The organism is Escherichia sp. XD33, from assembly GCF_019375075.1.
GTDB classification, from domain to species: Bacteria; Pseudomonadota; Gammaproteobacteria; order Enterobacterales; family Enterobacteriaceae; genus Enterobacter; species Enterobacter flexneri_A.
Genome location: NZ_JAENDM010000022.1, coordinates 1 through 80781, shown reverse-complemented (window position 1 = coordinate 80781; position 80781 = coordinate 1). Strand labels below are relative to the sequence as shown.

Here is an 80781-nt window from a genome sequence, read left to right as displayed (position 1 = left end):
CTCAGCATTTTATTATGGTGATCCCCTGGGCGAAATGCGCCTGGTAAGCAGAGTTTTTGAAATGTAAGGCCTTTGAATAAGACAAAAGGCTGCCTCATCGCTAACTTTGCAACAGTGCCCTTCTATCTCTTGTGTTAATTCAAAAGGGAAAGCTTTTGACGTAAAACTGGAAGCATATGCTGTAAGTGAAAATGACGGAAAAAATGGGATCCGAGGCACGCTTATCAGCCGAAATGGTAACGCAATTGCAGGAGCTGCATTTGCCGGTGGACTTTCTTCACTTGCCGGTAGCTTAAGCCCCAGTAAGGTATCTTCACTTAACATCGACCCTAATTCACAGGCTCAGTATCAGTCCCCTAATTTTGGTGCACTTGGGGCATTAGCCGGGGCTGGTGCAGCTCAAGGTGGCCTTAATCGACTCGTCGATTACTACACCGCAATTGCAGAACAACAGTGGCCAATCGTAGAAATTAGCCCTGGCCGAGCTATTACATTTGTCGTTCAGACCGGAACTACAATTCCAACGAATCTGACCAGTCGCTGAGGTTTAAATGGATAGTTTAGAAAAAAAAGAATCGACTGAATCAGCTGGACCTGAAATCACTAAAAAAATGGTGCGAGAAAGGACAACAAAAAAAATTACCTTCGAAATTGATATTGAAAAAATATTGAAGTATTTATTTTTCTTCGCCTTTGCCGTTTTGGTCATTATTTATGGTTATAAAGGCTTTATGAATGTTTACGATTACTTCAATAAACAATCACAGCCTTCGTACAAGATTGCAGTGCTTGACATGCCTGAATTACGTAAGGAATTTTTCAAGCATCACGGAGGCCGTACTGCTGACAATGATAGAACTCAATTCGAAGAATATTTCAGAACATTAATGAAGATCTACCGTGACCGTGGCTATTTAATTATTGATGCAACGCTTGCCGTTACTGTACCGGATAGTGTTGAAATCGTCACTTATATGGAACTTGAAGATAGCTCTGAAGCGGTACAATCAAGTTCTTATAATGCAAAGAAGTAGAGGGCACCCAATAGTGAAAAAGTTACTTTTCCCTTTAATGGCGGCTTTCGCCATTATGGCGAATACGGTCACTTATGCTTCAGAGCAGGTCCTAACTAATAGTGATGCTGCTGCGTTAATGGCAAAGGCAAAGGAAGGCGGCGTTTCACCCAGTCAGATCTCGGGTGCGTTATCAAAAATGAAAGGATATAAACCTAAGGATGCCATATACATTCCTTCTGGTGGGCTATACCTCTTTCAGGACGAGCGTTCGCAGCTAATGGCAGTAACGACCGATGGCCGATACTCCCTTACTGGGGGAAGCCTTGTTGATGTAATTAAACGTAAACCTGTTCTGACTGTAGAAGAAATCAGAAATTCCTATTTTATTAGTCTTGATGAGGCCCCCTTCCCTCTGGAAACTGTAGCGTCCATTCATCTGGGAAATTCAAAGCTTAAGAGACAAGCAGCCATTTTCTTAACACTTGATTGTGACGGTTGCATGGAACTTGTTAAGAAATTTTATGCAGATCGGGACAAGTATCGGATAGATATTGTTTTAGTTCCCTCACCCGGTGAGCCAAAAGAAGAGCTTAGAAGGCTCTGGTGTAGTAAAGAAAAAGGAAAAATAAACAACCTCGATATTCTTCGTTGGCTAATGGGAAGCAAATCCGACATTGAAAAAAGATTGCTCTCTCAAAAAGAAGCAGAAGAATGTCCGGCGGAACCTTTGGTAGCGTCATTGATGCTCGCAGGAATTTATAAATTGCAGGGTGTACCTTCAGTTGTCAGACAGGATGGTTTGGCTGGTAATGGCATTCCAAAAGATTTCGACTACTGGTTGAACCAAAGCGTTGAACCTCTCTTAAAAAATCCATTTGAGACAAATTAAGGCTAGTTTATGAACATCAAAAGATTGGTACTCAGTGCTCTGGTTGTAGGTACATCCTCATATCTTACGGGGTGCTCCATCGGGAGTTCCGAATCCGAATGTCCAGGCATTGAAAAGGGCGTTATCTGTAAAGGTCCTCGCGAAGTTATGGAGTTAACTAATAATCGAGATGATCTGTCTGCACTTGCGGGGGAAGAGTCGGAATCGGGAAAGGAGAAATCGGCTGTCAATGACAGCCGTTATCCAACTGAAATTAGCCCTCCAGGGGAAGTCAAATATCCACAGTCTACAACCCTTAAAAATCAGCCTGTGGCTTATTCAAAAACCGAAATTAAGCCAGTTGGTCAGTTACCTGTCATGTACGATAAAACTTTAAAAATGGGTGCCCCTACTTCATCCATTGGACCACGGCCTATTTCTGGTGTACCGGTTAATTCAAACGTAAGGATGACTAGCAGTTATAGCACTGCCTCTTCAGCTGGTAACCCTTTCGTTCATCCGGCTGCGGAAGTCGTTAAACAAACAAGCTATCCGGTTTCTGCTGGAAATGCACCACGCTACGTTGCACCTAATTCTGATATCAGCCCTGGCAAGGATATGTACTCTCTTTACAATGGCCAGCCCGTTAACCCTACTCTCAACACTGGGCAGATCCAGCAATACCGTTCGCAAGGTTATAAACAAGCTGTAGTGGCTCCTGAACCACTTGCTGTTCTGCAACAGGGGAAAGTAATGAGAATTACTTTTGCACCTTATACCGATGATAACGATGCGCTTAATCTTCCCGGCTACGTTTATGTCAACGTAAAACCGCAAACATGGATTGCTGGCAAGAATTCGACCTCAAACCCAGCTCGCATAGTTCCTTTAGAAGTACAGGATGCGGCCCGGGAAAATATGCAGCAGCAACAAAAAGCAACTAAAGCTGTCTCTTCGAACGGCATTGTTAGACAACTGTAAGGTCAAATATGGAAGCTATCAATAATTACAATAGCGGTTTAAATCGCCATCAATTAGGTGGGTTTATCCCTGTTTACGATCAATTAGCAGGGACTCACTATTTTTTGATTGATGGCAACAGATTAGGGTTTATGTTTATCTGTAATCCATCACCTGGAGTTTTTGATAATCAGCAAGATGTTCTTGCTGAAATGTTCAAAATGGATTTTCCTACAGATACTGTCTGTCAAATATCTCTGACTGCATTGCCAGACTTGACTTTACAGCTTAGTGCTTGGTCAGCTGTGCGAGGTGGGCGTATGACTGGGAACGATAAGCTTAAAGCAGATCTGCTTAATGGTTATCAGTTGGACTACTACGACAGAAGTATGCATAAGCCTTTAAAACCTGATCATGATAACCTTATGTTGAGGGATTTTCAGGTATGGATCTCGCTATCGATTCCTTTACAGTCTGCCCTTCCTACCGAGCTGGAACATTCGCGTATCGATTCACTTTACTCTGAACTTGTAAGTAAGTTAATTACGATTGGACTGCATCCGTTTAAGGTCGATGCAGAAAACTGGCTCTATTGTATAGATAAGGTCGTAAACCCCGGAAAGAACTCTCGGTGGGCTGAAGGTTTTATAGACGTTAACACTATGAAAAGGCTTAATGAACAAGTTAACGTTCCCGGCCGTAAGTATACAGTCACAGAAAATCATTTCTCATCAGTCACACAAAGTGACGACGAATCTGAGCATCGTTACTTCAAACAACTTTCCGTTGTAAAGTTTCCTGAATACGTCAATTTCGGTTGTATGTATGAGTTAGTAGTTAACTGGATGCATGGACGTAAGACAATTTTCAGCCCATTTATGATCACTCAGACTGTTCAGTTTGCCGATCCGCTCAAGTTGTCAAAAGAAAACGTCCGCTACAAAGCAATCACTAATAAACAGGCAAGTATACCTTCAGTTGTCACATTCTGCCCTCGCCTGCGGGATATGGATAATGACTACATGGCCGTAACTCGCGAGCTTGAGGATGGCGCAAAGCTTTTAAGAGGGTATCTTACTTTCACTGTTATGGGTAGTAATGCCAATTCTGTGCAGACAGCAGCTAACGATCTCAAATCCTTTTACCTCGAAAGCCGGGTCAAAGTAGCAGATGATTCCTTTATCGTTTTCCCGTCATTTATGTCATGTCTGCCAATGTGCAATGACCCAAAGACAATTTTCGACCTTGACCGATCCGAAGTAGTGAGCAACACCGGAGCGGCTCATATGACGCCGATCTTTGGGCCCTGGAAAGGTAATACAGATAGACCAGTACTGAGTTTAGTTTCTCGTGAAGGTCAACTCATGGGACTTGATATTTTCAAGACTTCTGCAAGCTATAACATGGTTATTGGTGCAACGTCAGGTGCAGGCAAGTCATTCTGGACAGCATATCTAATCAATAACTATCTTGGAGCTGGACCGCGATCTAATAACCTCGTTCATTATCGCTCAACATTTAAGCATTTTTTAGAAAACGAATACCCAGATGATGATCCTGATGGTGCTCAAGTTTTTGTAGTGGACGTGGGGCGTTCTTACCAGGGGATTGCGGAACAATATACAAACAGTCAATTTATTGATTTCGGTAAAACCCCTGACTTCACCCTAAATCCCTTTGCCTTCCTAACTGACATCACTGTTAACGACGATGTATTTAACGAAGCACCTGAATTTACCGGTGAATCAACTTCAAACGATGCAGAAAAAGACAAAGTTGCTCAGACCATAATGGTTCTGAATCAGCTAAAAATTATGGCTTCAGAGAAAGGCCTTATCGATGATTATCAACAATCAGTGATGCTTCAGCTTATTGCAGAAGAGTACCAGGAATCCAGAAAATCAGGTCGGACCGGTTCAATAACCGGCTTTGCTCTGCGTTGCAAGAAGCATGAAGACAAACGTATAAAGGATATTGGGGAGCAACTCGGAGCATGGTGCGAAGGTGGAATTTATGGGCACCGGTTTACCGATACGTTGCCTCCAATCAACTTCGACAGCAGATTTATTGTTTTGGAACTGGAGGAGCTAAAAGGCACCCCCCACCTTCAGACAGTTGTTTTAATGTCTATCATTCAGGCTGCTCAGCATGCAATGTTCATCAAAAAAGATGGGCGTCGTCGCTTGTTCATCCTAGATGAAGCTTGGGAGTACATTCGTCCTGATAATTCATCAGGTGCCGGAAATCAATCAAACCAATTCTTCTCTTCCTTCCTCGAAGCGGCATGGCGTAGGTTCAGGAAAACAAACTGCGCTGGCATCTGTATCACACAGTCGTTTGAAGATTATTTTACTTCTTCTGTTGGCCGGGCCCTGACTGCTAACTCGCCTTGGAAGATAATCATGAAACAAGAAAAAGAAAGCATTGAAGCAATGAAGGCTAATAAATATTTTTCTACTTCAGATGCAGAATATGAACGAATGAAAAATATTCGTACAGTCAAAAAGGTGTTTTCAGAGATGTTAGTCAGGTTCGAAAACTTCCAAGAGATCTGTCGGTTATACGTAGACCGGAAAATGGAGCTTTGTTTTACTACGGATAGTGCTGACAGGAGTAAATTATGGGAAATTCAAAGCCGCGAGAATTGTAGCTATGGCGAGGCAATAGAAATTCTCTATGCTCAAGAAGTAGCAGCGGGTTTGGCCGCGTAGAGTAAATATCTTCAAGCAAAAACAATTAAACCAGATGTCTCATAAGAATCTGGTTTTTTATTGTATGCCTTAAGTAAACAAATGAGGTTATGACTTAATGAGTTCATCACTGTGCTGCAAATTTTGGTTTTATAATTAATATGGCTTAAAAACAGTGACATAATTACAAATCGCATTTAGGTTGTGTACGCATTAAGTAAACAAAATTTATAACATCAATACTGACTTTATAAGATGAAATTCACGTAAATTACATTTTTGTTTACCAAAGGTAATCAAAGGAGCGCGGCATTATTAGTGAAAACAGATCACTGGTGTCATATTGCATACAAAACTTAATATCCTTTAATCATTCTTCTAAAAGTTTAATATTAACGCTTTGGTTTATGAAAATTTATCCAATTTGCTCACCGAAGACTTTTAACTTATTTAACCCCCTTTATCGCCAATCTGTGATTTTCTAATGTTAGCCTACAGTTCTAGGGCCCTTGCTCCCATGATGCGAATCCTTCCACCTAATAAAGATTAACGCCTCATTCCTGTATGCCGGTCTTACGACGCCAGTGCACGGACAATTTTTGGTCATCACAAGGCCAGGCGGGAGATTTAATCAGGGCGTGGTGTTCCTTAGCAGCAGCTGCGGCACTGTAAGCCGAAGGCGGAATTAACTCCTTTATCGCCATCTGGGGACGTCATTAGGGGTACCCCTTTTAACTTGCTCAGGACCATTAAGCTAAAATTCCGGATAGTGATTGACGTAAGATTTAGGCTAAGCAGGTAAAGTGATCCCCGCTCCCGGGGTGACCACTTTATACAAAAGGCCGATCGGAAGATTGTCCTTAGGGAAATATTCCTTTAACACAGCACGGGCACTTACTGCCGCTGCCGGATTTAACCCCCTTAATCGCCAAACTGGGGTACTGTCCTGATGCTGGCCTTCAGTTCTGGGCTGGGTGGCTATCACTTCCTCCCATAATGCGAAATGTAACTGCTGATACAGATTAACGTCATATTCCTGCGTGCCGGTCTGCCAACACCAGTGCACGGGCTTTTTTCGGTCATCACATTACCGGGCAGGAGATTTTATCAGGGCGTGGTGTGACTGAGCAGAAGCTGGGGCACTGTCAGCAGCTTGCAGATTTAACCCCCTTAATCGCCAAACTGGGATTCTGGTCTGATATTGACCTTCCGTGCTGGGCGGGGTTCGGTTTGCTAACACTTACTCCCATGATACGAAATGTGCCTGCTGATACAGATTAAAATCACATTACTGCATACCGGTCTGCCGACACCGGTGCATGGGCGATTTCCGACGATCTCAAGAACATATGGGAGATTATATCAGGGAGAGTAGTATGCCTGAGCAGCATCTGAAGGCACTGTCAGCCGCTGTCAGATTTAACCCCCTTAATCGCCAAACTGGTGTTCTGTCCTCATGCAGGCCTTCAGTTCTGAGCTGGGTTGCTATCACTTGCTCCCATAATGCGAAATGTACCTGCTGATACAAATTAACGTCGTATTCCTGTATGCCGGTCTGCCGACACCAGTGCTCGGGCTATTTTCGGTCCTAACAAGACCTGGCGAGAGATTTAATCAGGGCGTGGTGTGACTGAGCAGCAGCTGGGGCACTGTTATCCGCTTGCAGATTTAACCCCCTTAATCGCCACACTGGGGTTCAGTCCTGATAGTGTCCTTCCGTCCTGGGCTCGGTTGCTAACACTTGCTCCCATTGCGCCTGCTGATACAGATTAAAGTCACATTACTGCATACCGATCTGCCGACTCCGGTGCATGGCTTTTTCCGATAATCACAAGGACGGACGGGTGATTTTATCGTTGCATAGTATGTCTGAGCAGCATCAGAAGGCTCTGTCAGCCACTGGCAGATTTAACCCCCTTAATCTCCAAACTGGGATCAGTCCTGATAGTGTCCTTCCGTCCTGGGCAGGGTTGCTAACACTTGCTCCCATGATACGAAATGCGCCAGCTGATACAGATTAACGTCTCATTACTCCATGCCGGTCTGCCGAAACTGGTGCATAGCTTTTTTCGATATTCGCATGAACAGACGCTTGATTTTTTCAGGTTGTAATATACCTGAGCAGCATCTGAAGGCACTTTCAGTCGCTGTCAGATTTAACCCCCTTAATCGCCAATCTGGGATTTTCTGATGTTAACCTACAGTTCAAGGCCCTTGCTCCCATGATGCGAACCTTGCAACCTGATAAAGATTTAAGCTTCATTCCTGTATGCCGGTCTTACGACTCTAGTGCACGGGGACTATTTTCGGTCATAATAAGACCTGGCGGGAGATTTAATCAGGCGTGGTGTGACTGAGCAGAAGCTGGGGCACTGTCAGCCGCTGGCAGATTAAAACCCTTTATTCGCCATCTCAAGACGTCATTATGGGTAGTCCTTTTAACTTTCTAAGGACCATTAAGCTTAAACTCCGTTTAGAGAATGACGTAAGATTTAGGCTAAGCAGGTTAAGTGATCCCCGCTCCCGGGTTGAACACTTTATTCATCGTACGAGCGAAAGATTGTCCTTCGGGAAATATTTCTTATACACCGCTCGGGCACTTACAGCCACTGGCGGATTTAACCCCCTTAATCGCCAAACTGGGGTACTGTCCTGATGCTGGCCTTCAGTTCTGGGCTGGGTGGCTATCACTTGCTCCCCTAATGCGAAATGTGTCTGTTAATACAGATTAACGTCATTTTCCTGCGTGCCGGTCTGCCGACACCAGTGCACGGCCTTTTTTCGGTCATTACATTACCGGGCAGGAGATTTTATCAGGGCGTGGTGTTACTGAGCAGGAGCTGGGGCACTATCAGCAGCTTGCATATTTAACTCCCTTAATCGCCAAACTGGTGTTCTGTCCTCATGCTGGCCTTCAGTTCTGGGCTGGGTTGCTATCTCTTGCTCCCATAATGCGAAATGTATCTGCTGATACAGATTAACGTCATATTCCTGTATGCCGGTCTGCCGACACCAGTGCTTGGGCTATTTTCGGTCATAACAAGACCTGGCGAGAGATTTACTCAGGGCGTGGTGTGACTGAGCAGCAGCTGGGGCACTGTCATCCGCTTGCAAATTTAACCCCCTTAATCGCCAAACTTGGGTTTTGTCCTGATGCTGGCCTTCCGTTCTGGGCGGGGTTGCTATCACTTGCTCCCATCATGCGAAAAGTGCCTGCTGATACAGATTAACGTCATATTCCTTCATGCCGGTCTGCCAACACAAATGCACGGGCTTTTTTCGGTCCTTACAATACCGGGCAGGAGATTTAATCAGGGCGTGGTGTGACTGAGCAGCAGCTAGGACACTGTCAGCCGCTGGCAGATTTAACCCCCTTAATCGCCACACTGGGGTTGCCTCCTGAAGTTGGGTTTCAGTTCTGGGCTAGGTTGCTAACTCTGCTCCCATAATTCGTAGTGGGCCTACTCAAGAGATTAACACCTCATATCTTTAGACTGGACTGACGACAACGATTCACAGTTAGGAAACGTAAATCAGCACACCGGTGAGATAGATTTTAGGGTCTAAGCAAGAAATAGGGTAGGCGTGAAGATTCATTAATGGAGCTCATAACGTCAAAGCGTAGAGAAGTCGACAAGAATCGTGGTTTAAAAAGAATGAGCATTAGGTATGGACTAGAGAGTCTGAGCTCTCATCTGCAAGTTAAGCTCACAAAAAATCATAAAAAAGTAAACAAACATTAGCTTAGGATTGAAACAAAGGATAGAATTGTACGTATAACAATGAAATGGACGCATTATGCGTAAAGTTTACATATATGCGTAAAAGTCGGTTTTCAGTGCAAAAAGGTCATAACCATGAATTTACTTGAAAAGATCGCCCTCGTTGGTCAGCGCATGAAAAGCGAGCAGATTTCTCTTAAGGAATCTCTGATGGCTTCATCAAGAGTATCTGTTTCTGATGATAGTGTTGATGGTGTTGATAGACTGATCTACAACCACTGTTTAAATAAAAAAAATCTCTCTGATTTTTTTGGGAAGTCACGAGTAACGTTCAATAAAATACTTTCGGACTTAGAAGAAAAAGAAGTTGTTGGTGCACCTATTTATCAAAACAAAAATCATCTTTACACCCGCTGGGATGTTCAAAAAATAATGGATGCCCTGGGTTATCCCAAGTACCGCGATCATTACTTTAGCAGAGCTATTGTTACTCAGAATCATAAAGGCGGTACAGGGAAAAGCACTACATCTGTAGCTTTAGCAGTAGCAGCTGCTTTAGATCTACAACTGAATGCACGTGTATTAATGATCGAATGGGACCCACAAGGTTCGATTGGAAGCAGCATGATTCAAAGTGTCTCAGAAGATGATGTCTTCCTTACAGCAATTGATGCAATCCTTGGAATTTATGAAGAAAATTCTGAGTATAAAAAATATTTAGATTCAGGATTCTCTGAAGAAGAAATCATCACTAATATGCCTTTTTCAACGCATCTGCCAAACTTGGACGTGATAACGGCATTTCCGACAGATGCTCGTTTTAAAGATAAATACTGGCAATGTTCTAGAGAAGAACGAACGTCTTTGTTACTACGTTTCAAGGAAGTTATCTTACCGGTACTGAAGCAGAACTATGATTTGATTATTATAGACACTCCACCTGAAGATTCACCTTTGATCTGGGCTGCTGACGAAGCGGCCGATGGGATTCTTGTCGCAGTGTCACCACGTGAATATGATTACGCCTCTACTACAGACTTCATGCTTACAATAAGTGAAAGGTTTAAACAATCACCAAGTAAGGGCGATAATTTAAAATGGTTCAAAGTTCTTGCTGTCAATGTTGATGACAAAAGTCCATATGAAAGAATAGTTTTGGATAAATTAATCAGAACTGTTCAGGACCTTTTGATGTCCGCTAACATAAAAAATTCTGAAGCATTTAAGGCAGCTGCTTCCAAAGGGCGTACAGTGCTTGATATCAAAAAATCAGAGGAACTTTGTTCCGCAAAGCAACTTGATGTCGCAGAAGAATCTGTATTACAGGTATATCAACAATTTATAAATGAAATAAAAAGTTTTTCAGCTAAGCAAGGAGTTAACGCATGAGCGATGAGCAACATATCGGGAATGATAAATCTCGATATTTAAACGCACCAAAGCGGACAGAAGTCGGTCACCGTTCAGGTCTTGCGGGTTTGAAAACAGCACCTCGCATAAAAAAGTTATTCACTCTTCATAAGGGCCGAAGACTTGAAGCGGAACATGTGATTGTTCCAGCCCAGAGAGTGGAGAAGGAGACCTTAGTCCATCCAGCAAACCCACGAAATCAAGAAGCCCTTACAGATTATTCTGTTAGAGATATTCTTAAGCAGATTGAAGAAAGAGGGGTCGATACCGAAGGGATCGCTGTAAAAAGAGATGGGGTTTATTTATTAATAGAAGGAAGTCGCAGACGTTTCTGCTGTATAAAGGCAGAAAAGGATCTCCCCCTGTGGGTACTACCGGATGAACTAACCGAAGATGATATAAATTCAATTATATCCGCAGCACAAACATCTCGAAAATTTTCATATAGAGAAGTTGGGTTTCAATTTATCAAGAAAATGGAAGAAAAGGGATTTTCTACTAATGAAGAACTCGCAGCATATCTTGGGATTAGTCATGTATCGGTAGCCAAAAGAATCCAGGCGGCACGTATTGACGAAACATTGATCTCTTTATTCCCGGATTATGAAGGAATACCGAACTCCTATTATAGTCGCTTGTCTCGTTTACAGAAATATGTGCAAAAAAATCTATTTCCTTTAGATGAAGTAATAGATAATGTTAAAGAGGAAACAAAAGATTTAGACATTGGAGATCTCCAAGTTGCCCAAAAAGTTGTAATGGAGAAAATCACACAATCTGTGGAAAGTGTTTGTGAAAAATCTTATTCCACAAAATGGGAAACAAGTGATCTTATTACTTTTGATAACAAAGATAAGTATGCAAGAATCAGTAAAAACAATACTGGAAGAAAAATTCGCATTGAATTCAATAGGATAAGTGCGGGTTTTATTAAGGAGCTAGAGGAGTTCATAAAAGAAAAATTAAAAGTATCAGAATAAATATTGAACTGCATCTTTATGATGCAGTTCATATGATTTATATTTTTAATTTCTTGTTATATTAATATGGGGTGTGCGCAGGTTCAGACATATAAGGTCTTAGTTCTATATGAACAGAAGCGCCATTCCCATCATTTACTACGTTTAAAGGTGCTTTGCCCGGCAATGACATAGTTGCAACGTCAGGTCCAGAAACAGCAAAATTATTTTCTGCTGAAGGCATTACTGTAAAAATCTTTATAGCAACATTTTCATGTCTAAATAAAGAAATCCCAAAAGTAGAACCAGCTTCGGTATTGCTCACGTCCACAACCACAGGGGTTTTTCCTAGATATTCATTAGTTAGTATGTTTTTTACTAATGCCCCTTCCGGGACAGTATAGATACGGTATGGATATGCTAAAACTGAGTGACAAAAACATAATAAAATAACAATTAATGTTTTTTTCATAGATTATCCTCATTCAAAAATAAAAGATATAACTCTTGAAAATCGTGGTTATTAATTAGGTCCGCTTTTCCGGGAAAATCGTAACTAACAGAAAATAAAAGAGAAAGAGAATCTTTTCCTTTTGCTTTGGGAGAGATTCTGCTAAAAGCACGGTTAATAAACATAAGTTGATCTTCATTGTTGAAGCAAAGTCCAAGCATTCCAACCGTAGGAACTACGAATGTGCTTACGCTGCCTGGGGGCAAAAGTTGCTTACTACGGGCATTGTAAGCACAACGACTACCACCTAGCGTTAGGCCTGAAAGCTCAATAAAACTTCTGGTTCCATTCTTGGCGACAAGCCAAACATCAGTTCCTGAACTTTCGACACGTAAAGTAACTTTTCCGTCAGTAAAGGCCTCACTTTTATTGTATAGAATAGGGTCAAAACCAACTATCGGGAGTTCTTCGATTTTACTTTCTACTGACTGACAACCAGTCAGTAATGCAAACAATAAAAGTGTGATAACTTTAATCATCCCGCTTCCTTAGATTGTTTTTGGCGCTGGTTATAAAAGATAATGATTCACCGGGGTAGAGAATTGTTTCTTTCGTCCAATAACGATAACCACCGAGGATATCTTTTCTTTTCTCAATATAAACCGGTTCAGAAAATTCTAAATGTTGATATTTCGGAAGAGATAAGATTTTATATTTTACTTGTCCAACTAAGAGGTAATTCTTCTCTTTAGGATTGATGGTTACTGAATTACCAACACTTTGAGGTATGTTAAGTTTTTTTATATTTAGATCAGAATCGTCAGGAACGGACACTTGATCATTAGATGTCTTTCCGGGAAGAGTAAACCCTTTACCCTGATCCGGTCCAAAGATGGCAATTACATCTTTGTTGTTTCTTGTGATCGAAACGATAGCCTGAAGGGGCGTATTAGCAAGGTCATTTATAAACGATATAGTTATACTTGATTTAGGCTCGACCCAAATAATGCTTTTTCCGGATGTGCCTTCGCTTAATGCAATTTTTTCATTTAGTAAGATTTTATTTTTGGCAATGATATTATACTCAAGTTTCGGTATCACCATAAAAAGTGATTCTTTATTTGAAACATTCATGATTTCTAAGAAATTGGTTTTGGTCATGCTGGTCTTTAGAACAGGCCTATATTTACCATTTATAAACCACCTTCCGTTTATAAGCTCCGCTTTAGCAGATATAAGTGAATCACTTTTCTGAGCGGCAGAAGAAAAAGCATCTTTTCTTTGCTCTTTCTCTTGATGTGGTGCAGCTGCTGCGTGAAGATGCAAAAGTAATGTTGAAATTGAGATAATCTTCCATTTTATCTTCATCTTGTTACCTCAATGTTGTTTTCAATCGAATCGAGTTCTAACGGATAGGTTTTAAGTGAATAAAACTTGTTTGTTGTTTGTATTAGCTGATGACACAATAAAACTGGATTGTTCTTCATGATTATTTCTACTAATGTAAGTGCTGGTGAGTCAGTTGGCGGTATACCCGGAGCAACTATTACCTGGTCTTCTAATTTTGACATATAGAGTGATCCAGTATTTATATGTAAACAATTACCGATCAGTACTGGAAGATTGTTTTGAGTACGACCATGGGCTTTTCGAATGCTGTTTACAGGATTCCTACCTAGGACCATAAGGTTGACGTCATTTATCATCATTGGTATTACGGCATGGTCCATACCGAATAGAAACTGGCTCTGAAAAATATTCACATTGGCATAGTTGAATGCTTGAAGCGCATTATAAGTATCAGTGAATGATGTGCGGATAGGGGCGTAATCAGAAGGGCAAACCCCAATTTTTATATCGCCTTTGAGTAAAATCTGCATCATCGTACCAAGCTGGGTATTAAGAAGTTTTTTTACCTCTTCCTCTAAATAGTAACGATTTACAGCTTTATGCCACTTTCCGCCCATTACACACCATCTCTCATTGAGGTATGTGCTGGGGTAAAATGTTCTCCGGTCTTTGTTTAATGGTAACAATTTTTTTAACATTTCTTCTCCGGCTCCGGCAGCTGAGAAATGCCTCACAAAACGTCCATCGAAAAAGCCACTGTTTATCGCCTTCATCAACTCTATGGGTTCCGGCCCATAGTCAAACAAATTTCCAGTAGAGAAAATTACTATCTCTTCTTCTGGCTTTGTAACTGATTGAATCAAGTTGCACAGCGCAGAGTAATGTCCATGAGGATCTGCCAGAAAGAAAATCCTTCCCGAGAAGTTTGTAAGGTCTATAGTTTGGACGTGCTCAGCTGCCATAAATTCCTCTACGTATGTTTACATCGATGATACGGTATTTCGAGCTATGATTTTTTTACATAAAGGCGTCATTTTGGATTCTAAGCCTAAGGACCTTTGTTACTTACTGGTAAAGGCTCCAGTCCTGGCTCTCAAACAGTTCATACTTAGGATGCAAAGTAACTTTCTGATTATAATTGGCTCCTTTATAAACATGTTTACTTCATGAATACAGGATATTTAACGGTAATGTATTTAAAATGGAAGGATGCTGAAATAACATAGAGTTACGTATTTTTTTAATAGTGTTGATGTTGATAATAGGTCACCATTAATGTATAAAGTTAATATCTAATATGGTCCTATTAATAAAAGAGAGTTTTTATGGCTGAACTATTAAAATCTGAAAGTCCTGTTTCACAATCATTGCAGGATATCACTGAAGCTTTAAAAATCGTTGTCGATGATGGAAGTAAAGCTGCAAAACTGGTTTGTCTTAATGAAAGAAACGAATTAGTTCCCTTGCTCACACAAAATAGTTTTGTTCCAGATTTCCGTGTTCGCCATGAGGGTCTCAATCCTTTTAACTATCTTATTGATGGGCTGGAAAGGTTTTCGCATCACAGCGAATCTAGTAACTCACTGGAATCGACTGATGTATCTCACCAATACGATGAAATTAGCCGGTTAAATGTTCACCATGCACTTCATGCTTCTGGTTTAGTTCCTCAGGATGTTCACCTCTTTGTTACTTTACCTCTTAGCCAGTTCTATACTGCTTTAGGGGAAACGAATATTGAAAATATTCAGAGAAAAAAAGATAACCTGATGAAACCAGTTGAGCGTTATCTTGACGGTAAACGCTATTCTTTCAACGTTTTGTCTGTGACTGTTTTCCCTGAATCTTTACCAGCTGTGACCCGGGCAGATGAAATTGAGGATATTGCTTCATTTGAATCAAGTTTGGTAATTGATCTTGGTGGTACTACTCTTGATGTTGCAAGTATTACTGGGCAATTAGAACAGATTTCGAAAGTAAAAGGTTTTGACCGTATTGGTTGTTCTATTGTTTACGATGAGATCAGCAGGTATCTTGAATCTGAGAAACTGAATACGAGTAATGCTTACATTCATCATCTTGTTGATAATCGTCATGATAAATCAGCTTTGAAGGTTGCAGAGGACAAGCGTGACGGTGTTTTTGATGCGGTAAACTCTGCGGTACAGAAGTTGCAAAGTAAAGTAATCAGAGCGGTTACACAAGTCGAAGAGAGGCCTCATAATGTTTTCCTTGTTGGGGGAGGTTCATATCTCATCGAAACAGCTATTCGTAAACATTTTGAAACGGCTAAAGTTATCATGGTAGACAATCCGCAGTTCGCATTATCTTTGGCAATTGCTGATACTATTTATTCAGAATAATGAGCTAGAACATGGCTAAAAACCCTATCTCAAATAAGGCAGATAACGACCGGATTCAGATCCGGTCTTTCTGGATATCCGAAAGAAAAGCACCCTATGTTTATAGTTTCTTGAAAAAAACAGAACTTTCTCATAGGGGTGACCAACTGGATTTAATTAGGTCGGCTATTAGTACCGGGTTGGTATTGAATAATTTATTTCCTGACTTGGCAAATTTTATAAATGGTTTAAACGAAAGATTAACACTTGCAGATCTTAATAGGTTTCTGAATGATGGAAATACTATAGATACTGAACCTAAGCCTCCTATTAATGTATTGCTAGAGAATGTCTTAGATCAAAAGTTTAAGGAGTATTTAACACCTCTACAATTAGATAATTCAAAGCAGGATTCTGTTTCTGTAAAAGAAACCTTCCTTGTACAAAAGGAACATGCCTGCTTTGGTGTGAAGATTGAAAATGAGGGAAGCGATACCTCTATACCATCTGAAAGCCCACTTTCTTCAGATGCATCCAAAATTTCAAAAGAAAAGTCCATTTCCGCTGTGGTGCCAGTGCTAGAAAAAGTATCGGATGAAAATCAAACCGCCTCCATAAGCATAAAATCTAAAGCTAAGGCAAACAAGCGACTGGCAACTTTGGCAAGATAGGTGAGAGACAGTACAATCGACTTCTGAGTTCCAACTTGTCTTACCAGGAAAGCCAGCATACTTGCTGGCCTTTTTTTTGTTATAATAATTTCAGGCTTCACCTGGGTATGTAAAATTACTGTTAATGAAACGGTATTTTAGGTTAATTTGGGTGCTGTTACAGGAAGTGCGGATTTTTCCTAAATTTGTAAAAAACCTAAGAATTATCTTAATAAATCTGGTACTTAATTATTATTTTACTTATAAAGTCTCTGTGCTTTAATGGTTATGTAAGGATTTTTTGATACCCTTATACCCGATGGACCTAAGGTCACTGACAACGATGTTCATGTAGAATCTTCGTTTCTGTAATCCCTTTTGTTCTTGTCCCAAATGTTTGATTATTATAATAAAGGCTGATCGAATGCTATCTCGCAACTCACTAATACATGGTTTACGCCGAGACCAGTTAATCGGAGTTCTGACTATTTCAGAGTTTCCGGTAGTTATGGTAGAAAGCCACTTCATTCAGTCTGAGGTTATGGGAATAAAACCCGTAATTTTTAATATTGATGAGCTTCTTGTTTCTATATCCCCAATTTCCTCTCTTAAGTTCGATTGGGAGTGGGCCCCAGTTGATACAATACTCATTGAAGTTATCATTCCACCTGTAGAGTCAGACCTTGTAAGTGCAGAAAATGACTTCCTCCGTGATTCTGGTATCGGCCATATCCAGTGCGAGCCTGGCGGAGCATCAATACGACGTACAGTTACCTTCGTTGGTGGAATAACCGCTGATAACTTACTGTATCAGTTGAGGCTTATGTGCGTAAGTGCGTTAAAACTTTTAGGAGAGGAACTGGGGGATGAAGTCTAAGATTAGATATGTTTTATCTGGTTTTGTTGTGATATGTGCATTTGCTGGAGTTTATAAAATCCTAAACAATGTTCCGGTTAAACCTGACCTTTTGGACTTCACTGGAAACACATTTAAAAAGACATCACTCTTCCTGCCATGTGATAAAAGCTCGCCTTCTTTAAACATTAAAATTGCTGATAACGAGAAAATCGTGATCAACGGCATCGCTTCAAAAGTAACTTTTGTTGAAAAGGCTGACCCCGTCAAAAGCCCTGGTTTTTGTGATGATCTTGATCTAAACAATTCTCGCCTTGTACATACGGCATCTTACAGCATGGTGATTTCTGAAACCAAAACAGGATATACACTCTCAAATTTCAAGCATCTTGCCGATGATGAATCATTAGGTGGTATGTGGTTTTATCAAAAGTGACTTTTTATATGGCAACTTCAGACTTCTCTCTTAAAAACCATAATGTAAAAGCTTTTGGTCAGGATGCAGCACTTGTCATTGAGATGAACAATGAAGATGTTAGCTCATCAAAACCTTCACCTTTTTCAAATGAGATTGATAATTATTATCTTACATTGCACGTCGCTCCGAGGAACGCCAAAAAAGATTATGACTGGGGCTCAAACCGTTCTGTACTTCTAAAATTGTCGACGAATGAAGTTATGCAGATGGCATCTGTATTTCTTAGAATCATGCATACTTTAAAAATTGATAAGAGGAAAACCTCACATCATGGCCACGTCGTATACAAAAATATAAGCGTTACCCCAAACGAGAGGGGCGGTTTGTTGTTATCAGCAGGGATAGTTCCAGTCGATAAAGACGGCTTAAAACCCTTCATGCACATGGTCCCCGTCTCACAAATGGACTGCGTTAAAATTGGCCTCTACATACTTGGATATCTTGCTCAAAAAACGCCTTGGGTAAGCTCCGAGTCTATAATTACCGCGCTTCGCTTATCTGAAGCCAAGAATTCAAAATAGCGTATTAACATACGGAATACATGGAAAAATACAGGTTTTTTTAAATGTTATACGAACGGATATTTCTGTTTTTCATCGTAAAGTGAGTTTAATTTTGCTCAGAAAAACAGGTATTCGTCATGAGAAAATCAGGTTTAGGTTTAGCCCTGTTGTTTTCTTTAATTGCTCCGATTAAAGCGGTCTACGCCGAAGCGATTATGATTTCAGGAAAGCTACAGGCTGATTTGCCAGCCGTATCCTTTGACCCGGGGCCGGGCGACTTTGTTGCATACGTTAATTCTAACACTATCACTGCCTCAGGTGCAGGCACAGCCTGTAATGTAACGGTTGATGATCGAGCGACTTCCTCTGTTGATAACCTCGTTTGTTTTTTTGAGTGGTTACCCAATACCTTGGGATTTACTTCTAACGGTTTCACTCTTTCAGGCGTTCCCAACACCACCGGTGATTTAAAACTACCTTACAAGATTTCTTACTTCTCTGGTTCTGAACGGAAAAAAGTTGAAATAGTAAAAGGTGAATATTCAATCAAAAGTGTGGCACCGGTAAAACCTACTATCACCGGTCTTAAATCATCCCTGAACGGATTAGTCTATGACGGCTTTTCTTTCAAATCGTATTTAAAGGATGAAGCGATCAAAGATATCGCTGTTTCTGTTGAGCCCCGCAATTATATTCAATACATCTCAATAGGTTCAGGCTCCGCCTGTGAAGTTCCTATTGGCGGAACTTCCTGTACCATTGAAGTTGGAAGCATTAAGGCCAGTGATACAGATGAACTTTTGGGTTCACGTGATATCACAATTACAGCAAACTCTAAGAATAATTATTTCGCACCTCCTGAATCCAAAAAGCTTGTTGTTAACTGGGATTATCGGCCTCCTGTAGTAGACCATACACTTTGGAATTTTACCGATGAGGCTAAAACAATCAAAGTAGGTGGCCAGGACATCTATACCGGAGCCAAAACCGTTGCTGTGGCCGTTAAGGTACCCCAGCAAGAAACAGAAGGTGAATGGTGGCTCCCAACAGCTATGTCGCTCACTATGACTCCGGATGGCGTGTTTAAACCGACGACTAAAGTGACTTTAGATGATGGCACTGAGATTGATTTCAAACAGTCCTGGGCAACCCCTTTACGTAGAACTTTACAGCCGGTAAGTGGACCTCAAAAAGTCGGTGATGAGTACCTCTATATCTTCGACTTAACGGATCTTATAAACGGGTCCTACGCAGCGACTTTTACAGTAGAAAATACGAGCAAAAACTCTTCTACGTACACTGAGCCTGAAAGCAAACTGATGCTGTCTGATAACCCAACGCTTATGGTTCTCAAAGATGGGCAGGTATTAACTAAACGAGCACCCGTATACTTCCTGAACGAGATTATCGTTGCAGCTTTCCAGGGGCAGGCTGGGGTTGCTGACATAAAATCAGTAACAATAGACAACAAAGTAGTTTCGTTAACACCTACAAATTATAGAGGTATTTACTACCTGCCGGTTGGAGACGATTTAGCAGTTAATTCGGATCACGAGATTACTGTGGTGGCTGAAAACCTTTATGGAAAAAACGTTAATTTCAGTACCGTTTTCACTTATCAACCTACTGGATTCACTCTCAAGAATCTGGAAAAAAACGTAACTCTTTACTCGCGTGTACGTCAGTATACGGACCTGCTTAGTCAAACAGCTGGTGATAAATGCACTCTGTTTACCACAGAGGAAAATGCGAATGCTTACCTCGCCTGGTATGGGGAAAAATCAGATGTTACAGCATGCTACCCTCAGTGGAACAATGTCCCTGATGGGTTGGAGTTCTATTTTAAAGGACGTACCCCGGGTCTAACTGGATTCTTTAATAAAACAGGTGAGAATCTGCTCGACTATCAAGTCTATATGATTAACGGGAAGGGCTCTAAAGCGGTATCCGCAAGGAATCGCCGTACTCTGACCACACAATTACCATACAACCCGATCATCTCTTACAAAAAGAATAAAGTCATAGCTGGCATCAATCCGAACACTGCTCTGGCTTATACGACCGGGGGGGAGGCCGCTCGAATATTAGCGAAGGTGGTACCAGCTGACGTTACGATGATCGTCTCTCAAAACGGCTCTGAGGCTGTCAAAACGTCATTTAAAAATCGTTCCTCAAACAACGATGCAACGACCTTTGTACAAAGGGTTAAGGTTGCTGCTGCACCATTGTGGACAAAGAACGTCTTTGACATAGCTGTAGAATACTCAAAGGATCCAGAATTAAGAACTACAGACACACTCAACGTATATACGGTGCCTGATTTCAATATTCGAGCATCGATGGAAGTGGATGACAGAAAAACAGCCACATCTCTTGAAGTGCCCTTAAAGGTAACAGTGGGGCGTTATAACAACTCCACACGTAAAAGTGCATTTGACCGTAAAACAATGGGAGAATGGGACGTCACGATATACTCGCAAAAAAGTGTATACGGCAAAGATCCAGAAACAGGCCGTTATAAAACTACATACGAAAGAACTGCGCTGACTGAAGCATTGCCGGTCAATGATGCGGGCATTGTCGAAACCAAGATTAAAATTGAAAATATGGATCTGGGTAATATGCGTCTGGTTGGTGTGGCTAAGGTCAGATCGCCATTCTCTGATTTTGAAATGAAACGTGAGACCAGTGCTGTAGGCATTCGAATCTATAAAGGTGAGGAACTGGAGGGTAACCTGTCGAAAAGCCTTATTATCGGAAGGATCCCACTTAGTACTCTGGTAAGCTTCAAATCTGCCAGTACTGCTAACTCTGACGCACTTGCCCCCACCGAATGGCAGCAGTCCTCTGATAATGGTCAAACCTGGAATATGCTTTCCGACATGACCGGAAAGAGAAGTGTAAGTATCAAAAAGACAGAAGTAGGAAAGTGGCTTTATAGGGCAAAAATGACCAATAAATTCACATCTAAGGTTTCCTACACAGATGCCTTAACGGTAGTTACCTACAAGCAGCCTAAGCTCAGTATAGATGTGACAGACATTCTTCAGGGCTCAGATGTACCTGTAACCCTGCTTGATAACGATGAGCCTATACCAGCAGGCACCGCTGAGGTTCTCTGGTCAGAGGATAAAGTCAACTGGGTGCAGGGAGATACAACTTACACTGTGGCTTCAGCTGATACCCTACCGTCTACGATTTATGCCCGGATGCGTTACCTTGATTCCGATGAACTGGCAGAGGAGTCTTCATGGAAGGAAACGTCTGCTCGGTTGGCAGCCGCAAAACCCAAGCGCCTTTCTGTCTCGGTAACGGGGGTTTCTAAGGTAGAGGTTGGTCAAAAAGTTACTTTGGAAGGTAAGTTCACGAACCCTAACAGTAAGTACCAGAATGGTAATAACGTAGTTGAAGAATGGAAAACACCGGATGGCCAGACATTTAAAGGCTCTACACTGTCTGTTACCCTTACTGAGCAAATGTTGGATAAACAGGGATATGCTGCTTTTGAATACAGTGCATGGTTAGCGGACAATAAGGTGAATACGGTTTCTACCCGTAGAGTTTCTGTCAAATCGTGGGTTTATAAATTCCCCGAAATGAAAATAAGCTCCAAACTTAAATACGACATGGCACCGACCACCCTACGCGTTGCGTTGAGCGGTATTAAGGATGGAGACTATCCTGGTGTTACTTATTCCCGAGAATGGATTTACGACAAAGAGAATCTGGTAATCACTAAAGATGAAGGTGACACCAAAGAATTTACAATTGAAAATCCTGGCAAATATACATTGATGGTTGTTTTCAAAGATAACCGCAACAATGAACAGCGTATCGAAAATACCTTTGTTGTCGATGAACAAACGCCAATGAACGTTGAGATGACACCCAAGTTCTCTAACAAATATATGAGAGCTCCACTCGATGTAACCTTAAGGTCAAACATCAAGCTATCTCATTCGGCGGACTCGATAGATACGGTCACATACAAGGTGAACGGTGAGGTAATACCCAGCGGCAAAAATTATTGGGCTCAACTGATTTCGGGTTTAAAAGAAAAGAAATACGAGATCACAATTGATGTTGTTAGTAAACTTGGACAGAGAGGTTCAGCATCTGTTGAGTTTGATGTCGTTAAAAACGCAGTGCCTAATTGTACATTGAGCTACACGGAAACCAACCTAAGCTGGAGCTTTACCAATAAATGTGATGATACTGATGGAAAAATGGTTAGATATGAATGGTTCATCAACGGCGAATTAAGGAACGTTTTCGGTAGTACGGCTACACTTTCTAAAAACCTTAACCGTGGTAAGCAGGACATAAAAGTAATTGCTTATGATGATAGTGGAGACTTTGCAACGCAGCACGTGACAGTTTTCGGACCGGCTGAAGAGGCAAGTAAGTCTGAAAACACTGTATCAATACCAAGCAGTGAGTAATAAATTTTTAAATATAAAGCCGGGACATTTTGTCCCGGCTTTTTTATGCCCAACAATTGGACCTTTGAAAAATTAATACCGGAAAGTAACTTTGCTACAAAGGTATCTTTCATGGCCGCTAACAAGGCTGCGTCTACATGCTGAGAAATTAACATCCTTATAGGTTAATATTAGGTTAGTTTGCAGACTTCCGAGCGTTGAAAAACATGGATAATAGTTACTTGGATAGAGGTGTATCTACTTAGTAAAAATATTCTTCAGTGCTAGTGAGAAAAATATGAGCGACTACATACCTAAAAAGAGAGGGCTGCTTATACTGGATTGGTATGTCCCCATTAATATTTTATTGCTGATTCTCGTTATGTGTGTCTTTTTCACCCGTTATACATTTGGATACGGTTTATTGAATGGGTGCCTGCCTGCTGATTTTTATATGATTGATCATTCGGATAAAACTATTAAAACTGGTGAACTCATAGCTTTCAACATGCCGAAATCGGTTCGTTTTATCCCAGAAAATGAACGAGTCATAAAAATTGTTGCCGGTGTGGGCGGTGACAAACTCAAAGTAACAATGGATGGGGTTTATAACGGGGACAAATTTTTTGAAGCTAATGCACGTCGTATTTCAAAGAAATACAGTATTCCGTCCATTTTGATTGAAAAAGAATTGATAATTCCTGAAGGCGAAGTTTTCCTAATTGGGCAAACCGATCACTCATGGGATTCCCGTTTTTGGGGAACAGTAAAGCTGAATTCAGTAATTGGGAAAACATATGCGATCTTTTAATGTAAATAAAAAATATTTACCAATACTTCCTGGACTTGCGTTATGTGCAGTTTTAAGTAATACAAATGCAAGCACTGAGTATCAACATGATGCTGACCTAATCGCTCAGCAAGCAAAAGGGCTTGGCGCTCAGGCTAAAGGTGCACAGCAGCCAGATGGGGCTCTTAGCCTTGATGCTACGCTAAATTCACCAGATGTGCAGAAGTACATTGCGCAATCTGAAGCACTCAAAAAAAACCAGGACCTGAGCAGGCAAACAAACCGTGGTTACGTGCCCGGTATGAATGCGGATAGTGTTCAAGCAGTTATAGACCATACCCAGGCTATAAGGGCCCAAAGTAATAACTCTGATGCTGTCAACGATATAATTAGAAGACGTGATGAAATTCAGGAAAACGCCAGCCTTAATGAAGCGGCTCTGAAAGCTGTGGAAAATAAGCCGGAAGTCATGCGAGGACAATCTAAAAATATCGAAAAATTGTTTGGTTCCTCGGGCATCACAGCTGCTGACTTCGAAAGAAAAATGGATAGCACACGTGAAGAAGCACTATCAACTGAAAATGGTATAACGATCTTTGCTTCATTTAGCTTACCGGATTATGTACTGGAAGACCTTTTACGTACGGCCTCAGAGCATAAAGCTCGTGTAGTTTTCAATGGTCTAAAGAAAGGAACTACTCGGCTACCAGAGACACAGGCAGCAATAAACCAAATGATTGTCAAAGGAAAATTTGAATCTCCTTTGATTACAATTGATCCTGATAGCTTCAGTCAGTATCAAGTAACTCAAGTACCGACAATTATTTCTCGGGAGCAAGCTCGTTTTGCAAAAATGGTAGGGTCCTTCAACGTTGAGTTTTTTCAGCGAGAACTTGCTAAAAAACCCGATCAGGACATTTTTCCTGTTGCTGGTACGATTTATCCCGTTGAAGAAAAGAGCATCATTAAAGAACTGGAAGAACGCGCACAAAAATATGACTGGGAAGGTGCAAAAAAAAGGGCCGTTGCGGACACCTGGAAAAATCAATGGATGGTCGATCTCCCTCCTGCCCAGGAACACAAAGAATTTTTAATTGACCCTACAGTGAGGGTCACTCAGGACGTAAAAGATAAGCAGGGCCGTGTAATAGCTTCCGCCGGGGAGTTGATTAATCCACTTTCGAGATTTCCTCAAAACCTGACGATGATAATTTTCGATCCACTCAATCCGGGCCAGCTGGTATGGGCTGAGCAGCAGTATCGACAACGTCTGGGTAGTGGAAAAGTAATGCCAATGTTTACCCGTATCCAAAAAGATAATGGATGGGATCACCTAAATGATTTACGTGAAAAATTTAACGGTAAGGTGTTTAAAGTAAACGAACAGATTATCTCACGCTTTCAGATTAAAAATACACCTGCGCTTATAACTACTGACCAAGATAAATTCCGGATCACCCTGTTTAGCGAGGCAGAAGTCCGTGGAATCGGAGCCCCAAATCTTTCAGAGGAAAAATAATATGAAACTCGGATTTATTATAGGCGCTCTCTTTGCAACATGGCTGACGCTAAATTATCCGGACCAGATGAGAAGTTATTTTACCAAAGCCGTCGACTATATCGAAAGTGTTGCAACATTTATTACATCCAAGTGAGCATGATGGTGAAAAAATTCAAAAAGTTACTTTTAGAGTTCATTGTAGCAGTTATGCTTTCGCTTTCTATACCTGGTATGGCTATGGCAGCAGATGCTGGAGTCCCTGGGGCTATGTGTCAGTCAGCTGGAGTGTGGCAGGGCTTGATTAAGAATATCTGTTGGAGCTGCATTTTTCCCATGAGGATAATGGGCATAGGGGCTGCTCCAGAAGGCGCTGCACCTTCACGTCCGGGTTGCTACTGCACAGATCAGAACGGCGTACCGGAAATAGGTTGGCAATTGAGCTTCTTTCAGCCGGTGAAGATTGTAGAAGTTGTAAAGAGCCCCTGGTGCAGCCCCTTTCTTGAAGGCACGATGCTTCAAAAATCGCAGTTTGATATTGGTAAAAGCAACACTAATCAGCCAATGACAGCAACTGAAGCCGGATTTTACGATGTTCATCTTTGGGAGTTCCCAATCATGACAATGCTCAAATTACTGATTATTGGCGAGTGCACTGCTGAACCCTATATAGATGCCAGCCTGACCTATATAAGCGAAGTGGACCCTATGTGGGAAAGTGATCTGCTTACACTCGTCCTGAATCCCGAGGCAGTAGTTTTTGCAAACCCAATTGCCTCAATGGTGTGCGCTGCTGACTGTGTAGCAGTAACAGCAGGAAAGGATAATCTCGCTGCATACTTTTGTGCCGGATGCGATGGCAACCTTTACCCATTAACCGGCCACATTTACGCAAATGATGACGCTGTAAGGACGAGTTCACTGATTACCCAGCGTCTTCTGACAAAACTACATCGCCAAGGCATGCTGATGCGAACGATGGGAGCAGACGCAATGTGTGAGAAAACGTGGGAATACTTTACACCACGTTCCCAGTATCGGCTTTCAATGCTTTTCCCTACTCCTGAGGCGAAGGGACCGGATTGCTGTCATCGTCTTGGTGATTCGGTACACGACTGGTCAACCCTTAAAGGTGGGCGCAAAAAAATAGGCAACGATAATTATGTCTATATGTTGTGGCGTTACAATGACTGTTGTGTTCGCTACGTTCCAGGCGTTTGATTTCTAAGGAGAAAATAAGTGAAACTTAGAAAAACAATCACCTCAGCGATTATTGCATCAATGGTTGCCAATACTATGAGTTGGGCTTTTTATGTCACACTCATAAACATGGTAATGACACCACGTGTTTACGCTGCTGACGCTATATTTGACCAGCTCGAAAATAATTTTAACCTTGCAAATCCTAACGCAAATCGCAATGCAACCACCAGTGCTCAGGACATTGTGGAGAAATACAAGAACGCGGATTCAGGCGAGAATGTCAGTGGGAAGATCACCGAGAAATACGTGGGTAAAGCCGAATCCGCTAATCTTAATCTCGGGAAGTATGGGGCAGGGAACTCTAATGAAAGTGTCATGAAAAATGCCGCATCCGATGGAAAGTCTATTGGTAGCGCCGTACAACTGCCGAGTATGTCTGGAGGGACAATCAATTCAAACTACACCAAGGAAGGGGCAAAGCTGCTCTCTCGTGATGCTAATGGCAACATTGGTATAAGCAGTAATCCCAATACTACTCCTGGAACCAAAACAAATACGGGAGAGATTTTCAGCTCAGAGCAAAAGCACAGCGATATAAAGTTCAACGCCGCAGATCGTTATGGGGATGAGGATGGCTTTGTTAACGATATAAAGAATCGGAAAAGCCAGTTATTTGATGCTCAAAGTTATGATGGCGTTGCCTACCGCACCCTCGTAAATGCTAACAAGGACAACCCGGCATCGTCTGTAAAGCCTAACGATCCCATGTTTACTGCGGGGAGAAATGAGATAACCAATGCTGTTGCTGGTACTGGAAACTGGCTTCAGAACTGTAATGTTGAGACCTCCAAAAAAACAGTAACCACACACCATCCTGATTACAAAGAGTTCTACTGTAACTCGCCTAAGCAAGATAACTTCAGCAGCTGCACGATAACTCGTGACTTCTCTGTTCCTGTATACATTTCAGGCGGAAACGGAGACATGTCGATGTGCGGCGATAATTGTGTGCGTATATGGTTTGGTCGCCGTGATGACAACTACTGGAGTGACGGGGTATTTGATAACGAACTGACATTAAAATTCCATCCGGATGCAAAATTGGCCTCAGCAAAGATTGTTAACGCGGAGTGGGATGACCACATGCGGGTAACACTTGATGGCACGCAGATTTTTGCTCACATAGATGGTGCATATCGAGAAAGTGACTATCCGGCTCCAAAGGGATCTTGGGAGTTAAAAAAATCGTGGAAACTCGACAAAGTATACGATGTAACTGAAAAGGTCAGAAAATCAGTTTATGAAGAACCTGATCGTGAAGTGACAATGGCATCCAGAGTCTGGGTTGGTGGGGGAGGTGAAGGGTACTTTGAGGTTGAGCTGACGTTTGAAAATATGAAGCTCGAAGATAAGCACGTCCAGGAACCAGCTGGTTGTTACGATGCTGTACAAACACCAAATACATTCTGCCGTTTCGATCGGTTTAAAGATATGGATGTTGGCACGAAGCGGCTTCCGGAAAGCGTGCTTTCTATGGCAAAGCCGCTGTATGAAGGCGATAAAGGCTTTCTTACCTGGAAGACTAACCTTGAAGGCTATTTTTGTGATCCATTGGCTAAAGACAAGATTTGCTCTTATGACGCCAGTGGGAAAATTATGAAAGACGCTAATGGAAAGGACCTCTGTTACAACTACGAAGAAATTAAGAGTATGCCTGATGCATGTAGTTCTTATAAAAATGATGCAGCATGTGTACTCGATAAACAAACATGTGCAGAGGGTTGGTTCGATGAGGGCACTAACAGCTGCTACATGTATGAACAGAAATACACCTGTGACAGAGGTAAGGATGTAGTTCGTGAGGTTGAATCTTCTACAAATGCCTGTGTTGGCATGATCCCATGTTCTGGAGGAACATGCGAAACTGGGCCAAAGGAAGAGAACAACGATTTTGGAAAAGTTGCGGCTTATTCAAACATGGTTCAGTACATGCAGGGCGAAGCCAAATGCGAAGACCCTAACGATGCCAATTCCTGTTCTGTCTTTGAAGGAAAACCTGAATGGTGTGGTCGTTCAGTAGGCTTTGTAAATGGCCTGGCAAAGACGGACTGCTGCGAAGCACCGCAGGGAACCGCAGGAGCACTTGAAGGTATCATGCTTGCCGGATCTATGATCAGAAACACTAACTGGACCAGAGTTAATGCTCAGCTAATAAAATGGACCGGCGGTGATACAGGTACATGGGCTTCTATGTCCAATGCGGTCGGTGAGTGGACTGCATCAGCTGGTAAAACAGTAGGGCAAATGTGGAACAATGTCACGAGCTCCTTAACGAGCGTATATGAAAACGTCGCTGGTAATCTAAGCAGGGCAGTTGGGTCTTCCGCAACTTCTGGAGGGGCAGGAGGTGCTGGCCAGTTGGCACAGGAAACAATGTCCAGCTTCGGTATAGGTCAGCTTAAGCAGATGGCAATGAAGAAAGCCTACGAATTGCTACCAGATACAGTTCGAGACTTTGTCTTTAAGAACGTTGCTACTACCGGAGGAGAGGTTGTCTTCTCGGCTGCGGTTCAAAACTTTATGCTTGCATTAAACGTGATCGGTTGGATTTATACAGCCTATCAGGTCACTAAAATGCTTTTAGAAATGTTGGTAGCATGCGACCAGAAAGAGATGGAAGCTTCTATTCATAAGAATCAAAAATCCTGTTTTACATTAGATACGGAACGATGCGTCAAATATCTGAATGTTGGTTTCACAAAGAAATGCGTTAAAAAAGCAACAGACATGTGCTGTTATAATTCCATGTTGTCACGCGTTATTATGCAACAAGCTTATCCGCAATTAGGAATAGACCCTGTCGCCTCTAATTGCGTGGGGCTATCAATAAAGCAAATACAGCAACTGGATTTCGATAAAATTGATCTGACGGAGTGGATTAATGATGCAGTTCAGGTAGGAGAAGTTCCTGATCAATATTCAAAATTCTCCGAAGAATCAATTGTGGAAAACTTACCATTCCAGAATGAGAACTATCAACTTCCATCAGAACGTACCAAGGAAGCAATGGGCGGTGAAGAAAATATGATAAAGGCCAGACAAGAAAATGCTCAGGCTATAAAAGAGGAAAATGTAGATTGTAGCTATTTACCTCGACCGGCCATATGTGAGGTAGGTTCAACTACGCTGGATCCGGTTACGGGCAAGCAGTTGCCGAAATATTGAAGAAGGGGCCGTTAGGCCCCTTTTTTAATTACTTGGCTTTCAATGTTTTTTCTGGGAAGCCTTTTTTACCGTATTCACCGGTAAAGAGGTAATAATCTTTTCCGTTGATGGAGGCTGCAACACCCCCTGGAGTTGTTGTATTTGGGCTATCAGAACGGAAAATGATACCCGAAAAATCAGCGCTTGTTTCGTTTCCTTTAAATGGGATGAACACATAACGAATTACAGCGTAATCACCAGCGGGAAGGTTTAGCTGAGGAGTTTCGGTTCCTGTTGCGGGGCGAATCGCCTGAAAGCTGTACATTGAATCTGTAGGGAAAACATCAGCATCAGGCTTAGAGGGCAGATCACAGGTACTCCATTTATTGACGACTGCCATATCAATTTTACATGTGGCCAGAGCTGCTTTCTGTTTTTCAGGGTTGTATCCAAATGAGGCCTGAGTTGCTTTTGTATGCTCAAAAACATACTTAGCTCCTTCACGTACCAAACTTTCATCATTGTAAGGCAATTTTTTTGGATTGGGGACGAACACTAGGTATTGATTGACCTGGATGTATTCGGCGTCAGAAGAACTGTACAAAGAGCCGAGGCTCATGATCCCAAAACCTTTTAGACCGCCTGTTACGTAGCCCATCGAACTATTGATGAGATACTTAGAAAGAAAGTTGTCGGCATCCCCTCCAGGAGTAACCTCTTGCTCCTTAAAATTAACGTCGAAACCAGCAAACGAATAGGCATTCTTGGCGACAGAATCATTTGCTTTAGCATGCCAGTACTGGCCGTGACTGTACGCATTCAGAGCGGTGCCTGGCGTAGTGCCGGTGTCACCGGCACAACCCGATAGGGAAAAACCAATGACGACAGAAGAGACCAGAGATACTAAACGTAAAAGTTTCATTTAAAGCCCTTTTTGTAATGTCTTTTGGAGATGGAACCATTATTCCATAGTCACGCGTTTCACAAACAACCTGATTGCATAAAAAAGGAAAAAAAGTGATTTCCAGTAGAACCAGCAGTACACAAGAAAAGCGCTTTTATAAAAATGTATAATTATTAAAACGAAGTAATGAGGTTGAAATGGGTAAGCCAACAGAAGAGCAAAGACCTGTTATCGAGAATGCTAGCGCAAACAATATGGTGATAGCAGCGCCTGGATCAGGCAAATCATTCACCATGATAGAAGCGGTTATATCGATTCTCAAAAAGTATCCATATGCAAGAATCGGGATGGTGACCTTTACTCGCGCTGCAACAAACGCACTTGCAGCAAAGTTACAAAAGCGATTGAGCAAGAAGGATCTTGACCGGGTGCTGGTGGATACTTTTCACGGACTCGTTAAGAAGCAACTGGACATGATTCGCTGGCCGGGAAAGATGTTGATAGGGCCAGCACAGAGATCTGTCATTCACCGGGCTTTGAAAGAATCCGGTGTAACGATGAAGTTTGCTGAAGCTGAATTCGTTATTGATGCTATCGGCAGAGAAATGGATACGGATGTGATTTCAGTTCGGCATAACAGACAACAGATCCATTTATTTAATACCTATCAGGCGTTATGCCAGAAAGACCATGTGGCGGACCTCAATGCTCTTTCAAAATTTGTTGTCGGTCAAATGCATTCGGGAAAAATGCGCACGTTAGATTTGACACATTTGATAGTAGACGAAGTTCAGGATACTGACTCTATACAATTCTCATGGATAGCATTGCATACAAGAGCTGGAGTCTATACGAGTATAGTTGGAGACGATGATCAGGCCATCTACTCCTTCAGATCCTCAGGAGGAGTCAAAATATTTCAACAGTTTGAAAAACACTTCAGACCTAACATATTTTACTTAAACACATGCTTTAGGTGTGAACCTGAAATTTTAGAGGTGGCCGGAGCACTGATAGGAAAGAATGTTTACCGTTATGCCAAAGAGTTACGCTCGGCAAAAAAGGGAGGAGGAAAGGTCACTTTTCGTTCATATGTAGATATGGAGGAACAGATACAGGGTATTTTAAGCCTTATAAATCAGGATCCACATGGATGGGCAATTCTAAGCCGCAATAATGCTCACTTGGATGAGCTAGAAAGTTTGATCGAACAGCCAGTAATTCGTTACGGAGGTAAATCATTCTGGGATGAAAAAGAAACAAGCGATGTGTTAAGCCTTATGGCCTTTTTCCGACAATCAAATGATCCTCGCTTAATGAAGAGAGTATTGGCATTGTTTGGAGAACAGGAATCAGTTTTGGATGATGTGGCATTGAGTATGAGAGGAAGAAAAGTTACTTTTGGCGACCTTGCCATCCCGGAGGACAGTTCTCTCGAAACAAAAACATTACATTCAAACTTCGTGCGCTTTACCCAGGAAAGTACTGATAAAGTTGAGATAGCAAAACGTTTCGCCAACCTTACGAAATGGATGGAATCGTCGTCAATCAAGATGAGGAGTAATAAAGGTACAGCAACCTTAACAAAAATTGCTTTAGACACTTGTAAACAGTGGGCAGAAAAGACTGGTTGGATGAATATGATCAATCGTGCTGCTGCAATGTCATTAGGCCCTAGGAAGAAGGACGAGGAATACAGCCCAGAGAAAGTAGTCCTATCAACCTTGCATGGTTCAAAGGGTCTTGAGTGGAATAAAGTAATAATAATGAGTTGTAATGCGGATCAGATACCAAGTAAAAGATCAGTTGGGGAGGAGGCAATAGAAGAAGAAAGACGTTTGCTTTATGTTGGATTTACGCGTGCAGAAAAGCAACTTTTTGTAATGTGGTATGGTGACCCTTCTTTCTTTTTAAGAGAATGCAGTGAAGAAAAGATAAAAGAAGCAGCTAATATTCGAATTTCTCCAGTTTATACAGAATAATTCGATATGGGCATTTACTTATGCTTAAAGCTATAGTATAAAAACAATGAGCTTAAATATCAGCTCCCAAATTTGAGTAACTTTGCTTAAAGTTACTTTCGCGTTAAGCGTTGATTTAGCCGTGAAAAGCGGCCAGCTTAAACAAGCTGTAAGACACCACCGGCAAAATGTCACCTTTGTCGCTGGTGCACTTCCCATGCCTGAAAAAGGCAATCTGAATTTACCAAACCGTAACTAATTTAGCTCCTCCTGGAGCTATTTTTGTTGCGTACTTCTAATGCCAGATAGTATAAATCAGGCGGTTCATAGCTTACGGGAGATGAATGACAGGCTTTGCCTTCGTGTTGAAACAAAAAATTGTTTCTTCCTTCTTACTATATATAGGTGACCCCAAATGTCTAAAAATAAAGCTCGCAGTAAAGCCCTTCATCAAACCTTTAGTGAAATTATTCCAGAGATGGATAAGGCGCTAAACAAACAGCTCTTAGAAGTTCTGATGAAATATACAGAACGTGATAATGAACTGATTGTTATTTTGAATGAGGACGGCCCAAATATCATTGAACTTAAGTCTCTTAAGCCTGTGTCTTTGTTGGCCGAAAAGCTTTCTGCTTATTCAAGCTATTATCATGTGGATGTTGTGGAGCTCGTGGTCAAGAAAATTGATTTCGAAGGAGCTTATAAGCTTCTTAAAGCTTCCCCAGATGTACCACTTTTTAAAAGCTTAACTGAACTGGATAAATATCTTGTTGAGGAGTTTGAAAAATACGGATTAAATTCATTTCTTGACGTGGATAATCTGGATTACTCACTTGAAAAAGCCAGTGAACTCAAAAATGAGCAGTTAATAAATTGGGTTTCGGACATCATTTGCAAACGTGAAAAATTAACTTTACGTAAGCGTTTTGATGTCGCAGTAAAGGCCCACTACGAAAATGTAGAAAAAATGTATGATACCATTCGTCCGTTAATGAAAAAACTGGGTTTCCCAGAAGATCTCATGACGCACACCTTTAGTGAGTTAAGCGTTTTTGAAACTAAAGGATGGGACCATGCAATAAAATCGAAAATTGAGACTCTCGCTAAGCGTGAAACTCAATATTTAGATGATGCGGCTAAAGCAGAGAATCGACGTCTTGTAACAGAGAAGTTGGAGAACTCTTTAGCGATTGCACCAACTAAACCAACAAGAAATTGGTTACATATTGCCGGAATTGCCTGTTTGGTAGTCTGCACGTTCATGTATGTAACTAATAAATTTATTTAATCCTGTTAAGGGGGAACCCTAACGGGGCTTCTCTTTGAACAAATCGAGGAGCGGAAAATGTCATATCTTGAATATATCAATGAAGTAAAAGTGTCCGGGATAGTTATCAGTGCTGTGGAGAAAAAAATGACTGACCAGAGTATAGGTTTGTTAATAAAGCTCAAAAATAGGATGAAGACAGAAGTTGATGGTGAAATCACTGAGAGAGAATTTTCAGTTCAAATCAAGGTGTCGCCTGAAATGTATTCAACCTGTTTCACTGGTATAAATCAGGGTGATGAGTTGATGGTCTCCGGTTATATTGTTGTCGATACTATTATGATTGAAGGGAGAGAACATCCTCTTGACTACATGAGAGTGGTAGCAACAAGTAAGTTGGCTCACATACCTAAACCTCTAAAAGGTTTTGGACAAAGTAGCTTTAATCAGATCTGACATTAAACCCACCCTAAAGGGGAGAAATCCCTTCATGGGATTTCTCCTTTTGGAGTCCCCATGAAACAAAAATTTAGGGCTACTGCAATAAGTAGTAATCAACTTAGTTTTTTTTCTATACTCGATATAGATGAAGATGAAATAACGCAAATAGTTGATTCACCCAAAGAGCATTTAAATGATGCTTACACGTCCGGATTAAACTTTAAATCAGAAGAAAGTAACATTTCTGAGATAAATTATGATTCTGAAAGGCGTGAAAATCACCTTTATGAAAAATCCAAATTACTTAAAAATCAGATTTTGCATACAATTAATTTTGCAGCAGAAACAGATTATCTATATACGGTTGAAGAATATAACCCAGATTTGGGTGGTCTGGTAATAGAATGGACCCCTGAGGATGTGTATGTTGTTTTTCTATCCGCTATGGAAGAGTCTTTGGAAATCATTAAAGAACTAGTGTTGAGGAGAAAGTTATTCTTCAAAGATGACAATGGTAATATCACAGTGAATCCACTTTTAGAAGCTGAAACACGGTGGTATATGTCAAAATCATTTGAATACACTTGTTTATGTCATGGACTTGATGCATGTGAATTTAGAGCGGAATTAAAATCATGGCTCTATTATCATTCGCATCGTTCGATTAGTGAAAACACGAAATTAGCTGAATGCAGGAATGATGATGAAATCATTTTGCATGATTGCAATGACGATATGGGCTGGGACATCTTCTTTGATCAGGATTATTTAATGTCAGAAAAAAAACTGGCTGTTAAATGGACTGACAGGGAAATTATGGATGTTTACATAAAAGCTTTTAAATCCACATTAGAGTTGTTTGACGAGCTTGTTTCATGTGATCTGTTAACTAAACGAAACGCTTTTGGCAAGTTAGAAATCAATCCAATATTCGAAAATCATTTTGAATGGATCATGTCTGAAGCTTTTGAAATAGTGGGAAATCATCTTGGTTATAATGTGCCTCAAATCAGGAAACTGATGGCAACTATTTGCCAAATGAATCTCAAATAAAATGCCACTGGCAAACATCTGCCAGAGGGCGGTGTTTGCATTTTACCGGAGTTAAAAATGTCTAATGCCGCTATGAAGTTAAATGAAACATCTTCTGATGCTTATGAAAAATTAGAAGCTCTTCTTTCCCCGGATGTTATAAAGTTAAAACATTATGTGGATAAAGGTGAGTATCTTTTAGTTCTAGCAAAGGACCTTTTTGGTATTCCAGAAATGGATCCAAAGATGGCTGTGCCTGTTTTCAAAACTAAAACCTCGTATCGAGCTCCGCTGAACAAAGACTACATACCAAATCCCCGAATACTTGAACAAGTGGTTAAACTGCTTATCAGTCCGGATATAGATTTAAGTGTGTGTCTTAAAGGTGAGTCCGGTTCTGGCAAGACTGAAATGGTAATGTACATTAGCCACATGATGAATTGGCCGCTGACAATTAAGCAGATCAACAGCAATATTCGAGTTGATGAGCTTGAAGGTGAGCGCAGTCTTAATGGTGGTAATACAGGTTTTGTACACAGCGATTTGGTAACGGGATTTCGTAATGGTCACCTCATTCTTCTGGATGAAGTGGACAAAATCGATCCTGATACGGCAGCAAAACTTCACATGCCCATTGAACGTAAGCCCTGGTCACTCAGTGCTAATGGTGGTGAGGTTATAACTGCTAATGGCTACACGCGATTTATTGGTACTGCAAACACAAACATGAGTGGAGGCGCTCGCCGGTTCGTTTCTTCTCAACGTCAAGATGCAGCTTTTATAAAGCGGTTCTTGATAGTTGAAATGGAGAAGCCCGACAAAGTTGCTTTAACCAATGTGCTTACTAAACGATATAGCTCTTTGCCTTTTCAGGTCATTGAGAAGTTCGTAAGAGTAGCGATTGCAGTAAATGACTCTGGTACAGAAGACAGTGTGATGGATATTCGTCAATTAGTAGCTTGGGTTGGCACGTCGATGACGTTAAAAACCTTTAGTCTTCTTGACACTTTCAAAATAGCTTTTGCTTCTGCTTTACCTTTACATGTGGTCGATCTTGTTCTTCAAGCTATAGATCTTTCTCTTGGCGAAGACAAGGATAAATCGCTGGAGTATTTCACAGCAAAAAAGTCGAGTTAGATGGGATTTGTTATGAAACCTCTGATATTTGTATCTCAGAGTTATCCCATCTTGAATTTAGTGCGTTTTTAAGTACGGATGGTGCTGCTACCATTGCTATAGCAAAAAACGGAACTAATTTTACTGGACTTATGCAACTGAATAACGACTATTCTTTATTGTTTTATCATGATGGTAAAATAAATATGGAAGGTCTGATTAAACAAATGGAATTAAAAGGTTATATGTATCAGGGAGCAATGGGCAATGATGATGTTGTTGCTGAGTTTCCCGGTATTCTTTTAATTTCACCAGAGAAGCTTTAATATCAACCCTATCGGGAAATCTTTCCCGTTGGGGAGGGTTTCCCCTTTTTTTTGGAGAAACCCATGACTTTAAATACTTCAATGCTTAACAAAGTATCTGCAAAACAAATCTCTGAGAATTTTGCAAAATCATATCCAGATTTACTGGAAGGTGCAGTTATAACAAAAATTGAAATAAGTGGCTGTCAAGGATCGCGTCGAACCGATAAAATCGATTTGTCTTATGATGGAGATGATATTACGGATCAAAAAAGCGTATCTAAAAGCGAAGTACGCTGGATTGACATAAAAGCCCTTAGCTTCAAAAGTACGATTACCAGCAGAATATCAACTCTTTGCTCACGCTTGTGCATCCGCTATAGCAATATGTGGATTTTACCAGTATCCAGTATGGAAGAGTTTCTGGAAGGGGCCCAAGAGATTGAACGAGAGTTTCAGGCAGGTATTCAAAACGTTGTAGACAATTATGAGATGCATATTGAGGCTGAAAAAAATAGAAGCCCAAGAATGTCTTCTTTGATTGATCAGTTGAAATTAACTAAAGATGATTTCATAAAATCCTTTAGATTTAATATTGCTCACTTTATTCCTTTTACGCCTATTAGCGTTGAAGGTGATGAAACCCAGGACTACTATCAGGAACAATTGATAACAGATCTGGCAGAAGAAGCAATGAAGGTTTATGAAAAAATTAGCAAAAATAACAATTTGCGCTCAAGTACTATTGACCGACTGAAGCAAATGCAAAATAAGATCATTAGCTTCATGTTTATACATAAAGAGGCGGCAGTACTTGCAGAAGCTATAAAACACATAATGAATAATTTACCTAAAGGTGCCATTTCTGAACCTCGCGACGTTGCGGTGTTACAGCAGTGGTTTTATTTCATGAGTGATGCTTCAATGTTAAAGCGTATTATTTCAGGAGAGCAAAAGGTTACTGACTGGTTGGAATCTATTACCAGATCATTTAATCAAAGCTCACAAACAGAACCGAACGCGCTACAGAACACAGGTATTGAAGCTATTTTAGATTCAACAAATGTGTTCCAGGTTGAACCTGTCGTAGAGAACGATATAAATAACAGCACGTTTTCAAACACTGATCCTGTAGCTGAACCTGAGAAATCAGTTTCGCAACAGGAAGACAATGTTGAAAATGGTTTTGATATCGAGCTCAAAGGCTGGTAACTGTTTGCTTTATTAAAAACCCCAGATGGGTACTTCACCATCTGGGTGAGTACCCCTTTTTTATAAAGAGGTATTCTATGAAATTAGATCTTAAATCATCACCGCGCCATATTAAGCGTTTACAGAATATAGCAAAAGTCATTAGCGGCTTAGGCGATGTAAGAGTTGTAATAGACGACAATACCAAAGGACCGTATTTTGATCCTGTAAATAAAGTTTGTGTTTTACCAAACGGCGATTATAGCGATGATGACTTTGTCAGTCTGATTGAAGGTTTTACCTGTCATGAAGCTGGTCATGGTCGCTATACCGACAGCGAGGTTTACAGTGACGCCTTTAATAGTGTTCTCAAGTCATCTGAAGGGTTTACACGCTTCGATGACGGAATGAATGCAGAGTTTGAGAGCCTCGCTGAGAAACGTAAAGCTTATAGCAGGGCAAAACGTCTTACCGGGCTTATAAATCTGTTCGATGATGTACAGATGGAAGAGAAGGTTGGTAACGATTATCCGGATGCAAAGCGGCGGCTTGCAGCCACTTACGCACTGATGGTTAAAGCCGGAAGGATGACTCCTGATATATCTTCTCGTCCGGAAAATCCTGTCCTATTTATTGAGTGGTATCTGCTTAACTCATTGCGAGTAAAAGTCCTTCAGCAGGCAGGTCACAAAGAAACACTCGATCCGTTTTTTGACTATGCCCAAAAGATACTTTCTCCAGTAATTTCTGATGTTGAGGAAATTTTTCATGATGCTCTTGGTTGTGAAAATACTCAGGGCTGTGAATCCCTTGCTCGTAAGACCCTGGCTCTTTTAGAGAGACTGCGGGATGAGGCAAGGGAACAACAGCAGCAGACAGAGCAGGAGGAGCAGGAGGCATATGATGAATCCGAGACCGATACCGATACCGATACCGAATCAGAAGATAAATCGCTTGAGTCGACTGATAGTCGTGAGGATGATTCTGAGGACGATAGTGAAGGTCAGGCAGATACTTCCGATAACTCTGATCTTGCTCAAGAGGGATGTTCTGAGCCTTCAGAACTTGCTGAAGATAACGAGGGAAATAATGAACCCACCGGTGGCAATCCCACAGGTGATAACATTATTGAAGACGATACTGATGCGATTAACCCTTCCGAGAGTGAATCAGATGAAGCCAGTTCGACTAACGTTGAAGATGAAAGTAACTTTTCATCGGCTCAATGGGAGATACTGGCAGATTTGTTGGATGCCTTTCTTGGCAGTGATGAGGATAGCGAAGATTATCACGATGCTTTGGCTGAAGAGATTGAAGGTATTGCATCAAAAGTATCCGATGACGTGAAAGCCGAATTCGGTGCTTCTGAATGGGATATCCCTGATCTCCTTATCGATTTGAATGTTTACAATGAGGCTTTGTCTCTGAGTCATTCAATCGGTAGCGACTTGTCTGTTTTACAGCAGGTTAAAATGCGTGGCCGAAACAAAACTCATGAGCGTGGAATTACCTTCGATGGAAATCGATTAATTCTGTCACCAATGGGAGTTCGTGATGTCTTCAGAGCTCAAAGCGAATCTAAAAATAGAGGGCATGTTGGCCTCGTATTAGTTCGTGATATTTCAGCGTCAATGGCTAATGATGAAAGATATATTCATGCCATTAAGTCAGATCTTGCTTTATCGATGGCCGCTGAAAGTTTGTCAAAAATGCATGTCTCCAATATAGTCTTTCCCTTCAAGGAAAGTGAATTTGAGATTATCAAAACGTTTGATCAAAGCGTTGAGGAATCTCTATCGAAATTCACTCTTGGATGTAAGGGTTATTATACCCCTACGGGATCGGCTTTAATGGCAGCTGTTGATCTGTTACTTGACAGCCAATTCGATAGGAAAATAATTTTTCTTATAACTGATGGTTATCCGAATAAATCGGAATTTACTATCGGCGAAGTTATGGAAAAGGCTAAATGTAATGGAATAGAAATCGTTGGTGTTGGTATTAAGACTGATGAAATAATTGGTTTTGAAACGGACACTTTCGTAACAGTTGATGATACTTCTTTATTGTCTATTGAAGTCAGTAAGCTAGTTCATCAAATACTTTCTTAATAAACTCTACCCAATCGGGGCAAAAGGCCCCGGTGGGTCTTTTTGCTCCATGAAGGAATAAGGAGCAAAATATGACTCAGATAAAAACTTACCGTGTAGAACATGAAAAAGTCGGTGCGATGCATAAAGTCCGTATTTTCGGACGTGTTGGTGAAGTTATAAGCAATGATAGCCCTCAGGAAAGAATCTTCCGCGAAGTCACTATAGCGGAGGGTAATAGCCAGCAGGCTGCGTTACTTGTAGATAACTACATACAGTGTCTTGAGAATAATGGCTTCACGACTGAAGCATAAATGTTGAGGGCCCCCGGGCCCTCTTTCTTAAATTCTGCGTTGTGGGTTTCTCCCTGTCTTCTGCACCGCAGAAGGCATTGAGAAACTCACAATGCCAGATAAGAGAGATCATCATGACTTATGCATCCCCGGCTCTTCGTCGTAATCCACAGGAAGTATCTGAACACTTTATTAAACTCGTTCATGCTCGAATTGCTGAAGTGTCTGGCTGGAAGTATATATTCGAAAGAATACCTGCTTTCAAAGACGCTTGTGCAAAAGCCCCGAGCCAGGTTCCTTGCCCGTTTACTGGCGCAGGGAAATCGAAGTTTCGTTTCCGACAAAAAGACCTTTATACCGGATGTGCGATCCATAATGACTTTCCGGTAAATGAGTTTTGCGACGGAATTGATGTTCTGGCGAAATATTATGAATTAAGTAAAACGCAGACTTGCAAAAAGATTCTCTCAGATTTTTTCGGGATGGATCTGCATGCTCCGTTAACTGACGCCGACATTGAAAATGAACGACGCTATAAATCAGCAGTTCGTGCCACAGAAACTCTTGACCGAGAGGAAGTGGCAAAGCGAATGCGAAAACTTGATGTGATGTATCACTATACCGGTGAAATCAAGCCTAATACTCCTGTTGCTTTGTACCTCCGTAATCGTGGGATCTCCCGCTTACTGAGTCACTTACCAAAGGATTTAGGCTTTAATAACCGGATCTACTATTGGGATAAAGATAAGCAGAAATCGATTATCTATCCGGGAATGATTGCGATCTATCGTGACACCCGAGGTCGGCCTCTGACTATTCATAGAACATACGTAGACAAAAATGGTGATAAGGCACCTGTAGAAAATCCAAAGCTGATGATGAAGCCTCCTGCCGATATGACAGGTGGCTCAATTCAGTTGTTTGACCCTCACTATGATTCAGGTAGTTCGACCTGGACACTGGGAGTGGCTGAAGGGATCGAGAACGCGCTTTCTGTTGTAGAAGCGACTTCAACACCATGCTGGGCAGCCAGCTCCGCATGGTGCCTTGAAAACGTTACTGTTCCTGATTTTTTACTGCCTCCGCCGGATGTAAAATCTATAAACTTTTATATCTGGGCGGATAAGGATATTGCTAACTCACAAGGCACTCGTGCCGGTATTGAAGCTGCTCAGCGACTTCAAAGCCGCATGGTTGAGTTTTTGGCTAAACGATATCCCGCATCAAAGCTGACAATTGAAGTCTTCGAACCAGCACAAGATATTCCTGATGGGAAAAAGGGTATCGACTGGAACGATGTTCTCCAGTTAACAGGGCAGGATGGATTCCCGATTCACTGGGCTCCTGAATGTCTTAATCAGCTGTAACAACGATAACTCCCCCGCTTTTTGCGGGGGGGGTTATCTTATCAATATTATATTTTAAAATTGTATTGATAAGATAACCGCTTTCCTTCGTGATAATTACCTGCCTTTAAGGTCTTTTCACGGCTGAGATGCTTGCTCAGTTAAATAAATGTGCGGTACTACTGGCTATGGTCGGTTGTATGACATGGTTATTCCATAAACTATTAAAACCCATAACGGGAGTATTACCGTTATGGTGATGCTCGTCGTTTTACATCGGAGAGCATTTTAATGAATTTTCAAATTAACGAAGTTTTTAATAAATTTGCTGCTGTTATAAAATCGCGCATCGTCAATGAACCATCGTCATGCTATTTGCTGCATGATAATGAGATAGATATAACGATTTTGAAACATAGCATATTAGAAAATGACAGAAACCTGTTGTACGTAGTTCGTCCTTCAGGAACGTGTTTGTTGCGTTGTGACAAATATTTCTATCCGAAATATTATCTTCGTTGCCGTGGAGATTATAAGTCATTCATATATGTCCATCTTGATCTACATAGTGGTGAAGCTAAAGAAATCACATGGGAGCAAGCAGACGATATGCTGTCTAGTCCAGGAAAACCCCCATTAAAAGGGAATCTTGGACGATTTGAGTATATAAAAGTTGTGGTTGAGGACCTTCGTATTCGAGGTTACGCTGATTATCTTCCTGCGTATAATCTTGATGACCTTCGCCGTTTTGCCTTACAGGACGACCGCCCATCCCTTGTCAGATACATTGACAATGTCATGGCAACGGTCTGATTGATTGCTAATTGATTTACATATTTTCCCTGATGGCCAACCTGCATCAGGGAGGCCTCAATAACGAATGGAGGCTGTATGAAGTTAGCTACGGACCTGGTAAAAGCTATTTTGATTAGAAATGGCGTTGAACCAGTAAATATAAGCGAATCATCTAAGTTATCTTTGAAACAACCACTGACAGAACTTAAATTCAGTTTATATTTGCGAACTGAGCATTTATCTCACTTCCTACCCGGTTATGTTTATTCTATAAAAGAATGTCCACTGTCATATGACATCGGGATCGAAATTCAGAAAATCTTCGAAAGTTTACATTTGTTAAACGAAGAATTTGAATCCCTCGGTTTTGTTTCTGTATGGATAGAAATGCATCAAAGCATTTTTGAACAAAGTCGGTTTAAGAAAAGTAACTTTACTTTTCGGGAGGAAGAGGTCGAGCTTGCTAAAGGGCTTGTTTGTTCTCACAATTCACAAATAAGTAATGCGGCTTATTTCTGGCTTCAGCACTTTGAGGAGTTTATGATTTATGTTCGTAATAAGCTTATCGACCTCTTTCGAGAGGCCTATGACCTGATCCTTGGAATGCAGCAAGTATTTTTCATTCGGGAAAAGGAAGAGCTGTTGAAAACTATAAGTTATGGCGATGAGCTGTATGAGGTGAAATTCATGGCGGCTGAGCTTTACTCTATCGAACAGAACTTAAAGTGTTCTGAATCGATAAGTACAAAATCTCAAGCTTCGGCATATATTAACCGCATCCGTGAGTTTGTGCGTTCGGGGTGGAGGCAGGGCTATATAGTCTGCCATCATAAGCGAAGTAATCAAATTTCATCATTGTCATTACCGATGTACTTGAAAGATACGTCAGGCCGAAGTGCTCGAAAGCGAGTAAAACGTCTTATATCTTCTACAGTTTGTGGTAGAAATAAAGATTTAGGTCTTACAGATTTTTAATTAAATTATACCCATGTGGGGATCACACCCCATATGGGAGTGATCCCTTTTTTTATTGAGAGAGGATCACATGAAAATTATCGAAAAAATCATTAATGCCTTTTTGGTTGTTCAACATAAAAAAATACAGGTTAAAAACATTACATTTTTAGACAATGGGCAGGGCATGTTCTCTGGTATGTCTTTTGATGCTGATGTTTCACTGGAGTTTATGTATGAATCAGCAAAAGCATATAGTTCTTGTTTCTGTGATATTCCCTTTCCAGGTTTTGAAGATGCAAATCTGGAGGAAATTACGAAATTTCAATTAGATGCTTTGAAGCAAAGAAAGAATCATTCTTTCTTTGTTAACCATTTGAGGTTTCCTATAGTTTTAAGGGAAGGGTGCAAAATCGAAAGAGGAGAAGTCTATTCAATTTCGAATTGCACTTATAATAAAGAAAGATTGCAGTATCTTTTTTCTCAGGATATTTACGGTAAGTTGTATAATTCCTTAGAGAAAGAATTAAGCTCGTTTTTCTCATTTATCAATGTTGAGGTGCACGAGTTGTTAAAAGATGCTGTATGCTTTGCATTAAAAATCCTGAATAAGATATCTTTGGATACACCTGAAAGACTTATTAAAGCTTTTAATTATCGTGACTGGTATTGTAGTTACGATGTTGAGCTTTTTAGGAAAGGCTTACCTGGTCATATTCTGGAAGAGCTCATTGCTCCAGATATCTTACTTTCAGACCTTAACGGTTGTAGAAAAATACTTAGAAATGCAAAACGATTTCTAAATGGACATACACAAACCAATTGTGTTTATATTAAATATGAATGGTGGTTGGGGCCTGTTGATACCTCACACTCAGCTAAGTTGATGTCTGACAAAGAAATTAATAACCGAAGTGACTTGAAGAATTTTTCAAAGGTCTTTTTCAAAGAGTGTTTAAGTTCTGGTAAGTCGGAATATGAAAACCATCTTAGTGAAAAAGAACATGCGCTTCGCTATAATTATTAATTAAAATTATTTTCTCCCATAGGGATTTCTCCCTATGGGAGAAATCCCTCTATTAAGAGGGTATTGAAATGAATGCTATACAAAAGTTAGTTGAATCTATTCTTGTTAAAATGGGTTTTGTTGGCGCTGTAGTGGAAAATATATATTTGGATTCAAAACCATTTCGGCATATTCGATTTGTGGCTGATATTCCAGTAATATCTTTTCTACCTCATTTGGTGAAATATCTTAAGGGTGCAGACCATCTTTACAGTGGTAACGATGATTTGCATCCTCTTTTCATTTATTTTTCCGAAGCGGCTACATTAAAAGCAGGTCCTGTAAATCTCGCGAACTTTCGTTTTGAAGTTTCTATAGCTTCAACTCATTTACGACTGGTCTCAGAGCAGCCTGATTTGCTTTTCAAAGGATTTAACCGGGATAATCTAGAATACGTTTATTACCGCTCAGATTTGGCCTCTAAGGATCTTATACTAGGCCTTGTTGAACACGGTTCTCCTTTCATAAAACATCTACATGGACTTATACAAAAGCGAATTTTAAACGAGTTCTCTCTGATTTTTTCTGTTCTTGAAAAGATTTTAGAAAGCGCGAAGCCACAAATTCTTGCTTGCTTCCATAGTGTTGATTATGAAATGAACGTAAAAATAATAGCCGAAGCTATACCTGAAACTGTATCTAATCAGATAGTCACATCTGATTATATAGTTAATTCTATATCAGATGCGGACAAGTTTATAAATCATGTTCGTCGCTATTTAGCAGGCAGGGTAATGAAGAGGCGGATATACGCTGAATTAGATGTTTGTGAAGAAACATCAAGTATTTCACTAGTGAACTTAGGATGCTTTACGTCTCCTCTGCTCGTTACGGAATATCAAATGTTTAAGCCACACTCTTCAGGGTTATATCGAAAAGCTATAAACAACTCCTTAAAACAGTTCAAACCAGAAATGCATGTACCTTCTGAAGAACTCTTTTATAATTAATCTAACCCATCCGGGAACCTGCTTCCCGGTGGGAAGCACTTCCTTTTTAGTCATGAGGTAGTGTAAATGTTTAAAGAATCTGACCACGTGGAATTTGTTAGTGCCTTTCTTTATCAAAATTTAGGCCTTAATGTTTCCGCTGACGATATAACCGTTCAATTATCTGATACTTCGTTCGACAAAGTAACCTTTGATTACGATGTAGATATCGATAATTTAAATTGTATGTTGGATCTCTACATATCTGAGCTAATAAAGCACAACGCATCTTACTCCGATTCTATTCTTTTGAAACAAAAAATAATTTATTTTCTTGGAGTATTTAAGAATTTCGGATTTTTTACGTTTGATATTCGCGGATATAGTAATACTTTAAGCCCAGTTAAAGTTATTGATATTGTTTCAATGATTATTAATGACTGTGAAGAGTTATCTAAAGCTAATTCTTCTACTGATGCTATAAGAAATCTTTATCTCGATAAAATGAAGGTGGATGGGAAAGTGTTAGTTGCGAAATTTGCACTTAAACAGTTTTTTCATTCCGACTTTGGTGACTTTATCTCATTTGTCGAGAAAAGAATTACAGATTGTCTTAATGAAACTTTAAGGATTATCAAAGCTGTTGAACATGGCTTTGTACGTGTAGGGCAGCATAAGATTAATCGCCGTATTAATGATGACTTAAAGTTATGCATTGATTTCAATACTGATGATTATCCGGCAAATATGCCAGATATATATATTAAGTTTAACGATACATTTGATGGGAACGGGGCGTTATATTGTGACAATGATGCCCTCATATCCCTCTATACCGATGTTGCTTCAATTATCAATGTGCCGGTGATGATGGAAGTAAGATTGATCAATAAAAGAGGGCGTGTTGTCTGTGATTCTTCGCATTCAACTTACGTATCTCTCGAAAGTAATGACCGATACAGAGTAACTGATCGCACATTACTAATAACTGAAGCTTTTGACGATTTTCGTAACGCGTCTCAATGATCCTTTTGCTTCAGTCCAAAAAAGTAACTTTGGTTGGCTGAAGACACTTGTCTATGACAATGTAAAATCTGTCGCTGGCATCTTCTTTTAGCTTAACCAAATTTTTATCTAACCCAGTGGGGAAGTCGCTTCCCTTCTGGGGCACTTCCTCTCAAATTCGAGGTAGTGTATATGACACATTCATCTGATGATAAAAACTATGTCCGAGCAGTTCTGAGTTATCTTGGCATAGATTTTGATGAGGCGGATATAGTATTAAGTGTTTGCCATTGTCAAAGTGACGAGCTTTCTTTTACCTGTAATATCAAAGCTATTGAACTCAAGAATGTTGTTGATTTATATGTCGATAGTATCTCTGAGAATGAAATAGAAGCTTTAAACAGAGAATCTTTAAAATCGCGACTCTGTTACTTTCTTGAGGTGTTTGACGCAGTCTCTGGTCAGTACCTTGAAATTTCAGGAAAACACTTTGCAACTAGTCGTTTTGAATATGATGATGTTTGTAGTGAAGTTCTTAGCATGTCTAATGATGTTTCTCAGTCGAAAGGTTATGACCGGGATGAATATAACAGACTGATGCAGGTTGATGGTCAGGTTATGATTGCCCGTTTTGCTTTGCAACAGTTCTGGGATACTCATTTTATTGGACTAATAACATTTGTATCTGAGTCTATAACATCGAGCCTCTATAAAGCTTATGAAACTTTTAGTGATATTAGTTTGGCTTGCTATAAACTGAGTGAATATTCTTATTCACGCTCTATCAACAGTGAATTGACCCTTAATATTTCACTTAAAGAAAATGACTTCTGTGAGGACCTATCTGATTGCTATATGGAAGATGAGGCTTTACCTTCTGGTAGGGTAATTTCTCGACGCAACAATGACTCCATAATAAGTATTTATGAGAGCTATGCTGCGGCTTCTTATATTCCGATGATTGCATCTTTGGAAGTCGTTGATGAATACGGCGAAGTGGTTACTGACCTCTGCCATACCGTTTATGTTTCAGAGTTAACCGGTGGGCGGATTAAAATCCACGACCGTAATGACTTAGTATCTGAAGTTTTCGATAACCTAAGAAATTTAAATCTTGCAGTTGGAGATTCAGTTTCACAAGCTGCTTGATTCTTTCCCTGATTTTGATTTTTTCTCACATACTCTTATGGCACGGTTTCCGTGCCTTTTTTTTGCCTCGCTTACAAGCGTCTACTCCTCTTCTACCTATCCCACCTTACATCACCACTTAAAATCTATCTTTCTAATTCCATTATCCTTTTCGTAGCCTCTAATGCTCTGGTATGAACATACTCTTTAAACTCAAAAAAGTGCTATTAACGAAAAAAAATCCCTAAAGAGATTTGTATACTGTTCTCAACCAAGGAGAGCTCATGAATGAACTAAAATCCAAAAACGAGAACAGTACCAAAAGCAACTTTCCCCCGGTTGATAATCAGTTTTGCTTTTACCATGTTGATTTCAGCATAGAACGACTACTTTCTACGGCCGAGGATCTCCAGCTTGAGTACATCTTCCAGAAACCTGGAAGTGAAGTAAGAAAGGATTTGGTTGAGCGATTCGAACGTGGAGAGCGCTTTGTTACAGCTTCACACTGTGACAATTTCTGTGAAATCCTTGGTTGTCAAGGCCATCAGGAAAATGCATAAACCCATAAACCTACATTTCCACTTTTAAGGATGTTCACTAAAGAATGATTGGAGAAAGTATTTTTGACTGGGTAATTTACGGAATATCCATTTTGATATTTGCCTCAGCACTAATTGAAGGAAAGACAACTCGCTACCCAGCACTTTTTTTCTATGGGAGTTTAATTTTAATGTTAATCCTGATAGTTGCTGGAGGCCTTAACTGGTGGTTCTACAGGTCAAAATATGGCGCAGTAATCGTTATCTTCACAGTGGTTTCTTTACTGATGACTCGATTCCGCCTGGTCATATATAAATTAAGATTAAGAAAGTTAGTTTCAGAGATCAGATTTCGTATAAAAACGGGTTTTCGTATAATTCTTGTTTTGTCGGATAATGAGGATGAGCGTAATGTTCTGCTGTCTATGCTTAGCAACGTATTGCCAGAGCAAACGCTTATTCACACGCGTGATGCTCTCGGACCTCATTCAGGGCCTATCCTAAAAGCTCTTGAGCTACATCATCAACAGGGAACAGGTTACATACTCGTCTGTGAACAACAAATCTCAGCGCGTACGTGGTTGAGTATCGTAGAAAATGGGAAACCTGATACATCTATAGCTGTTAATTTTCATTCGATCCCAGAAATGGAGTGATTTTTCAATGAGTAGAACCGTTTCACAAAGTGTCACAGAAGATTGTCTTTTTGATACCCGCACACAAGTCAGATTACAACTAAGTCGAAGCGTTCATAAAACGCTGGCATCTGCTAAAGAAATTTTACAGGGAAGGGGGGTTGATTCGGTCTCTATTGAAGATCTTGTGCGAGCCTGTCTTGAAGAGAACCAGCCAATTGATCTCGCCTCACTTTACCTTGAAAATCTCTTAAAACAGAAAGGTACCAGCATTTGCGATTTTTAGTGTTTTCAAACCTATTAGATAAAATGCCGGTTGTGTTTATATAACATCAATAATTTCATGCAACAGGTAAAACATGAGTACTCAAAAGCAACTTTCCAGAACAACCGGCACTGAACGTATGTTTAAGGAAGAGCTGGCGTTATCCTTAATTTGTTGGGTTTTCACCAGTCCATTTACCAACTGGACCGATAAAGTCTTCAGTGGTATTGAAGTTCCGTCTGAAGGACCGTCAACATTACTGGGTGAGGCTGAAAAATTCTTTCGTTTTGTCGTTAATGAAGAAGGCTACGACGCAGGAAGGGCTGCTCTTGGTCTTGACCTATGTTGTTTTTCACTTCCGTCGTGTTTGTTCCCGGACGCTGCCCTGTCTGAGGAAGAGGTTATGAGTAAGTTAACCGGAGAAGTTATCCATGGGATTCTTCTTTCCTTACCTGAATTTATTGATATGCCAGAAGTGCTCGCTTACCAGGTCAGGGATGAAATTCTTGCTTTTAACACTCGCTGTGGAGACGGGATCTTTCATGGTTGGAACACGGCTTCAGAATTGTGGAAGTTTGAAATCTTTCCCCGCACCACCATCATGATGCAGCATACTTCGGCAATACATTAAAATTAGGCGGGGCAGAATGCATAAAAAACTTTTTCTTCTCGAATGGAAACCCTGTCAGAGCCGCGTATGGGCCGGTTGGATGGCCCTGTGGTTGACTATCAGTTTTCTGATGTTATCTGCCTTGCTTATGACAGATCATCTCCTGAACAAAGTCATCCTGCCGCCAACATGGTTGTTGATCTGGTTTTCGCCAATGCTGGGGTTTTTGATAAAAGTTCGCGTCGTCGAAACTCAACATTTCCTGGAGCATGACCTCTGTGTTGCAGGTTTCTCTTTTTACCGCTGGAAGAGGTTAGTTTCTCCCGGGCTTTGGTCAGTTGACTGTATAAATGGTCGTTTTCGCCTCAATCGGATCACCCAGGTGGGTAAGACTATCCACTATCCATGGCGTCTCCATTATCATCCTTTGTTCATGAGCCCTATCGAACATAAATCGCATGCTGTGAAAGCTGTTTCAAAATGACTTCTTTAGAGGTTTACATGACATTTATGTTCTGCAAGGTCAGCCAGGGCAGCAAAATTGATTTGAAATAACATGAGCCTGGAGAAACGTATGAGTTATGACGATTTGCCCTATTTTCGTGACCAGATTCTGGAACGTATCGACTCGCTTAAGTGTTTTCTTTCGAACACCCCCCCGCTGATGGCAAACCTGATGACTGTCTCCACCGTATCTCGAACAGAAGAGCGACTGAAGCAGGTTAAACCCATCAGGGTTAGTGTTAAAGACGATGCTTCGGTTGAGGAAATTATTCAGGCACTTACTGACATCTGTGTGGATGACATAGAGTCATTAAGTCATGATTCCACCAAAGTGACCACTAAATACCCGGGTCTTATCATTGTCCCAGAAAGAGCAGATCTTCTCGAAAGCTTGATCACATCTATAAATGAAGCAAAAAATGATTTTGCTGCGGCAATGAGGCGTATCGATAATAAAAAGAATGTCCGTTTTGATAAAGTGCACAAGAAGCTCCCGGGCCTTGTCGCTATGCACTCAACAAGAAATGTCCTTTTCATCAAGTCCCAGCTTAAAAAAGTTACTTTTTCATGGCGGCTAAACCGAAACCAGGAAGTTAAAACAGCAGAGCAACTTGTGAGTTTGTTGGAGCGCAGGAGAGCCTCAGAAGTAAAAAATGTAGCAACTACCAATTTGAATGTCGTGTCTAATATCGATAAGGCTTTACACCGTCTTGAATTTCACCCACTGAAGCAGGGCGAATCTTATCGCCTTTGTCGAACTAACTCTTTCCCTGTTCCGATTGCTCACATTTTTGCATTTAGGCCTGAAGGGCAGGAACGAAACGGGAATAAATATGCTGAGACTGATTATTCAGTAGTAAAAGCATCCTTGCCCATTTTCGCAGCAGGCAACATACCTCAATTAAAAACGCTCTCTGACTGGGCTCCTGAAAACAGCCAGGGCCCGTCCAACCAACGGAAGCTGAGCCTGAAATATACAGAACTCGTGCCGGGGGCTGAGCTGGGCATTTTCATTGTCAGCCCCGAAAATTAAGGAACAACAATGCAATGGATTTCCACAGCCAGCCAGAAAATCGATGAGCGTCTCTATCGTGTCTGCGTCTGGGTAAAAAAATATCACGCTGATGCGATTAACCGCGTTGTGCTTACCGTTGATCTAAGTAAAGCCCGACATGACCCTGACGAGGACCAGGTAAGAGCAGAGCTGCTGTGCGGCCATTATTTTTTGCTTCGTAAGGAAAACGCTTCGAACTCTGCGCCTGACGATCAAAAGTTTGCTTTCCTGCCTGACGGGCGCAATCTGTGTTGGCAGACCGCAACCCCGGTGCTTCAGCATCTCCTGCTCAATAAAAACGTTCCTGAGTCGCTGAGGTTGCTTACGGACTACATACATATGCGTCTGGCCAGGCTGACAATGGTACCAATGTCCGGAACCATCATGAACGAGGCTCTGCTGGACAGCATCAGCTGGGTTAAGGTGGATTTGACCTACTTCTGGCAGTACGAACAGCTCAGCTCTCATCTGGGACCCATCCAGATAACCCACAAGGCACTAGTACGCTTCGGGCATCTGGCAAAGAATGATGAAAACTCCAGTGCCATAAGAATCCTGCGTCAGCGTCTGTCTTCAGAATTCTTACAAGAATTTCAGATGGCTGAGGATGAGCTAAAGCGCAAACAGTCGTTGATGGGCACCATGGACGTGAAAATGCTGTTTCATGCTCATTACCCCAGCCAGAAGATGCTGGTGGCTCGATATAAAAATGGTTGGGTAATGGTGGATTGTTTTCTGTTTCATCATACCAAACCTAAGAAAAAAGCAAAAAACAAAACTACTGTGGCTAAGCCTCAACTTAAAGAGACTAAAAGAGAAGGGAGTGAAAATGGAACTGGGCATTATGGTGTGCATCGTGTTGTTACTCTCCGTGGCGGCGGCGTGGATCAGTAATAAGACAGTTGATTTGCTCGAAAGATTCTATTTCAAGCGTCCGCTGAGCATGGAGTACGCGGCATGGCTACGTGTAATGTGTGCAGGCTTGTTATTGGTTTTTATTCAGGTTGCTCCACAATTTACACTTCTGTATACCCTTAAACTTGTCACGCTTATTAATCTTGGAATCCAGACAATGAAATTAAATGGCGTGTACAAATATAAAAGAACGGGAATTTTGCCTCCGGGAGGGGCACTCTCTAATCTCACCAGACTTAACCCGTTCAAGAAAAAATAAAGTTATGCGCCCGTGAGGGCGCTATTCATCAAAGGCATTTCGCATAAGCTTGATCATTGCTTTTTTACCAGCTTCAATATTACGAATGTAGCGCATAACCATTTCTTCATTCGACCAGTTCCCCATTTCCATAATCTGTGGTAGCGAGTAACCTTCAATATTTAGCTGTATCGCTCCGCCTACACGAACGCTGTGCCCTGTCCAGTAACGAGTTTTAGTCTCATTTGGATAAAGCTCATTCCACATCTCTTTAAATGCTCGTAAAAGGGAATTTTTGCTGAGCATACCGGCATCGTCCACAGTGTCTTCTTCATCTTCATCGTTCAGAAGACTTTGCTTAGCACGATAGGGTAGGTTATGCCTTTTAAGAAGTTCAGATAGCTCATTCCCCTTACTCCGAAGCTTCCAGCCGGGTGGCATATAGCCTGTATCATGGAAATTTACGGCCTGGAAAAGGAATTCATCCGGATGACTGTGCTGATCCATTTTCACGAGGTTCATCAATCTCAAGAGGCAGTTAGTTAACTGACGTGTCAGCCGGTAGGTAAGAAGTGTACTAATGTTCGTTTTTGTACGGTATACCGTCAGGTTAAATTCACCGGTCATACTATCCAGAGACAGATCTTTCAGACGTATACGTCGAATTTCGGATGAACGGAGCAGTGTTTCAAAGCCTGTCCAGATCAGGCACAGGTCACGAAGTTTACGAACTGAGTTTGTAGTACTGCGTAACTTTATCAGAGCCTTGAGATCGCCAATAAGAAAGGGAGTTGCCTGTTTAGTCGTCTTTCGCTTCCGGGCTTCCGATTGTTTTAAGGCTTCCAGCATGTACCATGCTTCAGACGTAATAATCCCGGGCAGGTTAAGCCCTTTTTTATGGATACTATTTAAGGCCTGAAGACAGCTGTTTATGCTGCTTCGTGACAATTTGCCTTCAAGATGCCCCATAAACGCAAGCAGAGCGTCCTCAGACACGGGGAGCGAACTTACTGGCCAGTCTGTATGCAACCGGGCATTCGCCAGATACCATTCGTTCCATACTCGTAGCCAGTGCAGATAGGTTTTAGCAGTGTTGTATCTCAGATGGGAAAAGTAACGGATCAAGCGTGAAAGCTGTTTATCATGGTTGCCGAACGTTTCCAGCTGCTGATGCAATTCGCTTTCCGAAAACTGTCTGATCACTGATTGATTCTTCATCCTGCTCACCGGGATACACTGGTTTTAATTACAGGTCATTTTAGCACTCATGTACCTGGTTATGAACAGGGTGGAAACAACGAAAAAGGTTGTGAAATCGTTAGGCTTAAGTGAAAAATGATATTAAGATTATCCCTGGCCAGTTGAGGCCTGTCTAAAGAAGGTTGATTATGTCTGACACAAAGCAGTCTTATTTAATGAAATTCCGTAAGTGTAGTTCGTTCGAAACGCTCGAAAAAGTATTTGAAAGGTTATGTGAAAAAAACTCGGGTGTCGCCTCTCTTGAAATTTCTGGTGCTTATGATCATCGTAAAGCCGAACTGACAATGAAAAAGTTATATGACAAAGTTCCTGCGAGTGTGTGGACCTTTGTTCGCGAGTAATTATTAATATTGGCACAACAAAAAGACTGTGCCTAGATTTGAAAATAGTTTATGCCCCTTTCGGGGCTAAAGGCATTGTAATAGCCTGTCTTTTAAAGTTGTTTATTAAGTTCGGAGAAAAACTTTAATCATAAGCCAAGCCCACTGCTAAATACATCCGATATTCTCCTTCATTTTATTAGAAGTGATAAAAGTTACTTTACCTAAACTTCTCTCTCAATATTTGTAAGGCTCTCATTTGATTTTTGTCAAACATTAATCTGGAAGACGGAAAAATCATTTCTTTTAATACGTTTTACAGAAATCCTCCTCCGTTATTTCGGATATAGTTTGAATCATTATCAAAAACGGGGTGCAGCCATGCGTAAGAGTTATACATTTGGTATTCCATTTGGACTCCAGCGAGAATCAGGACTCTTTTTAGATATTACAGAGGTCAGCCGGGGTATTGACTGTAACTGCATCTGCCCCGCTTGCAAAACTGATCTGTTAGCAAAGCAGGGGGAGGTCAAGCTTTGGCATTTCTCACACAGTACAGCTGTAGCCGGTGACTGTGATGGTCTGATGGAAGCCATCCGGGGAAAGATTATTGAAGTCATCAACGAGCACCAGGTTCTTGGTTTCCCAAATCTTCTCGCTGGCGACGATGGTGGGCCGGTTTCACTGAATGAGGTTAGTGGAAGCGGCAGTATGTTCGGAGGCACAGCTGATCTGTTCGTAAAGGTTAATGATTTATGTGTGGCCGTCTTTCTGGACAGGGATCGCAGCATTTCAGAGAAGTTAACCTTTGACCATCTTCATCCTTCCGAAAGAGTTGCCGCATTGCGTATCGATCTTCCTGATATTGAATATGAAATCAGTCAGGTGCAGCTCGGGCGACGTAAAACAACATACAGTGAGTGCATTGAAAGCCTGATCATTGATGAGACCAGTTCCCGGGAATGGCTATATCATCCATTAATGCATGAACTTGAATCTGAACCTCTTCAGGAGTATCGGGGACGGGAGCCTTCAGAGGAAGGGCCTCTTCTTCAGCGCCTTGCTGACTGTAAGATGAAATTGCCTGATATCCTTCCGGGCAGTCATAACGCGCTAGTCAGGTTACAGCAGGATACGATTGTATGTCTGTGTCGGTTAACGGTTCGGGCTTATGACATCGCTCAGACCGATGAATTTCCTTTGTTCCTTCGCTATTTCAGGTTGCACTGCCTGGAAAACAGCGAACATGTCAGTTACGAAAGACTGATCTGCTGGCAGGAAATGATTTCAAAAACCCAGGAAGGCCAGTCCTTGACACAAAACGAACTTGAATATCTTCATGAGATTGTCCGCATCGCCTTTTACAATCACCGGCTTAACAATGTCAGTATTTCAGATGTTAAAAACCATGACACTGGAAAGAAGAGCGGCAGGGTAGAGTCACAAAATTATTCACTTTTATAAATAACTTGGGCTTTGCGCATTAAACCCTTGCCGCAGGCGGTGTACCGCATATCCGGCACAGACAGTCAGTTTTTTCTGGCAGCTTAAATTTGACACTGCTTAATATAGTGATTCATTAAACAGGTTCAGTATGCTGCCAGAACGTTTTAGTCGTAATGGGCGTCCGTTAGTTTTCAACTAACTGAACGACGACCAGCCTGCCGCCTTCCTCCTTTGACAGAACAAACTGAGCGTTATTCGTCAGTTCAATTTTTTCCCCAATGGCAATCTGTCGTTTATCCGGTAATGACATAAGCCCATTTATGCCTTCATTTACTAACCACCACTGATCGTTATGGAAAACAAAATACCCAACTCGTTTCCTTTGTGCATCGGTTGTGCGCTCATTTGGCGCAATGAGGCGATTCACATGCCACGCATAGATTGACTGCCCGCTCCACACCATCAACCGGTGGTCGTCAGGACGATAACTGCCTTCCTTTCGGGATGAATATAAATTTAGAACCGGTAATTTACCCTTGTATGGCGTACCGCAGTAGGGACAAACCGGCTTTGTCTTACCTGAGAAAACGTACCATTTCTGTTCACACGCCTTGTTCTGGCAGGGCTGTATCAGATCGACTGTTTTAACCAGGGCACTTTCCCACTCATCGGCGGTCGGGCGTTTATTGGCATCGTGTAAGCCATCAATAAAGGCGCGTTCAAACAAAGGCGTCAAATAAGGGCCCATGATGGTGTAAGGAATTTTCTCCGGGTCAGCCCAGGGCAGTGAAAAGGAGGATAGCTGACTGACTTTGACTGCATTGCTTTTGTCTGTCGGATGTTCAATGAAGAGTGCCTTCTCACCCATAGATAAGGTCTCATCACGTACTTCATCCGACATGTCATGTATTTTTCCGCCACGTAGCGGATGACGGAAGAACAGATACATGTAGATAAGCACCGACAGCGCATGACGGTCAGTAGAAATGCTTGGCAATACGCGGTTCGGATCCTCTTTGGAAAGATGGCTGGTTTTCACCACTTCCGGAGCGATAAAATCCGGGGTGCCCACGACGTCGGGAGGATACTTTCCAGGGACAACCAGGCCGTCTACGTCAATGATGCAGGCATGTCCCATTTCTGGATCGATAAGCACGTTTTTATAGCTTAGATCGCTGTGACAGAGACCTGCCGCATGCATCCTTCTGACGGCTCTTGTTAGCAGCAGACAGACCTTGAGATAGGTAAGCGTATTGCCTCGTTCACGTGGGTCGAGAAATTTATTCTGGTTGCTGGCGCTGGCAAACCATTTGCCTTCCTTTTCACGGCCTTTTATGCCAAGAAAATCATCGTTTTTAGAGCCGTATTTAAAGAAAAAGTAGCTTTTGTAGGTTGGAACCACGATGCCGATTTTATCCCCATGCTCAACAACGTGGGTCGGCCAGCAAAACAGGTCCTTCCAGTATTCACCTCCGGACTGGCCAAAAATGTTTTGCCTGTAGCGTCCGGTGATCATATCAATCCGATCCCGGGCCTGCTCGTTCTGCGGTTTATGATAAAAAGCGACGACGTATGATTTATCAGGCGAGAAGTAAACATCCTTCATCGAGCCCGAACCAATTACCTCGTCAACATACTGGACTGTTTCGCCGTCCTTTGTTTTGCACGTAACAATATTTGCCATATTGATCACCGAAGAAGCGTATCCCTTACCACAACACCGCAATAGTGCGGTCATCGTGGTTCCCTGTGGAGAAAAAGTTAAGCCAGTCGCCTAACCTCTCAGGCGCAATACTGGCGTCTGTAAGGACAGGGATGAGCTCATCAAGGAGACGGGTCCATTTTTCGTCACTGCGAAGCCCGTTATCTGTCTCAAACAGAGGGTCTGATACGCCATCTGTCATGAGGATCAAGTGAGATACATCATTCCATTTACCCACGCTGATGCGGCCGCTAAACGAGGGGTCTGCGATAATGCTCTGGTCAAGAAAGCGGGTTTGTCCTGCGTATTCTCCGCTATCGGGATTTCCCAGTATCCTGACTTTACCGGAAGGGCTGTATGCACCTATCGCACCATCACCAAGCCAGAATGCAGCCGCAAACAGCTCGTTATCAGTTCGTAGCGCTACAGTTGCCAGTAGGGTTGTTGAATAGGATTTCACAGGTTGTTCTGCACAAATGGCTTCGTTCTGGATACTGTTGACCGCGAGCGTAGCTGCCTGTTTAAAATGATGAAGCATGGCGTTTATGGTTGCCTGCTGATCGCTCCCTTCCCACGCCGTGATGTGCTGCTTTAGATGGACGCCTTTCAAACCACTGAGCTGATTGAAAAGGTAATCGCCAGCCGTTTGGACTGCAATCCGGGAGCCTTCCCGGGAATTTACCGCACTACCGGCCCCGTCTGCGACCAGCATGACAGACCATCCTGTTTCCTGGCAGTGGTTGATATAGAAGTCGTCATCTCTGAAGCTCCCGGCATGCTCATGAGATCGTCCCCGGCGACTGGCGGCAGCAATACGTATGTCACCCCTGACCAGGCCAGCAGCGTCCAGATGGGACTTAGGGTAGGAAGCGTCTGCTGGTGGCTCTACCACCTTCCACAGGCTTCTCGGATCGGGATTGACTATAAAAAGCTGTTTTGTTTCGCATTCGTCGTGCGAAGCGCATGACCAGAGTACTGAAAGCTCTATATCGCCGCTTTCGGTGGGTGTACCTGTCAGCAACTTATGCTCTTTGTCAAAGGTCAGGCCAATGTTCCTGGGAAAGACAACGTCCCTGACAGTAGCCTGCTGGCCCTCATCCAGAACTATAGCAACCGGCGAAGAGAAACGTTCGCCTGCGCGGGCGTTGGGAATAACTATTTTAGCTCTCGGGGGAACGGCAGGTGGCACAGCTAATCCGGCCCGCTGCTGGCCTGTCGGTATCTGCCCGGGTTTTAATACCAGGGAAGACAGGTTTTCGTCTTCCCTCTGTGCTGGTTTATCAAATTCGTAATAAGGCATCAGCTTCCAGAACGGAGGATGAGGTTCATTTTCTGGCAGGGGTTGCAGTAATGGTGTATCGGTAGCGTCAATGCCCGGGTTATCAGCATCACTTACGACCGTTTGTTGCTGATCGGAAAGGCTGGATGCTGACGAGGGGGCGATCTCTGCGTCGTTATAACCTTCGCTAACCCGCGCAGATAAACCCTGTGCAAGGCTCTCAATCCGCTCTTTAAGCCGCATAATCTCTTCAGTAAGGGAAGGGTCGTGCGATAGAAGAAAAAGCCGCTCACCTTCTACAGGGTGGCCCAGCTCAGACAGCACTAAGCGGATAATCTTCTCTTCAAGTAAAACATTTTGCGACATCAACCTCTCCCTCTGTTTACGTCGAAGTTAGTGTTTCCGCCATCATTGCTGAATGACAGACCTGTTTCACACCACGGGCAGATCACGTCATCCGGGCCGTCAATGCACAGCAATTTTCCGCATGAGCACAGGGCAAACGCACTGGCATTACCGCAGTGAGGGCAACCCGGTACGCCATGCAGTTCGCTGGTGTTTACCTGCAAACCGGTAGCGGTGGCATCTGACCATGCAAAATAGTCTTCATCGATGGGATAGCATCCGGCAATATTAAAGCTGTTCAGGTTCAGGCTGAAATCGAGCCCGGAAATCCTTGCTGGTGGCCGTTCATACTTCATCAGATACGGACGACGGGTCTTGCTGCAACGGCCGGTAAGCGTAACGCAGTTTTCGTCGTACGCTTTTACTGGCTCGTCCTTGGCCAGCCGGACTATGTATTCAGTCTGGCTGAGCTCAGGTTGTTTGTCGTCTCCGACGCTGCGGCTGTGCGCCGTAACCGAGGCTGTGATCCATTTGATGAAGCGGGTAAAGTCCCCTTCCTGAGACTCGGTGAACAGCATGACATTCTCTGTCAGTTGCCGCAGGGTATTCAGGTCCGCTGACGGCCCCAGGCCAACGGCAATGAGATTCACTTTACTCGCGTAGTGATCCTTCCAGCGCTTCACTTCTGCGGTTGTGTCGTCAGTCGGACGTCCGTCGGTAAGGAGATACACGACGGGTTTCCAGTCGCCTTTAGCCTCATGAGTGGTTTTTCTGACCTGGGTATCAATTTGTACGGTCAGCTCACGCAATGCGGCCCCAAGGCTCGTACCGCCGCCAACGGGAAGGCGGGGAGGGTAGAACGAGGCAATTTCGTGAAGAGGTACAATCGTACGGGCTACACCGGCAAATGCGATTACCGAAACCCAGGCTGTTTCAAGTGCGTGTGGATCCTTTCTTAAATCTCCGATGATCATTTGCAGACCATCAGTCATTTTTTTCAGGTTTTCACCAATCATGGACTCTGAACAGTCCAGGACAAAAAACACGGGAAGGCGTCTCATAATTTTCCTCGTACGGCTGGTACGGCCAGCAGAAAACGTTGCTGTACAGAAAGGTGCTGCCCGGAAAGCAGCACCTTTCTGTCTGTCAGAGCACCAGCTGGATTTCTGGTGGAGGAGGGGGAAGGGTATCAGTTCCGTTATTGATCCCCGCGCTTGTGCTGCCGGAAGACACGCTGGCCGATACCCATTTAAAGAAACCTGCAAACGCGGTTGAATCTAGCGTCTCCAGAGACACAACCTTATCGGTGAGCTGTTTTAAGTGCTCATGGCCTGCTTTAGGACCAACGGCGCAGGCAATGATGGATCCGAATCCCCGGCCGCGAATCGCTTTTACCGCTTCACCGTACGCCAGGGCATCAGAAGGGGTTCCATCAGTCATCAGGAATACCAGAGGACGCCAGTCTCCTTTTGTATCACCATCTGAGCGACGTACATCCCGTTCAACACACTGCATCAGACATTCAAGGGCAGCACCGGTGAACGTCCCGCCTGCGCTTGGCACAACGATGTCAGAAAACTGGAAGTCTTCCAGCGGCGTGAGAGGAATGAACTCACGCGCCTCATTGTCATAGGTGATAATGGAGATATGAACGCTTTCGAGGGCGTAGGGATCCTGGCGAAGAGCGCTAAGCATCGCCTGAATTCCAACGTTAACGGAATGGATGGACTCACCGCGCATCGAGCCGGATGTGTCGATAACAAGGTAAACAGGCAGGCGGCGCATCACATGTAATTCCTCAGGTGCGAGACAAACGAATCTGATTCTGAAGGCTCACCAATTGCCCTGAGTTTCCAGCCTGTAGCCTCGCGTATCAGCTCGGCAAAAACCATGGAGCGCTGGCTGGCGAAGGCGGGTCCGCCAGAAAGATCGAATCGTGCCATTTCAATATTACGGGCATCTACTGCCCGGATGAAGGCATTCTGAACTTTACCAAAGTGCTGCTGGAGCTTTTCACCATTGTAGATCTGAACGATGAACACAATTTTCTCGTACTGAGCGTCAAGGGAATTCAGGCGCACAATAATTTGCTCATCGTCACCATCACCGGCTCCGGTTCGGTTATCGCCCGTCAGCCAGATATTTCCTGACTTATGGCGAAGGCTGTTGAAAAAGATGATATCGCCATTCACAAGCGTTGGTTTACCATTTTCCACATTGCCGAGATCGGTCACCTTTCCGGCTGAATTACACAGGAAAGCGATCACATCAAGGTCGTATTCTTCTTCTTTTTTACCAAAGATCCCGCCGAGGAAACCTTTCTTTTCCTCATTAATATCCCAACCCAGGCCGATAGTAACGGACGAGAGATCGTATTCATTTTTTTTCAGGCTTACGCCCTGGCCTTTGCTCAGACTGACAGACATGACATCCCCTTAATTAATAAAATTATAAGACCACGTTTACTTCTGGCGGCGGCGGTGGCAGGTCTTCAAGACCGATCACTTCTTTTTTGCTGGACTCCACTTTCTGACTGCCTACCGAAATGCTCGCACTGACCCATTTAAAGAAAGCTTTAATCGTCGAACTGTCAGCTGTATCGAGCTGAACCACGATTTCAGTGATTTCTTTGAGGACGCTGGTATCGGCATCATGCCCGGCTGCACATGCCACAACAACGCCGGTTCTGGCCGCTTTAAAGTCATTCAGGCCTTTACGCCAGTCATCATTCGGACTTCCATCCGTCATCAGGAATACAAGGGGACGCCAGTCACCTTTAGTGTCAGCCGTCGTTTTCTGTACTTCTTTGGCAATGGAGCTGGCCGTGAGGGAAAGCGCTTCGCCAAGAGAGGTGGTGCCGCTGGCTGTTAGTGCTGGCATCTGGAAACTCAGGAGGTCTGTCAGGGGGACTGCCTGTCGGGCTGAAGAATCAAAGGTGATCACTGACACGTAAGCCGTTTCGAGTGCATACGGATCCTGTTTCAGCGTGGTAAGCAGCGTCTGAACGCCATTCTTAACCGCTTCGATAGGCTCTCCGTGCATAGAGCCGGACGTGTCGAGTAGCAGATATACGGGTAAGCGTCTCAAATGTAATTCCTTCTTAAGAGATCGGAAGAGGAGAGTAGTTTCAGGAAGAGGCCAGAGTTTGTAGATTTGATAAAACGGCACGACATCTGTCGGGTGGAGATTAAATACTCAGAAGCGGCATTAAAGAAATAAGTTAACCACCATTGAATTACCGACATGTGAATGGCCTCTTATCAGAGAAAAAAATTCAGACCGTACTGGAATATAAATTTCTGAAAAAAACTCCGGCAAAAATAAACTTTCTTATGTATGAAAATCATCATACATCACAGATCTGCATGAATGGAGTGTAAATCGCCCAAAGATTGATGTGTAGCACAAGAGGATGTCAAGACACCAGGTTTTGTAGGCAGAAAGGCGCTGCTGACATTGCGGGAGGAGAATAGATCAAAACTCCGTCACGCAGATACAGAGGTGAAATATGACAAAACCGGGGTTTTCACCCCGGTCTGAGATTTAGCGTCAGGACTTTTTAGCGCTGTATTCTTTTATCAGTTCATCAACGGAGTGCAGAGCCAGCTTCTCTACCGCTTCACTTCGGGTCGAGCCACTCAGCGCAGCCAGACGGTCAATTTTTCTTAAAATCCGCATGCGTAGCGATAATGACACGGCTGTTTTTTTATCCTTATCGAGTACGACCTTCCCTGTGGACTCACCGGTTTTCAGTTCAGCATTCTGTGCGAGCGCTTCATTCATCCGGCGAAGGGTCTTTTTATCCAGCTGGCCCGGATTAACGAGATGGTAGGAATGACCTGCCTTGCTGTATTTGATCTCCGCAGAATATGACTCGCGTAGCTCTTTGAGTGCCCGGGTTAATGTCGGCTCTGAGCATTCCAGACTGGTTATAATGTCGGCAGCGGAAACGGGCTTGCCGGTGCCCAGTAAGTTGGCAAGCTTAAAAATCCGGGCCTGTCTGGTATTTAATTGCATCGTAAGATTTAGCCTGCTTAAAGGGTTAGTGGTTCAATAGGCTGAAAAATGAAGGTACTGCTCATCTTTCGAATAACCGGGTGATCGCCTAACGCTTCAACCGGATCAATGTGTTCTAAGCCTGCAAAATTTACTGACGACATCTGGCTGCGACTGCATTTGCAGGACAGGATATACTCATCCTCCAGATAGCCGGTCCGCTTACTGACCCGTTGCGTAAAGCCTGACACAATCACGTTGTCGAACGGTAGCGTATGTAAAACGATACCGACCAGGCGGAACAAGCAGCCATGGACGTGGCGGGCATAGTTTTCGCGTACGGCTTTTTGCGTCATGGCTTTTTCCGTCAGCTCCGTGCCCCGGGCATTAACGCCGTAAATCTTATCAGGGAAATCTTCAATCTCAGCTAAATCAACATCCAGCAGGACTGCTGATAGCTCCGGCTTTACTTCAAATGCAACAAGCGTTTCACGCGGCCATTCAGTTTCTGCCAGCACACCCGCCAGGTATGATTCGAAAAACGCGGCGTCTGTCCGGAACTGCTGCCGGGCATCTGCCTGAGCCGTGGCGAGCCGTTTTTCATGTTCTTCAGCCTCAAACTTCCAGTTTGCATACTGTTCGGCCCAGGCCGTCCGTTGTTGCTGGTACCGGTGCTGTCGAAGGGTATTCTCACGCTCCACATCAATCAGCTCCTGCTGCCACCGGCGAAGATTTTCGGCGTGGCGCTCAGCTTTAGCTGATTCCGATTCAAACCATTTACCCAGAAAACTAATGCCTTCGCTCTCGGCAGGCTTTTCCGGCAATGCAAGATAGTCTGGCTTTTCTGGACGCACCGGTGCCGGAACCTGAAAAGGCGACGTTCTGTTATGCAGGTATACTGCTTCCAGCTCTGCCCAGCTGATGCCTGTTTTAGGATCCGGCGTCAGCTCGTGAATATTACGGATTGCGGTCACCGCTGACATGAGATCAGCGGCTTCCTCCTCAAGCGCCTGTCTGAGCCCCGGGTCGGTAGCCGTCCGGTTCCCACCTCCGGAACGCGCGGCCCGATCAAGCCGGGTACGGTAACTCAGCCCGGTACCGGGCAAGCCCAGATTGGCATAGGTCCCCCGGCTTCCAAAAGAAACGGAAGCACCTCTCGGCCCGACACTCAGGCTCGGTGCACCGTTACTCAGGTTGAGGCGAACACCAGGAATAATGTTGATCGACTTTCTGAATCTGAACCCCATTATGATTTCCTTAATGATGCTGGGTCACGGTAAGTAATCTGATTCCATCAGCGCTTTGCTCGTTCTGTAACCCATAAAAACGAGCTCTGTCCAGAATGCCAGCCGCCCAGCGGCGATGTGTGGCGGGTTCACACATTGCTCCCTGCGACTTAAACACGGCCTGGGTAGAGTTCAGGATCCGCAGAGCGTCAGAATGCTCACCCTGAGTGACCATCAGCGCGTTTTGAATGACCTCTATCTGACCCGGGTGAATGGCCGTTTTCCCAACAAGCCCATGTGCCATATCAAGAGCCAGCTCTCTGGCCATTACGGCATGATCGTCAATATGCTCACATACGGGCGCGGTCAGGGCAAAATCACGCGGGCCGAAGACCGAAACGAGCATTTTGATGACGTAGCCCATCGGGCTGTCATACAGCGTCAGGTCCCGGGGACGGCGAAGCGACACAACGTTCATAAGATCGTTGCCGCCGATTCGAAGCGCAATAATGCGGTCGTGGCAGGGATGTTCCACCAGACGGGTGGCCAGCTCCCGCATCTGAACCACGTCAAAGACGTCTTCTGTTTCCAGCGTTGGCATCATGCACAGGTGAGTCCCGCCCATGATATCCCACCATTCAGCTAACGAACTGAGGGTAAATTTCGGCAACACAAACCCGTCGACAGCGGAAAGATCATAATGCGCTTTTAACCATCTGCCCATTTCGGCATGCCGGGGGCGAATGAACACCAGAGGCCAGTCATTTTTACCCAGGCTATGCATGCTGTTACTGAGCTCGTGCAGCAGGTGCTCCAGATTTTTGAGGGCGACGGGGATGTCTGCTTCACTGACAGCATCCTCCAGGCAAATCACCAGAGAGCGCAAACCCGGGATTTTCCCGTGCAGGACGGCATCAGCAATATCTTCCCGTGTTGCAGGCATGTATAGCGTGGCTCCCAGATTCCAGGGAGAAAGACGATTTTTCATCAAAGTACCTTCTTGATAATGGTTACAGCCCGATACTGGCCGAGGGTTCCCCCCATTTCTGTAACAACTATTCCCTTTTCACGAGCAAGCCCTACAAGCAAGGCAACGTCCGGGTCGTCAATAGAACGCACAAATACATGGTCCGGTACCCGACGTAATACAGCCCGGGTTGCTTCAGCAATACCGGGTTTTATACGATTGACGCTGTCCACTTTAAATTCATCGGCCAGGAACGCGATAACGTCGCGACTTGTCTGCCATAAGATCCGGGCTGACTCCGTATTCCAGCTCAGGGGAGCGAGGGATGACGGGGTTAACTTCTTACGGAAATGAGCGACGGTATCGACAAGCATCCGGCTGCATTCGAATTCACTGAGATGCTCGCAAACCATGCACCCGTGTAATCCTTCAGAGGACCACACTGACCGGGAGATCAGGCCTGACACCGGCGCACCCATGATGCCAAAAGGAATGAGCCAGTCATCATCACTGGCTGCAAGCCAGGAGCAGCCACAGGGATCGGCCAGGACAACCAGTCGCGGCTGCTCAGGATAGCCCGGGCGATCTTTCAGTGCGCGTACAAGCTCTCCGGTAATTGCGCCTTTACCTGTCCATCCGTCAACAAAGACAATACCGCTGGTACCATGCCGCTCTTCAATGACGTCGAGGGCTGCACCGTCAATTCCACGATCCCGGATAATGCTGATACCGTAATGCCATGAGGTTTTCCCCATGTCACGCAGGGCCTGGTGCAGCATAACGCCGAGCGGCACGCCAGCCCTGACAAGACTGGCCAGTACAATGGGCTCATCACCAAAGCGTTTGGCCAGAGCAATAGCGAGCTGTGTGACTTCTTTTGCAAGTCTCTCTGCGCCCCGATCCAGCGCCCGGTGAAACAAATCAAGATGCCATTGTGTTGGCGCTGGCTCCTGACTGAGCATGTCCGAATAATGTTTCTTCCCTGACTGAATCAGCTCTTCTTTTTGCTCAACCGGCGTCATCTCAATGACAACCGGCTTTAGCAGAAATTCCACGTCACCGGGCTGGTATGAGCCGGTAAATGTGTCATGTGGCTGCATTTTAATTTTCTCCAAAAATTCGCTGTGAAATGGCATCTGCAAACTGACTCTGACGCGGGATGCCAAACCAGCTGCACAGTTTCATAAAACGATGATCGCTCAGGCTGTCGCCCAGGCCAATTACGGGGAAGACTCCGCGTTCAGCCCGAAGTTTTTCAAGCAGCCATCTGACGGCCAGCCCTTTCTCAACCGGGGTGGGAAGCCAGGCCACGTTATTACTGTTGCGGTGGATGTAGAAGCCCTCGGTCGGAAACACCGTTTCTATCTCATCTGCAATGGCATTGAGCTCGTCAAGGCGGGTGCTGTCGCGGTGCTTCATCACCATATAAACCGCCGTTTCACCGTATTCGAAGTTCAGCCTTGCCCAGGCATTGATCCCTTTTGCGTCCATCATTTCAGTGATCAGACGCTGCATCGATGTCAGCTTTTCCTGGTAGGGAGCCAGCTGGCCAAGCATATGGGCCTTCCACTCCTCGTCGGGTTTGCCTTCAGGCGTGAGAATGACGGCCCCGTGCGTGGTGATTGCCCAGGAGTGGAAAGGGATCCGGACGCGGCTGATTTCTTCAGTTCCCCGGGCGGTAACAGGTATGAGTTCAGCCTGCTCCAGGAGCCAGTCCACCAACATGGACTGTTCTTCCGTCATAAAGCTTCGTGGATTCAGGGTGCGATCAACGGCACCGGTACGGAATGGCTCCAGGGCCAGCTCGTCCACCATTTTACGACGGGTCTGAAAGAGCGTGTCGTCAAGGTCGCTCAGAACAACGGGTTTATTCATAGGTAACAATCTCCACGACGGGCGCAACCTCAGCCAGGGCTTTAAGAAGCTGCGTGTCAATACTTTCTGCGGGTGTCTCAGTACACACAAGAATACGGTCAAACTGCTGGTGGGCGACGTTATAGACAAAATTGGGGATGCCCAGCCCGTAGTTATCCGTAAAGGAAATGGCGGACTCAATGGCATAACCAACGGCGATAGGGGAGCGGGTGGTCGAACCATAAAGTGCCTGTGCTCCGGCAGCTTCGAGCCGTTCAGCAAGCAGGAACGGCTCCCAGACGAATTCCCCGGTCCCGAGAACCAGAATACGTTCCCCCTTGCGGACGGAGACCTCATGGCCGAGATCGGCCGCAGGTGCGAGCATCCCCAGTCGACCCCAGGACTGTTTTCCCAGGATGTCCCATTCTCCGCGTGAAGTTACGTTGACTTTCGGCATGTCCGGGACAGGTGCATCAGGTAATGGGGTCCATCCCCACTGACCGCTTACAAGCGAAACCGAAGTGACGGGCAAGGATGTGCGCTCCGACAGGGCGTTGCTACTCCAGTCGGTAAGCGTAACGGCGATAACCTGTTCAATATGTTGAAGCTTGCCGGTATTACGCAGGGCAGAAAGCAGGTTAATAAAGGTATTACCGGTGGTTGCCTCGTCATCAATCAAAACCAGCGTTCGTGCGTTGGTAACACGACGTCTTTTCTCTTCATCATCTGGCAGATAGATCAGATGATCGGTGGCGTGGCTGTGTTCTTCCTTGAACTCGCAAAGTAACGTGCCATCAACCGGGTGACGGGTAGAGGTCAGATAGACAGATTCACGATGCTGGTGGCGCACTTCATCAAACACACCGGCCCCTAGCCCAACGGCGGTTTCAGCCATACCGATAAAAAGTACGGGCCCTGTCAGCGTTGCGGGGAACTGGCTGGCAAGCTGTCTGTAGGCCTGCCGCATGACTGAGGGTGGCACGGGAATGTGCCTGCCGAGTACTTTGCTGACAAACAGAAAGGCGCGTTTCGGGTTACGTCTTTCAGCGATATCAAACAGGTCATCGAGCGAAACATCACCCTGGTCGCGGGTTACCTGTATCGTACCGCATGAGAGGGTACGGCGATAAATCATATCTTCGAGGGTATCAGACATAAACACGCCTTAATTCAGATGGTTAGAGAGTGATTCCGGGTAAACGATGACATCTGTGATGGATCTCACTGCAACCGGAGAAAAGGTATTTCTGGCGCTCTGGATCACCGCATCTTCAGACATCAGACCGAGCTTAAAGGCAGCAAACAACCCGGGAAGGTTCACCCCGCTGTGAAGGGTATAACCCACCCCGCCTGACGGACGCATGTTGGTTTCAAGCAGCACCGGGTTGCCATTCACATCGTTTCGCGTCTGAACATTCACCAGCCCGTCGGCCTTCATAACCCGGGCGCAGTCACAAGCCAGTTCCCAGGCGCTTCCTTCGTTTACCAGATACTGGATAGCCCCTTCCTTACGGCGTCCCACGGCTGCGAGTATTTCGCCCTTATCCGCGAGGATATCGACGGAAAATTCCGGGCCTGGCAGGTACGGCATCAAAACAAGGGGTTTAAACGACTCAGAAGCCGATGCTGCTGCAATATACTGTTGCGGACTGACCAGACGATGTTCGGGATGATTAAAGACGGCCATGGGCGAAGCACTGTCATCAAAGCGCCAGAATCCCATGCCATAGATACCCGTCACCGGCTTCACGCATACCGGGCTGTCCGAGAACGGCGGGGCCGCGAGGTGCGTCTTTAATTCTGCCAGCGTATTCACCCGCCAGGACGGTACGACCGGGAGCCCGTTTTGCTCCATAAACTGAGCAAAAGTAACTTTTTCGTCAGCCAGAGTTAACCAGTCGACGCCTGTTGCACCGGTAGTAAGGGTGGCTCCGGTCGATTCAATGGCTGAACGGTGTTCTTCAAACCACTGGCTGTTACGGCCAGTATGAATATGGTGGATGCCGTAGGTCTGAATGGTTTCCTGAATAAACTGAAGACGTTTTTGAGGATCTTCAGGTTCAGTCAAAGAATAATCGGCAACGGAAAGAATTTCATGTCTTTCGTTACGGTGGGAGGCAAATACGGTAATAGCAAAATTATTTTTTTGTGCAAATGATTTTACCCCCTGAATAATATCTCGCTGGGAGGACAAACCTTCCATAAACCAAATTTTCTTGTTCATTTTTTTTAATTATCCGGAACGCCATGCAAATTTATGATTGAGAAGTGAGTCTATGAGTGTCTACGCTACATGTCAATCATAATATGATTAATAACTTCAGTGGTTATGGAGTGCGTCAGTGTTTTTTTAGTACCTTATAACGTATTGATATTTAAATTAAAAATAGAAAAATGAACACCATGAAAAGGATTTATTTTTGTGTTTTTGAAGAAAACTACCAAAATTTCCCTTGTCAGAGAACTTCATCATGATATGATTTTCTTCGTCAGTTACTAAATATACCTTTGATTGTCTCGGTCATTACCATTTTAAGGAATAAAACATGGTTTCATTAGTTAAGAACCAGACGGTATCACTCAGCAAAGAATCATCTGCATTAAGCCAGCTTCATTTCGGTCTCGGTTGGGATCCGGTTAAGAAAAAAGGTCTTCTTGGAGGATTGTTTGGAGGCAACGACTCAATCGATCTCGATGCTGGCTGCGTATTAATGGACAGCACCGGTAAAACAATTGACACCATCTGGTTCCGCAAACTGGAATCCACCTGCGGCGCTGTTGTGCACAGTGGCGATAACCTGACCGGTGAGGGTGACGGTGACGATGAGGTGATTAAGGTCAACCTCTCCCGACTGCCTGCAAACGTTGAATACCTGGCGTTTACGGTAAACAGCTTCCGTGGTCAGTCGTTCAATGACGTCGAAAACGCGTTCTGCCGCGTTGTCGATCAAACCGGCAAAGAGCTGGCTCGCTACAAGCTGACTGAGCAGGGCTCACATACCGGGATCGTTATTTCTTCGCTGCGCCGTAATAACGGCAACTGGGACTTTACCGCCCTTGGCCATGCCTGTCGCGGCCGCACAATTGACGATATGCACTCCGATATCGTTTCAGCGGTTATTCGCTAATGAACCTGACGCCGGGGGGCAATGCCCCCGTTCCAGCCCAGGAGTTGCGGGTCCGGATCACCTCGGGCGGCCAGGTGGATGCTTCGGCGTTTCGCCTGTATGCCGACGGGAAGGTGCAGGGTGATGCGGACATGGTGTTTTATGGTCAGCCACGTAACGATGATGGTACCGTCAGCCTGGTCAGTGAAGGCCAGTACTCAACCTTTACTGTCGCGCTCAACCGGCTGAAACCTGATGTCCAGAAAATTGCGTTCACCGTGACCTGTGACGGTGGGCAGACGGTGTCCGGTCTTCGTAATCTTTCCATCGACGTGGAGCAAGGGGCTACCGGCCTGGTTAGCGGCAGTGTCGAACTGAGCGGCCGTCAGGAAGCAGCCTTAATTCTGGGTGAATTTTACCGTCGTAATAATGACTGGAAATTCCGCTTCGTTGCGCAGGGGTTCAACGGTGGACTTAAACCGCTGGCAGAGCATTTCGGCGTAAATATTGCCGACGAACCGGCTCCCGCAGCCCCGACTCCTCCGGTTGTAACCCCTCCGCCAGTTGAGACAAAAATCAGCCTGAGCAAGGTATCGCTGACAAAAGAGAAGCCTGCAATCAGCCTGACCAAACGGGATAACTTCGGTGAAATCCGGATCAACCTGAACTGGCACCGGGGCAGCGGCAAATCAGGCTTTGCAGGCATGTTCGGCTCCAAAGGAATCGACCTGGATCTGGGGGCCTTTGTTGAGCTTCAGGACGGGTATAAATCGGTCATTCAGGCGCTCGGTAATGCATTCGGTAATTATCGGGATGAACCGTATGTTCAGCTCAAGGGCGATGACCGTACGGGTGATGTATCAGACGGCGAGTGGCTGCATATCAATGGACGTGAATGGAAGCATATCCGCGAAGTGCTGATTTACGCCTTTATTTATGAAGGTGTTCCCAGCTGGGACAAGACTGATGGTGTGGTCACCATTCATGTGCCGGATCAACCGCCCATTGAGACCCGCCTGACCGAAGGTGAAAACCGTCGCACATTGTGCGCCATTGCCAGACTCGTAAACGAAAACGGCGCAATTAAAGTCGAGCGAATTAACCAGTACTTCAAAGGCCAGGACGAAATGGACCGGGCATTTGGCTGGGGATTTCGCTGGAGCGCCGGTTCTAAATAACACAGCAACAAAGGAAACAGGTATGAGCTTTTTCGACAAAGTTAAAGGTGCCATTAACTCAGGCCGTGACGAACTGACCCGCCAGGTTGGCCGTTTCAAAAACAAAAAATTCATGCAGGGCACCGTTGCTGTATGTGCCCGTATTGCCGTATCGAGTGACGGCGTAAGTTCGGAAGAAAAGCAGAAAATGATGGGCTTTCTGCGCTCTTCAGAAGAGCTGAAGGTCTTCGATACCAATGAGGTGATTGAGTTCTTCAATAAACTGGTTTCAAGCTTCGATTTCGATGTTGAAATCGGCAAGGGCGAAACCATGAAATACATCCTGGCGCTGAAAGATCAGCCTGAGGCCGCTCAGCTGGCCTTACGTGTTGGTATTGCCGTTGCGAAAAGTGACGGTAACTTCGATCAGGACGAGAAACTGGCCTCCCGCGAGATCGCTATCGCGTTGGGCTTCGACCCGGCTGAATTTGGCCTCTGATCCACATCCCTAAGGGTAAAATATGGTTTCCACACACATCGGCTTCCCGACTGAAACGGTCATTGTTTTTATTGCGCTTTCAGTCGGTGCCATCTTTATTGACCTGTTTATGCACCGTGATGACAAGCCTATCTCGCTGAAGAGTGCGGCGCTCTGGTCCGTATTCTGGGTTGTGGTTGCGATGGCATTTGCCGGTTTCCTCTATATCCACCACGGTGCTGAGGTTGCCAGTCTGTTTGTCACGGGTTATGCGCTGGAGAAAGTGCTGTCGGTCGATAACCTGTTCGTCATGATGGCCATCTTCTCCTGGTTCGCCGTTCCGGATCGTTATCGCCACCGTGTTCTCTACTGGGGGATCATTGGTGCCATTGTCTTCAGGGGCATCTTTGTCGCCATCGGTACGAGCCTGCTGAGTCTGGGGCCGTACGTTGAAGTTGTCTTCGCTATTATCGTTGCCTGGACAGCGGTCATGATGCTTAAAAGCGGTGATGACGATGATGAAATTGAGGATTACTCCCAGCATCTGGCTTACCGCATGGTTAAACGCTTCTTCCCTATCTGGCCGAAGCTCAGAGGGCATGCCTTCCTGCTTAACCAGAAGGAAGTGGATGCTGAACTGGCGAAACCAGAAAACAGCGATGTCACCATTGGCCGTGGTAAAAAAGCGGCGCTGTATGCGACCCCGCTGTTCCTGTGTGTAGCTGTGGTTGAACTCTCGGACGTAATGTTCGCGTTTGACTCGGTACCGGCAATCATTGCCGTCAGTCGTGAACCGCTTATCGTCTATAGTGCCATGATGTTTGCTATCCTGGGCCTGCGTACTCTGTACTTTGTCCTTGAGGCACTGAAACAGTACCTGGTTCATCTGGAGAAGGCCGTTATCGTGCTGCTGTTCTTCATCGCGGCAAAACTCGGCCTGAATGCGACCGATCACATCTGGCATCATGGTTACAGCATCGCGGCAACAACCAGCCTGTATGTTGTACTGGGTGTACTGGCGCTGGGCATTCTCGCAAGCGTCATGTTCCCGGGCAAACCTGAATCTGAGGAAAAGGGGAGTTAATCCCCTTAAGTGTTAACCTGAACAATTACTAATCGAAGAGGTTATTTTATGAGTGTTTCTCTTTCCAAAGGCGGGAACGTCTCCCTGAGTAAAGCAGCTCCGTCAATGAAAAACGTCCTGGTGGGCCTTGGCTGGGATGCGCGTTCAACAGACGGTCAGGACTTTGACCTGGATGCTTCAGCGTTCCTGCTGGCCTCAAACGGCAAAGTGCGCGGCGATTCAGATTTCATCTTCTATAACAACCTGACGTCATCTGACGGTTCCGTAACCCATACCGGTGATAACCGTACCGGTGAAGGTGATGGTGATGATGAATCGCTGAAAATTAAACTGGACGCCGTCCCGTCTGATGTTGACAAGATCATCTTCGTTGTCACTATCCATGATGCTCAGGCTCGTCGCCAGAGCTTTGGTCAGGTATCCGGTGCGTTTATTCGCCTGGTCAATGACGATAACCAGACTGAAGTCGCTCGCTACGATCTGACCGAAGATGCGTCCACTGAGACTGCCATGCTGTTCGGCGAGCTGTATCGCCACAATGGTGAGTGGAAATTCCGCGCAGTGGGCCAGGGTTATGCTGGTGGTCTGGCATCTGTATGTGCTCAGTACGGCATTAACGCGTCCTGATCGAAAAGTAACTTTTCACCCGGGGCTGTTAATGCAGCCCTCATTCAACTGTTTGCAGGAGCTAAAAATGGCAGTTTCTCTCGTAAAAGGCGGCAACGTATCTCTGACCAAAGAAGCACCAACCATGAATATCGCTATGGTTGGCCTCGGCTGGGATGCCCGTGTAACTGACGGTCAGGCTTTTGACCTGGACGCTTCCGTGTTCGCAGTAGGCGAAGACGGTAAAGTGCTGTCAGATGCGCATTTCATTTTCTTCAATAACAAAACCAGCCCTGATGGCGCGGTAGAGCACCAGGGCGACAACCGTACCGGTGAAGGCGACGGTGACGATGAGCAGGTCAAAATCGATCTGACCAAAGTCTCAGCAGATATCAAAAAACTGGTGTTTGCCGTTACCATCTATGATGCAGAAGCGCGTAAACAAAACTTCGGCATGGTGAGCAACAGCTTCATACGCGTTTACAACAACGACAACGGCACGGAAATTGCCCGTTTCGATCTGTCTGAAGATGCCTCAACCGAAACCGCTATGGTCTTCGGTGAACTGTATCGTCATGGCGCTGAGTGGAAGTTTAAAGCTGTCGGTCAGGGCTTTGCCGGTGGCCTGGCGGCTCTTGCCTCCCAGCACGGCGTTAACATCTAAAACAACGCTGAATCATACCCCGGCAATGCCGGGGTTTTTTTTGGTTGCGATCCGCTTTCAGGAGGGAGTAGTAGAAAGGGGACTGGAAATTTCAGAAAGCAGGTCATGTTAATTCAGACCTGAGCCTTTTAAAGGCAGGAAACGGATTTATCTCTGGTTGCTGGTTAAAGCCGGTATTCCGTGCCTTTTATCAACAGAATGCCCCTCTGATATATGTTACTTTTGCGGTTTATGAAGGAACGGGATCTGGAACATAAGATACCCGGTCAATCAAAATTCCAGTTCAACAGGTATAGAAACTTCAGCGTGATGAAATATGGTGTCACACCATATATACGCCTCACCAGAAATCCAGCGTCCTGAACTAAGCCTGGGGAACATATATAAGCGCTGCGCTTTAAAAATAATCAAAAATCAGGAGAGTTAATGTGAATCTACAATCCGGACAAAACATACCGCTTCAGCAATCTGCGATCAGGCTGAATCTTCAGTACCCTGCCAAATCCGGCTTTAAAGGCGAACCCGATACCTGCCTCTTCCTGCTTAATGCTCAGGGAAAGGTAACCGGCGATTCTGACTTTATCTTTTATAATAATCTGTCTTCTCCTGAAGGGGCAGTAAAGCTCGTTACCGGTTCTCAGCAGTCCAGCATTGAGATAGCACTGGATCGTGTTCCGGCGAACGTCAGTAAGATTGCGATCACCGTTGTCATTGATGGTGAAGATACTATCAGTGGGCTCAGTTTATTGAGCATTCAGGCTCCTGGTATCGCTGATTTTCAGGCTGAGACTCAGGGCCGCAGTGAGAAAGCAATCATCCTGGGTGAAGTATATCGGCACAATGGCGCCTGGAAGCTTCGTGCGCTCGGGCAGGGTTTCAACGGTGGTCTTGAGCCTCTGGCCATTAGCTTTGGCGTTGATGTCGCACAGCCAGCTCCGCAGCCAGCAAAGCCTGCTCGTATCAGTCTGGAAAAGAAACTTGAAACCAGATCTCCGCGCCTCGTAAGCCTCGCTAAAAAAGCCTCGGTCAGTCTCACTAAAAATAAACTGGACACCCTTGAGGCAGCGGTTGCATTTGTACTTGACGCATCCGGCTCAATGAGTGGCCAGTTCAGTAAGGGCAACGTTCAGTCTGTGCTGGACCGCATCGCCGTTCTTGCCGCCCAGTTCGACGACGACGGTGAAATGGATGTCTGGGGATTTGGAGAGAAGCACAAGAAGTATCCAAACGTCACACTGGACAACCTGGACACATATATTCAGTCCATTCGCGGGTCTGGAAAGCGTTCAGCCTGGGAGAACCTGCCGGGACTTGGTGGGACAAACAATGAGCCCCCTGTGATGGAAGAAATTGTCGACTACTTTAAGGACTCGAAAATCCCGGTATATGTTGTATTTATTACCGATGGCGGGATCAGCAAGACCCGGGCGATTAAAGATGCAATCCGGCGTTCTGCCAACTACCCCATCTTCTGGAAGTTTGTCGGCCTGGGTGGTTCAAGCTACGGTATCCTCAAAAATCTGGATGACTTTACTGACCGCCGGGTTGATAACACCCACTTCTTTGCCATGGATGATTTCGGTTCGATCAGCGATGAAAAGTTATATGATAATTTACTGGAAGAATTCAGACCGTGGATCGATGAAACAAAAAGGTTAGGCATCCTGTAATACGCACAGTTTTCGCATGGTTAAAGGAGCTCTACAGCAGCTTAATACTGTAGAGCCTTTGTTCACTGGAAATCGTACAGGGAGGAGCATATGGACCGCATCAAGTACCTGAAATGGATAGCTGAAGAATCACCAACTGATGATGAAATCGACAACTACGATAGTATCATTAGTCGGGGCGCAGAAAGGGCCGAGAAGGTTCAGTTGTCTTTAAGACGTTAATATACGGGAGTTTAAATGTTCGCAGAAATCAAAGATAATTATTCGTTAGGTGGATAAAGAAAGGTTGCCATTACCAGCTTTCGACGAGTCGAAAATAAAAACCTTATTTATAGTGACAGGGAGTATGAGCTGACGCTTGCCAATGGAACAATAATTAAAAATGTACTTAGAAAAGAAGAGTGGGAACTGTTAGAAAGCAATTCAATTAAGGTTATATTATAACGAAAATATATTTACAGTTTTGGATAGGTTTCAAACGAGTCCGGACATTTGTACCTGAAGTATCTGACATTACAGTTAAGTGACGATTATGTCAGCACGTCTGTTGCTGGCAGCTTAGCTATCGGTCTAAAAGCTGATCCATTAATAATTCTTCGTAAAGCCCAGAGGTATCGGGCTTTATTACAATATCCGTTATTTCGAAGCGTTCAAGTACAAATTGCAGATATTCCGGAGTAACGTAGTAGGGATCAGGTTCAGCCAGATTAGTATAGAGTGGGTCTTCTGCTGCATTAATGTCATAATCAATGCACATATGAAACCACTGCAAAGGTGGATCCCAGCCTAACATCACCTGAACAATTCCCTGATTGCTTTTCACCTCATACCAGTGCTGGCTCATACTTAGTCCTTAAGAAAATTTGTCATCGGAAAATAACACGAAGCCTGCATCATCGAGGCGCATAACCTTCTTCCCTTAACGCCTGTTGTAATTTATCAACTGCGCTTTTCATTACCCAGGCTTCTTCGTCACTCACAGCACAACCACGTAGATCGCTCCAGCTCAGACGTTTAACAAATTGAGCAAGGGCCATAGTTTCGTTCTCATCAAGCCGCAAACTCAGTGTCTCAATACCTTCCACTATCTAACCTCCCTTATAATGAAAAATGGCGCTTTACTTCTGACCAGATGCCGAAGCCTTGAATGCAGCCGGAACTGTCGTTGTTTCTACTTTACAGAAATGGAATTAAAAAGTGGTGATGCTGGGCACGTTTCTTTTCCAGCCGGGGTTTAAGCCAGAGCTGAAACTCATTCAACTTCTCAGCAGCCAAAACCGCTTCAACGGGGAAAACTTTATATTTACCCTGTTGCTGAGGTTCACCCAGCCATCGCCTGATGGCTCCGTCAGTCCATAAACGAGTCTCTTTTAGCCTAGTTACAGTGACCCATTTTCTGGACCATTCATCAAATTGTCGCTGGCGATCCCGATAACGTTGTTCTTCCTGCTGCCGAAGCCACTCGCGATCAACAGCAAATTTTCGGTATCCAACAAAGAGCCCTTGTACTTTGGCCATGTCATATTCCGGTTGCTTAGAGTTACTCATTCAACCAAAACCTAAACGTCGATACAAACTCTGTTTCATAACCAGGGTTTTATCCTTACCGCGACAGTAAGTAACAGGGGCTGCATAAACCGGTCATTTAGTCCGTTATGCAAAAATTATTGAGGATCCGGGCTGTTAAACTGTTCTTCCTCTTTCGCTTCCGGTGAAAAGGGGAGGTGTCACCCTGCGAGCCCGTGTAGTGAAAGGGATTCGTCGTAATACAGGCCAAAGGCTAACATGACCGCAAAGGACGCCCGGGCGACCGGATACCTGCCGGGTTGTGCGATGTAAAATCCGGAAGCAGTGATAACACAAACAGGCCCCTACAGAGTAAGGATTGTGATGGACGATAAAGAGCAGTTTACGAATCTTGTGGCAAAGCATGCCTCCGGACTCACCGAAGAGCAGCTGGCCGGGTACGATGCCTGTTCCCTGGATGGTGAATGCGTCACGCCTTCATACGAGGTTTTCCGGGGGTATCGTACCCGCCACACACTGGATGAATTTCTGGAGATGGCCATATCGCTGAATGCCATCCACCCGGATGAATATTTAACGGATATGCTGCTGAAGCCTCATGAGGTGATCGGCGCTCTGGCCGATGAAGGCGACCAGCTGAACAACGCCACCCCGGTTTATTTCTTTCCGGATACCGGCGTCTATGCAGCGGCCGTTAGTGAAACCCGGGTGCTCGATGCCTGGCTTTGCTGGCCATGCTACCCGGCGAACTGGTAACGCGGCCGTTGGAATTGCACCGGCCGGATACGAATTTAACCGACCCCGTGGCGGGAAGGCTATCAGAGTTGCATGTCCTCATCCCTCAAGCCCCCTGCCAGGCCCCAACGTGCTGTCAGGCTTCGCCTGATTCCCGATCTGCGCCGATACTTCAGCCGATAACTTTTTGTTTTCTTTTTATTTTCTTCCCATTTCCTCAAAAATCGCGGGCGGCGTGGACAGGGCACCATTGCCGCATGTGGGGTCTTAATAAGGGCAGGGTGGTCAGTTTTGCTCGATGCCAGGGGTAGGCCCTCCCCTTCATGGGATGAGGACATGCAAGTAAGCTAACTATCTGAAATGACGAAGGTTAATTTGGTGAATGTCGCTTCATATTAATGTTGTGTCACTTATGATCGTATGTAGCTGGTTGCAAAGAGGAGCGATGAGACAATAAAGTTGTATCGCTAACAAGATTTATGCTGCCACATAGTAACAGCCTAAAAGTTGTACGCCCTATTTAACAGCTTTTAGGCTGTTAATTTGATATTACAGCTTTTAGGGTGTATGTTTAGGAAACAGCCTGCAAGGTGTATCAGAGGAAACTACTGAGGCCAGCTTATGATCAATAATGATTACCCGTTAAACACGCTCAACCAGCTGCGTCCCTTGCTCATTGGTTTTCGCAAGGCGAATGGCCTGACGCAAAAAGACCTGTCCGAAAGGTTAGGCGTCACTCAACAGACATACTCACGTCTGGAAGCCAACCCTGCCAGTGCGAGCATTGAACGGCTATTCAAGGTGTTTTCCATCCTGGGCGTAAAAATCAGCTTCTCCTCGGCAACCACCTCTTCAGAGAGGAAGCAGACGGAAGAAATGCTTAAATCAAACTCACCTGCACGACAGGAGGATTGGTAACGATATGAGCCGGAAACAGCAACGTCTGGTAATTTGGATGAACGGCATCAAAGTCGGGTACTGGGAAAAAAGCAAAGGGGTAGACAGCTTAGAATACCTTCCTGAATGGGTTGCTGACGAACAGGGAAGGCCGCTGTCATTGTCCCTTCCTTTTACTCCCGGGAACCAGGTCTGGCGTGGAAATGTGGTACGTGACTATTTTGATAATTTACTGCCGGACAGCGAAGGCATACGCAGACGTCTGGCAATGCGTTACAAGGCCGATAGCCTGGAGCCTTTTGATCTGCTGACGGAGCTGGGAAAAGACTGCGTGGGCGCGATACAGCTGCTTCATGACGGAGATGAACCCACTGATTTATATTCCGTGAAGTATCACCCGCTTACTGAATCAGAAATTGCGGCAACTTTGCGTAATACCACGGAGACATTGCTACCGGGCAGGCCAGAAGATAACGACGACTTACGTTTATCTATTGCCGGTGCTCAGGAGAAAACAGCCCTACTGTGGCATGAAGATCGGTGGTGTATGCCGGAGGGTAATACACCAACGACGCATATATTCAAGCTACCGCTCGGACTTGTGGGGAACATGAAAGCCGACATGAGCTCGTCGGTTGAAAATGAATGGCTCTGCTCGGTACTTCTCGGCCAGTACGGGCTCCCCGTGGCAAGAACGCAGATTGCTCACTTTGAAGATCAGAAAGCGCTGGTGGTAGAACGTTTTGACCGAAAATGGTCAGGAGACGGACAATGGATCATTCGTTTACCCCAGGAGGATATGTGTCAGGCCCTGGGCGTTTCGCCATTACGAAAATATCAGGCGGACGGCGGGCCAGGTATATCGGAAATTATGGAGGTTCTGAGTAATTCAGACCGTGCTGAGCGTGACAAAGCGCAGTTTTTTATGACGCAGATAATTTTCTGGATGATGGCCGCAACAGATGGCCACGCTAAAAATTTCAGTATTTCTATTGGGCCACAGGGACGTTATCACCTTACACCAAACTATGATGTGTTGTCGGCATGGCCGGTGATCGGTCATGGGAACAATCAGATATCCTGGCAGAAGTGCAAATTGGCGATGGCCGTACGTGGCAGTAGCAACTATTACCAGATATATCGAATACAACGACGCCACTGGATCAGGCATGGTGAGATAACCGGCCTGAGTAAACAGCAGACAGAGGCGATGATAGAGGAAATCATCGCCAGAACCCCAGGTGTCATTGAACGTGTTAGCGGGCTTCTTCCGGACCAGTTCCCCCAGCAGCTTGCGGAAAGTATTTTTGATGGAATGAGGCAGCAATGCAGGCGCCTGGCTGAGAAATGACAGCCGCAATTTATAGTGTGCATGTTTTCAGAATAGCTGATGTAAGCGTGAGGATTCAGTATGACTGAAGAACAAAAAAGAATAGAGCGGGCTATTGAGTTGGCTTGTCGTTACGGCGGAACCGATGAAATGCATCATCTGCAATGGGTCGTGGATCAGATGGTAAGAGAACTTGCTGGAGAACGTTATGCACAGATTGTAGCTGATGCCACCAGCGGAGAAGATGGGCCTGATACTTACAAATGGAGTGTTGGGATCGCGCCTTAACAGCTGTCGGTCTGGGGGTGAAAACGTATTCTTCATTCAGCGAATTCCCAGGCTTCACATTAAGACTAAAGCGGCGGCCGCAGTAACGTAAGAGAAAATAAATGGCTATTTTAGCAATCATTGCAGTTATCGCCCTGGGTGGGTTCGCCTACGGATTTATTAAAACCCGTGAGCTGAGCGCTTTGCGTAAAGAAATGAAACTATACGTGGATCGCATGGAAGCGGCGGAGCTGGACTTACACGCAATCAGAAGTGTAGCGGAGCACCGGTTGCACGGTGCAGGTAAACAGTTTGCCGACCTTTACAGCCGTATCGACGGTGCAACTGTGACGCTGACACCCGAAGATCAGCTGTTACTGGCAACGATGCCATTTAATATTCAGGATGTAGAAGACATCGTAAACGAGCGCGGTCCAAAGACAATTAGCGGCCGTCCATTCTGGGAAGTTGAGCCAGGCCCGCATGATTATGAATATGGCCCGCAATATCCGTATTTCCCAGACCAGCGCTAGGAAGAGATCAAGATGAGAGAGCCAAGACCACGCCATACCTTGCAGGTCATTCGTGTACCTTCTCTGGAGGTTCAGGACCTGGGGCTGACCAGCTTTGATAGCTGGCTTGACGAGCACGGGTATGACAAAACGAATGCCAGAAATAACCGTACCATCTGGGCGAGAGAAGGCGGATGGCATCTGAAACGTTGCAGAAATCTTGAAACTGGCACGGACGATTTCTGGTTTATCGCTTTCGATGGTAAAGGCGGGAAGATTGGCACTGTTGCAAAGTTAGCGATGAGGCAGCCTTTTGTCTTATTCAAAGGCCTTACATTTCAAAAACTCTGCTTACCAGGCGCATTTCGCCCAGGGGATCACCATAATAAAATGCTGAG

The 80781-nt window shown here is 44.1% G+C and carries 77 protein-coding genes and 2 pseudogenes; 57 read left to right on the top strand and 22 right to left on the bottom strand.

All coding sequences use genetic code 11. The features are described 5' to 3' along the window. Positions 1 to 118: 118 nt before the first annotated feature. From trhB to K0778_RS14545, 7 genes and pseudogenes are all read left to right on the top strand, one after another. Positions 119 to 544, top strand: a pseudogene (gene trhB / locus K0778_RS14575) (IncHI-type conjugal transfer protein TrhB); the annotation flags it as partial. 7 nt (positions 545 to 551) lie between these two features. Beyond that, on the top strand, positions 552 to 1034 hold the full coding sequence (locus K0778_RS14570; RefSeq protein ID WP_000377633.1) for a hypothetical protein: 483 nt from the start codon (positions 552 to 554) through the stop codon (positions 1032 to 1034). 118 nt (positions 1035 to 1152) lie between these two features. Continuing rightward, the gene (gene htdT, locus K0778_RS14565) at positions 1153 to 1905 is read left to right on the top strand and encodes a protein-disulfide isomerase HtdT (protein WP_183079335.1); all 753 of its coding nucleotides are present in this window, start codon (positions 1153 to 1155) and stop codon (positions 1903 to 1905) included. Between the two features lie 9 nt (positions 1906 to 1914). Next, the gene (gene trhV / locus K0778_RS14560; protein ID WP_001022587.1) at positions 1915 to 2865 is read left to right on the top strand and encodes an IncHI-type conjugal transfer lipoprotein TrhV; all 951 of its coding nucleotides are present in this window, start codon (positions 1915 to 1917) and stop codon (positions 2863 to 2865) included. Positions 2866 to 2873: 8 nt separating this feature from the next. Beyond that, positions 2874 to 5555 carry a TraC family protein gene (locus tag K0778_RS14555; protein ID WP_000387412.1) on the top strand — a complete coding sequence of 894 codons (2682 nt, stop codon included), beginning with the start codon at positions 2874 to 2876 and terminating at the stop codon, positions 5553 to 5555. 3836 nt (positions 5556 to 9391) lie between these two features. Further along, positions 9392 to 10645 carry a ParA family protein gene (locus K0778_RS14550; protein WP_032084678.1) on the top strand — a complete coding sequence of 418 codons (1254 nt, stop codon included), beginning with the start codon at positions 9392 to 9394 and terminating at the stop codon, positions 10643 to 10645. Continuing rightward, on the top strand, positions 10642 to 11646 hold the full coding sequence (locus K0778_RS14545; RefSeq protein ID WP_032192066.1) for a ParB family protein: 1005 nt from the start codon (positions 10642 to 10644) through the stop codon (positions 11644 to 11646). Before K0778_RS14550 ends, K0778_RS14545 begins: the two co-directional genes overlap by 4 nt. Before the next feature lie 61 nt (positions 11647 to 11707). Here the strand turns inward: K0778_RS14545 and K0778_RS14540 are convergent, their stop codons facing one another. Genes K0778_RS14540 through K0778_RS14525 form a run of 4 tightly spaced genes read right to left on the bottom strand, consistent with a single transcriptional unit; the run spans position 11708 to position 14388 of the window. Beyond that, entirely contained in the window at positions 11708 to 12097 is a 390-nt protein-coding gene (locus K0778_RS14540; RefSeq protein WP_001572421.1) for a hypothetical protein, read from the bottom strand. Next, on the bottom strand, positions 12094 to 12615 hold the full coding sequence (locus K0778_RS14535; RefSeq protein WP_071653549.1) for a hypothetical protein: 522 nt from the start codon (positions 12613 to 12615) through the stop codon (positions 12094 to 12096). Before K0778_RS14535 ends, K0778_RS14540 begins: the two co-directional genes overlap by 4 nt. Beyond that, entirely contained in the window at positions 12608 to 13444 is an 837-nt protein-coding gene (locus K0778_RS14530) for a hypothetical protein (protein WP_042634275.1), read from the bottom strand. The genes K0778_RS14535 and K0778_RS14530 overlap by 8 nt, the downstream gene beginning before the upstream one ends. Next, on the bottom strand, positions 13441 to 14388 hold the full coding sequence (locus K0778_RS14525) for a metallophosphoesterase (RefSeq protein ID WP_000718594.1): 948 nt from the start codon (positions 14386 to 14388) through the stop codon (positions 13441 to 13443). Before K0778_RS14525 ends, K0778_RS14530 begins: the two co-directional genes overlap by 4 nt. Before the next feature lie 363 nt (positions 14389 to 14751). Here K0778_RS14525 and parM point away from each other — a divergent pair, with 363 nt between their 5' ends. From parM to trhN, 10 genes are all read left to right on the top strand, one after another. Beyond that, entirely contained in the window at positions 14752 to 15789 is a 1038-nt protein-coding gene (parM, locus tag K0778_RS14520) for a plasmid segregation protein ParM domain-containing protein (protein WP_000818955.1), read from the top strand. Between the two features lie 11 nt (positions 15790 to 15800). Continuing rightward, entirely contained in the window at positions 15801 to 16439 is a 639-nt protein-coding gene (locus tag K0778_RS14515) for a hypothetical protein (protein ID WP_001107537.1), read from the top strand. 403 nt (positions 16440 to 16842) lie between these two features. Further along, the gene (gene hdtA, locus K0778_RS14510) at positions 16843 to 17295 is read left to right on the top strand and encodes a H transfer determinant A (protein WP_000952689.1); all 453 of its coding nucleotides are present in this window, start codon (positions 16843 to 16845) and stop codon (positions 17293 to 17295) included. After that, positions 17285 to 17710, top strand: a complete 426-nt coding sequence (locus K0778_RS14505; protein ID WP_000836980.1) for a hypothetical protein — start codon at positions 17285 to 17287, stop codon at positions 17708 to 17710. The genes hdtA and K0778_RS14505 overlap by 11 nt, the downstream gene beginning before the upstream one ends. Positions 17711 to 17718: 8 nt before the next feature. Next, complete coding sequence (locus tag K0778_RS14500; RefSeq protein WP_000235777.1) at positions 17719 to 18273, top strand: hypothetical protein; 555 nt, start codon at positions 17719 to 17721, stop codon at positions 18271 to 18273. Positions 18274 to 18392: 119 nt separating this feature from the next. Continuing rightward, entirely contained in the window at positions 18393 to 22697 is a 4305-nt protein-coding gene (gene rsp, locus K0778_RS14495; RefSeq protein ID WP_072756792.1) for an IncHI-type conjugal transfer protein RSP, read from the top strand. Positions 22698 to 22974: 277 nt separating this feature from the next. Further along, positions 22975 to 23487, top strand: coding sequence for an IncHI-type conjugal transfer protein TrhF (trhF, locus tag K0778_RS14490; protein ID WP_001286759.1), 513 nt, complete (start codon positions 22975 to 22977; stop codon positions 23485 to 23487). Continuing rightward, positions 23474 to 24985, top strand: coding sequence for a TrbC family F-type conjugative pilus assembly protein (locus tag K0778_RS14485; protein WP_072756793.1), 1512 nt, complete (start codon positions 23474 to 23476; stop codon positions 24983 to 24985). Before trhF ends, K0778_RS14485 begins: the two co-directional genes overlap by 14 nt. A gap of 144 nt (positions 24986 to 25129) precedes the next feature. Continuing rightward, positions 25130 to 26185 (top strand): IncHI-type conjugal transfer protein TrhU, encoded by a 1056-nt coding sequence (trhU, locus tag K0778_RS14480; RefSeq protein ID WP_181196458.1) that lies wholly within the window; start codon positions 25130 to 25132, stop codon positions 26183 to 26185. 18 nt (positions 26186 to 26203) lie between these two features. Further along, positions 26204 to 29392 carry an IncHI-type conjugal transfer protein TrhN gene (gene trhN, locus K0778_RS14475; protein WP_161997268.1) on the top strand — a complete coding sequence of 1063 codons (3189 nt, stop codon included), beginning with the start codon at positions 26204 to 26206 and terminating at the stop codon, positions 29390 to 29392. 28 nt (positions 29393 to 29420) lie between these two features. On the opposite strand, the gene K0778_RS14470 is transcribed toward trhN, so the two are convergent. After that, a complete protein-coding gene (locus tag K0778_RS14470) occupies positions 29421 to 30293 on the bottom strand; it encodes a hypothetical protein (protein ID WP_072692375.1) in 873 nt (290 codons plus the stop codon). 179 nt (positions 30294 to 30472) lie between these two features. On the opposite strand from K0778_RS14470, the gene trhI reads away from it, so the two are divergent. The 24 genes from trhI (at position 30473) to K0778_RS14350 (ending at position 51975) form a co-directional block, all read left to right on the top strand. After that, positions 30473 to 32257 (top strand): IncHI-type conjugal transfer helicase TrhI, encoded by a 1785-nt coding sequence (gene trhI, locus K0778_RS14465; RefSeq protein WP_042634277.1) that lies wholly within the window; start codon positions 30473 to 30475, stop codon positions 32255 to 32257. A 394-nt stretch (positions 32258 to 32651) separates the two neighbouring features. Next, positions 32652 to 33524, top strand: coding sequence for a hypothetical protein (locus K0778_RS14460; RefSeq protein ID WP_000041927.1), 873 nt, complete (start codon positions 32652 to 32654; stop codon positions 33522 to 33524). Positions 33525 to 33581: 57 nt separating this feature from the next. After that, complete coding sequence (locus K0778_RS14455) at positions 33582 to 33959, top strand: hypothetical protein (RefSeq protein WP_000120822.1); 378 nt, start codon at positions 33582 to 33584, stop codon at positions 33957 to 33959. A 60-nt stretch (positions 33960 to 34019) separates the two neighbouring features. Then, entirely contained in the window at positions 34020 to 34997 is a 978-nt protein-coding gene (locus tag K0778_RS14450) for a hypothetical protein (protein ID WP_042634278.1), read from the top strand. Positions 34998 to 35054: 57 nt separating this feature from the next. Next, positions 35055 to 36113 (top strand): AAA family ATPase, encoded by a 1059-nt coding sequence (locus K0778_RS14445; RefSeq protein WP_000063335.1) that lies wholly within the window; start codon positions 35055 to 35057, stop codon positions 36111 to 36113. Positions 36114 to 36244: 131 nt separating this feature from the next. Then, positions 36245 to 36418, top strand: a complete 174-nt coding sequence (locus K0778_RS14440) for a hypothetical protein (protein WP_001176647.1) — start codon at positions 36245 to 36247, stop codon at positions 36416 to 36418. Between the two features lie 63 nt (positions 36419 to 36481). After that, positions 36482 to 37609, top strand: coding sequence for a DUF3150 domain-containing protein (locus K0778_RS14435; RefSeq protein ID WP_000174395.1), 1128 nt, complete (start codon positions 36482 to 36484; stop codon positions 37607 to 37609). Between the two features lie 77 nt (positions 37610 to 37686). Beyond that, positions 37687 to 39699 carry a VWA domain-containing protein gene (locus tag K0778_RS14430; protein ID WP_072692376.1) on the top strand — a complete coding sequence of 671 codons (2013 nt, stop codon included), beginning with the start codon at positions 37687 to 37689 and terminating at the stop codon, positions 39697 to 39699. A 71-nt stretch (positions 39700 to 39770) separates the two neighbouring features. Further along, positions 39771 to 39992: a hypothetical protein gene (locus K0778_RS14425; RefSeq protein ID WP_042634307.1), complete on the top strand. Its 222-nt coding sequence runs from the start codon at positions 39771 to 39773 to the stop codon at positions 39990 to 39992. A 113-nt stretch (positions 39993 to 40105) separates the two neighbouring features. Continuing rightward, the gene (locus K0778_RS14420) at positions 40106 to 41338 is read left to right on the top strand and encodes a toprim domain-containing protein (RefSeq protein WP_000220381.1); all 1233 of its coding nucleotides are present in this window, start codon (positions 40106 to 40108) and stop codon (positions 41336 to 41338) included. Positions 41339 to 41608: 270 nt separating this feature from the next. After that, positions 41609 to 42130 (top strand): hypothetical protein, encoded by a 522-nt coding sequence (locus tag K0778_RS14415; protein ID WP_001010933.1) that lies wholly within the window; start codon positions 41609 to 41611, stop codon positions 42128 to 42130. Between the two features lie 78 nt (positions 42131 to 42208). Continuing rightward, positions 42209 to 43087: a hypothetical protein gene (locus K0778_RS14410; protein WP_000762004.1), complete on the top strand. Its 879-nt coding sequence runs from the start codon at positions 42209 to 42211 to the stop codon at positions 43085 to 43087. 70 nt (positions 43088 to 43157) lie between these two features. Next, complete coding sequence (locus K0778_RS14405; protein ID WP_000691118.1) at positions 43158 to 44093, top strand: hypothetical protein; 936 nt, start codon at positions 43158 to 43160, stop codon at positions 44091 to 44093. Between the two features lie 68 nt (positions 44094 to 44161). Next, complete coding sequence (locus K0778_RS14400; RefSeq protein WP_000991699.1) at positions 44162 to 45082, top strand: hypothetical protein; 921 nt, start codon at positions 44162 to 44164, stop codon at positions 45080 to 45082. A gap of 66 nt (positions 45083 to 45148) precedes the next feature. Continuing rightward, positions 45149 to 46087, top strand: coding sequence for a hypothetical protein (locus tag K0778_RS14395; protein WP_000472043.1), 939 nt, complete (start codon positions 45149 to 45151; stop codon positions 46085 to 46087). Between the two features lie 171 nt (positions 46088 to 46258). Beyond that, positions 46259 to 47215, top strand: a complete 957-nt coding sequence (locus K0778_RS14390) for a hypothetical protein (protein ID WP_046788424.1) — start codon at positions 46259 to 46261, stop codon at positions 47213 to 47215. Between the two features lie 263 nt (positions 47216 to 47478). Next, a complete protein-coding gene (locus K0778_RS14385) occupies positions 47479 to 47754 on the top strand; it encodes a hypothetical protein (RefSeq protein WP_001004201.1) in 276 nt (91 codons plus the stop codon). Between the two features lie 44 nt (positions 47755 to 47798). Beyond that, positions 47799 to 48389 (top strand): hypothetical protein, encoded by a 591-nt coding sequence (locus tag K0778_RS14380; RefSeq protein WP_000578892.1) that lies wholly within the window; start codon positions 47799 to 47801, stop codon positions 48387 to 48389. Positions 48390 to 48396: 7 nt separating this feature from the next. After that, the gene (locus tag K0778_RS14375) at positions 48397 to 48654 is read left to right on the top strand and encodes a hypothetical protein (RefSeq protein ID WP_001371933.1); all 258 of its coding nucleotides are present in this window, start codon (positions 48397 to 48399) and stop codon (positions 48652 to 48654) included. A 73-nt stretch (positions 48655 to 48727) separates the two neighbouring features. Then, complete coding sequence (locus K0778_RS14370; RefSeq protein ID WP_000107168.1) at positions 48728 to 49264, top strand: hypothetical protein; 537 nt, start codon at positions 48728 to 48730, stop codon at positions 49262 to 49264. Between the two features lie 16 nt (positions 49265 to 49280). Further along, a complete protein-coding gene (locus K0778_RS14365; RefSeq protein ID WP_000549069.1) occupies positions 49281 to 49727 on the top strand; it encodes a hypothetical protein in 447 nt (148 codons plus the stop codon). A gap of 90 nt (positions 49728 to 49817) precedes the next feature. Next, positions 49818 to 50780, top strand: a complete 963-nt coding sequence (locus tag K0778_RS14360; protein ID WP_000119427.1) for a DNA replication terminus site-binding protein — start codon at positions 49818 to 49820, stop codon at positions 50778 to 50780. Positions 50781 to 50789: 9 nt separating this feature from the next. Next, positions 50790 to 51695 carry a hypothetical protein gene (locus K0778_RS14355; RefSeq protein WP_001198594.1) on the top strand — a complete coding sequence of 302 codons (906 nt, stop codon included), beginning with the start codon at positions 50790 to 50792 and terminating at the stop codon, positions 51693 to 51695. Next, entirely contained in the window at positions 51631 to 51975 is a 345-nt protein-coding gene (locus K0778_RS14350) for a hypothetical protein (protein WP_001805195.1), read from the top strand. The genes K0778_RS14355 and K0778_RS14350 overlap by 65 nt, the downstream gene beginning before the upstream one ends. Before the next feature lie 21 nt (positions 51976 to 51996). Here K0778_RS14350 and K0778_RS14345 read toward each other — a convergent pair whose 3' ends face one another. Continuing rightward, the gene (locus K0778_RS14345) at positions 51997 to 53172 is read right to left on the bottom strand and encodes a tyrosine-type recombinase/integrase (protein ID WP_000795947.1); all 1176 of its coding nucleotides are present in this window, start codon (positions 53170 to 53172) and stop codon (positions 51997 to 51999) included. A gap of 170 nt (positions 53173 to 53342) precedes the next feature. Between K0778_RS14345 and K0778_RS14340 the strand changes: the two genes are divergently transcribed. Together K0778_RS14340 and K0778_RS14335 are read left to right on the top strand one after the other, a co-directional pair. Continuing rightward, on the top strand, positions 53343 to 53555 hold the full coding sequence (locus K0778_RS14340) for an Hha/YmoA family nucleoid-associated regulatory protein (RefSeq protein WP_001285422.1): 213 nt from the start codon (positions 53343 to 53345) through the stop codon (positions 53553 to 53555). Positions 53556 to 53915: 360 nt separating this feature from the next. Continuing rightward, positions 53916 to 54998: a hypothetical protein gene (locus K0778_RS14335; RefSeq protein ID WP_001232449.1), complete on the top strand. Its 1083-nt coding sequence runs from the start codon at positions 53916 to 53918 to the stop codon at positions 54996 to 54998. A gap of 166 nt (positions 54999 to 55164) precedes the next feature. Here the strand turns inward: K0778_RS14335 and K0778_RS14330 are convergent, their stop codons facing one another. From K0778_RS14330 to K0778_RS14270, 13 genes are all read right to left on the bottom strand, one after another. Beyond that, positions 55165 to 56664 carry a helix-hairpin-helix domain-containing protein gene (locus K0778_RS14330; protein ID WP_001284313.1) on the bottom strand — a complete coding sequence of 500 codons (1500 nt, stop codon included), beginning with the start codon at positions 56662 to 56664 and terminating at the stop codon, positions 55165 to 55167. A gap of 25 nt (positions 56665 to 56689) precedes the next feature. Next, positions 56690 to 58327, bottom strand: a complete 1638-nt coding sequence (locus K0778_RS14325) for a PP2C family serine/threonine-protein phosphatase (RefSeq protein ID WP_000081622.1) — start codon at positions 58325 to 58327, stop codon at positions 56690 to 56692. Continuing rightward, complete coding sequence (locus tag K0778_RS14320; RefSeq protein ID WP_001253653.1) at positions 58327 to 59367, bottom strand: TerY-C metal binding domain-containing protein; 1041 nt, start codon at positions 59365 to 59367, stop codon at positions 58327 to 58329. The genes K0778_RS14325 and K0778_RS14320 overlap by 1 nt, the downstream gene beginning before the upstream one ends. Before the next feature lie 85 nt (positions 59368 to 59452). Then, positions 59453 to 60091, bottom strand: a complete 639-nt coding sequence (locus K0778_RS14315; protein WP_001253658.1) for a VWA domain-containing protein — start codon at positions 60089 to 60091, stop codon at positions 59453 to 59455. Continuing rightward, on the bottom strand, positions 60091 to 60732 hold the full coding sequence (locus tag K0778_RS14310; protein WP_000116681.1) for a TerD family protein: 642 nt from the start codon (positions 60730 to 60732) through the stop codon (positions 60091 to 60093). The genes K0778_RS14315 and K0778_RS14310 overlap by 1 nt, the downstream gene beginning before the upstream one ends. A 22-nt stretch (positions 60733 to 60754) precedes the next feature. After that, entirely contained in the window at positions 60755 to 61393 is a 639-nt protein-coding gene (locus K0778_RS14305; RefSeq protein ID WP_024179285.1) for a VWA domain-containing protein, read from the bottom strand. Positions 61394 to 61855: 462 nt separating this feature from the next. After that, positions 61856 to 62323, bottom strand: coding sequence for a tellurium resistance protein TerW (gene terW / locus K0778_RS14300; protein ID WP_001176767.1), 468 nt, complete (start codon positions 62321 to 62323; stop codon positions 61856 to 61858). A gap of 17 nt (positions 62324 to 62340) precedes the next feature. Beyond that, positions 62341 to 63549: a DUF4236 domain-containing protein gene (locus K0778_RS14295; RefSeq protein ID WP_000506887.1), complete on the bottom strand. Its 1209-nt coding sequence runs from the start codon at positions 63547 to 63549 to the stop codon at positions 62341 to 62343. Between the two features lie 10 nt (positions 63550 to 63559). Next, positions 63560 to 64516 (bottom strand): HpcH/HpaI aldolase/citrate lyase family protein, encoded by a 957-nt coding sequence (locus K0778_RS14290; protein ID WP_000797366.1) that lies wholly within the window; start codon positions 64514 to 64516, stop codon positions 63560 to 63562. Further along, positions 64516 to 65595 carry a cysteine protease StiP family protein gene (locus K0778_RS14285; RefSeq protein ID WP_001182411.1) on the bottom strand — a complete coding sequence of 360 codons (1080 nt, stop codon included), beginning with the start codon at positions 65593 to 65595 and terminating at the stop codon, positions 64516 to 64518. The genes K0778_RS14290 and K0778_RS14285 overlap by 1 nt, the downstream gene beginning before the upstream one ends. Position 65596: 1 nt before the next feature. Further along, a complete protein-coding gene (locus K0778_RS14280) occupies positions 65597 to 66370 on the bottom strand; it encodes a hypothetical protein (protein WP_001040059.1) in 774 nt (257 codons plus the stop codon). Further along, entirely contained in the window at positions 66363 to 67505 is a 1143-nt protein-coding gene (locus tag K0778_RS14275; RefSeq protein ID WP_001285478.1) for a phosphoribosyltransferase domain-containing protein, read from the bottom strand. Before K0778_RS14275 ends, K0778_RS14280 begins: the two co-directional genes overlap by 8 nt. A 9-nt stretch (positions 67506 to 67514) precedes the next feature. Next, positions 67515 to 68573, bottom strand: coding sequence for an ATP-grasp domain-containing protein (locus K0778_RS14270; RefSeq protein WP_001035162.1), 1059 nt, complete (start codon positions 68571 to 68573; stop codon positions 67515 to 67517). Positions 68574 to 68895: 322 nt separating this feature from the next. Here K0778_RS14270 and K0778_RS14265 point away from each other — a divergent pair, with 322 nt between their 5' ends. From K0778_RS14265 to K0778_RS27700, 8 genes are all read left to right on the top strand, one after another. Continuing rightward, positions 68896 to 69477: a TerD family protein gene (locus K0778_RS14265; RefSeq protein WP_000254136.1), complete on the top strand. Its 582-nt coding sequence runs from the start codon at positions 68896 to 68898 to the stop codon at positions 69475 to 69477. Further along, the gene (locus tag K0778_RS14260; protein ID WP_001054787.1) at positions 69477 to 70634 is read left to right on the top strand and encodes a TerD family protein; all 1158 of its coding nucleotides are present in this window, start codon (positions 69477 to 69479) and stop codon (positions 70632 to 70634) included. Before K0778_RS14265 ends, K0778_RS14260 begins: the two co-directional genes overlap by 1 nt. A 22-nt stretch (positions 70635 to 70656) precedes the next feature. After that, positions 70657 to 71112: a tellurite resistance TerB family protein gene (locus K0778_RS14255; protein ID WP_000007449.1), complete on the top strand. Its 456-nt coding sequence runs from the start codon at positions 70657 to 70659 to the stop codon at positions 71110 to 71112. 22 nt (positions 71113 to 71134) lie between these two features. Continuing rightward, a complete protein-coding gene (gene terC / locus K0778_RS14250) occupies positions 71135 to 72175 on the top strand; it encodes a tellurium resistance membrane protein TerC (RefSeq protein ID WP_000255079.1) in 1041 nt (346 codons plus the stop codon). A gap of 48 nt (positions 72176 to 72223) precedes the next feature. Further along, on the top strand, positions 72224 to 72802 hold the full coding sequence (terD, locus tag K0778_RS14245; protein WP_000116678.1) for a tellurium resistance membrane protein TerD: 579 nt from the start codon (positions 72224 to 72226) through the stop codon (positions 72800 to 72802). A gap of 67 nt (positions 72803 to 72869) precedes the next feature. Then, on the top strand, positions 72870 to 73445 hold the full coding sequence (locus K0778_RS14240; protein WP_000301241.1) for a TerD family protein: 576 nt from the start codon (positions 72870 to 72872) through the stop codon (positions 73443 to 73445). Positions 73446 to 73873: 428 nt separating this feature from the next. Beyond that, entirely contained in the window at positions 73874 to 75115 is a 1242-nt protein-coding gene (locus tag K0778_RS14235; protein ID WP_001053338.1) for a VWA domain-containing protein, read from the top strand. A gap of 90 nt (positions 75116 to 75205) precedes the next feature. Next, complete coding sequence (locus tag K0778_RS27700; protein ID WP_000374059.1) at positions 75206 to 75337, top strand: hypothetical protein; 132 nt, start codon at positions 75206 to 75208, stop codon at positions 75335 to 75337. 340 nt (positions 75338 to 75677) lie between these two features. Here the strand turns inward: K0778_RS27700 and K0778_RS14230 are convergent, their stop codons facing one another. The 3 genes from K0778_RS14230 to K0778_RS14220 all read right to left on the bottom strand — a co-directional run bounded on the left by K0778_RS14230 (position 75678) and on the right by K0778_RS14220 (position 76633). Beyond that, positions 75678 to 75959: a hypothetical protein gene (locus K0778_RS14230; RefSeq protein ID WP_000077926.1), complete on the bottom strand. Its 282-nt coding sequence runs from the start codon at positions 75957 to 75959 to the stop codon at positions 75678 to 75680. Positions 75960 to 76008: 49 nt separating this feature from the next. After that, positions 76009 to 76200 carry a hypothetical protein gene (locus K0778_RS14225; protein WP_000398480.1) on the bottom strand — a complete coding sequence of 64 codons (192 nt, stop codon included), beginning with the start codon at positions 76198 to 76200 and terminating at the stop codon, positions 76009 to 76011. 91 nt (positions 76201 to 76291) lie between these two features. Continuing rightward, on the bottom strand, positions 76292 to 76633 hold the full coding sequence (locus K0778_RS14220; protein WP_001151575.1) for a hypothetical protein: 342 nt from the start codon (positions 76631 to 76633) through the stop codon (positions 76292 to 76294). 372 nt (positions 76634 to 77005) lie between these two features. On the opposite strand from K0778_RS14220, the gene K0778_RS14215 reads away from it, so the two are divergent. The 6 genes and pseudogenes from K0778_RS14215 to K0778_RS14190 all read left to right on the top strand — a co-directional run. Then, complete coding sequence (locus tag K0778_RS14215) at positions 77006 to 77398, top strand: hypothetical protein (RefSeq protein WP_000341066.1); 393 nt, start codon at positions 77006 to 77008, stop codon at positions 77396 to 77398. 603 nt (positions 77399 to 78001) lie between these two features. Beyond that, positions 78002 to 78295: a helix-turn-helix transcriptional regulator gene (locus K0778_RS14210; protein WP_024136327.1), complete on the top strand. Its 294-nt coding sequence runs from the start codon at positions 78002 to 78004 to the stop codon at positions 78293 to 78295. A gap of 4 nt (positions 78296 to 78299) precedes the next feature. Beyond that, complete coding sequence (locus K0778_RS14205) at positions 78300 to 79625, top strand: type II toxin-antitoxin system HipA family toxin (protein WP_000088046.1); 1326 nt, start codon at positions 78300 to 78302, stop codon at positions 79623 to 79625. Positions 79626 to 79685: 60 nt separating this feature from the next. Next, a complete protein-coding gene (locus tag K0778_RS14200) occupies positions 79686 to 79892 on the top strand; it encodes a hypothetical protein (RefSeq protein ID WP_000134171.1) in 207 nt (68 codons plus the stop codon). 101 nt (positions 79893 to 79993) lie between these two features. Beyond that, entirely contained in the window at positions 79994 to 80404 is a 411-nt protein-coding gene (locus tag K0778_RS14195; RefSeq protein ID WP_153449092.1) for a hypothetical protein, read from the top strand. 12 nt (positions 80405 to 80416) lie between these two features. After that, a pseudogene (locus K0778_RS14190) lies at positions 80417 to 80662 on the top strand (HNH endonuclease); the annotation flags it as partial. Positions 80663 to 80781 lie beyond the last annotated feature (119 nt).

What these genes read in the sequence shown, in the direction of transcription:
- K0778_RS14570 (WP_000377633.1), top strand. Translation starts at nt 552, where the DNA reads ATGGATAGTTTAGAAAAAAAAGAATCGACTGAATCAGCTGGACCTGAA.
- htdT (WP_183079335.1), top strand. Translation starts at nt 1,153, where the DNA reads ATGGCAAAGGCAAAGGAAGGCGGCGTTTCACCCAGTCAGATCTCGGGT.
- trhV (WP_001022587.1), top strand. Translation starts at nt 1,915, where the DNA reads ATGAACATCAAAAGATTGGTACTCAGTGCTCTGGTTGTAGGTACATCC.
- K0778_RS14555 (WP_000387412.1), top strand. Translation starts at nt 2,874, where the DNA reads ATGGAAGCTATCAATAATTACAATAGCGGTTTAAATCGCCATCAATTA.
- K0778_RS14550 (WP_032084678.1), top strand. Translation starts at nt 9,392, where the DNA reads ATGAATTTACTTGAAAAGATCGCCCTCGTTGGTCAGCGCATGAAAAGC.
- K0778_RS14545 (WP_032192066.1), top strand. Translation starts at nt 10,642, where the DNA reads ATGAGCGATGAGCAACATATCGGGAATGATAAATCTCGATATTTAAAC.
- K0778_RS14540 (WP_001572421.1), bottom strand. Translation starts at nt 12,097, where the DNA reads ATGAAAAAAACATTAATTGTTATTTTATTATGTTTTTGTCACTCAGTT.
- K0778_RS14535 (WP_071653549.1), bottom strand. Translation starts at nt 12,615, where the DNA reads ATGATTAAAGTTATCACACTTTTATTGTTTGCATTACTGACTGGTTGT.
- K0778_RS14530 (WP_042634275.1), bottom strand. Translation starts at nt 13,444, where the DNA reads ATGAAGATAAAATGGAAGATTATCTCAATTTCAACATTACTTTTGCAT.
- K0778_RS14525 (WP_000718594.1), bottom strand. Translation starts at nt 14,388, where the DNA reads ATGGCAGCTGAGCACGTCCAAACTATAGACCTTACAAACTTCTCGGGA.
- parM (WP_000818955.1), top strand. Translation starts at nt 14,752, where the DNA reads ATGGCTGAACTATTAAAATCTGAAAGTCCTGTTTCACAATCATTGCAG.
- K0778_RS14515 (WP_001107537.1), top strand. Translation starts at nt 15,801, where the DNA reads ATGGCTAAAAACCCTATCTCAAATAAGGCAGATAACGACCGGATTCAG.
- hdtA (WP_000952689.1), top strand. Translation starts at nt 16,843, where the DNA reads ATGCTATCTCGCAACTCACTAATACATGGTTTACGCCGAGACCAGTTA.
- K0778_RS14505 (WP_000836980.1), top strand. Translation starts at nt 17,285, where the DNA reads ATGAAGTCTAAGATTAGATATGTTTTATCTGGTTTTGTTGTGATATGT.
- K0778_RS14500 (WP_000235777.1), top strand. Translation starts at nt 17,719, where the DNA reads ATGGCAACTTCAGACTTCTCTCTTAAAAACCATAATGTAAAAGCTTTT.
- rsp (WP_072756792.1), top strand. Translation starts at nt 18,393, where the DNA reads ATGAGAAAATCAGGTTTAGGTTTAGCCCTGTTGTTTTCTTTAATTGCT.
- trhF (WP_001286759.1), top strand. Translation starts at nt 22,975, where the DNA reads ATGAGCGACTACATACCTAAAAAGAGAGGGCTGCTTATACTGGATTGG.
- K0778_RS14485 (WP_072756793.1), top strand. Translation starts at nt 23,474, where the DNA reads ATGCGATCTTTTAATGTAAATAAAAAATATTTACCAATACTTCCTGGA.
- K0778_RS14470 (WP_072692375.1), bottom strand. Translation starts at nt 30,293, where the DNA reads ATGAAACTTTTACGTTTAGTATCTCTGGTCTCTTCTGTCGTCATTGGT.
- trhI (WP_042634277.1), top strand. Translation starts at nt 30,473, where the DNA reads ATGGGTAAGCCAACAGAAGAGCAAAGACCTGTTATCGAGAATGCTAGC.
- K0778_RS14460 (WP_000041927.1), top strand. Translation starts at nt 32,652, where the DNA reads ATGTCTAAAAATAAAGCTCGCAGTAAAGCCCTTCATCAAACCTTTAGT.
- K0778_RS14455 (WP_000120822.1), top strand. Translation starts at nt 33,582, where the DNA reads ATGTCATATCTTGAATATATCAATGAAGTAAAAGTGTCCGGGATAGTT.
- K0778_RS14450 (WP_042634278.1), top strand. Translation starts at nt 34,020, where the DNA reads ATGAAACAAAAATTTAGGGCTACTGCAATAAGTAGTAATCAACTTAGT.
- K0778_RS14445 (WP_000063335.1), top strand. Translation starts at nt 35,055, where the DNA reads ATGTCTAATGCCGCTATGAAGTTAAATGAAACATCTTCTGATGCTTAT.
- K0778_RS14440 (WP_001176647.1), top strand. Translation starts at nt 36,245, where the DNA reads ATGCAACTGAATAACGACTATTCTTTATTGTTTTATCATGATGGTAAA.
- K0778_RS14435 (WP_000174395.1), top strand. Translation starts at nt 36,482, where the DNA reads ATGACTTTAAATACTTCAATGCTTAACAAAGTATCTGCAAAACAAATC.
- K0778_RS14430 (WP_072692376.1), top strand. Translation starts at nt 37,687, where the DNA reads ATGAAATTAGATCTTAAATCATCACCGCGCCATATTAAGCGTTTACAG.
- K0778_RS14425 (WP_042634307.1), top strand. Translation starts at nt 39,771, where the DNA reads ATGACTCAGATAAAAACTTACCGTGTAGAACATGAAAAAGTCGGTGCG.
- K0778_RS14420 (WP_000220381.1), top strand. Translation starts at nt 40,106, where the DNA reads ATGACTTATGCATCCCCGGCTCTTCGTCGTAATCCACAGGAAGTATCT.
- K0778_RS14415 (WP_001010933.1), top strand. Translation starts at nt 41,609, where the DNA reads ATGAATTTTCAAATTAACGAAGTTTTTAATAAATTTGCTGCTGTTATA.
- K0778_RS14410 (WP_000762004.1), top strand. Translation starts at nt 42,209, where the DNA reads ATGAAGTTAGCTACGGACCTGGTAAAAGCTATTTTGATTAGAAATGGC.
- K0778_RS14405 (WP_000691118.1), top strand. Translation starts at nt 43,158, where the DNA reads ATGAAAATTATCGAAAAAATCATTAATGCCTTTTTGGTTGTTCAACAT.
- K0778_RS14400 (WP_000991699.1), top strand. Translation starts at nt 44,162, where the DNA reads ATGAATGCTATACAAAAGTTAGTTGAATCTATTCTTGTTAAAATGGGT.
- K0778_RS14395 (WP_000472043.1), top strand. Translation starts at nt 45,149, where the DNA reads ATGTTTAAAGAATCTGACCACGTGGAATTTGTTAGTGCCTTTCTTTAT.
- K0778_RS14390 (WP_046788424.1), top strand. Translation starts at nt 46,259, where the DNA reads ATGACACATTCATCTGATGATAAAAACTATGTCCGAGCAGTTCTGAGT.
- K0778_RS14385 (WP_001004201.1), top strand. Translation starts at nt 47,479, where the DNA reads ATGAATGAACTAAAATCCAAAAACGAGAACAGTACCAAAAGCAACTTT.
- K0778_RS14380 (WP_000578892.1), top strand. Translation starts at nt 47,799, where the DNA reads ATGATTGGAGAAAGTATTTTTGACTGGGTAATTTACGGAATATCCATT.
- K0778_RS14375 (WP_001371933.1), top strand. Translation starts at nt 48,397, where the DNA reads ATGAGTAGAACCGTTTCACAAAGTGTCACAGAAGATTGTCTTTTTGAT.
- K0778_RS14370 (WP_000107168.1), top strand. Translation starts at nt 48,728, where the DNA reads ATGAGTACTCAAAAGCAACTTTCCAGAACAACCGGCACTGAACGTATG.
- K0778_RS14365 (WP_000549069.1), top strand. Translation starts at nt 49,281, where the DNA reads ATGCATAAAAAACTTTTTCTTCTCGAATGGAAACCCTGTCAGAGCCGC.
- K0778_RS14360 (WP_000119427.1), top strand. Translation starts at nt 49,818, where the DNA reads ATGAGTTATGACGATTTGCCCTATTTTCGTGACCAGATTCTGGAACGT.
- K0778_RS14355 (WP_001198594.1), top strand. Translation starts at nt 50,790, where the DNA reads ATGCAATGGATTTCCACAGCCAGCCAGAAAATCGATGAGCGTCTCTAT.
- K0778_RS14350 (WP_001805195.1), top strand. Translation starts at nt 51,631, where the DNA reads ATGGAACTGGGCATTATGGTGTGCATCGTGTTGTTACTCTCCGTGGCG.
- K0778_RS14345 (WP_000795947.1), bottom strand. Translation starts at nt 53,172, where the DNA reads ATGAAGAATCAATCAGTGATCAGACAGTTTTCGGAAAGCGAATTGCAT.
- K0778_RS14340 (WP_001285422.1), top strand. Translation starts at nt 53,343, where the DNA reads ATGTCTGACACAAAGCAGTCTTATTTAATGAAATTCCGTAAGTGTAGT.
- K0778_RS14335 (WP_001232449.1), top strand. Translation starts at nt 53,916, where the DNA reads ATGCGTAAGAGTTATACATTTGGTATTCCATTTGGACTCCAGCGAGAA.
- K0778_RS14330 (WP_001284313.1), bottom strand. Translation starts at nt 56,664, where the DNA reads ATGGCAAATATTGTTACGTGCAAAACAAAGGACGGCGAAACAGTCCAG.
- K0778_RS14325 (WP_000081622.1), bottom strand. Translation starts at nt 58,327, where the DNA reads ATGTCGCAAAATGTTTTACTTGAAGAGAAGATTATCCGCTTAGTGCTG.
- K0778_RS14320 (WP_001253653.1), bottom strand. Translation starts at nt 59,367, where the DNA reads ATGAGACGCCTTCCCGTGTTTTTTGTCCTGGACTGTTCAGAGTCCATG.
- K0778_RS14315 (WP_001253658.1), bottom strand. Translation starts at nt 60,091, where the DNA reads ATGCGCCGCCTGCCTGTTTACCTTGTTATCGACACATCCGGCTCGATG.
- K0778_RS14310 (WP_000116681.1), bottom strand. Translation starts at nt 60,732, where the DNA reads ATGTCTGTCAGTCTGAGCAAAGGCCAGGGCGTAAGCCTGAAAAAAAAT.
- terW (WP_001176767.1), bottom strand. Translation starts at nt 62,323, where the DNA reads ATGCAATTAAATACCAGACAGGCCCGGATTTTTAAGCTTGCCAACTTA.
- K0778_RS14295 (WP_000506887.1), bottom strand. Translation starts at nt 63,549, where the DNA reads ATGGGGTTCAGATTCAGAAAGTCGATCAACATTATTCCTGGTGTTCGC.
- K0778_RS14290 (WP_000797366.1), bottom strand. Translation starts at nt 64,516, where the DNA reads ATGAAAAATCGTCTTTCTCCCTGGAATCTGGGAGCCACGCTATACATG.
- K0778_RS14285 (WP_001182411.1), bottom strand. Translation starts at nt 65,595, where the DNA reads ATGCAGCCACATGACACATTTACCGGCTCATACCAGCCCGGTGACGTG.
- K0778_RS14280 (WP_001040059.1), bottom strand. Translation starts at nt 66,370, where the DNA reads ATGAATAAACCCGTTGTTCTGAGCGACCTTGACGACACGCTCTTTCAG.
- K0778_RS14275 (WP_001285478.1), bottom strand. Translation starts at nt 67,505, where the DNA reads ATGTCTGATACCCTCGAAGATATGATTTATCGCCGTACCCTCTCATGC.
- K0778_RS14270 (WP_001035162.1), bottom strand. Translation starts at nt 68,573, where the DNA reads ATGAACAAGAAAATTTGGTTTATGGAAGGTTTGTCCTCCCAGCGAGAT.
- K0778_RS14265 (WP_000254136.1), top strand. Translation starts at nt 68,896, where the DNA reads ATGGTTTCATTAGTTAAGAACCAGACGGTATCACTCAGCAAAGAATCA.
- K0778_RS14260 (WP_001054787.1), top strand. Translation starts at nt 69,477, where the DNA reads ATGAACCTGACGCCGGGGGGCAATGCCCCCGTTCCAGCCCAGGAGTTG.
- K0778_RS14255 (WP_000007449.1), top strand. Translation starts at nt 70,657, where the DNA reads ATGAGCTTTTTCGACAAAGTTAAAGGTGCCATTAACTCAGGCCGTGAC.
- terC (WP_000255079.1), top strand. Translation starts at nt 71,135, where the DNA reads ATGGTTTCCACACACATCGGCTTCCCGACTGAAACGGTCATTGTTTTT.
- terD (WP_000116678.1), top strand. Translation starts at nt 72,224, where the DNA reads ATGAGTGTTTCTCTTTCCAAAGGCGGGAACGTCTCCCTGAGTAAAGCA.
- K0778_RS14240 (WP_000301241.1), top strand. Translation starts at nt 72,870, where the DNA reads ATGGCAGTTTCTCTCGTAAAAGGCGGCAACGTATCTCTGACCAAAGAA.
- K0778_RS27700 (WP_000374059.1), top strand. Translation starts at nt 75,206, where the DNA reads ATGGACCGCATCAAGTACCTGAAATGGATAGCTGAAGAATCACCAACT.
- K0778_RS14230 (WP_000077926.1), bottom strand. Translation starts at nt 75,959, where the DNA reads ATGAGCCAGCACTGGTATGAGGTGAAAAGCAATCAGGGAATTGTTCAG.
- K0778_RS14220 (WP_001151575.1), bottom strand. Translation starts at nt 76,633, where the DNA reads ATGGCCAAAGTACAAGGGCTCTTTGTTGGATACCGAAAATTTGCTGTT.
- K0778_RS14215 (WP_000341066.1), top strand. Translation starts at nt 77,006, where the DNA reads ATGGACGATAAAGAGCAGTTTACGAATCTTGTGGCAAAGCATGCCTCC.
- K0778_RS14205 (WP_000088046.1), top strand. Translation starts at nt 78,300, where the DNA reads ATGAGCCGGAAACAGCAACGTCTGGTAATTTGGATGAACGGCATCAAA.
- K0778_RS14200 (WP_000134171.1), top strand. Translation starts at nt 79,686, where the DNA reads ATGACTGAAGAACAAAAAAGAATAGAGCGGGCTATTGAGTTGGCTTGT.
- K0778_RS14195 (WP_153449092.1), top strand. Translation starts at nt 79,994, where the DNA reads ATGGCTATTTTAGCAATCATTGCAGTTATCGCCCTGGGTGGGTTCGCC.